We start from the raw sequence: 90,913 nt of genomic DNA on the forward strand, positions 1-90,913 counted from the left end.
GGGGCCGCTGCATTCACCATTTTCAGTGACTGATACACCGCCTTCGCGAGCAGGCTCGCTCCCACAGGTGAACTCAGCCCCTCAAGCGGCGGCCGGTTCCAGGCCCATGGCGATCATCGGTTTGCTGCGTGCGTAACGGGTCAGGCGTTCGACCATGGCATACGGCATTTGCGGATCGAAGGAAAACCCGCGGCGTTCGTAAAAGCCACGCAAGTCCGGATGGCAGAACAGCCAGACTGGTTGTTCGAGACCTTTCACCGCTTGCGCAATCAACGCCGCCGCGATCCCTTGCTCACGACAGGCCGGATCGACGAACAAACCGGTCAGCCAGTGGCCGCCTGAAACGGGTCGCAAACACAGCGCACCAATGATCTCATCGCGCCGGGCGACCCACAATTGAGCGTCGCGGACCGCTTTCATCGATGACTGGTGGGCGCGATAAAACTTGTTCATCAAGGGCCACAAAGGCTCGGCGAGCAAGGTGTACTGGGTGTCAGGCATAGTGGTGGACTGTCGGTGTGCAAAGCGGGCGATTATAAAAGAACGCGCGCGCGGGGATAGGTGTATACCTGATCTCACACCCCGTATGAGTGGAGTAAGTATCATGGCCAAAGGCATGGATTCAAAGAAAGCAGCGAAGAAAAAACCGGCGAAAACCGCTATTGAAAAGCGTGCGGACAAAAAGGCCAAAAAGGTGGATGTGTTCGGTCATTAAGCTCTAAGCCCCTCCTGTAGGAGCGAGCTTGCTCGCGAAGGACTCAACGATAACGCGTTCTTCCTGAATAAAATGCGTTGCTCTCAGTTTCTTCGCGAGCAAGCTCGCTCCTACGGGGCGTGGTTAAAGCGAGGCGAGGAACTTGTCCATAACCTGGCTGCTGCCGCTGCTGCTGTCTGCATTCCCGGTCGTCGCCAGCTTCAACTTGTCTTGCACGCGCTGGGCCATCTCTTTGCCGATGGCCTGCTGTTGTGCCGGCGGCATCGCTTTCACATCGGCTTCCGTCAACCCCATCTCTTTGAGAATGCTGTCGTGCAAGCGCTGCTCGGGCGATTTGCTCATGTAGTCCTTGAAGTCGGTCATGGCCGTGGTATCGCCGTACGTTGGCACATTAGAGGTCCCTGCGGCTTGCAGCGCCACGCGGGTTTTTGCGAATGCCTCATTGACGTTGTCGCTGATGGTGTTGGCCGCCGTGACTTGCTGGGTGGCGGACGTCAGGCCGGAGGCCTGGACGTTGGCGCTGTTCTGCACCGTTTGCACAACCGCGTTGTTTTGCGCGCTCTGGATCAAGCCGCTGTACAACGCACTGGCCGCAGCCGTGGTCGGGTCCATGTCTGTACGTTGCGGTGGCTGAACGATGGGTGTTTGTTTTGCATTGACCAACATGATGAATGGACCTGTAGGTAATTGCTGTCCGCACTGCAGGAGCAATTACCATGCCGTCACTGTCGCCCAGTGTTTTCAAAGAGCGCAAGCGGCGAATGACGATGCAGGCGGTCAACGCTTGCCGCTTGGCGGCAGTGGTCGACCGCACTGTCGTCAACGGTGCGCAATATTCTCCAGCGCCAGGTTGCGGGTGCGTGGACCGAACCAACCGATGGTCAACATCACGATCAGCATGCTGCTGACAATAAACGCCAACACCCCAGGCGTACCGAAGTGTTCGAGAAAAATCCCGATCAGCAAACTGCTGAACACCGTCGACAAACGACTGAAGGAATAACAGAACCCCACCGCCCGGGCACGGATGTTGGTGGGGAACAATTCACTTTGGTAGGAGTGATAGCTGAAGCTCAGCCAGGCATTGCAGAAGGTGATCATCACCCCGCAGAAGATCAGGCCGAATGCGCTGGTCTGCAACGCGAACAGTGTGCCGAAGGTCATGGCGCCCAATGCCGAGCCGACAATTTGCCATTTGTTCTCGAAGCGGTTGGCGAACTTCACGAACAGCAGCGGCCCAAGCGGGTAGGCGAGGGTGATGATGAACGCGTACATCAGGCTATGAGTCACGCTCACGCCCTGGCCTGAGAGCAGCGCCGGCAGCCAGTTGCCGAAACCAAAGAAACCGATGGCCTGGAACACGTGAAACACAATCAGCATAAAGGCCCGACGACGATAGGGCGGCTGCCAGATATCGGCGAAACGGCCCGTGCCCTGAATCTCCACCGCTGCCAGTTCCGGTTCATCCAGCGGCTTGCCCTGATCCTTTACGCAGCGGGCTTCAATGCCATCGAGAATCTTGCTGGCCTCGTCAAACCGTCCATGCTGGGCCAGCCAGCGCGGTGACTCCGGCAAGCGCTTGCGCAACCACCAGATGAACAACGCAAACACCGCGCTTGCCAACACCACCCAGCGCCAACCGGACACCCCGAACGGCGCTTGCGGCACCAGCCACCACGACATCAGCGCCACCGCCGGCACCGACAAAAACTGCACAAAAAATGCAAAGGCAAACGCCGAACTGCGCATGCGTTTGGGTACCAGTTCCGAGAGATAGGCGTCGATGGTCACCAGTTCGATACCCAACCCGATGCCCACCAGAAAACGCATGCAGATGATGCCCAGCGCTGAACTTTGAACGCCCATCGCCACAGTCGCGACCGTGTACCACACCAGCGCAAAGGTGAAGATCGCGCGCCGGCCGAAACGATCGGCCAGCGGACTCAAGACACTCGCGCCGAGGAACAACCCAAGAAACGTTGCCGAGGCGAAGGCAGCCTGGTCGGAGAAGCCGAACACCCCCTGACTACCGGTGGCGAAGATGCCGTCGCGGATCAGGCCCGGGCTGATGTAGGCGGTCTGGAACAGGTCATAGAGCTCGAAAAAACCACCGATCGACAGCAGCGCCACCAACCGCCAAATAGTTGAAACAGCAGGAAGTCGGTCAATGCGGGCGGAGATCTGCGCGGCACGAACGGGGTCGATGCCATCGGATTGAGCGGTGATGGGGGATTGGGCAGGCATGAGCGGATCCAATTTTTGTTGAAGAGGAAGCTTAGCCTGCTATCGGAAATCAATGCGTGCGAATCTCGGCGCGTTTGCATCGAGATTCGCCAGATTATTGCAATGAACGTTCAAACTTTGCTGGTTTATAGCGTGGGGCCGCTCAAGGCAGGCCGTTACAGCCGTGTTTCAGGAACCCCGGGCGTTGCGCCAACCGTTGGAAATATTCATCGATGGCTGGGTAGTCGGGTCGTTCCATGGGGGTCATCAGCCAGCGGTTGACGGAGAGCCCGAGGACAATGTCGGCCAGCGTGAAGTGTGGCCCGGTGACATAGGCTTTGGTGGCTGCGAGTTGATGCTCGAGGATGGCCATTTTCTGGTTCCAGCCGCGGATGCCGACCGCAATGCGATGCGCATCCTGGAATTCCGGGTCTTTGCGCACCAGCGCCGTGAATGCATAGCTCCAGGAAGGGTTGAGTTCGGTGGCTTGCCAATCCATCCACTGTTCCACCCGGGCACGCGCCGCCGGTTCGTGCGGCAACAATTCGGTGTTTTGGTGTTTGCCAGCCAGGTAGCGGCAGATGGTGTTCGATTCCCACAGCACACCGGCCTCGTCGATGATCACCGGCACCTGCGCGTTGGGGTTGAGCCTCAGAAACTCCGGAAGGTGAGTCGAGGTGAAACCGCTGCCCCAATCCTAACGCTCATAGGAAACTCCCAATTCCTCGCAAGTCCACAGGACTTTTCGGACGTTGATGGACGAAGCTTTACCCAGAATTTTCAGTGCATGTTCCATTTGGCTACTCCTTCAGCGATTCGACGCTTCAGGACTCTAACAGTGATTTCAAGCGGGGTGCCAATTTGAGCAGGAAGGCTTGCACCGGGTTGGTGTTCATCCATCAAGCGATCAGCGGGATGAGGAACACCATCAAGATTAGTTGAAAACCCATGACGTGGCGTTTGGAGCCGTACTGCTGTGTAGGAAGGGGCTGAAGGAAAGCGGTTTCAGCCGGTTTCCGGAGGCTACGGTTTCTTGCGCCATTGCCTACAACTACGCCAGAATCCGCCGGCTTGTGCGTCTGGTGTCCGGACTCTATCGTTCCGTGTCGCTGTCAATTCAGCGATCGGGTCTAGCAGCCTGGGCACTTTAGACGCATAACGTCCACCGTTCGTGATCAGTTCACGTTATGGCGGCTGTGCGTGGGAAGACCTTCGGGTCTACCGGGTTCTAGAGTCCTGGTCTGCTAGCCCGCGCACAGCTGCCACCTTATTTTGTAGCAGCTGGCGAAGCCTGCGTTCGGCTGCGCAGCAGTCGTAAAACCTGAGCACACGGTCTTCCTGAAACCCCGCGCCGGCTGATCTTACGACTGCTGCGCAGTCGAACGCAGGCTTCGCCAGCGGCTACAAAGAGCGTGTTTCGCGAGTCTCTGGCTGTGTCAGGTACTCTCGCGCACCATCAACTCAAACCCCATGTCCTGCACCGGTTTCGCCACCGTGTTGCCTGCCATCAAGGTCAGCATTTGCTCAGCCGCACGGCGGCCAATGGCCTCGCGTGGGGTGCTGATGCTGCTCAGGCGCGGGACCATGTGGGCGGAGGCCGGCAGGTCGTTGAAGCCAAGGATCGCCACTTGTTCCGGGATCTTGATCCCGCAGCGCATCGCCTCAAGCAGCGCGCCCTGCGCCAGGTCGTCGTTACCGAAGAAAATCGCATCGACCTCCGGATGACTGGCGATCAGTTGCAGAAACAATTCGCCGCCCAAACCGACGGAGGAAGCGCGCGGTGTCAGCACTTCCAGATCCGGGTCATACAAACCGGCCTTTTGCAGGGCTTTGCGAAAACCTTCACCGCGCAGCAACGTGCGTTGATCCAGTTGCGCGCCGATATAGGCCAGACGCTTGCGACCGCGCGACAGCAAATGTTCCGCCGCTGTTTCACCGGCCGCGAGCTGCGAGAAACCCACACAATTGAGGCCCGCCGCGCTGTCCAGTTCCATCATGTACACGCACGGAATGTTGCTCGCCTCAATCATTCGTCGCGAGCTTTCGGTGCGATCAAACCCGGTCAGAAGCAACCCTCGCGGCTGATAGGCCATGTAGTTGCGCAGCAGGTTTTCTTCTTCATCGCGCGAGTAATGGAAGTTGCCGATCAGCACTTCGAAGCCCTTGGGGCGTAACACCTGATGAATGGCTTCCAGCGTGTCGATGAACAACAGGTTGGACAGCGAAGGCACCAGCACCACCACCGAATGGCTCTGCGCCGAGGCTAGCGCGCGGGCGGCGGGGTTGACCACATAGTTGAGTTCGAGGGCGGCTTTCTGGACTTTTTCCACCAGTTCAGTGGCCACGGTGCTGACGCCGCGCAAGGCGCGGGAGGCGGTGATCGGGCTGACACCGGCCAGGCGTGCCACTTCGTTGAGGGTAGGGCGGCCAGTGGTGCGCGTATTTTTATCGTTTTTGGGAGAGATCATCGGACGGCTTGCCAAACAAAATTCGAGGCACTAAGGTAGCGCTGTCTCGATGCAGCTGCAAATGCGTGAGCGGGGTTTGCCTGAACCTCGCTTTTCGGCGTTGGGAACGAACATGCTGCAACCCACAAAAATGACAAGAAGGCGTCGGCAACTTCTACTTTTCGTCTAGTGTCATAACTGGCAAAGGTAGCGCTGTCTGCGCGCTGAGGTGTTACATGAATCATCCCATCACCGCCCTGGTCATCATGGGCGTAGCCGGTTGCGGCAAGACCTGCGTTAGCGAGGCCTTGTGCCAACTCAGCGGCGCAACGGCCATTGAAGGCGACACTTTCCACCCTGCCGCCAATATCGAAAAAATGAGCGCGGGTATTCCCCTGAACGACGACGACCGTGCCGGCTGGCTCCTCAGCCTGTGCGATGAACTGCGCCGCGTAGAGGCCAAGGGCCAACGTCCGGTGCTGACGTGTTCGGCCCTCAAACACAGTTACCGCGAAGTGCTGCGCAGCGCCTTGCCAGGCCTGGGCTTCGTGTTCCTTGAGCTGACCCCTGAAGTCGCCGCCGACCGTGTGTCCCATCGTCCTGGCCACTTCATGCCGTCGACGTTGATCGCCAGCCAGTTCGCGACCCTCGAATCCCCCGTGGGCGAGCCCCTGACCCTGGCCCTCGATGCGTCGAACCACAGCGTCGACGAATTGGCCCTTCAGGCGCACCACTGGTGGCTGGAACATGGCTTGAAGCGCGCCGTATGAGTTTTGCTCACAGAGATAGCGCTGTCCTTATGACGTGCGAATTACCCGCTTTAATAACAACAACAACCAGGAGACACCCCTAATGTTTGGCATGTCCCACGAGACGTTCCTGCTGCTCGATGCAGTGGTCACGGTGATCGGGCTTATCGTCCTGATCACCAAATTCAAGCTGCATCCTTTCATTGCTCTGATCATTGCCGCCGCTTTTCTCGGGCTGACATCCGGCATGCCGATCGGCACCATCATCAAAGCGTTCCAGGACGGTTTCGGTGGCGTACTTGGTTTCGTCGGGATCATCCTGGCGCTGGGGACGATGCTCGGCAAAATGATGGCCGAGTCGGGCGGGGCGGATCAAATTGCCCAGACCCTGATTCGTGCATTCGGCAAGGACAAGGTGCAGTGGGCCATGATGTTCGCCGCCTTCCTGGTCGGCATTCCGCTGTTCTTCGAAATCGGTTTCGTGTTGCTGATCCCGCTGGTGTTCATCGTCGCCCGTCGTACCGGCGTGTCGATCATCAAAATCGGCATCCCTCTGCTGGCCGGTCTGTCCGCCGTGCACGGTCTGGTGCCGCCGCACCCGGGTCCGCTGCTGGCCATCGGCGTGTTCGGTGCCGACATCGGTAAAACCATTCTCTATGGCCTGATCGTTGCGCTGCCAACCGCCATCATCGCCGGCCCGATCTACGGCACATTCATTGCCAAATACATCCCCGGCCATCCTAATCAGGAACTGGTGGATCAACTGGCTCGCGAGCCTGAGGCGGCAGAACTGCCGAGCTTCGGCATCACCCTGGTCACCGTGCTGTTGCCGGTGTTCCTGATGTTGCTCAAGACCTTTGCTGACGTGGCGCTGCCGGATGGCAATTTCTTGCGCACCTTCATGGACCTGGTCGGTCACCCGATCTCGGCGCTGTTGCTGGCCTTGCTGCTGTCGCTGTACACCTTCGGCCACCGTCAGGGCATCGACTCCAAACGCATTCTGAAATTGCTCGATGCGAGCCTTGCGCCGACCGCCGCGATCATTCTGATCATCGGTGCCGGTGGTGGCTTCAAGCAGATGCTGGTGACCAGCGGTGTGGGTGATGTGATCGGCCACATGGCGGTGAACGCACAGATCTCGCCGATCCTGCTGGCCTGGCTGGTGGCGGCGGTGATTCGCGTGGCCACCGGTTCGGCGACCGTGGCGACCATTACAGGCGCGGGCATTGTGGTGCCGGTGGTGGGGATGATTCCGGGTGTGAACCGTGAGCTGCTGGTACTGGCGACCGGTGCCGGTTCGTTGATCCTGTCTCACGTCAACGACGCGGGTTTCTGGCTGGTGAAGCAGTACTTCAACATGACCGTTGCGGAAACCTTCAAGACCTGGACGGCGATGGAAACCATCCTGTCCATCGTGGCGCTGTGCTTTATTCTGCTGTTGTCGATGTTCGTCTGACACAAACGCCAGACACAAAAAAACCGCAGCGATGCGGTTTTTTTGTGGGTGATGAATCGAAATCCCTGTCCCTGTCCCTGTCCCTGTAGGAGCTGTCGAGTGAAACGAGGCTGCGATCTTTTGATCTTGTTTTTTTAGATCAAAATCAAGATCAAAAGATCGCAGCCTCGTTTCACTCGACAGCTCCTACAGTGTTCGGTGTTCGGTGTTCGGTGTTCGGTGTTCGGTGTTATGTGTCAGGTGTCAGGCGTTGGTTTTGCTGATCAGCCCATCCGCCCGGAACATCGCGCGTATTCCGCGCACGGCCTGGCGAATCCGGTCCTGGTTTTCGATCAGCGCGAAGCGCACGTGATCATCGCCATATTCCCCGAAACCCACACCCGGCGAGACGCAGACCTTGGCCTCGGCCAGCAGTTTCTTGGCGAACTCAAGCGAGCCCAGGTGCGCATATGCCTCGGGAATCTTGGCCCAGACGTACATCGACGCTTTCGGGTTTTCGACCATCCAGCCCAGCTCATGCAGGCCTTTGACCAGCACGTTGCGCCGCTGGCGATACTGCTCGGCGATGTCTTTGACGCACTGCTGATCGCCTTCCAGCGCCGCAATGGCCGCGACCTGCAGCGGGGTGAACGTGCCGTAGTCGTGGTAGCTCTTGATCCGCGCCAGGGCATTGACCAGCTCCGCGTTGCCGACCATGAAACCGATGCGCCAGCCCGCCATGTTGTAGCTCTTGGACAGGGTGAAAAACTCCACCGCGATGTCCTTGGCGCCGGGCACTTGCATGATCGACGGGGCTTTCCAGCCGTCATAGACGATGTCGGCGTAGGCCAGATCGTGCACCACTAACACGTCGTACTGCTTGGCAAGGGCGATCACGCGCTCGAAGAAGTCCAGCTCCACGCACTGCGCGGTGGGGTTGGACGGGAAACCGAGGATCATCATTTTCGGTTTCGGGATCGAACCGCGAATGGCACTTTCCAGCTCGGCGAAGAAGTCCACGCCCGGAATCAGCGGCACTGAACGCACCTGGGCGCCGGCAATCACGGCACCGTAAATGTGAATCGGGTAGCTTGGGTTCGGCACCAGGACGGTGTCGCCCTGGTCGAGGGTGGCCAGCATCAAATGCGCCAGGCCTTCCTTGGAGCCGATGGTGACAATGGCTTCGCTTTCCGGGTCGATGTCGACCTCGTAGCGATCCTTGTACCAGTTGGATATCGCCCGACGCAGACGCGGAATACCCTTGGACGTCGAGTAACCGTGGGTGTCTTCGCGTTGCGCAACGGTGACCAGTTTTTCGACGATGTGCGGCGGTGTGGGGCCGTCGGGGTTGCCCATGCTGAAGTCGATGATGTCTTCGCCACGACGACGGGCGGCCATCTTCAGCTCGGCAGTGATGTTGAAAACGTAAGGGGGGAGTCGATCTATGCGCGCAAAGCGGCGCGGCGAACCTGGGTTGGCCATTGTTGCCTCGTATAACGTGAGCGCCCGGAACCGTCCGAGCGACGCTGGCCACTGCGGTGGCCTGTTGCGGAAGATAAGGGCTGGTATGGCACACTGTCCAGAGACGATGTAAACAAATTTGTCCGAAGGAAAAGGATTAATGGAATTCACCAGTGGCTTCTTGCTGAGCCTTTCGCTGTGCCTGGACATTGGCGTGGCCAATATCGCGATGATCACGCTGGCGATGCAGCGCGGCTATTTCCAGGGCTTTGCGCTGGGGTTGGGGACCTGTGTCGGTGACCTGATTTACGCAGTGCTGGCGTTGGCCGGCATGACCGTTTTGCTGCAGTACGAAACCGTACGATGGGTGCTATGGATCGGTGGTTCGGCGCTGCTGGTGTATTTCGCGGCGAAGATGATCTATTCGGCGATTCACCACGAAGCGGTGCTGGCGCAGGCCGGGGACGTGGGGCAGAACTCGCACCGCAAGGAGTTTTTTCGCGGGATCTTCCTGGCCATGTCTTCACCGAGTGCGATTCTCTGGTTCGCTGCGGTGGGCGGCACACTGATCGCGCGTTCGGGTGGGGCCGGGGCGCTCAGCTCGGCGTTGTTCTTGAGCGGGTTCTTCTGCGCCGGACTGCTTTGGTGTGTGGGGTTGTGCTTGGCGGCGAGCCACGGCGGCAAGTTGTTGGGCGATAAACTGTTGCGTTATTCGTACATGGCATCGGCGGCGATCTTCTGCTATTTCGCGGTCTACGTGATCCTATCGGGTTACAACGAGTTTGTCGGTGCGGGCGCCATCGAGCCGTTGCACGCACTGTAACTGGGCGAATCGGGTTTGGCTTCTATACTCCCAGCCAAACCCACCTTTTTGATCCAGGAGTCGAGTCATGGATGAGCCAACAGGCGTCGCACCGACTGGGCCACGCATCGAACGCGGGCACTTTCTGCTCATTGCAGGGTTTGGCGGACGATTTACCACGGCTACAAAGAAAAACATCCCAAAGCTCTGGGATAGGTTCATTCCCGAGATTGGCAAAATTCCCGGTCAAAAAGATGAAGTCACCTACGGCATCTGCTGCAATCCGGATGGCAAGGGCGGCTTCGAATACATCGCCGGCGTCGAAATCAGCAAGCTCGACGACCTGCCCGACAAGTACCGCTGGGTCGAGGTTCAGCCTCAGCAGTACGCGGTGTTCGAACACCAGGGCACGCTGGACACCTTGCCCCAAACCTTTCAATACATCTGGAAAACCTGGCTGCCACAGTCCAAATACAAAGCGGCGGACGCGCCGGAGTTCGAACGCTACAGCGAGGACTTCAACCCGAAGCTCAACACCGGTGTGCTGGAAATCTGGCTGCCGATCAAGGCGCAATAATTTATGATCGCCAGCCTCTTTATCGCTGAATCCGAGCTGCCATGAACCTCGTCATCCGCCACGTCACACCTGCTGATCTGGATCGTTGCTACGCCATCGAAACCGTCGCCTATGAAGGCGACGAAGCCGCCACCCGCGAGAAAATCGCCACGCGCATTGCCACCTGGCCCGAGGGCTTTATCGTCGCCGAAGTCGACGGCGTGGTAGCCGGTTTCATCAACTCGGGTGCGGCGTTTCAGGTGGAAATGTCGGACGAGGCATTCAAGGAATTGATTGGCCACGACCCGAAGGGCCCGCATGTGGTGATCATGTCGGTGGTGGTGCATCCGGATTATCAGGGGCAGGGTTTGGCGAAACGCTTGATGGGCGAATTCATCGAGCGGATGCGTACGTTGAACAAAACCAGCATCAACCTGATGTGCAAGGAGCGGCATATTGCGCTCTATGCCGGGATCGGGTTTGCCTACATCAAGCCTTCAGCGTCTGACCATGGCGGCATGGCGTGGCATGAGATGGTGTTGAAGTTGTAACCCTCTCGTCAGGACATTGCAGATTAAATGTGGGAGCGAGCTTGCTCGCGATGACGGCCTGACATTCAACAGAAATATCGACTTTCAGACCGCCATCGCGAGCAAGCTCGCTCCCACACTGGTTTTGTATTGATAGTCGGTCCGTGGGTCGGCAAACAGTGGAAATTATTGCTCTCTCAGAAAATCAGGCCCATCCGCCGTTCATAACCTATCCGGCCCTTGTAGGCCTCGCCGCTGTCTGCCCAGCCGAATTTTACGTAAAGCGCGATGGCGGCTGCATTGTCCGCATCCACCGACAACTCCAGCGCTTTTATTTCCGGAAAGGCCTGACGCGCCACCTCGGGCAGGGCGTGCAGGCAGGCCTTGCCATACCCTTTGCCCTGAGCCCGGTGATCGACTTGCAGCGCATGCAAGGTGGCGCTGTGTTCATCGGCCCAGGCCGGTAATACCGGTGGGCGTTTGAGCAGCAGGAAGGCGACGGGGACTTCTTCGGCGAGCAGGGCAAACCCTTTGACGCCAGGGCCCGGCTTGGACAGCAGGGTGTGCAACGCCCCGTGGATGTCGCCGGAGAATTTGATTTGTTCTGTGTGAACTTCGATGGCCTCGACCTGCTGGCGCTGGAGCGCGTTCAGGCTTTCGTAAGGCACGAGTCGGGCTGTCACTGGAGTGTCCTTTTTCCAACAAAGATAAGCCACAGATTCTAGCGAGTTTGTGTTCATGGTTTTTTTATTTCGAGTGTCGATTTGGTATTTCGCCAGACGACTAAGGGTGTCTTCACGATAAACCTTTCGGAGAATCGTCATGAATGCTCTCACCGCTCAAACCGAAATCCAGACCCTGATTGAAACCTATCGTCAAGCCGTCATCGCCAAGGATGTGGAAAAAGTCATGGCGCTGTACGCGACCGACGAACACTGGGCCCCGTTCGACATGATGAGCGGCACGGCCTTGTTCGACCTGAAACCCTGATTGTCCGGTTGATTCGTCGGGAATGTCGCGAAAGCACCTATCTGCAGCCATAGTTGATCAGTTCGATTAGGGAGAGCCCTATGAAATATTTATGCCTGGTCTACAGCAACGAGCGCGAATTGCACGCGTCGCCTGAAAGTCCCAAGGACGCCGAGTGCATGGCCTATGCCGAGTCGATCCAGGGCAGCGGCCGGATGGTCGCGGCCGAGGCACTGGAGTCGGTGCAAACCGCGACCACCGTGCGCATGCGCAACGGCAAAATGTCGATCACCGACGGGCCTTTCGCCGAAACCAAGGAGCAGTTGGCCGGCTTCTACCTGATCGATGCCAAAGACCTCAATGAGGCCATTCAGGTCGCCGGTAATATTCCGGCGGCCCGGGTGGGCTGTGTCGAGGTGCGTCCCGTTCGTCAGTTGAATCCCTGAATAGAAATCACAACCCAGGAGAGCCCCATGAGCCCACAGCCTTTTCAACACCCGCCTGCGGAATTCGGGTTGTCCATCAGCCGCCTGATCGACGCACCGCGCAACAAAGTCTTCCGCGCCTGGACCGAGCCGGCCTTGCTCGTGCAGTGGTGGGGGCCTCATGGGATGACCACCCCTGAGTGCGAAATGGATCTTTGGGTCGGTGGCCAGTTTCGGACCCTGATGCGCGCCCCGGACGGCGCCGAATACCCGACCATGGGCGTGTTCCTCGAGATCACCGCGCCTGAGCGGCTGGTGTTCACCGATGCCTTCATCCCGGGCTGGATTCCGTCGGGTAAACCCTTCATGAGCGCCGAAGTGACGCTCGAGGACCGGAACGGCAAAACCCTCTACACCGCGCGCGCCATGCACTGGTCCGAAGAGGATCGCAAGGCTCATGAGGCCATGGGCTTTCACGTCGGCTGGGGGCAGAGCCTCGATCGGCTGGTGACGCTGGTGACCGAAGGCATGCCGGACTGATGCCTGGCGAGTCGGTTCGGGCGCGGGTCGAGCAGGTTTACCGCGAAGACTCGCGGCGGGTGCTGGCGACCCTGATCCGTTTGCTGGGGGATTTCGACCTCGCGGAAGAGGCCTTGCACGAGGCGTTTTTCGTCGCGATCGAGCGCTGGCAGCGTGACGGCGTGCCGGACAACCCGCGCGCCTGGCTGGTGTCCACCGGGCGCTTCAAGGCCATTGATGTGTTGCGTCGGCGCGCACGCTTCGCCGCGTCCCGGCCAATGTTGGTCACTCAACTGGAGGCGCTGGAGCAGGCTGACTGGAGCGACGAAGACGTGGAAGATGACCGCCTGCGCCTGATCTTCACCTGTTGCCACCCGGCACTCGCGGCGGACGCTCAAGTGCCGTTGACGTTGCGGGAAGTCTGCGACTTGACCACAGAAGAAATCGCCCGGGCGTTTCTCTCGGCGCCGACCACCATCGCCCAGCGTATCGTGCGGGCCAAAGCCAAGATTCGTGACGCGAAAATCCCTTATCAAGTGCCAACCCTGGCTGAGTTGCCGGAACGCCTCGACAGCGTACTGCGGGTGATCTATCTGGTGTTCAACGAAGGTTACTCGGCATCCGTCGGTGCGCAATTGACCCGTGAAGACCTGACCCGCGAGGCGATTCGGCTCGGCCGATTGTTGATGGAGCTGTTGCCGGAATCGGAGGTGATGGGGCTGCTGGCACTGATGCTGCTGCACGAGTCGCGTCGCCCGGCGCGGACCTCGTCCAGTGGGGATCTGATTGTGCTGGATGAGCAGGACCGTTCGCTGTGGGACGTCGGGATGATGACCGAAGGCTGCGCGCTGGTGGAACGGGCGTTGACGACGGGGCGTTTCGGGCCTTATTGCCTGCAGGCGGCCATTGCGGCGGTGCATGCGCAGGCGCCTTCGGCGGGGGAGACGGACTGGCCGCAGATTGTCGGCCTGTATGACGTACTGTTGGCCGCCGTGCCTTCGCCGGTGATCGAGTTGAACCGTGCGGCGGCAATCTCCAAACGGGATGGACCGTTAGCGGCGTTGACGCTGGTGGAGGATATTCTGGCGCGCGGGGAGTTGCTGGATTACCACTTGGCGCATTCGGCGCGGGCGGAATTTTTTCGGCAGTTGGGGCGGGTCGAGGAGGCCAGGGCGGCGTATCAACGGGCGCTGGAATTGACCCGGCAGGTGCCGGAGCAGCGGTTTATCGAGGCGCGGATCAGGGCGTTGGAGTGAGGTGAATTCGCTGTCCCCTTCGCGAGCAGGCTCGCTCCCACAGTTGATCTTCATGGCGCCACAGATCCAATGTGGGAGCGAGCCTGCTCGCGAAGGGCGCACCGCTATTCCAGCATCTTGCTCAACAACCAGCTCCCTGCCGGCCCCGGCGGGTGCAGGCGTGACCACAGCGCATCGACAAACACCGATTTGGGCCAACCGCGCACCTCCAGTTCCACCAGCGTCCCGCTATCAAACCGCCCCACCAGCCAGCGCGGCAATGGCGCCCAGCCAAACCCGCCCTGGGCCATTTCCAGCAGCATCAGGTAACTCGGGGCCGACCAGACGCGCCCCTTCGCACGGCTTTCATACGGATTGACGATGGTCGCCAGACGCAGCTCCCGATGCTGTTGCAGCACCTCCTGATCGATACCGCTCAGCGCCGCCAACGGATGCTCACGGGACACAAACAAGGCAATTTCCGTGCGTTCCTCGACAGTCGAACTGACCAGGTCCGGCGGATAACTGTCCTGCATTTCTGCGAAAGCAACGTGCGCCCGACCGCGTTGCACCAACGCCACCAGGTCATCGCACTCAGCAATCAAACATTCGAGTTCCAAGTCCGGATAACGCTGTTCGAAGGCACTCAGTGCCGCTTCGAACCGGTCGGACTGATAGGTGTCGGAAATCGCTACCGTCAGCTTCGCCTCAACCCCTTGGGACAGTTGGCTGGCCGTCATTTCCAGACGGCTGGTGGCGGCCAGAATGTCTTCGGCCCGTTGCAACATCACATGCCCGGCCGGGGTGAGTGTAGGTTTTCGGCTGCTACGGTCGAACAGCGTCAGGTTCAGGTCAATCTCCAGGCTGGCGACCGCTGCGCTGATGGTCGACTGACTGCGGCCAAGCTTACGTGCCGCTGCAGAGAACGAGCCTTGGGTCGCCGCTTGCACAAAGGCTTGCAACACTTCCTGAGAAGCCATGAACTATCGCCTTGATCGATGGTTATTGGTTAGGAAGTATCGGGGTGAGGGACGATCATGGCAACCATCGTCACTCAAGGATTTCTGCTCATGAACGCCAACAAAACCATCACCGAACGTATTTTCCAGGCCATGGGTTTCGAACTGTTGGCCATCCTGATCTGTACGCCGTTGCTGGCCTGGATCATGGACAAGCCGATGCTGGAAATGGGTGTTGTCACCCTGCTGATCGCAGCCCTCGCCCTGGCCTGGAACGTGGTCTTCAACGGCCTGTTCGATCGTGTGCTTGAGCGTTTCAACATCGTGCACAACGCCTGGGTTCGAATCGTCCATGCGTTACTGTTTGAGGGCGGTCTGGTCGCGGTCGGTGTGCCGCTGATTGCCTGCTGGCTGAACATCAGCCTGTGGCAAGCGTTCCTGCTGGACATCGGCGTGTTGCTGTTTTTCCTGCCGTACACCTACGTTTACCACTGGGTGTATGACGTGGTGCGCGAGCGGCTTGTGCTGCGCGAGTCTTGCGAAGGGTAAAAGAAAAAAGATCTTGTGTGCGAGCCTGCTCGCGAAGAGGATTTCACATTCAACATTGATGTTGACTGATCGGGCGCCTTCGCGAGCAGGCTCGCTCCCACAGGGTTATGCGTTAGACGTGGAAATAACCTACGCAGGAGTCGAACGGCAAGCGCTTGAGCTCGATCTTGTTCAGGTCGAGCACTTCGCGCAGGGCTTTGGTTTCGCCCGGGAAGTTGCGGTAGGCGACTTCGTCCAATACCACGATCGCGCCTTTTGGCATGTACGGCAGGAACGTTTCCAGCGCGACTTTGGTCGATTCGTACAGGTCGGTGTCGAGGATCAGCATGGCCACGACCAGGTCCGGACGGGTCTTCACCCACTCAGGCACGGTTTTGACGATGTCGCCTTTGACCAGCTCGCAACGCGGGATGCGGTTGACCGGGCGCAGCAGGTCGTTGGCGTCGATCATGTCCTGGATCAACGACTGGTCGGTGTCGGAGAACATGGTCTCGTTGACGTCGGCCGGGTCTTCGTTTTTGTCGATGCTCTGGAAACCTTCGAACGTGTCGAAGCCAACGATCGAACGGTTGATCGCATACGGTTCAAGAATCATCGACAAGTGCATATAGAGCATCAGCGAGTTGCCCTTGTACACGCCGCACTCGATGATCGCGCCCGGTACTTCGGCGACTTTCTTGAACAGCTCCATGCGCGACAGGGCAGCGGTCACGCCGATGCGGTTGGCGAAGACAAAGGGTGCGTCGGCTACATACTCGGCATCGACCCGTTTCAGGACATTGGCACGGGTTTCGTTGTACTGGGCCTCTGCAGGCGTGATGCGACGCTTGGTCATGCTTCGATTCCTTGGAAATTAGAAAAGTCGTGGGCGTGGAAATAGTCTTTGAAGCCTGCGCCGACATCCGGGCATGCGCTGTCGACGTTGATGGCGCCGCGTTTGTGCTTGAGGTCGTCGAGGTGCATCAGGCGGAAGTCCACGCTGAAGCGGGTTTGATTGGTGTGGTTGGCCACCGTGCCGTGCAGGTGCGAACCGGAGAAGATCAGCATCTCACCGGTATTGCCGGCAATGCGCACTTCGGACGCGGTATTGATTTCTTCCAGCGGCACCGGATGCACGCGGACCTCCTCTTTGAGGTTGTCCTTGGCTTTATGCCGCTGGTTGCTGATCCAGTCGTTGAGGCTCCATTCGCTGGAGGTGTTCTTCACCGGCACGTCGAAGTAGCCGCCGTTGATCATCATGGTCTGGTCGGGGCTGATGGTGTGCACCGGCATCCAGGTGTTGATCTGGCAATCGACGCTGCCATACCAGGTGTCGCGATGAGGTTTGTAGGCGTAGCTGACACCGGCGTGCAGGTACTCGTAGTTCGGCACCACGCGAATGCGCGGTACGTCGAAAATGTATTCACGAGGGTCGGCACCGATCTCGTCGATGAACGACAGGATCAGATCCTTGGCGCGTTGGCTGTTGGTGAACTGGCCCTTCAGGCGAGTCACCAGCACCACGAATTCTTCCACCGGCATCAGCGTGTGCAGCGCCTGGTGACGGGTCTCGCCGTCGAAAGCGGCGGTGATGCTTTCCTGGGCGAACGCACACAGCTCTTTGGCGGCGCGTAGCTGAGTGTTCAGGAAAATGTCGCCGGCGTAGATGGCTTCTTTGAAGTCAGCTTTGTGCTGAAGCTGATTGATGTACAGATTCACGATTCCTCTCCTGAATGCATCGAGTCTCTTAAGAATCGGCAACACGTTAACAAACTGAAGTGCGGTCCGGCGGGTGATGGATCAATAAAAGCGTAATCCCCTGAATTTGCGACGAAATGCTTTCTCCAGGCCAAAAAAATCCCTGTAGGAGCGAGGCTTGCCCGCGAAGAACGATAACGCGGTCATTTGTATACCGCGTTATCGTTCTTCGCGGGCAAGCCTCGCTCCTACAGGGGTTACATGTTGAGGCTGGTTAAAATATTTGGGTGAACAACCAATACAAACTGCCTGACAACAAAATCGCTGCCGGCAAGGTCAGCACCCAGGCCATCAGTAGATTGCGGACGGTCTTCATCTGCAGCCCGCCACCGTTGGCGACCATGGTCCCGGCCACCCCCGAGGACAGCACATGGGTGGTCGACACCGGCAGACCGAACATGTCAGCGGCGCCGATGGTCAGCATGGCCACGGTTTCCGCCGACGCACCCTGTGCATAGGTCAGGTGGGTCTTGCCGATTTTTTCGCCGACCGTCACCACGATGCGCTTCCAGCCGACCATGGTGCCGAGCCCCAGGGCGATGGCCACCGCGATTTTTACCCACAGGGGAATGAACCGCGTGGCGTTGTCGATTTGCTGTTTGAACAGTTGCAGTTTGCCGGTGGTGTCAGCATCGAAGTTGCCGACTTTGTTCTTGTCCATCAGGCGAATGGTTTCGCTGGTCAGGTACATGTCGTTGCGCACGTTACCCATGGCCTCGGCCGGGACTTTCGACAGTGAGCCGTAGCCTTTCACTTCGTTACCGATGTTGCCGGTCAGCGCGGCGAGGGCGGGGATCAGTTGCGGCGTCACTACCTTGCTGCGCACGTAATCGGACAGCACCGGGCGCGGGTCGGCCGGCGCCGGCAGCGGTGCACTTTTGACCAGGGCTTGCTGAGTGACTTCGGCCACCGCCGCGAACTGCAGGGCTTGATCCGCCGGCATCGTGCGGTTCAGCGCATACGCCATCGGCAGGGTGCCCACCAGAATCAGCATGATCAGGCCCATGCCTTTCTGACCGTCGTTGGAACCGTGGGCGAAAGACACGCCCGTGCAGGTCAGGATCAACAGGCCGCGAATCCACCACGGTGGCGGGGTGTCGCCCTTTGGTGCCTTGTACAGTGAGCGATTCTTGACGAAAGCACGCAGGGCCAGCAGCAACAGTGCGGCAAAGCCAAAGCCGATCAGCGGCGACAGCAGCAGCGCATAACCGATCTTGATCGCTTGCGCCCAGTCCACGCCGCTGGTGCCGTCGCGGCCATGCATCAAGGCATTGGCCACGCCGACACCGATGATCGAACCAATCAGCGTGTGCGACGACGACGCTGGCAAGCCCAGCCACCATGTGCCGAGGTTCCACAGGATCGCCGCGATCAGCAGGGCGAAGATCATCGCGAAACCGGCGGAAGAACCGACTTGCAGAATCAGCTCCACCGGCAACAGGGCGATGATGCCGAACGCCACCGCGCCGCTGGACAGCAGCACGCCGAGGAAATTGAAGAAACCGGACCAGACCACCGCGAAATGCGGCGGCAGCGAATTGGTGTAAATCACCGTGGCCACCGCATTGGCGGTGTCATGGAAACCGTTGACGAACTCAAAGCCCAACGCAATCAGCAGCGCCACGCCCAACAGCAGAAACGGCGTCCACGTGGTCACCACGGTGCCGAGTTCGCTCATGTCGTGCATCAGGCTGTAGGCCGTGAACAACAACCCGCAACCCAGCACGGCAAAAAACACCACGATGGTGAGCAGGCCGGGTTTTTTGTCGAGTTGCGGTTTGGTGCCGCTGACGGGAGCCTGTGCAGCGGCGGTAAAGGTAGGAGTAGCCATAACGGACAATCCTGAGTAAGGAGGAGTATCGGTCATGATCGTTGCTGAATGTTACAGAGAAACTGCCTCAGATCAGGGTTTGGTTTTTTTGCCGGGGCATTGATCCAAATGACACGGACCTGTAGCAGCTGGCGAAGCCTGCGTTCGGCTGCGAAGCAGTCGTAATTGCGGAACTCTCGGTGTGCCTGAACGAATCACGACTGCTTCGCAGCCGAACGCAGGCTTCGCCAGCTGCTACAAGAAGCGCGCAGGCTCTCAATAATCCTGACGCTTGCGAAACGCCCAGCGCCCGGCAATCGCGGTAAACGTCACGACCAGCGCCACCAGAATCCAGAACCCTTCGGGGTCCCCTGAAAGCGGCACACCACCCACGTTCATGCCGAAGAAACCGGCGATGATGTTGATCGGCAATGCCAGCACCGTGACCACGGTCAAGGTGAACAGTGTGCGGTTGCTCTGTTCGTTGAGGTTGGCGGCAATTTCTTCCTGCAACAGCTTGATCCGCTCGCCCAGTGCGGTGAGGTCGTTGATGATCAGCGCAAACTCCTCGGTGGACTTGCGCAGTTCCTTCACGTCTTCTTTTTGCAGCCACTGTGGCGGGCGATTGAGCAGGCGCAGCAACGAGCCTGGCTCCAGCGCCAGCAGCCGTTGCAAACGTACCAACACCCGGCGATTGGCGCCCAGTTCCGCACGGTTGGTCGACAGTCGCGAGGACAGCAACTCGTCTTCGATCTGATCGACACTCTGGCTGGTCTTGCGCACGATCTGGGTCAGCACTTCGCCCTGGTCGCGCAGCAAATGCACGAGCAATTCCAGTGGTGAGCGAAAGCATTCACCGCCCTTTACCGACGAACGCAGTTTGTCCACCGAATGCAGTGGTTGCAGGCGTGCGCTGATGATCAAACGACTGCGGGCGCAGACCCACAACGTCGAGACATCGGACGAAACCATGCTGCTGAGGTTGAACACCACGTCGTTGACCACCGCCAGCAACGCCGAGTCCACGTGCTCGATGCGGGTCGAGCGCGAGCCTTCGTGCAAGGCTTCGAAAAACTCGTCCGGCAAATCCAGATTGCTTTTCATCCAGCGCTCGCACGCGGCATGCGCCAGGTTCAGGTGCAGCCAGAGAAATTCGTCGCTGTCGTCCAGTTGTTGCAGGCAGTGCAACGCCTTGGCCGAATCGATCTCCCGACCGCGTTCGCCTGGGCGAAAACTGAAACCGTAAAGCAGGCCGAACAGGTCTGAGTCGCGATGGCTTTGATCGATGCTGTGGTTCATTAGTGCTCGCAATGGGGGCGCAATCGCTTTATGTAGCAGCTGGCGAAGCCTGCGTTCGGCTGCGCCCCTGTGGGAGCGAGCCTGCTCGCGAAGAGGCAGTGTCAGTCGACATAAATGCAGCTGACATATCGCCTTCGCGAGCAGGCTCGCTCCCACAGGGGCGGGTCGCGTTACGGCGGGGTTCGCAGGTTCACGTGAGCCGCATCATCGCAAGGAGTTTTGACAGTTTTGTGACCGTTGAATGAAGGCTTGATAGTGGCCATGCCGGTGGTCGGAATGTATTCAAGAACCGCTCTGGCATGCCGATTACGCAGACGTTAACTTGCATGGCTTTGGCCTCGAACCAAGGTCGCAGACAGGGATGTCCGGACACTTTTCACGCCGCGTTGTGGCGTGCCTCATCCCTGTCATGAGTATCACTTGATGCTGCAAAAATCCCTGAGAGCACAAATCCTCGCCTTGTTGAGTGGCAGTCTGTTGGCCATGTTGCTGATCGCCCTGGCCTGCTTTCATTTCCTGTCCAGCGGCGTACAGAGCTACGCGAATCTGATCGATGGCCCACTGCACACCTCGCAACTGGTCGACGAAGCCAACCTGCAATTCAAAGTGCAGGTTCAGGAATGGAAAAACGTCCTGCTGCGCGGCAAGCAACCGGCCGATCTGGACAAATACTGGAAACAGTTCGAAGACCGTCAGCGCGACGTGCAGCGCATCCTCGGCGAACTGGCCACGCAGAAAGGCATCGAGCCGCTGCTCAAAACCCGCATAGAACGCCTGCGCGACGAACACCGACAGTTGGGCGCGGCTTACCTGAAGGGCCGCGATGCTTATGTGGCAGCCAGTGCCGACCCCTTCGCTGGCGACACCGCCGTCAAAGGCGTGGACCGTGCGACCAGCGATCAGATGAGCGAACTGGTCAGCGAGTTACGTAAGCAGGGCGCCGAGCAGTCGACGCTGATCAGCGCCAGCGCCGATCGTACTGTGTTGCTGGGAATCATCGTGATGCTCGGATCAGGTCTGTTGATCGGCCTGTTGAGCCTGTGGCTGGTCAACCGCAATCTGGTCGAGCCGATTCGTAAACTGATCGAGTACGTGGCGCAACTGAGCCAGGGCAAGTTTGCCGAGCGCGTGGCCAGCAGCCGTCAGGACGAGTTGGGCAAGCTGGCGATAGCGGCCAACACCTTGCGCGATTTTCTCGCCGAAACCTTCAGCCATTTGCAGCGCAGTGCCAAGGATCTGGACAGCGCCAGCGGCGAGCTGAATTCGATCGCCAGCCTCATGGCTGGTGGCACCAATGAACAGTTCAATCGCACCGATCAAGTGGCCACGGCGATGAACGAAATGTCCGCCACCGCTCAGGAAGTCGCACGTCACGCCGCCGACGCGGCCCGTGCGGCCGACGATGCCGACCAGTCCGCCCAGCAGGGCGAAAGAGTCATGCAGGGCACCATTCACACCATCACTCAAATGCGCGGCGAGATCGCCAATACCGCCACGGTTATCCGTCGTCTGGAAACTGACAGTGGGCGCATCGGCAAGGTGCTGGAAGTGATTCGCGGCATTGCCGAGCAGACCAATTTGCTGGCACTCAACGCGGCCATCGAAGCGGCGCGTGCCGGTGAAGCCGGGCGCGGTTTCGCGGTGGTGGCCGATGAAGTCCGCAGCCTGGCACAACGCACGGCGGCGTCGATCATCGAGATCAACCAGATCATCCAGACCGTACAAACCGGAGCGGTGGACGCGGCCCAGGCGATAGAAAGCGGTCAGTCGCGCAGTGAAGAAAGCGTCCAGCAAGTGACCGAGGCCGGCGCCATGCTTGAGCGAATTACCCTCGCGGTGGAAGCTATTCGCGACATGAACCGCCAGATCGCTACCGCCGCTGAAGAGCAGACGTCGGTAGCCGAAGACATCTCGCGCAACCTCACCGAAATCACCAGCATCGCCAGTACCAACCTGGACAACGTGCAACGCACCGAAGCGGCGAGCCACAACCTGCACGGGTTGTCGGGGCAATTGAATGAAGTGACGGCGCGCCTGAACGCGTAATGAACAATTTCAGCGATCGAGCCCGATACTGAATGCACAAAAGCCGCACGATCCGAACATCGTGCGGCTTTGTTATACGGGCATCAGGTGTCTTGTTTGCTTTTCAGGACTTCGCCGGTGGCGGCGTTCAAATCCACGTCCCATTCAACGCCTTTAGCGTCGCGCACTTCGACTTCGTACTCATAGCCGTTGAAGTGGTTGTCCAGGTCGCGGTCGGTAATCGTGGCCCCCGGGTGCAACTTCAGCACGATCTGGTCCAGCGCTTCCTGCGGCTTGATCTTGCCTTCTTTGACCAGTTGAGGAATCTGATCGATCGGTACATCACCAGCCTGGGCCATGCCAGCCGTGAGGGTCAGGGCCGCAGCGGTGAGCAGGGCCATCAGGGTTTTCATGAAGTTCTTCCTTGGGTGAGCTGTTTAAGTGGGGCCAGATTAGCGGTGGCGACTTAATTCAGCCTTAATTCCAGGGACCGCGCTGTTTGTAAAAGCTTCGCGGGCAAGCCTCGCTCCTACGGATTTATATCGATCACGAACATGGCGAACGACATCAACCCGTAGGAGCGAGGCTTGCCCGCGAAGAATTCAACTCGGTGCATCAGCTGACGCGGATCAATACCCGTTGTTCTGCAGCAACTGCGCAACACTGGCGGCAGCCGGACGCTTGTAGAATTTCAACAGTTCGCTGGCGCGGTTGGTGAAGATGCCATCGACCCCGGCGTCCATGGCTTTCTGGTAATCCACCGCATCGTCGAGGGTATAGACGTGCACCAGCAAGCCCTGGTCGTGGGTGTACTGGTTCATCCACGGCTTTACCAGGTCCGAGTAGCTCTGATCGCCACCCTGGGTCAGCGCAGCAGAAGGGCCGGTGCCGATTGCACCCTGGGCCTTGGCGTAGTCGACCCAGCGCTGGAACTCGGCGATGTCCTTTGGTTCCTGTCTGGCGTAGAAAGTGGCTTTGTCCTTGTCGCCTGACTCGGCAAAGGTCACTTTGGACTTAGGCTCGATGCTGCCTTCGCCGACCCACAACAGCAGGACTTTCGGCACGCGCGGCATTTCTTTTTCCAGCAGTTCGAGGCTGCTCTTCTCAAACGTTTGCAGCACCACCTTGCCTTTGCCCTGGCCGACAGCCAGTTCGCTTTTCGCCAGTTTCGAACCGGCCGGGCTCAGCCAGCCTCGATCCTGCAATTTATCCTTGAGGTCACGCTCGATGCCGGGGAATTGCTTCGGCTCCTTGGTCTCGATGTACAAGCCGGGCTTGTGCAACGGATTGCCTTGGGCGATGTCGATGATTTCATCCAGCGTCAGAATTTTCAGACCGGCGTAGGAAGGACGTGCGCGATCCGGGTAAGCGGTATTGAACCAGCTGCCGGCATCCAGGGTTTTGAGTTCGGCAAGGGTGAATTCGTTGGCGGGGCTGTCCTTGCGCTCGGGGAACCGGGTGGCCACATCGGTGGTGCGTTGCAGGTTGTTATCGTGCAGGGCAAACAGCACGCCGTCCTTGCTGCGTTGCAGGTCCATTTCCAGGTAGTCGGCGCCCAGATCGCGGGCCAGTTTGTAGGCCGCGGCGGTGGATTCGGGGGCATCGAACGACGCACCGCGGTGAGCGATGACCGCCGGGTGCGGGATGCCCATGGTGGTCGCCAGCGCGGTGGGGCTGGGCTCACTGGCAGCCTGTGCCTGGCCGAGGCCGAGCATCAGGCTCAACACCAGGGCGCTCTGGGTGAAGGTGGCGTGCATGGTCGAGATCCTTTCGTAATGTGTTTTCACAGAGGTCTCTTTTAACAACTGAATGCTGCCGGCGCTATCGCCAGACCGACATTAGCCTGTTTAAAGCCAATTTTTTCGGCGCTTTTGTGCGGTTCCTTGCAGTACTCTTGGCCGAGGCGTTTCTCCGGCAGAGGGAAACCCGTTCGCTAGCCCTGCGTGTAAACCATCGATCACCGGTTCTTGACGACCCATTGTGAGGTTTATATGCGCATCACTTCCGAGCTTATCTGCCAGGCCGCCGACCAACTCAAAGGCTTCGTCGGCCTCAATCGCAAGACCGGCCATTACCTTGTTCGTTTCAGTGAAGATGCCTTCGGCATGGACGTAGCGGACGACGGCATTATTCCTGTGAGCGAGTTTGTCTGGGCGCCGGGGGCGGAGCAGACCATGACGCTTAAACGTGAGTTGATTCAGTTGCTGCTGAATCAGAATGTTGATGACCGGATCAACATCACCGAGCCGCTGCGGGTGTATATGAGTCGGCGGGAAGTGCCGGAGATTTCGGCGGTGCGCAGCCTCGTTCAGGGCTGAGTTTTTGCGGTGGATGGATCGGCCTCTTCGCGAGCAAGCTCGCTCCCACAGGGGAAATGTGTCGTACACAAAACCTGTGGGAGCGAGCTTGCTCGCGATGAGGGCCTAAACGACCCCGCACCTATTACTGCTGAAACAGATAATCCCGCTCAACCTTGCACACCCGCGTATGGCAACTCGCATACCATGTCGAACGCCCGCGCTCACGAATCGCGCTGTGCTCGGGATGCTGCTTCCACGCCAGGATCGCCGCTTCACTGGTCCAATAGGACACCGTAATCCCGAGCCCATCCTCGCCACGAGCCGACTCCACACCCAGAAACCCCGGCTGCTCACGCGCCAGTTCCACCATGCGTTCAGCCGCCTCGGCGTAACCTTGATCACCTTCGGTGCGCAGTGAGGTAAAAATCACGGCGTAGTACGGCGTTGCCGGTGTTTGAGCAATCATGATTTGCGCCTCGCACACGCTTCGATCAACGCGCGAACCAGCGGCGGCAGAATGCCTTTCAGCGCCGCACGTTCAGGCTGAAACAGGGTCGCGACAAAGAACGGATGACCTTTGAGCTCCACGGCCCGCAAATCCCCCAAGGTATCGTGGCCCACGGCGCACAGCTGCCGGGTCAGTAACTCACGTTCAAACGCTGGATTAACCCCGTAGCGGCAGTGATAGCCTTCGACAATCTCGGCGCTTTCGTACGCGTTGGCGATCAACGAGCCTTCAACCAGCTGAATGCTGTCGGCGGCTTCTACCAGTGAGCAGCTCAGTGGCGAGACCACGGCTCGCGTCGCCTCGGGGTTGGTTTCGCCATGCTCGGCATCTTCCCAGCCCAACACGTTTCGAGCGAACTCAAGCACCGCGTGTTGGAAACCGCCACAGGTGCCGAGGAACGGTCGTTGTTGCTCCCGGGCGAAACGGATCGCCCGCAACGCGCCGTCCATGTCGCGATAAGGACTGGCGGGCACGCACCAGAAACCGTCGAAATCGTGCAGCGCGGTGCTGGCGTTGATGCGGTCAGTGGCCAGCCATTCAAATTGCACGTCCGTGTTGGCGTGTTTGGCGGCCATGTCGAGGGCGAGGGGGATCGCTTGGTGGGCGGTGACTTGCGGGTCGTAATCACCGATCAGGGCGATGCGCAGAGTGCTGGCTTCCATGAATGACCTCGATGCTTGTTGATTCCTGGTACCCACTATAGATTGGCGTTCACGCATTCAATATTGGCGTTATCCCAAGTGATCAATGCAGCGACGCACTATCGGCTGGACTACCCCGACCTGTCCCTGATCCTCGCACTGGTGCGCGGCGCCTCTCTGGCGCGGGCATCGACGCTGTTGAAGGTCGACGTCTCGACGGTGTTTCGCGCTGTGCGCCGACTCGAAGCTGCGCTGGGCCAGCAACTATTCGAAAAGAGCCGCGCCGGTTATTTACCGACCACCCTGGCGCAAACCTTGGCCGAACAGGCGGAACGGGCGGAACAAGCGTTGGACGCGGCGCGCATTGGCGTGGAGCAGGGCGGCGAAGTTATCAGCGGCACCGTGCGCCTGACCTGCACCGATTCAGTCCTGCAAGGCTTGCTCTTACCCGCGCTGGCGCAGTTCATGCCCGGCTATCCAGCGCTGACCCTCGAGTTGAGCACGTCCAACGATTTCGCCAACCTTAGTCGCCGGGATGCGGATATTGCCTTGCGCCTGACCCGCACCCCGCCCGAGCATTTGGTGGGCCGACGCCTGGCCGACGTTTCCTATCGAGTCTGTGCCAGCGTGGCCTATCTGGAGTCGGTCGAGTCTGAGGCGCTGGCCGCACTGACCTGGATCGCCCCGGATGACTTCCTTCCCGATCACCCTACCGTCGCGTGGCGTCGGCAAGCATTGCCGGGGGTAACACCGGCTTATCGCTGTAACAGCATGTTGTCGGTGACCGAATTGGTGCGGGCCGGGCTGGGTGTCGCGGCATTGCCGGACTTCCTGATCGGCGGCGAGTTGCAGCCATTGAGTGCGCCGTTAGACGGTTACGACACGGCGCTGTGGCTGCTGACCCGCCCGGACTGTCGCGCCTTGCGCTCGGTGGTCACGTTGTTCGATGAGCTCGGGCGAGCGCTGAAGTCGCCTTGAGGCGGATCAGGCCTTCGGCTGATCCTTGGCCACAAAGTGCTGATGCATTTCCGAGGTCAGGCTTTCGATACGTTCAGTGAGGGTCTTGGTCATTTCGGTGAGGCGGGTGTTTTGCTCGAGCAATTCCAGCAGTTGCGCAGTGTTCTGCGCCGCTTGAGCCTGACGCTCGCTGTTGGCCACAGCCAATGCTTCGCGGTGCAGCGCGTCGGCTTCGGACTGCGCTTTGTCCCGCGCCGCCTGACGGGTCTGGGCCAGCAGAATCAGCGGCGCGGCGTAAGCCGCTTGCAGGCTGAACGCCAGGTTGAGCAGGATGAACGGGTAGAGGTCGAAGTGGGCCACGCCAAATAGATTGAGGCAAATCCACACCACCACGATCAGCGTCTGTGCGCCGAGAAAGGTTGGCGTACCGAAGAACCGCGCAAAGGCTTCTGCGCGCAGGGCAAATTTGTCGTTGCCAAACGTCGGCGCCAGATGGGCGTGAGGGCGATGGAAGCGCAGGTGGTCGACAGGGGCGGTGGCTTTGGTGTTGGTCGTCGTGGTGGTCATGATGCTCTCTACAGGGCGCGGGGATTTGGGACTGGGGCTCACTATAACCCTAGCGCCGGTTTCATTCTGAAACACATTGCTGAGTCTTCTTTTAGAGCAAACCTGTAATCGGAAAAACGGTAAACATTGTCATTTATGGCAGCTGGTAGCAGGCCAGAAACATGTCCAGTGCCGACTCCACGACGGTGGTCTGCATCTCGGGCGACAGACCAGGGAGCCCCATGGAAATCTGTGGCCAGAACGCAAAGGATTTGAGCAGTCCCTGAACCTGTTGTGCGGCAAATTCCGGATCGACCGGTTTCAGTCGGCCATCGGCCTGAGCGGCGCGAATCCACACGGTTAAGCCTTCTTCGCGCTCACCCATTCGAGCGACCATATTCTGCGCGCGTTCGGGGGAATGAATGGTCGCAGCGATGGCCACCCGTGCCAGGTCGAGAAAATTGTTATCCCCCAGCATCTGCAGTTTCGCCAGTAACATCTGGCGCATCTGGCCACGCAGGGGCAGGTCCGGACGGTAGGGCGTTTCCTGTTCTGCCGTTACCCGCGCCCATAACTGATTAAGGATTTCGGCGAACAACTCTTCCTTGCTGGGGAAATGGTTGTACACCGTGCGCTTCGACACACCGGCGGTGGCGGCAATCTTGTCCATGCTGGAGATGTCGAACCCGTTGGCACGGAATTCGGCAATCGCTGCTTGAATGATGGCTTCGCGTTTTCGGTCGGTGAGGCGCTGTGGAGCTGTCATAAGTAAGCTTCGGCAGGAGGTTGGGGAAAGTTACACTCGGTAGTTTACTTGTGATCGGCTTTGATGCAACCTTGAAACTACACTGTGCAGTGTAATGTTTTGTTAATCCTGCCCAGTGAACATTCAAAGGTTCGGCTGATGCGTGCGTGCTTTGGCCATTTTCGTCCCACCGTGGAAAACCGCAATCTTTGCGCTTCTTCTGGAGTCATTCAGTCATGGCCAGTTCAATTTCCCCTGCGGGCAACACCTGCGAACCTGAAGCTTCCCGCCAGGTAGAAGGGTCGTTCAAAAACCATGTGCCGGTGCAGCGCGAAGGCGTTCGCAAAATGCTGCGCATCATGTGGAACATGATCTTCCACAAACCGCGCAACACCCGCCCGACGGCACCCGTCCCGGTGCAAACCCTGACCCACGACGCGTTGATCGCCGCGCCCAATCACAGCGTCTACCGCCTTGGCCATTCCACGGTTCTACTGAAGCTGCGGGACAAATTCTGGATCACCGACCCGGTCTTTGCCGAACGCGCTTCGCCAGTGCAATGGGCCGGCCCCAAACGTTTCCATCAGCCGCCCATCAGCCTCGAAGAATTACCGCCGATTGAAGCCGTCATCCTGTCCCACGATCACTACGACCACCTCGATTATCAGTCCGTGCTTACACTGGCGAACAAGGCCAAGTACTTCCTCACGCCGCTGGGCGTCGGCGACACCCTGATCAAGTGGGGCATCGATGCCAGCAAAATCCGCCAACTTGATTGGTGGCAAGGCACCGAGGTCGACGGTATCCAATTCATCGCCACACCGTCGCAACACTTTTCCGGTCGCGGTCTGTTCGATGGCAACAGCACGCTCTGGGCTTCCTGGGTGATGATCGACGGCGACACGCGGATCTTCTTCAGCGGCGACAGCGGTTACTTCGACGGCTTCAAACGCATCGGCGAACAGCACGGCCCGTTCGACCTGACACTGATGGAAACCGGTGCCTACAACGTCGAGTGGCCCCATGTTCACATGCAGCCGGAGCAAACCCTGCAAGCGCACATTGACCTGCAAGGCCGGTGGTTGCTGCCGATTCACAACGGCACGTTCGATTTGTCGATGCACGCCTGGTACGAACCGTTTGACCGGATACTGGCATTGGCCTGGGAGCGAAATGTTTCGATTACCACGCCGCAGATGGGCGAGGCGTTTAATTTGAAGCATCCTCATCGGCGTAGCGCCTGGTGGTATGAAGTCGAGCAGCGGGTGTACCAAGAGAGTGTCGGCTGAGCGGCTACAGATGGGGGCGAACTTTCATACATGGTCTAGCGACAAGTGATGACGGACATTTCCGGCGGCGTCTGTAGGCTGGGAAAACGAGTGAGTTCAATCACTCGCTATCGGTCATCACAAGGATCTTTACCATATGGATGTAACGCTAAAAGGCTCTGCACAAACGCCGGCACTTGAATCGGCGCTGGACTATTTAAGTGTCGATGAAATCAGCCAAAGAATGGAGCGCAATCAGCTGAGTGCAGTGCAGCTCGTGCAACACCTGCTACACCGGATTGAGACGCTGGATAAACAGGGGCCGGCGATCAACGCGATCATCGAACTCAACCCCGACGCCTTGGCCATTGCCGAGATGCTCGATCAAGAGCGACAACGAGGACACGTTCGAGGCCCCCTGCACGGCATTCCCGTATTGCTCAAAGACAATATCGATACCTCCGATCAAATGCAGACCAGCGCCGGCTCGTTGGCCATGGTCGGACAACCCGCCGCGCAGGATGCCTTTATCGTCCAGCAGTTAAGAGCGGCCGGGGCGGTGATACTGGGCAAAACCAACCTCAGTGAATGGGCGAATTTTCGCGACCCTCGCATTCCCGATGGTTGGAGCAGCCGAGGTGGGCAAACCAAAAACCCGCACGTGTTGAGCGAATCGCCATTCGGTTCAAGCTCCGGCTCTGGTGCGGCAGTTGCCGCAGGTTTTGCCCCGCTGGCAGTCGGAACGGAAACCGTCGGCTCGATAATCGCCCCGGCGTCCGTCAACGGCGTAGTGGGCCTCAAGCCTACCGTGGGCTTGCTGAGTCGCAGTGGCATCGTCCCGGTGAGTCATAAAGTCGATACCCCCGGGCCCATGACGCGTACCGTTCGCGACGCTGCGCTGCTGTTGAATGCGATGACGGGCAACGACGATGCCGAACCGATCAAACAACCTCATGCCATCAGTGGTGTGGACTACACGGCACTGCTACTTCCCAACTCGTTGGTCGGACGGCGCATTGGTTATCCGGTCAAGTTCGATACAAGCGACGAGGCAGCGCAGAGCGACCCTCAATTCTCGCGGGCGTTGGAAGTGATGCAGGCCGCAGGGGCCACATTGATCCCGGTGGAATTCAATGATCCTGAATCGCAAACGCCGGAGTCCGTAGACAGGGCGTTCTCGATGGGGATCAAGCGGCACCTTCCCGACTACCTTGCGACGCGCACCGGTCTTGCAATCCAGAGCCTGGAGGATCTCCTGCAATACAACGACAACGCTCCCGGCGACGAGGGTTATGGGCAAACCACCTTGAGCGCGGCCAGCAACATTTATTTTGACGAGCGTACCTACAACGAATTGTGGCAAACAATTCAACGTGAAAATGCAGCAGTCATCGACGATTTAGTGGCCACGCATCAACTGGATGGCCTGGTGCTGGATGTCGGTTCCCCAGGATTGAACGTCATACCACTGGCGGGCTATCCCGGCATCATGATGCCTTCCGGAATCGACGATCACGGCGTGCCCACCTCGGTGTTCTTCTTCGGCACTCGCTGGAGTGAGGCGACGCTTTTGGCATTGGCTTATGGTTATGAACAAGCTTCCCAGGCGCGGCAAACACCTGCGTTCAAGCCCTAGTCACTGATGGGGGGAGGCAGGTCGGAGCTGCCAAGCCTCACGCATCAGGCGAAAACCACCTCAATTCGGCCTTCCTTTCTTGATCGGGGGGCCTTTTGCGTGATCGCTGATCAATTGAGAAAAAACCGGATCTGTAGGAGCCAGGCTTGCCGGCGAAGGCGCCCTTTAGATTGCCTTCGCCGGCAAGCCTGGCTCCTACGAAAAGCGATGCACAATCCTTATCGGTCTTTGCCATATACCTAAATGGGAATAATCGTCAGTCGATGATTTCTCTCACTCAACCATCGCCAAATCCGCCCGCCCCACCGGATTTGGCGTAGACCCTTTCACACTCATCCCCCGCCCCGGCGCAAACCCAGGGAAGAACACCAACCCCTCCGATTCAAACCGATACGCCAACGTCAGCCGGGTAACATCCGGCACATCGCGCTCGGCCTCAAACCGCTCAATCGCGTCGACCGAAACGCCAGACTCCCGGGAAAGCTCATCGACACTCCAACCCAACATCGCCCGTGCCTGAGCACAATGGGCGGGGGTGAATTGGAAGAGGGCGATACGTTCCAGGGTGATTTTCATCGCATAAGAGGCCATGGTGTTCTCCGGGCTCGAGAGTGCTGATTCAAAATGTACTGTGTTTTTGTACAGTTGTTTTGCGCCCGGATCAAACTCAATTTTTGATTTGTTTTATTTCGCCCCTTCCAACCAGACGGACGGTGCCTGCCCCAGCACGCGACGAAACATCGTTGAGAAGGCCGCCGGGCTGTCGTAACCAAAATCCAGCGCAATCCGCGTTACCGGTTCACCCTCCACCAGCCGCGCAAGGGCCAGCACCACGCAAAGCGCGCTGGCGCCGATGGGGGTTAAGCATGTCGCAGGCGACCTCCATGGCTAATCCGCTAAGCCTGCCCGTGGCGCTGGCCGGCACGCTGACTTACATGGCGATGGCGGGATTTACCGAGTTTGATCTGGGCGCGTGGTTTATCGGCTACGTGGATCTGCTGGCGTTTGCCGTTTTGACGATGGGGTCGATGATGGGGATTCGATTGGCCACGCCTTGGATCGGGCGGATACCGGATGAATTACACGCTTGGGTCTATATTGGATTGTTGATAATCGTGATGCTGGGCATTTCGGTACAGTAAGTCGTTGCGCGACATTACTCAGAAACGGGTGCAGGAGGTTGTCATGTTGATCGCTGAAAGTGACTGGAAGAAATTTAAGGAACTGTACAAGCTAGCGCTCGATCGTTTTTGCATGGGGGTGCTGGCTGATGCCCAGACTATCGCCCAGCATGACGCGCTTTCGCCCCATGCCAGGTATTTAATGCTCTATCGCCTGATGCGTGATCGGGACAAAGACATCGCCCGAACTTTCGATCGTTACAGCCGCTCGGGTGCACCCATAGCTTTGAGATTGATGGTCAAGCATGACTTACTGACGGAGGCAGAGTTGTCGATACTCAGCGACGCGGCGCGGGAGGAGATTGCTGACGTTGTTCGCCAGCCCTATGAACTTGAATGGGTTGATGAGATCGGGCGAGAGGACTGAGGTCTACTAAGCCTCCAACCCCGGCGCCTCACGAATAATGAAGTGATCCAGATTCTCGATATTCGCACTGAACACCCCGAACGTCTGCTCGGGGTTTTTCTTGCTCGGCACCTGCTTCAACTCAGGCGTCACGCCATAAAAGAAGCAATACAACTCGGCTTCACTGTCGATGGCGTGCTTGATCTCTTCCAGAAACGCTTTGCGCTTGCGGTAGTTCTCGATCAGTTTCTTGCTCAGATAAACATTGACTGAATAAGGCTTCTTCTTCGCCTCGTCCGCTTGCTTGAACCAGACCTTCTGTTCGAAATCGATGCGAAAGCTCTGCGTGTAATCCTTGATCTCCTTGATCTTGCCCCAGTAAATCAGCCCCTTGTTGTCCGTCAGATATTCGATCCTCTTGAAAAACGACCCATAAGGCGCCGTATGCTCGCCAATCTTCAGCGGCATGCGCTTGAGCAACTCCTTGTCCTCGAAGTTCGATACAAAACACTCCACCGGGTGGGCGAAGACGCTGGTCTTGTCCGGCGCCGACTCACGGCTCGAGTGCTCTGTATCACTAGCTGCAGAAGATGGCTTTGGCGCGTCTTGCATAACATCCGCCGCCACTGCAGGGCTCGATGGCTTACGCACATACTGACGCCGAGTCAGCAACAACTCCGACGGGAAATGCTCCTCACGACTGTCATCTGATTCCGCACCATCCGCGTGCGCCTTGAGACTGGCATAAGGACAATCCGCCACATGCCGGGTGCTGGGCGTGTTCTTGAAATGCGGGGTACGAGCGTAATTCACATTCTTGGCGTTGAACGTCGTCAATACATTCAACCCATCGAACGCCAAACGGCAGGCATCGTTGGGGCACTGGAAGTGCTCCTTGGCGGAATCGAACGCCATGGTCTCGTCGAAATTCAAATCACGCACGTCATAGATCGACAACTTGTCGTCGAGGCTGAGGCAGTAGGCGAAGTCGAATTTCATGGTGGATAGGGTCCTTGTAGGAGCGAGCATTCGTAGCGCTTGTTTGCGCAAGCGTAGGCTTTTTGCTGGAGCGAGCTTGTCTGCGATTCCCAACATCAGCTCAGCAACCAAGCCTGGCACCAGCCTGTGGCGAGGGGCCGCCGTTGGGTTGCATGGCAACCCAAAAACCAGCAAACACTGCACGTCAGACCAAACGAGTTGTTCACTCGGCGACTGCTTTGTGATCGAACGGGAGCAAGCTCCCTCGCTACAGATTTAATAGCCAATCATTCGGCTTTCAATCGCTCCACTTTCTCATAAAGCGAAGCAGTGAATTCTTCCCGGTCACTCGAATGGTGACACCGACGATGGCAGTTCGGGCACAGCGCTACAGCATTGCTCGGACGATCCGACCCAAGCTGCGCCAAATGCTTAACGTGATGAACCTCAAGAAACGGTCTGCCGTCCTTTTCAAACGGAGCCGGTTTTCCGCAACCCTCGCAGAGACCCTTGGCTTCTTTCCGCACCCAGGCTCTAACTTCCGGATCGCGTACAAAAGAGTTGCCCGAACTCTGCACATGTTGCGGTTTCAAAATCCCTTTCGGCTCGCCCTTGAGCGGTTGCTTCTCAAGTTTGGCAGCACGTTGTTCTAACGTTGTCTCATCAGCGGTCGGGGCAAAATCTTCCAGCGTTAAAGTGCTTGGCGCGTTCAGCGCTTCACGAATGCTACGCGCAACATTCGCGCCGACATTCTTGGCGGGTTTGTATCCCTCAATACGATCTCGTTCGAGTTCGACCAGCACGGTAGAGATGTTCTGCATCCGAAACTCAACCGAACCTTTGGTGCGGCCTGCTAATGCGCCTTCGCGAAGGACGCGGTTCTCATGAGCCTTATTGACCTTCTGACCGTTCTGTTCGCGTGACAGCATGCTGAGATAGGCATCGACCGCTGCCCGAATCTCCGCGTCACTCCAATCGCTGTTGCTCTTTTCCGTATCCATACAATCGCCGAGGGTTGAAAACCCTCGGACGATACTGAGTGGCCATTACGACTGTCTACGAAAATTCCTACAGAAAAGACCGATGCATCGCTCAAGCGATCCTACAAAGACATCACCGCGCTAACCCACCGATTGCTTCGACGACTGAAACACCTCCACAAATTTCCGCCACCAAGGCTTCATTACCGGCACCCGCCGCCGTGTGCGATTCAGCAACAAATAAGGCATATCCCGCAGCCGAATCCAGCCTTCACCCTGCCAATGCAGCAGACTCAACGACATTTCCGGCCAATCCAACAAACTCAGCATCGGCCGATCCTCGTTATTCGACTGTCCGGCATCTCGCAAGGCGGGCACCACTTGATGAGTCAACCACTCACGCAACAACCGATTCTCCGGCGCGTAGTGATACACCAACAACGCATACACACCGGACTCGCTGAGCATCAGCCGCTTCTCCGGTCGGCCGTGGTAGCTAACCAACAATGTATGCCGCTGATCTTCGTCGAGTTTGCTCACCACCCGATCATTCAAATGAAAGCCCATCAAACGACCAAAATCGCGGGCGCAGAACCATGGCTGGTTTTCCAGGAGGAGGGCGTGGAGAGCGAGGTTGTGGCGGGAGAAGACCGTTACAGGGAAGGGATCAGACATAGCTGATCTCCAGAATTTCGAGAGCACGGTATCGATAAATTTTAGGCATTTCCATTACCTCTACGTTTAGATTTTGGAGGGCCTGACCCCAACGTAGAGTGGACTTAAGAAATCCCAACGAGCCAAGCCATTACACGTCTAAACGACAAGCCACCTAATGGTGATTGCGCATCTGTGCGATTGGCCAAGCTTTCTACGTTGGGCGTTTCTTAGGCACCTGCAATGGAGCTTAGTGGTGCTTTGAGCGGGCATCAATGCGGAAGCAGCTGTAAGTTTTGTAGGAGTTTTAGTGTCGTCGCGTAGGCGAATGAATGGATATTCATTCACCAATAAAAAAGCCCCGATCAGATCGGGGCTTTTGCTTTTTCGATTTGTCGACTCAGATAGCAATCATCAAATCGCGGCGAGCTCGGAAATCAATCCCAGCTCAACGCCCCACCAGTCTGATACTCAATAACCCGAGTCTCAAAGAAATTCTTCTCTTTCTTCAAGTCCATAATCTCGCTCATCCAAGGGAACGGGTTAGTCGTCCCCGGATACTCTTCCTTCAAACCAATCTGCGACAAACGACGGTTAGCGATGAACTTCAGATAGTCCTCCATCATCGCCGCGTTCATGCCCAACACGCCGCGAGGCATGGTATCCCGAGCGTATTCAATCTCCAGCTGAGTCCCCTGCAGAATCATCTGCGAAGCTTCTTCCTTCATCTCAGCATCCCACAAGTGCGGGTTTTCGATTTTGATCTGGTTGATCACGTCGATGCCGAAGTTCAGGTGCATGGATTCGTCGCGCAGGATGTACTGGAACTGCTCGGCGACGCCGGTCATTTTGTTGCGGCGGCCCATGGAGAGGATCTGGGTGAAGCCGCAGTAGAAGAAGATGCCTTCCAGGACGCAGTAGTAGGCGATCAGGTTGCGCAGCAGTTCTTTGTCGGTTTCGACGGTGCCGGTTTCGAACTTCGGATCGGAGATCGAGCGGGTGTATTTGAGGCCCCAGGTGGCTTTTTTCGCGACCGATGGGATCTCGTGGTACATGTTGAAGATCTCGCCTTCATCCATGGCCAACGATTCGATGCAGTACTGGTAGGCGTGGGTGTGGATCGCCTCTTCGAACGCCTGGCGCAGGATGTACTGGCGGCATTCCGGGTTGGTGATCAGGCGGTACACGGCCAGGACCAGGTTGTTGGCAACCAGGGAGTCGGCGGTGGAGAAGAAGCCGAGGTTGCGCATGACGATGCGGCGTTCGTCGTCGGTCAGGCCTTCCGGGTCTTTCCAGAGGGCGATGTCGGCGGTCATGTTGACTTCTTGCGGCATCCAGTGGTTTGCGCAACCGTCGAGGTATTTTTGCCAGGCCCAGTCGTACTTGAACGGCACGAGTTGGTTGAGGTCGGCGCGGCAGTTGATCATGCGCTTTTCGTCGACGGCGACACGGGCGGAGGCGCCTTCGAGTTCGGCGAGGCCTTCGGCGACGTCGAGGGTGTCCAGTGCCGCTTTGGCACGGGCGATAGCGGCGGAGTCGGACGCGGTGACAGCGCGAGCTTCCTGAGCGGCAACACCACCAGCGGTGTCGAGTCGGTCCATGTTGGCTTCAGTAGCGTGGCCGGCGTTGGCGCCTTTTACCACAGCTTCGCCGCTGTCTTCTTTGTCGAATTCGTCCCAGCTCAGCATGACGTGTCGTCTCCTGCGTGAGGGCCAGATGCCCGTGTGAAAATGGATAGTCGGTTTTTCACACGACCGCTCTGGCCGCGTTGGATCTAAAGGAAATCGTTTTTTGCAGCAGTACAACGCAGGCAATAAACAGAATTTTGTACGGGTGTTCCGAAGCCACTGATGGGCGCAGAGAACGTGAACAGCTTCTGCGTGGACTTCAGATTGGCTTGATCCCCTGTAAGGGAATATTGCAGGCCCGATTTACGCCGCATTATAGGGAAAAAAACCGGCGCGTGGTGCGACGAAGTGGCACTGAGAACGGTCGGCGGGAGAGGTTTTTCGGTTGGAGCGAGGGTTTACAGGGCTTTGGCTGGCTATCACGGGTGCAGATTTTTTTTCTTAAATTTTGGCTGACGATTTTTTTTGTTCAGAAAATAGTCAAAAAACGCGTTTTTCACTACATCTTGTGTTTTGAGTCGGTTTTCCATGGCTCCAGACACAACTACGCCCGACCGAAGTCGGGCTGTAAAGTCATGCTCGAAGATCAGCTAAGACGAGCCGCACCGACATGGTCTGCACCATCGGCAGCGACTTTAGCGGCGCCAGTGCGATCAAAACCGTCAGAAGCGAGTTTGGCAGCGCCAGTGTGATCGGAACCATCGGCAGCGAAGGACGCCGAACCGGTATGGTCATAACCGTCAGCAGCGACAGCCGCTTCGGTGGTAAATGCAGCTGAACCCGTGCGGTCGTAACCATCGGCGGCGAAGGTGTTGGCGGCCAGTACAGACAGGGTCAGGGCGAAAATTAGTTGGGTTTTCATTGTAGTGCTCCAGATACGTTGGCGTTCTTGCTTGGGCGTGGAATTCATATTACGACGACAAATTCGATTAAAAAGCGCAAATAAATGCTTAAATAAATCGTATAAATCGATATGTAAGGTTCGGCGCTTCAACTGCCTGAACAGCGGGCGGATGGGTCGAACCTTTGGGGGGGAAAGTGAAAGCGGGTGATCAGCCGTTGGAGCAGCCATTACCCATGACGCTGTAACGCAGGATGTGGCGTTGTCCTTTGGAGTCGTCGTATTCCATTTTCGCTGGAACAACTCCGCAAACATTCGGGACTTCGCTCATGGAAATAACCTTCGCGATGTCCAGGTGAGTGGAGTAAGTGTATTCCTCAACTACCGGTTGCTGCTGTGCGACATCAGTCGGGATCTCGTCTGCCATGGCGGTTACGCACAGGCTGCTGAGGACCAGAACTAATAAAGCTTTCATTTCAAATTTACCTTTTAGAGGTCGAATGGGGTTACGCAACCTTTTTGGGGTTGCGTGTGGAGCTGTACTAAAGAGTCTTTGATTAACTGCCTTCGTGGGGGCTGCAACTTGGTTAATCAGTGTTTGCCTTGTTGGCGAGGCTGATTTTAGGCGTGGCGTTTACATTCATATAGGTGTGCTTCTGATAAACACCTTTGACAGATTTCGTAACAATCCCCTGAGAGAATGAGCGGACAACGTACGCCCTGTAGCAGCTGGCGAAGCCTGCGTTCGGCGGCGCAGCCGTCGTAAACCCTGCTGAGCACGGTCTGCCTGAAATACCGCAATCGCTGATTTTACGACAGCTTCGCCGTCGAACGCAGGCTTCGCCAGCTGTTACAGGTCGCTTTATGGGCGGGCTCCGGCATTAGTTGGAAGAGCCTGGAAGTGGGGGGTGCGTAATGTTTGGGACGGGCGTTCCTGACATTTTGTAGGGGCTTGTTACTACCATCGTCGAATGGTTCTATAGGCCCGGCCCGGCTACAACAGGGTCATACAAAAACAACTATTCCACCGAGGTAAGAAAGATGAGTGCGGCTTCTCTGTATCCCGTTCGTCCCGAGGTTCTGGCCAACACGCTGACTGATGAGGCGACCTACAAGGCCATGTACCAGCAGTCCGTCGTCAACCCGGACGGTTTCTGGCGCGAACAAGCCAAGCGCCTCGACTGGATCAAGCCTTTCACCACGGTGAAGCAGACGTCTTTCGACGATCACCATGTCGACATCAAATGGTTCGCCGACGGCACCCTGAACGTTTCCTACAACTGCCTCGACCGTCATCTGGCCGAGCGCGGCGATCAAATCGCGATTATTTGGGAAGGGGATGACCCTGCCGAGAGTCGCAACATCACCTATCGCGAGCTGCATGAGCAAGTCTGCAAGTTCGCCAACGCCTTGCGCGGCCAGGATGTGCACCGCGGCGACGTGGTGACTATCTATATGCCGATGATCCCCGAAGCCGTGGTCGCCATGCTGGCGTGCACCCGGATCGGCGCGATTCATTCGGTGGTATTTGGTGGTTTCTCGCCGGAAGCCCTGGCAGGCCGGATCATCGACTGCAAATCCAAAGTGGTGATCACCGCTGACGAAGGCCTGCGTGCCGGCAAGAAGATCCCGCTCAAGAGCAACGTCGATGACGCGCTGACCAACCCGGAAACCAGCAGCATTCAGAAAGTCATCGTGTGCAAGCGCACCGGTGGCGACATCAAGTGGAACCAGCATCGCGACATCTGGTACGAAGACCTGATGAAAGTGGCAGGCAGTGTCTGCGCGCCAAAAGAGATGGGCGCCGAAGAAGCGCTGTTCATCCTTTACACCTCCGGTTCGACCGGTAAGCCGAAGGGTGTGCAACACACCACTGCCGGTTATCTGCTGTACGCGGCGATGACCCACGAACGTGTGTTCGACTATCGTCCGGGCGAAATCTACTGGTGCACCGCCGACGTCGGCTGGGTCACTGGCCACACCTATATTGTCTATGGCCCGCTGGCCAATGGCGCGACCACCTTGCTGTTCGAAGGCGTGCCGAACTACCCGGATATCACGCGGGTGGCGAAGATCGTCGACAAGCACAAGGTCAACATCCTCTACACCGCGCCGACCGCAATTCGCGCGATGATGGCGTCGGGCAAAGCCGCTGTTGAAGGCGCTGACGGCAGCAGCCTGCGTCTGCTGGGTTCGGTCGGTGAGCCGATCAACCCGGAAGCGTGGGACTGGTACTACAAGAACGTCGGCCAATCCCGTTGCCCGATCGTCGACACCTGGTGGCAGACCGAAACCGGCGCAACCCTGATGAGCCCATTGCCGGGCGCTCACGCGCTCAAGCCGGGTTCGGCGGCACGTCCCTTCTTCGGTGTGGTGCCGGCGTTGGTGGATAACCTGGGTAACATCATCGAGGGCGCTGCCGAGGGCAACCTGGTGATTCTCGATTCGTGGCCAGGCCAGGCACGCACGCTGTATGGCGACCATGACCGCTTCGTCGACACCTACTTCAAGACCTTCCGTGGCATGTATTTCACCGGCGACGGCGCCCGTCGCGACGAAGACGGTTACTACTGGATTACCGGTCGCGTGGACGACGTGCTCAACGTGTCCGGTCACCGCATGGGCACCGCCGAAATCGAAAGCGCGATGGTCGCTCACCCGAAAGTCGCCGAAGCGGCGGTGGTCGGTGTACCGCATGACATCAAGGGGCAGGGCATTTATGTCTATGTCACCCTGAATGGTGGTGAGGAGCCGACCGAGCAATTGCGCCTGGAACTGAAAAACTGGGTGCGTAAAGAGATCGGCCCGATTGCTTCGCCCGATGTCATTCAATGGGCGCCGGGCTTGCCGAAAACCCGCTCGGGCAAAATCATGCGCCGTATTCTGCGCAAGATTGCTACCGCCGAATACGACGGGTTGGGGGATATCTCCACCCTGGCTGATCCGGGTGTGGTGCAGCATTTGATTGATACGCACAAGACGATGAACGTTGCGTAAGTAGCGTTTGGCGTCATTGAAGCCCTGCCAGGTGTTGAGCCTGGTGGGGTTTTTTTATGGTGGTCGGGTTGGGATTATTGTTGGTCGTGCGGGCCTCTTCGCGAGCGGGCTCGCTCCCACAGGGGGGCTTGTGTTTCAGATCGGTCAATGTGGGAGCGAGCCTGCTCGCGAAGGCGCCCTGTCATACGCCGCATAAACAACTCCCAATAATTATCGGCTTCATCTGTCAGTCGATTCCCACTGTTACCCGTCACCATTCAAGTAACTGAATGTGTAACCGCGCGCTCGGATACGGGGCATAGGGAAACGAAAAGTCCTGCTTTCGTACTGCATTTGCCCCTCTAAAAAATAAGAACCCACGCTGCGCTTGCCGGATTAGAAGGCTTTGCCAATAATAGGCCCGCAATTTGCAATAGATATCGGTTCACTGTCTTTTGCTCCTGCATGAATTTGCAGGGCTGTCAACGCGCCCAAGCGGCTTTCTCGGTGCTTCTGTAATTAGTTGTCGCATTGAAGAAATATCGGCTTCGGGCCTGTCGTTAGAATGCCGATCACTCGCTCGTCGTTGCTCGCGTTGAGAAAAACGCGCGGTTCCTACGACGCGGCATCGCATTTCGGTACCACTCGTTCGCATATTGGGCAGTCGCTCACTCTGCCGTTTTAGCCCTTTACCGATGGAGTCCCCACATGAAGAAACTCGTGCTGCTCGGCGCCCTGGCACTGTCCGTGCTGTCCCTGCCAACGTTCGCCGATGAGAAACCGCTGAAAATCGGTATCGAAGCGGCTTACCCTCCGTTCGCTTCCAAAGCACCGGACGGCAGCATCGTCGGTTTCGACTACGACATCGGCAACGCCCTGTGTGAGCAGATGAAGGTCAAGTGCGTGTGGGTCGAGCAAGAGTTCGACGGTCTGATCCCGGCACTCAAAGTGCGCAAGATCGACGCGATCCTGTCGTCCATGTCGATCACTGAAGACCGCAAGAAGTCCGTGGACTTCACCAACAAGTACTACAACACCCCGGCTCGCCTGGTCATGAAGGCAGGCACTCCAGTCAGCGACAGCCTGGCTGAACTGAAGGGCAAGAACATCGGCGTGCAACGTGGTTCGATCCACGAGCGTTTCGCCCGCGAAGTCCTGGCCCCACTGGGTGCCGAGATCAAGCCTTACGGTTCGCAGAACGAAATCTACCTCGACGTGGCGGCGGGTCGCCTCGACGGCACCGTGGCAGACGCGACGCTGCTGGATGACGGTTTCCTGAAAACCGACGCCGGCAAAGGTTTCGCCTTCGTCGGCCCGGCCTTTACCGACGTCAAATACTTCGGCGACGGCGTAGGCATCGCGGTTCGCAAGGGTGACGCGCTGAAAGACCAGATCAACACCGCGATCGCTGCCATTCGCGAGAACGGCAAGTACAAGCAAATCCAGGACAAGTACTTCGCCTTCGATATCTACGGCAAGTAATACGCTGCGGCGACAAGTCCTAAATGGCGCAAGCAACAGGATCTCTGAGGTTTGCGCCATTTTTTCATCCAAACTTTCGAGGACCTGAATCATGTTGAAAGGCTACGGGGCTGTCATCCTCGATGGCGCATGGCTGACGCTCCAGCTCGCCTTGTCGTCCATGGTCTTGGCCATCGTTCTGGGGTTGATCGGCGTTGCGTTGCGTCTGTCGCCAGTCCGTTGGCTGGCCTGGCTGGGCGATCTGTATTCCACGGTTATCCGCGGGATTCCCGATCTGGTGCTGATCCTGCTGATTTTCTACGGTGGTCAGGATTTGCTTAACCGCGTCGCACCGATGCTCGGCTTTAACGACTACATCGATCTGAACCCGTTGGCCGCCGGTATCGGCACCCTGGGCTTCATCTTCGGCGCGTACCTGTCGGAAACCTTCCGTGGTGCGTTCATGGCGATCCCCAAAGGTCAGGCCGAAGCCGGCATGGCGTACGGCATGAGCAGTTTCCAGGTGTTCTTCCGGGTGTTGGTGCCACAGATGATTCGCCTGGCGATTCCTGGCTTCACCAACAATTGGCTGGTTCTGACCAAGGCCACCGCGCTGATTTCGGTGGTGGGTCTGCAAGACATGATGTTCAAGGCCAAGCAGGCGGCAGATGCCACCCGCGAGCCTTTCACCTTCTTCCTCGCAGTGGCGGCAATGTACCTGGTGATCACCAGTGTCTCGTTGCTGGCATTGCGTCACCTTGAGAAGCGCTACTCGGTAGGCGTAAGGGCGGCTGATCTATGATCTTCGACTACAACGTCATTTGGGAGGCCCTGCCGCTGTACTTCGGCGGCCTGGTGACCACCCTCAAATTGCTCGCGCTGTCGCTGTTTTTCGGACTGCTGTGCGCGTTGCCGCTAGGCCTGATGCGCGTGTCGAAAAACGCCGCAGTCAACATGACGGCCTGGTTGTACACCTATGTGATCCGCGGCACGCCGATGCTGGTGCAGCTGTTTTTGATCTACTACGGTCTGGCGCAGTTCGAAGCGGTACGTGAGAGTTTCTTGTGGCCATGGCTGTCCAGCGCCACGTTCTGTGCGTGTCTGGCCTTTGCGATCAACACCAGCGCCTACACCGCCGAAATCATCGCCGGCAGCCTGCGCGCCACGCCGAACGGCGAGATCGAAGCCGCGAAGGCGATGGGCATGTCGCGCTTCAAGATGTACAAGCGCATCCTGCTGCCGTCGGCCCTGCGCCGGGCGCTGCCGCAGTACAGCAATGAAGTGATCATGATGCTGCAGACCACCAGTCTGGCATCCATCGTGACCCTGATCGACATCACCGGTGCCGCGCGCACGGTCAACGCTCAGTTTTACTTGCCGTTCGAAGCCTACATCACCGCCGGCGTGTTCTACCTGTGCATGACCTTCATTCTGGTGAAACTGTTCAAACTGGCCGAGCGCCGCTGGCTGGGCTATCTGGCCCCGCGGAAGCACTGATATGGAACGCATCGATCATTCATTGCCGTGGAGCCACCTGGGCAGCGAACGCCAGATTTCGGTGTTCCGCTTTGGCAGTGGCGAGCGCAAGGCCTACATCCAGGCCAGCCTTCACGCCGATGAACTGCCGGGCATGCGCACGGCCTGGGAGCTGAAAAAGCGCCTGACCGAACTCGAAGCCCAAGGCTTGCTCAATGGTGTGATCGAACTGGTGCCTGTGGCTAATCCACTGGGCCTCGGTCAACTGCTGCAAGGTAGTCATCAAGGGCGTTTCGAGGCGGGTAGTGGCAAGAACTTCAACCGGGATTTCGTCGAGCTGAGCGCGCCAGTGGCCGCGGAGCTGGAAGGGCACCTGGGTGATGATCCGCACGCCAATATCCGTTTGATCCGTCAGGCCATGAGTGATGCGCTCGCCGCATTGCCACCGGCCGCGAGTCAGTTGCAAGGCATGCAGCGCATCTTGCTCAGCCATGCCTGCACCGCCGATGTTGTCCTGGATTTGCATTGCGACGCCGAAGCGGCGCTGCACATGTACGCCTTGCCGCAGCATTGGCCGCAATGGCGTTCGCTCGCCGCGCACCTGGATGTGAAAGTGGGGCTGTTGGCGGAAGATTCTGGTGGCAGCTCCTTCGATGAAGCCTGCTCGCTGCCGTGGCTACGTCTGTCGCGGCAGTTCCCGCAGGCGCAGATTCCGCTGGCTTGCCTGGCGACTACGATCGAATTAGGGGGGCAGGCCGACACCGGTCGCGCCGAAGCCTGCGCTTATGCGCAAGGCATTCTGGCGTTCCTCGCTGAGCAAGGGTTGATCAGCGGCGAATGGCCGAAACCCGCGCAAGCCCCTTGCGAAGGACTGCCGTTCGAAGGCACCGAATTGCTGTTCGCGCCGCATCCTGGCGTGATCAGTTTCTTGCGTAAACCCGGTGAATGGATTGAAGCCGGCGACGAAATTTTTGAAGTGATCGATCCGTTATCGGATCGGGTCAGCACGGTGTGTGCTGGTACGTCCGGGGTGCTGTTTGCCATTGAACGGCTGCGTTACGCCCAACCCGGTTTCTGGCTGGCCAAGGTGGCGGGGCGCGAAGCGCTGCGTCACGGGCGCTTGCTCAACGACTGACTGACTGTTTTTGTGAGAACCGACCGCATGTACAAGCTTGAAGTCCAAGACCTGCATAAACGCTATGGCAGTCACGAAGTGCTCAAGGGCGTGTCCCTGAAAGCGGCAGCCGGTGATGTGATCAGCATCATCGGCTCCAGTGGCTCCGGCAAAAGTACTTTCCTGCGCTGCATCAACCTGCTGGAACAGCCGCACGCGGGCAGGATTCTGCTCAACAACGAAGAGCTGAAACTGGTGGCGAACAAGGACGGCGCGATGAAGGCAGCCGACCCGAAACAGCTGCAACGCATGCGTTCGCGCCTGTCGATGGTGTTCCAGCATTTCAACCTGTGGTCGCACATGACCGCGCTGGAAAACATCATGGAAGCGCCGGTCCACGTGCTCGGCATGACCAAGGCCGAAGCCCGCGAGAAGGCCGAGCACTACCTGAACAAGGTCGGCGTGGCGCATCGTAAAGATGCTTACCCTGGCCACATGTCCGGCGGTGAGCAACAGCGTGTAGCGATTGCCCGTGCATTGGCCATGGAGCCTGAGGTCATGCTGTTCGACGAGCCGACCTCGGCGCTCGATCCGGAACTGGTGGGCGACGTGCTGAAAGTCATGCAGGCCCTGGCGCTGGAAGGCCGGACCATGGTGGTGGTCACGCACGAAATGGGCTTTGCCCGTGAAGTGTCCAACCAGCTGGTGTTCCTGCACAAAGGTGTCGTCGAAGAGAGTGGTAATCCGCGTGAGGTGCTGGTTAATCCACAGTCCGAACGCCTGCAACAATTCCTCTCGGGCAGCCTGAAGTAATCGCTCCCGTTACGCACCGGTATAGTGCATGCTTCGCAGCCTAGAGGTTGGCCTCTGATCCCCTTGTAGGAGCGAGGCTTGCCCGCGAAAGCGGTGGTTCAATCAACATCGTTGCTATCTGAACCACCGCTTTCGCGGGCAAGCCTCGCTCCTACAGGGGGGGATCTCTGTTGGTTTTGAGATTTGCGTTCATTTACGGGCTAGCATTGGTCCGTGCCTTCATCACTGTTTTCGTTTCGGATTGCCCGCCATGACTGCCCATCGAATTGGTTTCCTGATTTGGCCTAGCACTAAAGCCCTGACGCTTTCGCTGGCTGAGGAGGCCTTGCGTGTTGCCCAGCGTGTGCACCCGGACGTTGTCTACGAGTTGTCGTTTTTGCAGGCTGAGCCGGCGGTCGAAGGTGCCTGGCAATTGCCGGGTGAGCCGTGGGCCGGCAAGCTCGAAAACTTTCAGAAACTGTTTCTGCTCGCCGATGAGCCGCCGACCACACTCGCGCCGGCGCTCAACAGTGCGCTGAAACAACTGGTGCGCGCCGGTTGTGTGATTGGTGGTTTGTCGGCCGGTGTTTATCCGTTGGCTCAGCTCGGTTTGCTCGACGGATATCGAGCTGCCGTGCACTGGCGCTGGCAGGACGATTTCGCCGAACGTTTCCCGAAAGTCATCGCCACCAGTCATCTGTTCGACTGGGATCGCGATCGCCTGACGGCGTGTGGCGGCCTGTCGGTACTCGACTTGTTGTTGGCCGTGCTGGCCCGCGATCACGGTGCCGAACTGGCGGGTGCCGTGTCGGAAGAACTGGTGGTCGAACGCATCCGTGAAGGCGGCGAACGTCAGCGTATTCCGCTGCAAAACCGCCTGGGTTCCAGCCATCCGAAGCTCACCCAGGCGGTGTTGCTGATGGAAGCCAACATCGAAGAGCCGTTGACCACCGACGAAATCGCCCAGCATGTGTGCGTGTCCCGTCGGCAACTGGAGCGGATCTTCAAGCAATATCTCAACCGCGTGCCGAGCCAGTACTACCTGGAACTGCGCTTGAACAAGGCCCGGCAGATGTTGATGCAAACCAGCAAGTCGATCATCCAGATTGGCTTGTCGTGCGGTTTCTCCTCGGGGCCGCATTTCTCCAGCGCCTACCGCAACTTTTTCGGCGCCACGCCGCGTGAAGATCGCAACCAGCGTCGCAGCAGCAGCCCGTTTGAGTTGTCGTCGGTGCCGTCCGAACGCGGTTGAACGCGGTTTTACTCGTCGACTTCGGAACCGTCAGTGAAAGAAACTTCCATCTCACCCCGGTTGATTACCTCTTCCACGCCGAAGTCCACGCCCGTGCGTTGGAAGTAGCTGATCATTAGTAACAAGCTCTCCTCGGAAAACGGATTACCCTTCAAACTCATGTTCTCTGCGACGTCCAATGGCAGTTCCAGGATATCGCTGGGCACTTCGGTGATTGCGTTTTCGCTCAGGTCCACCCAGTCCAGCTCGTCCATCTCCAGCAGGCCATGCGGTATCTCGGTAATGCCAGTGTTATTCAGCAAGACCGTCGCCAGGTTGGTCATCTGACTCAGGTCCGGGGTTCGCTCCAGGTTATTGGCGCTCAGATCGAGGTAATCCAGGTGTTCCATTTCCGCCAATCCCGCGACCGATTCCTCTGACAAGCTGATCCGGCAATCAGGGAGCGACAACGACCTAAGCTGGCCCATTTTGAACACTGCATCGGGGATGTTGCCCAGGTTGCAGGCGCGCAGCTTGAGGCTTTTAAGGTTGGGAAAAGAGTCGAGGAAACGCCCTGCGCTGGTTACCCCTTCGGCGCTTCGTAACGCCAGTGATGTCACATGACTGAAGTCGGCGTTCAGGGCAGGCAACTCTCCGTTGATGGGAAAGGCGATGGTGAGTTCATGGGTCGGTTCCAGCATCTCATTGAAATCATCCAGTTCGCTTTCATGCCGCCAGCACTGCTCCACCATCCGTTTGAACGCGTCGCGATGGGTGTGCTCGACGAGCAGTTGCTGTGCATCGAAAGCTTCTCCCGTCAGTGGATGACGGGGCGGAAGGTTGGTGGTCCAGGCTGCCAGGTCGTTGCTCAGTTGTGCCAGTTCCGCTTCCAGGTGCGTGAGTTCAATCCGGCCGTCTTCCAGTGTGCCCCCCAGCTCGTAGACAAACTCGCTCGCCTGTTCAACTTCAAGGTTCGGGTACAGCGCCCTGACACGGTGGATATCCGCTTCGGGTGCATAGACGCCCAAGTCATAGGAGGTGTCGAAGTAGTGATGCTTGATCATTTGCCGCGCATCGTTTGAAAGCGGGTTGTGCGTCAGCTGTATGCCGCGCTTGCGGTACAGCTCGCTTTCGAAGAGCTCCGGCATCAATTCACTGATCTTGTTGCCCTGCATTCTGACGGTGTCGAGCCTGGGGTGGGCCACGACGCTGGCAGGAATGTCGGTCAGACCGGTCTGGCTCAGGTCCAGATGCACAAGGTCTGGCATCGACCCGATATCCGGCACGCGCGTAAACGGGTTTTTGTGAAGATCCAGCATGACCAGTCTGTTCAAGGAAGACAGCTTCGACCAGGCGTCTGCATCGAACCGGATACCGCAATCGCTTAACACCAGCGCATCGAGGTTCATCATTCGAGGTATGGCCTCGGGGAGGGTAGTCAGGGCGAAGCGTTTCAAATCCAGACGGCGCAGGCCGTTAAAGCGCTGCAGAAATTCAGGAAGACCCTGCATCGCATGACTGCCTTCAAGGGACAGCAATGACACGTGGGGGAATTCGGCCGTCAGCGTTGGCAGATCGCCAAGGATCGGCTCGGCAAATCTGAGTGTATGGCGTGGGGTGTCGTCCGGAACATCGAAGTCCCGTTCCGTTTGCCTGCGCCAGCTGCGCTGGATTTCTTGAGCGAGCAGTCGTCGATTGTTTCGTTCGGCCTGTAGTTGAACGTCGCTCAGCGCTGCTCCGGTTTCGGGGTGCAGGGTCGGTGTGTTGTTGATCCAGGCGCTCAGGTCCTGATGCAGTCGAGACAGCTCGCTGGACAAGCGCGAGAGCTCCATGCGGGGGCCGGCAGGATGCTGTTGTAGCTGAAGAACAAAGGACTGGAGTTCTTCCTCGGAAAGGCTGGGGAAAACCTCGCGTATCCGATCGTTGAGCGTCGGCGCTGTTTGGCTGCTGCGACGGTAACCTTCCGTGCCACCGGGCAGTCGCATGGTCGTTGGGTCATAGAAGGGTTTGCGATGGGGATGTTTTGCAAACAGCGTGCGCAACCCCGATTGATCCTTGGCGTGATCTGCGATGCGTTGTTTGAGTAACTCGCCGTCTTCGCTGGAAAGACTCAGCGCATTGCGCTCTGCATCCGGCAACGCCTGAAGGATGGCGCGATAAAAGTCGAGGGGTTGTTCAGCGTGTGGGTGGACCTGGTAGGTGCCGTCTTCAGCACGAACCAGTGTTCGAAGGCGTGGCGCCTCTGCCGGACCCATACTGTCGCTCAAGACCCCGTCATGGGAATAATCCCTCACCTCGATGCGCAGGCCTGCGGGCCAACCGGGCAATGATTCGAGGCTGTGCAACGCCAGTCGGTGGGTGTCCGTCGATTCCATGGCCTCCAGGTAAAGTCCCTCATAGGCTCTGGCGACCCGCACCGCCTCCATGGTTTTTAGCGCCACGTCCTTGATTCGCTGTGGCACTCGACCGTTGTTCAGGTGCATCAGCTCGGTGCCCGTTGTATTGCTGACCAGTTCTACGCCGATGTCTGTCGGTAGTCCGGGGACTTCGCTGAGCAATAGCTGCACCTGCCGATCATTGGTTTTTTCAAGTTCGCGGTAGCGAGCTTCGAACAGCGATTTGCGCTGGTTCAACGCTTGATAGTGCTCGGGGTCGTCGCTGCCGGTTTGCTCGCTTAACGTCTGAATGTCCCGGTCGATTTTGAAGCGTTTGATCGTATCGGTCAGCAGAGAGGGCGGGCGATGGTTTTCGACGTGCGCCTCGCGCAACACATTGTCGTGAAAGCCGCTGATGTTCAGGATTTGTTCGCGCTCGGCGGTGGTGAATGACTCGACGCTGTGACCGAGGCGGCGCAGCACCTTCTCCCGGTCCCAACGGAGTGGTTGCTCCAGCTCTGTCTGCCAGGCGCCGTGATGGTTGTGTCGCAGAGACGGCTGATAAGCATCGGCCCGGTTGGGGTGTTGAATCAGAAACTGGCCGGTTTTGCTATTCGCTTGCACGGCATACAGTTTGTCTTCAATAGGCAGCAGGATTTGGTTCTGATGCTGGTACAGGCCCAGGTGATCGGGTTGCGATCCATCGGGCAATTTGACTGGCTGTTCGTAAGGCGTGAGATCCGGCCTCCAGTAGCGCATTTTGCCCTCCGCTGTTTCGACCGGTTTCAGCGGGCTGATGAGCGCCGCCGCTTCACGTGAGATCAGGCGGCTGAATGCGCCCGCGGCAATGGAAGCCCCGACAGCGAAAGTCCCCACTTCAACGACCGTCTCGATGATTGCCATCAACTGCACGAACGCTTCGGTTTTCAGTCCTTCGGCCCAGTCGACAATGCCTTCGAAGGTGTCGTCGAGTATTTGATAAGCCATGTAGGCCAGCATCAATTCCCCCAGGAACGGAACAAATGGCAGGGCCACCAGCGTCGCCGCTTCAAGAATCGTTGATGCGATTTTGCTGAAGGCGTCCCACAGGGCCCATCGCGCGGTTCGGTCCGCACTGGCGGTGGAAACGGCAATGGTGCGCGCGTCATTAAGGATCTTGTTCAGTTGCTGTTGATAGAGGTGGGGCCACAGCGCTGTTTTGAAAGGGGTCACTGAAAACTGCAGGTTGGGTTTATCGATGGGAGTTTCTCGCCAGCTTGGCAACGGGTCGCCGTGTTGGCGTTGATGCCAGGTAACGGCGCTGAGACGACGATTGAGGTCGGCGAAAAAATATCCCCGTTGCTGATGATCGATGAACCGGCTGAAAAAAGCCTGATAAGCGGGCGAGCGCAGTTTGCGGGTCAACTCTGTCATGAAGGCCAGGGTGTCCGGGTACTGTTTGAGCGGATGTTCCGGATCATCGGGAATGTAGGCAATGATCCGCGTCGCCTGCCGTGCATGCTCAAGCCGGGGTGCAAAAATGACGATGCCGGTCAGCAACGAAGACATCATTGTCAGGTCGTGGCAGTGCAGCAGATGGCCGTCCAGTCGCACACCTGCACGGTCCTCCAGAATGCCCAGAATCGAAAGATAAGCATCGTCCGGCAGATCTGCTCGGGCGTGAGCCATTTGCAGCGCGGATCGGAGTGCGGCCTTGTGCGTCGTGATGACGCTCGACTGCAAAAACGCTTTCGCCACCGGATTGGTGAAGCCCAGATAGTCTTTGAGATAAGCCTCGTACTGGGCGCCAATGTCCAGCTCCCGGCACAAACGCGTAAAGTCCTGGACGGAGAGTTGGCGCTTGATCGCGGGCAGCGTATCGAACTGACCGGTGGGCGAGGGTTCGGTGATGAACGTCGACGCGGACTCATAGGCGTCAGGCTCTGTCTCCGAGGCCTGAAAGTTATGCAGCGCCGCATCGAGCAATGACACCGTCCACGTGCGAGCCGCCCCGGATTTGATCGCAAACCAGGGAATGGTCTGAGGGATGTACAGGCGCAAGAAGGTCGTTTTGACATCCAGTTCCAGGCCGAACCGTTGTTTTAGCGCTGAGTTCAATAGCGGCGCGGCAAAATCCCGAGCATTTTGCAGATTCGCCAGCATCGCGCCCAGACGATTGTGCTGGTTCCAATGTTCCTGGCTGACCGTTTTCAATGTCTGCTGTTGCTGACGAGTAGCGGTGCCATGCCAGTGAGGTGCTTCAAGGCTGACGTTCTTTAGCGCGCGATGGGTGTCGGCCGAAGCCTCTAATACCCACGTCGGCAAATTCCGGTAAACGTGATGAAAGTGAGTGTCCGGATGAGCGGCGAGCTCAGGTTCGTGTTGATTCATGCGCTAGTCCCTTAGCAGGTGGATAAGACGCCAGCAAAACAGACGACGAAGTGTTCCGTGCGGTACATATTTACCGCACCGCTGAACGACGCTGCCTATAACCTGCGCCGGCGGTTTAAACTGCGCCTTTGCGACGCTATATGTCGCATTGCCGTAAACCCGGCTGAAACCGGGGTTTGCGCTATAAGAAGTTGTCGCTTGGCGGCAAGGCCGGGCTGAAAACTGTCCTTACAATCCCCTCATCGCTCGCCAGTTTCAGGCGAGTGTTCCTTTTCAGGAGACTCCGATGTCCGTTGAGCACGCTGCGGTACAACGCGCCGATTTCGACCAGGTAATGGTTCCCAACTACGCGCCTGCCGCTTTCATCCCTGTGCGTGGCGCTGGTTCCCGCGTTTGGGACCAGTCTGGCCGCGAGCTGATCGACTTCGCCGGCGGGATTGCCGTTAACGTATTGGGCCATGCGCATCCGGCGCTGGTCGGTGCTTTGACCGAGCAAGCCAACAAGCTGTGGCACGTGTCCAACGTGTTCACCAATGAGCCGGCCCTGCGCCTGGCGCATAAGCTGATCGACGCTACCTTTGCCGAACGTGTGTTCTTCTGCAATTCCGGCGCCGAAGCCAACGAGGCCGCTTTCAAGCTGGCCCGTCGCGTCGCCTTCGATCGTTTCGGCAGTGAGAAGTACGAAATCATCGCGGCACTGAACAGCTTCCACGGTCGCACCCTGTTCACCGTTAACGTCGGTGGCCAGTCGAAGTACTCCGACGGTTTCGGTCCAAAAATTACCGGCATCACCCATGTGCCTTACAACGATCTGGCCGCGTTGAAAGCCGCCATTTCTGACAAGACCTGCGCGGTCGTTCTGGAGCCGATCCAGGGCGAGGGCGGCGTATTGCCGGCCGAGCTGGCTTACCTGCAAGGCGCCCGTGAACTGTGCACCGAGCACAACGCGCTGCTGGTGTTCGACGAAGTGCAAACCGGCATGGGCCGCAGCGGCAAGCTGTTCGCCTATCAGCATTACGGCGTCACGCCGGACATCCTGACCAGCGCCAAGAGCCTGGGCGGTGGTTTCCCGATCGCCGCGATGCTGACCACCGAAGCGCTGGCCAGACACCTGGTTGTCGGCACTCACGGCACCACCTACGGCGGCAACCCGTTGGCATGTGCTGTTGCCGAAGCCGTGATCGACGTGATCAACACCCCTGAAGTGCTGGCCGGCGTCAATGCCAAGCACGACAAGTTCAAGACTCGCCTGGAACAGATCGGCGAGAAGTACGGCCTATTCACTCAGGTTCGTGGCCTGGGTCTGCTGCTCGGTTGCGTGCTGAGCGATGCCTGGAAAGGCAAAGCCAAAGACATCTTCAACGCCGCCGAACGTGAAGGCCTGATGATTCTGCAAGCAGGGCCGGACGTGGTGCGTTTCGCGCCAAGCCTGGTGGTTGAAGACGCCGATATCGATGCCGGCCTGGACCGCTTCGAACGCGCCGTGGCGAAACTGACACAAGCCTGATAGGCCCTTCGACGCCCGACCTTTCGGGCGTCGATCCCAATTTTTATGCCGGGCCCGCTTTTCTGTAGGAGCGAGCTTGCTCGCGATGGTGTGTCAGTCGACATCAATGTTGCTGATCCACCATCGCGAGCAAGCTCGCTCCTACAAAAGGCCCGGTTTATTTTCCTCAAGAGTTTTTCGAGAAAGGAGTGACACCATGCTGGTGATGCGCCCCGCGCAAATGGCTGATCTGGGCGAGGTACAGCGTCTGGCTGCGGACAGCCCGATTGGTGTCACTTCCTTGCCGGATGACGTTGAACGCCTGAGCGACAAGATCGCCGCAAGCGAAGCTTCATTCGCCGCTGAAGTCAGCTTCAACGGTGAGGAGAGCTATTTCTTCGTCCTCGAAGACACTGCTACCGGAAAACTGGCCGGATGTTCGGCGATCGTTGCGTCGGCGGGTTATTCGGAGCCGTTCTACAGCTTCCGCAATGAAACCTTCGTACACGCCTCCCGCGAGCTGAAGATTCATAACAAGATCCACGTGCTTTCCCAGTGCCACGACCTGACCGGCAATAGCTTGCTGACCAGTTTCTACGTGCTGCCAGAGTTGGTGGGTTCGGCCTGGTCGGAGCTCAACTCCCGTGGCCGCCTGTTGTTCGTTGCCAGCCATCCCGAGCGCTTTGCCGATTCCGTCGTGACCGAGATCGTCGGTTACAGCGATGAAAATGGCGATTCGCCGTTCTGGGACGCCATCGGTCGCAACTTCTTCGACCTCAACTACGCCGAAGCCGAGCGCCTGTGTGGCCTGAAAAGCCGGACGTTCCTGGCCGAGCTGATGCCGCATTACCCGATCTACGTCCCACTGCTGCCGGACTCCGCTCAAGAAGCGATGGGCCAGGTGCACCCGCGTGCGCAGATCACCTTTGACATCCTGATGCGCGAAGGCTTCGAGACCGATCATTACATCGATATTTTCGACGGCGGCCCGACCTTGCATGCCCGCGTCTCGGGGATCCGTTCGATCGCCCAGAGCCGTGTGGTCCCGGTGAAAATTGGCGAGCCGGTCAAAGGCGTCGGTCGTCAGTACCTGGTGGCCAACGCCCAGTTGCAGGATTACCGCGCCGTGTTGCTCGAGCTCGATTATGCGCCGGGCAAACCCGTGACCCTGGATCTGGAAGCGGCCGATGCCTTGGGCGTCGGTGAAGGTGCCAGCGTGCGCCTGGTGGCGGTTTAACGCCTTACAGAAGTGTTTCGCGGGTGGCGCAAGCGGCCCGTTTGAGGAGATAGCATGATCGTTCGTCCCGTACGCAGCAGCGATTTACCCGCTCTGATCGAGCTGGCCCGCAGCACCGGCACCGGCCTGACCACCTTGCCGGCCAACGAAGAGCGGCTGGCCCATCGGGTCGGCTGGGCCGAGAAGACTTTTCGCGGCGAAGCCGGGCGGGGCGATGCGGACTACCTGTTCGTACTCGAAGACGACAAGGGTCGCGTGGTGGGCATTTCCGCCATCGCTGGCGCCGTCGGTCTGCGTGAGCCTTGGTACAACTTCCGGGTTGGCCTGACTGTCAGCGCTTCGCAAGAGCTGAACATCTACCGCGAAATTCCGACGCTGTTCCTGGCCAACGACCTGACCGGTAACTCCGAGCTGTGCTCGCTGTTCCTGCACGCTGATTACCGCACGGGCCTCAACGGCCGCATGCTGGCCAAGGCGCGGATGCTGTTCATCGCCGAGTTCCCGCAGCTGTTCGGCAACAAGATCATCGCTGAGATGCGCGGTGTGTCCGACGAAGCCGGGCGTTCGCCGTTCTGGGAAAGCCTGGGTCGTCACTTCTTCAAGATGGAATTCAGCCAGGCCGATTACCTGACTGGCGTCGGCAACAAGGCGTTCATCGCTGAACTGATGCCGAAATTCCCGCTGTACACCTGCTTCCTGTCGCCAGACGCACGTAACGTCATCGGCCAGGTGCACCCGGACACCGAACCGGCGCTGGCCATGCTCAAAAGCGAAGGTTTCAGCTATCAAGGCTACGTCGATATCTTCGACGCCGGCCCAGCGGTCGAGTGCGAAACCAGCAAGATCCGCGCGGTGCGTGACAGTCAGGCATTGGTGCTGGCTATCGGCACGCCGGGTGACGACGCCACACCTTTCCTGATTCACAACCGCAAGCGCGAAGACTGCCGGATCACTGCCGCTCCCGCACGCTTCGCCGCCGGTACGTTGGTGGTCGATCCGCTGACCGCCAAACGTCTTCAACTCAACGCTGGCGATCAAGTGCGCGCCGTTCCGTTGTCCGCTGCCCGGGAGTCGAAATAATGAATTCGTTATACATCGCAGGTGAATGGCTGGCCGGACAGGGCGAAGCGTTCCAATCGCTGAACCCGGTCACGCAACAAGTGCTGTGGACTGGCGAGGGTGCCACCGCCGCTCAAGTTGAGTCGGCCGTGCAAGCCGCGCGTCAGGCTTTTCCGGGCTGGGCTCGTCGCACGCTGGACGAGCGTATCGCCGTGCTGGAAGCGTTTGCTGCTGCACTGAAAAATCACGCTGACGAACTGGCTCGCTGCATCGGTGAAGAAACCGGTAAACCGTTGTGGGAATCGGCGACTGAAGTCACCAGCATGGTCAACAAGATTGCGATCTCGGTGCAAAGCTACCGCGAACGTACCGGTGAGAAGAGCGGCCCACTGGGCGACGCCACTGCCGTGTTGCGTCACAAACCACACGGTGTGGTGGCGGTGTTCGGACCTTACAACTTCCCTGGCCATTTGCCGAACGGCCACATCGTGCCGGCGCTGCTGGCGGGTAACAGCGTGCTGTTCAAACCAAGCGAGCTGACGCCGAAAGTCGCGGAGCTAACGGTCAAATGCTGGATCGAAGCCGGCCTGCCCGCAGGTGTATTGAACCTGCTGCAAGGCGCTCGTGAAACCGGTATCGCCCTGGCGGCGAACCCTGGCATCGACGGCTTGTTCTTCACCGGGTCGAGCCGCACTGGCAATCACTTGCACCAGCAGTTTGCCGGTCGTCCGGACAAGATCCTCGCGCTGGAAATGGGCGGCAACAACCCGCTGGTCGTCGATCAGGTGGCTGATCTCGATGCCGCGGTTTACACCATTATCCAGTCGGCGTTCATCTCTGCCGGTCAGCGTTGCACCTGTGCTCGCCGCTTGCTGGTGCCGCAAGGCGCCTGGGGCGACACGCTGCTGGCGCGTCTGGTGGCGGTCAGTTCGACCATCGAAGTGGGTGCGTTTGATCAACAGCCAGCACCGTTCATGGGCTCGGTGATTTCACTCGGTGCTGCGAAAGCGCTGATGGATGCGCAAGAGCACCTGCTGGCCAATGGCGCAGTGGCGCTGCTGGAAATGACCCAGCCTCAGGCTCAGGCGGCCTTGCTGACCCCGGGTATCCTGGATGTTACCGCCGTGGCGGATCGCCCGGACGAAGAGCTGTTCGGCCCGCTGCTGCAGGTGATCCGCTACGCTGATTTTGAAGCGGCGATCGCTGAAGCCAACGATACCGACTATGGCCTGGCGGCTGGTTTGCTGTCGGATTCCGAAGCGCGTTATCAGCAGTTCTGGCTGGAAAGCCGTGCCGGTATCGTCAACTGGAACAAGCAACTGACCGGTGCGGCGAGCAGCGCGCCATTCGGTGGTGTCGGCGCCTCGGGCAACCATCGCGCCAGCGCTTACTACGCCGCTGATTACTGCGCGTACCCGGTGGCCTCGCTGGAAACCCCGAGCCTGACCTTGCCGACCGCGCTGACCCCCGGCGTGCGGATGGCGTAACGCCCATTCGCGAGCAAGCTTCGCTCCTACAGGCCCCCTGTAGGAGCGAGGCTTGCCCGCGAAGGCCGCGCCTTGGTCTGAAAGAACAGTTACCAGATGCCTATAACAACAGATTCTCGTGGAGCCTCGCTGATGAAATCCTATGAAGTCAATTTTGACGGTCTAGTGGGGCCGACCCATAATTACGGCGGCCTGTCCTACGGCAACGTCGCGTCCCAGAGCAACAGCCAGCAATCTTCGAACCCGAAGGAAGCCGCGCTGCAAGGCCTGGCGAAAATGAAAGCACTGATGGAAATGGGCTTTCAGCAGGGCGTGCTTGCACCTCAGGAACGTCCGGACGTGGCTGCATTGCGTCGCCTGGGTTTCAGCGGCACCGACGCCCAAGTGATCGAGCAAGCAGCCAAAGACGCGATGCCGTTGCTGGTGGCCAGTTGCTCGGCATCGAGCATGTGGGTAGCCAACGCCGCCACGGTCAGCCCGAGTGCCGACACTGCCGACGGTCGCGTGCATTTCACCGCTGCCAACCTGAACTGCAAATACCATCGCAGCATCGAACACCCGACCACCAGCCGCGTACTGGGTGCAATGTTTGCGGATCAGAAACACTTCGCTCACCACGCCGCATTGCCGGCCGTGGCTCAATTCGGTGACGAAGGCGCGGCTAACCACACCCGTTTCTGCCGTGAATACGGTGAAGCCGGCGTCGAGTTCTTCGTGTTCGGTCGCAGCGCGTTCGATACCCGTTACCCGGCACCGCAGAAGTACCCGGCACGCCAGACGCTTGAAGCGTCCCAAGCCGTTGCCCGCTTGCACGGCTTGAGCGAGGACGGCGTGGTGTATGCCCAGCAGAACCCTTCGGTGATCGATCAGGGCGTGTTCCACAATGACGTGATCGCCGTCGGTAACGGCGAGGTGCTGTTCTATCACGAGGATGCGTTCCTCGACACCGAGCAGATGCTGGCCGAGCTTTCAGGAAAGCTCGCAAAAGTCGGTGGGAAATTTCAGTCGGTCTGTGTACCGCGTTCCGCAGTCACCGTGGAAGACGCCGTTCGTTCCTATTTGTTCAATAGCCAACTGCTGTCCCGTCCTGATGGCTCCATGCTGTTGATCGTGCCGGAAGAATGCCGCGGTAACGAGCGTGTCTGGCAGTACCTGCAAGGTTTGACCAGCTCTGGCGGGCTTATCCGCGAAGTGAAAGTCTTCGATCTCAAGCAAAGCATGCAGAACGGCGGTGGCCCGGCTTGCCTGCGGTTGCGCGTCGCACTGAATGAAACCGAACTGGCGGCCGTCAACCAAGGGGTTATCATGACGGCACCGTTGTACGGCACGCTGACCGAATGGGTCGACAAGCACTACCGCGACCGCATGACCGAAAATGATCTTGCGGACCCGCAATTGCTGCTTGAGTGCCGGACGGCACTGGATGAACTGACGCAAATCCTTAAACTGGGCTCGGTTTATCCATTCCAGATCAATTGAAAGTCGGTGCACTCCTGAAATGAGTGCGCCGCGCTATCTCCAAATGAGAGCGTAAAACATGAGCGATACCCTGCAGCTGATCCTTGAAGACACCGACGGCACGCAACTGGAAACTTCCTGCACCCGCGTCGCGGTCATGTGGCAAGGCAAAGAGCTGTGGATCCAGCAGGACGGCCGCGGCCAACTGCTGATCGGCGTGGACGTCGAGGAAGGTGACGCTGAATACGCTAACCTGCTGCTGCGCCCATTGGCGACTAATCTGGTAAGTCTGCAACTGGAAATGGAACCGGCTGAAGTCGGTGACGAAGACCACGTGCACGGCCCGGATTGCGCACACGACCACTAAGGAAGCCGCTCTATGCTCGCCCTCGGCAAACTGCTTGAACTGACCCTCGCCGGCCGCGAACCGGCGGAGAAAACTCAACTGACTGTCGAAGGCGTGCGGATGCGCTGGTTGAGCGAAGGTGCGCTGGAAGTCCGGCCACCTGAAGCGCGCGACAATGGCCTGGACCTGCTGCTTTCGGCGGGTATCCATGGCAACGAAACTGCGCCGATCGAGCTGCTCGATCGCCTGTTGCATGATATCGCTCGCGGTGATTTGAAGCCGCGCGCACGTATTCTTTTCCTGTTCGGCAACCCCGATGCCATCCGTCGTGGTGAGCGCTTCATCGAGCAGGACGTCAATCGGCTGTTCAATGGCCGTCACGAACAAAGCAGCGGTTGCGAAGCCCTGCGCGCGTGTGAACTGGAGCGGCTAGCGGCGAGTTTCTTCAGCCTGCCGGACCGCAATCGTCTGCACTACGACCTGCATACTGCGATTCGTGGCTCGAAAATCGAGCAGTTCGCGCTGTATCCCTGGAAAGAAGGCCGCCAGCATTCTCGTCTGGAACTGGCTCGCCTGCGCGCGGCTGGCATGGAAGCAGTGCTGTTGCAGAACAAACCGTCGATTGTTTTCAGCGCCTACACCTATGACAAGCTCGGTGCCGAGTCTTTCACCCTGGAGTTGGGTAAGGCGCGGCCGTTTGGGCAGAACGAAGGGGTGAATGTCTCGCGGCTCGAAACCCGCCTGCAGCAGATCATCGAAGGTAACGAGCCACCGCCGGTCGAAGACGGGCTGGATGGCTTGCAACTGTTTAGCGTGGCGCGGGAAATCATCAAGCACAGCGATAGCTTCCGCCTGAACCTGCCGGCGGACATCGAGAACTTTTCGGAGTTGGAAGTGGGTTATGTGCTGGCCGAAGACATCGCCCAGACCCGCTGGATCATCGAGGAAGAGGGCGCCCGGATCATCTTCCCGAACCCCAAGGTGAAAAACGGCCTGCGCGCCGGCATCCTGATCGTACCGACCACTGACGAAAACCTGGCCTGACACGCAGCATAAAACCCACTGTAGGAGCGAGCTTGCTCGCGATGGTCGTCAACGATAACGCTGCGAGCCTGATACGCCGCAGCGTTCCCAAGCTTATCGCGAGCAAGCTCGCTCCTACAGAGGTTCAGCGTTTAGACGGCTACTGCGCGTGGCTCGCTACGACGCAATGCGCGCATCTTGTGCAGCGTATCCGCACAGGTCTTTGCCGCTTCCTGGCCCTTGTGCACAAAGTGCTCGAAGAAAAACTTTTGATGTTCTTCGCCAGCATGGAAGTGGTGCGGGGTCAAAACCACCGAGAACACCGGCACTTCGGTTTCCAGTTGAACCTGCATCAGGCCGCTGATCACCGATTGGGCAACGAATTCGTGGCGATAGATGCCGCCGTCGACGACCAGACCTGCTGCGACAATGCCAGCATATCGACCGGACTTGGCCAGCAGCTTGGCGTGCAACGGGATTTCAAAGGCACCGCCGACTTCGAAGAAATCGATCTCTGATTCCTGGTAACCCTGAGCGATCATTTCGGCGACGAAGCCCTTACGGCTCTGATCGACGATTTCCTTGTGCCAGCAGGCCTGGATGAACGCAACGCGCTCGCCCTGATGGTTTTTGCTTTTGCTGTCGATTGCGGTGGGTTGCATGTTCTGATTCCTGTTTGTGTAAAAAACAGGGCTTATGAATCGAATGGGATTTAAGGGTACGCTCGCTCGCACGAATGCCCGCGGACGGCCCTTTGGTGCCAATCCCGTTCTCTCTTCATCCGGACTATGACCGTCGGCCCCGGAATCACACCGGGTCTGCTGACCTTGCCGTCATCCACAGCCATTGCCGTGCCTGTCGCCAAGCGCTCGCGGGCTATGCGCGTTGCGCGCAATTACCGCCGGTGGGGAGTTGCACCCCGCCCTGAGAACGTTTTGCCGCCAGATTGTTTGGCTGCGCAGCGTTTTTAACACATATTTCTCACCTGTGCATCGCTGCTATCTGATGATTGCTATCGACTTTTTCGTCGGTTCGAGAAGCCTTTTCTTACTTAAGGGTTGATTATTCGTCGGTATGACCGCAGTAATTCCTACTTGAAAGGGATTTTCCCCTGCTTACCGAGGCCAGATTCATGAGCGTTATCGATCTTCGCAGCGATACAGTCACCCAACCGTCCGCCGGGATGCTCGACGCGATGGCCAAAGCGGCCACGGGTGACGACGTTTACGGCGAAGATCCGACGGTCAATCGTCTGGAAGCCGAACTGGCAAAACGCCTGGGTTTTGCTGCTGCGTTGTTTGTCCCGACGGGCACCATGAGCAATCTGCTGGGTCTGATGGCCCACTGCGAGCGCGGTGACGAGTACATCGTTGGCCAGCAGGCGCACACTTATAAGTACGAAGGGGGCGGTGCGGCGGTGCTCGGTTCGATCCAGCCGCAACCACTGGAAGTGCAGGCTGACGGTTCGCTGGATTTGGCCCAGGTAGCTGCCGCCATCAAGCCGGACGATTTCCATTTCGCGCGCACCCGCTTGCTGGCGCTGGAAAACACCATGCAGGGCAAGGTTCTGCCGTTGGATTATCTGGTCAAGGCCCGCAGTTTTACCCGCGAGCATGGTTTGCAGCTGCACCTGGACGGCGCTCGGCTGTACAACGCAGCGGTCAAGTTGGGTGTCGACGCCCGGGAAATTACTCAGCATTTCGATTCCGTTTCGGTTTGCCTGTCCAAAGGCTTGGGCGCGCCGATCGGTTCGGTGTTGTGTGGTTCGGACGAATTGATCGGTAAGGCGCGGCGTCTGCGCAAGATGGTCGGTGGCGGCATGCGCCAGGCCGGGATTCTGGCGGCAGCAGGTTTGTATGCGTTGGATAACAACGTCCAGCGGCTGGCCGACGATCACGCCAATGCCCAACTTCTGGCCGAAGGCCTGCGAGCGGCGGGTTATGAGGTCGAGCCGGTGCAGACCAACATGGTATACGTGGCGATGGGCGACAAGGCTGAAGCCATCAAGGCCTTTGCCGCCGAGCGGGGCATCAAGCTCAGCGCTGCCGGTCGCCTGCGAATGGTCACGCATATGGACGTCAGTCGTGCGCAAATCGAGCAGGTCGTCGCTACATTTGTCGACTTTTCTCGCAACTGACCGTGTTAGCGGTCCAATTGACTGTTTGTAACGTACAAACACACTGTACCTAGTCACTAACGCCGATATAATGCGGCCCTTTGCCGTCGCTTCGTCTGTTGACGTTTCGCACAGGCCTTTGGCCGCAGCCTCCGTGGAAGAACCTAATGAAAAGCGCAGAAATCCGTGAAGCCTTCCTTCGCTTCTTCGAAGAGCAAGGCCACACCCGTGTAGCCTCCAGCTCTTTGATTCCGGGCAACGACCCAACCCTGCTGTTCACTAACGCGGGGATGAACCAGTTCAAGGACTGTTTCCTGGGCCAGGAAAAGCGCGCGTACACCCGCGCTGTCAGCAGCCAGAAATGCGTGCGCGCCGGCGGCAAGCACAACGACCTGGAAAACGTCGGTTATACCGCTCGTCACCACACCTTCTTCGAAATGCTGGGTAACTTCAGCTTCGGTGATTACTTCAAGCGTGACGCGATCACCTACGCCTGGAACTTTCTGACTTCCGATCAGTGGCTGAACCTGCCGAAGGAAAAGCTCTGGGTCACCGTCTACGCCAGCGATGACGAGGCGTACGACATCTGGACCAAGGAAATCGGCGTTCCGGCCGAGCGCATGGTTCGCATCGGCGACAACAAGGGTGCGCCGTACGCATCCGACAACTTCTGGACCATGGGCGATACCGGCCCGTGCGGTCCTTGCACCGAGATTTTCTACGATCACGGCGCCGACATCTGGGGCGGCCCACCGGGTTCGCCGGAAGAAGACGGCGACCGTTACATCGAAATCTGGAACAACGTGTTCATGCAGTTCAACCGCACTGCAGACGGCGTGTTGCATCCGCTGCCTGCTCCGTCGGTCGACACCGGCATGGGCCTGGAGCGGATCAGTGCCGTGCTGCAGCACGTTCACTCGAACTATGAAATCGACCTGTTCCAAAGCCTGCTGAGCGCATCGGCCAAGGCCATCGGTTGCACCAACGACAATCAGGCGTCCCTGAAAGTCGTGGCTGACCACATTCGCTCTTGCGGCTTCCTGATTGCCGATGGCGTATTGCCGTCCAACGAAGGTCGTGGCTATGTGCTGCGCCGGATCATTCGCCGTGCTTGCCGTCACGGCAACAAACTGGGGGCCAAGGGCAGCTTCTTCTATCAGATCGTCGGGGCCCTGGTCGCCGAGATGGGTGAAGCCTTCCCTGAGCTGAAATCCCAGCAGGCACACATCGAACGCGTCTTGAAAGCTGAAGAAGAGCAGTTTGCCAAGACCCTGGAGCAAGGCCTGAAGATCCTCGAGCAGGATCTGGCCGAACTCAAAGGTGACGTGGTGCCGGGCGACGTAGTGTTCAAACTCTACGACACCTACGGTTTCCCGATGGACCTGACCGGCGACATCGCTCGTGAGCGTAGCCTGACCATCGACGAAGCAGGCTTCGAGCGCGAAATGGAAGCCCAGCGCGTCCGTGCCCGTTCCGCCAGCTCCTTCGGCATGGACTACAACAGCCTGGTCAAGGTTGATGTGGCCACCGAGTTTACCGGCTACAAAGCGACCAGCGGTTCAGCGAAAATCGTTGCCCTCTATAAAGAAGGGCAATCAGTCGACGTATTGAGTGAAGGCGAAGAGGGCGTGATCGTTCTCAACCAGACGCCGTTCTACGCTGAATCCGGCGGTCAGATTGGTGACTGTGGGTATCTGCAGGCCGGCAACAGCCGTTTCGACGTGCGCGATACCACCAAAACCGGCGGTGCGTTCCTGCATCACGGTGTGTTGGCATCGGGTAGTCTGATCATTGGGGCTCCGGTTGAGGCTCATGTCGAAGCTGACGTGCGTCACGCGACTTCGCTGAACCACTCGGCGACTCACCTGCTGCACGCCGCGTTGCGTCAGGTGCTGGGCGATCACGTTCAGCAGAAAGGCTCGTTGGTCGACAGTCAGCGCCTGCGCTTCGACTTCAGTCACTTCGAGGCCATCAAGCCAGAGCAATTGAAGGCGCTGGAAGACATCGTCAACGCCGAGATTCGCAAGAACTCCGTCGTTGAAACCGAAGAAACCGACATCGAAACCGCCAAGCAAAAAGGCGCCATGGCGCTGTTTGGCGAGAAGTACGGCGACAATGTGCGCGTGCTGAGCATGGGCGGTGATTTTTCCGTCGAGCTGTGCGGTGGTATACACGCCAACCGTACCGGCGACATTGGCCTGCTGAAGATCATCAGCGAAGGCGGTGTGGCCTCCGGCGTGCGTCGTATCGAAGCGGTCACGGGGGCTGCGGCATTGGCCTACTTGAACGCTGCTGAAGAACAACTCAAGGAAGCGGCCAACCTGGTCAAGGGCAGCCGCGACAACCTGATCGACAAGCTGTCGGCTGTGCTGGAGCGCAACCGTCTGCTGGAGAAACAACTCGAGCAGTTGCAGGCCAAGGCAGCCAGTGCGGCGGGCGACGATCTGTCGGCTTGCGCTCTGGACGTCAAAGGCGTGAAGGTGCTGGCCGTGCGTCTGGATGGTCAGGACGGCAAGGCGTTGCTGGCATTGGTCGATCAGCTGAAAAACAAACTCGGCCGCGCAGTGATCCTGCTCGGCAGTGTCCATGAGGAAAAGGTCGTACTGGTTGCAGGTGTAACCAAAGACCTGACTGGCCAACTCAAAGCCGGTGATTTGATGAAGCAAGCCGCAGCGGCAGTGGGCGGGAAGGGCGGCGGTCGTCCGGACATGGCGCAAGGCGGTGGTACTGACGCTGGCGCACTGGATGCCGCATTGGCCCTGACGGTTCCATTTGTAGAGCAGGGTTTATAAGGCAGTGTGTCCGGCCCGCAGTCTAGTGGCGGGCCGGAACGCTGTTTGAGTGATTATTTGGGCGCCCTTCATGGGCAGAGGCGGCTTTGAAATGGCTTTGATCGTACAGAAATTTGGAGGCACCTCGGTCGGCACTGTCGAGAGAATCGAGCAGGTCGCCGACAAGGTTAAGAAATTCCGCGATGCCGGCGATGACTTGGTGGTCGTGCTGTCTGCAATGAGCGGCGAAACCAACCGTCTGATCGATCTGGCCAAGCAAATCAGTGGCGACGGCCAACCGGTTCCGCGTGAGCTGGACGTGATCGTCTCCACCGGTGAGCAGGTGACGATTGCACTGTTGGCCATGGCGCTGATCAAGCGCGGCGTGCCAGCGGTGTCCTACACCGGCAACCAGGTGCGAATCCTGACGGACAGCGCGCACAATAAAGCGCGTATCTTGCAGATTGATGACCAGAAGATTCGCGGTGATCTGAAGGCCGGTCGTGTGGTGGTTGTTGCCGGTTTCCAGGGTGTCGACGAGCACGGCAACATCACCACTCTCGGTCGTGGCGGTTCCGACACCACTGGCGTGGCGCTGGCAGCAGCCTTGAAGGCTGACGAATGCCAGATCTACACCGATGTCGATGGCGTCTACACCACCGACCCGCGTGTGGTGTCCGTGGCCCAGCGCCTGGACAAGATTACCTTTGAAGAGATGCTGGAAATGGCCAGCCTCGGTTCCAAGGTATTGCAGATCCGTGCGGTCGAGTTCGCCGGCAAATACAACGTTCCGCTGCGCGTACTGCACAGCTTCAAGGAGGGTCCGGGCACCCTCATTACTATTGATGAAGAGGAAACCATGGAACAGCCGATCATTTCCGGCATCGCTTTCAATCGCGATGAGGCCAAGCTGACCATCCGTGGCGTGCCAGACACCCCGGGCGTTGCGTTCAAGATTCTCGGTCCGATCAGTGCCGCGAACATCGAAGTCGACATGATCGTGCAGAACGTTGCGCACGATAACACCACCGACTTCACCTTTACCGTGCACCGCAATGACTTCCAGGCCGCGCAAACCGTGCTGGAGAACACCGCTCGCGAGATCGGTGCCCGTGAAGTCGTCGGCGACATCAAGATCGCCAAGGTCTCGATCGTCGGCGTCGGCATGCGCTCTCACGCAGGTGTGGCCAGCCGTATGTTCGAGTCGCTGGCCAAGGAAAGCATTAACATCCAGATGATCTCGACTTCGGAAATCAAAGTCTCCGTAGTGATCGAAGAAAAGTACCTGGAACTCGCTGTGCGCGCTCTGCACACGGCTTTCGAACTGGACGCGCCAGCCCGCCAGGGCGAGTGATGCGTTTGCCAAAGGGCGCGGTCTGACCGCGCCCTTTGTTTTTTTGAATGGCGCGACCCAGGAACTGTTCTTTTGCTCGCGCTGGTCAATACTCAGGCATGTAGGGCTGCGATCGCTCCGGTTGTAGGTCGAGTGCCTTTTTTTTGCAGACTGTTGTCCCTGAAATGAAATGCGTGAGGAGAAAGGTATGCTGATTCTGACTCGTCGGTGCGCAGAAAGCCTGATTATTGGTGATGGCGAAATCACCGTGACCGTGCTCGGCGTCAAAGGAAATCAAGTGCGTATCGGTGTCAACGCCCCGAAAGAGGTTGCGGTCCACCGTGAGGAAATCTACCTGCGTATAAAGAAAGAGAAGGACGAAGAACCAAGCCATTAATTTTTATCGTTTTTTATGTTTGCAAACGGGGAAAAGGTTGGTTAAGATACGCCCCGTGTTGCGGAGAGCTGGCCGAGTGGCCGAAGGCGCTCCCCTGCTAAGGGAGTACACCTCAAAAGGGTGTCGGGGGTTCGAATCCCCCGTTCTCCGCCATTATTTGCGTAGTACGTTGTAATCTAGCTTCTTCGGTAAGTGTTTGAAATTACTAGAAAAAGTGCTTTACATAGAGATTAAACGGCCTATAATGCGCGGCAACAAATGCACTCGTAGCTCAGCTGGATAGAGTACTCGGCTACGAACCGAGCGGTCACAGGTTCGAATCCTGTCGAGTGCACCATTTAAGGGTTGTTTGCAGTAATGCGAATAACTTGGCTCTAACCAGTTGTGATCTGGTATAAAAACACAAATGCACTCGTAGCTCAGCTGGATAGAGTACTCGGCTACGAACCGAGCGGTCACAGGTTCGAATCCTGTCGAGTGCACCAAACAACAAAAAGCCCGCGTTTAACGCGGGCTTTTTGCCGTCTGGGATTTGGCTTTTCCTTTCGTGCATCCTCTCTCATCGAATTCGACGTGTGCGCTACGACCTCGCTTGGTGTCGTAGCGATAGCTTGTGGTCGAATTCCGAATGCTGATCTTGTCGGGTTTGCCAAGGGCGCTCTCGACATCCTGTTGGCTCATGCCGGCCACAACCCGTTGATTGATGATGGCCTCGCGACGTTCCCGGGCGCTGATCAGGTTTCCACATTTGTCCTCGCCCTGGCCGACGACAGTCGGATCTCGCCTTCTGATTTTCATACCTGATGTTTCACGGAAGTCGGCTTCCGGCATGAGCGCGGTCGTGTTGCCTGGCGTGAAGGTGTGCACTTCCTGAAGCGAAAGGCTTTCTCCAGTGGTGCAGCTCAGCGTGGTGAAGGTAATGCGTCCGTTGGCCGCTTCGCACCGGTGAATGGTCGTGGCCAGCGCGCAGGGAGGCGGGTAGAGCAGGGCGATCAGCAAAAAGCATCGTGCATTCGATGGCATCAAACGTCCTCCATGACGGTCTGATTCAAGGTTAGCTGCTACATTTTTCAATGGCGGTGTGTTTTCTTTTCAGAATGAGTCGTCGCATTTCGATGGATCAGGGCGGTGCACAGGTTTGTCTCGCAAGCGCTTGTTTCAGCCGCAATTTTTTAACATTTAAAACCGTCGGGCGGTGTATCATTGCGCCCGTCAGCCCCGCCGGGGCTTGTGGAATACCTCCATGGACTTACCCAGTAGTTACTCAGTATCTCGTTTTTCCAATCATGAATTGACTGATTGATCCTTCCGGCGTGCCCCGCTGCTGGGAGTGGAGTTCGCCTATGTCTGAAGTTGAAGTAAAGAAAACGCAAGAAAGCCTGCAGGACCGCCTCGCTCAAGTTATTGAGCTGTTGCATCGTCAGCGGGTCATCGAAGACCTGACTCACCGCCAGGAAGGTCCGCATCACGACCGGGTCGAGAACCTGGTTCACCGGCAAAACCTCGTCGAGCTGCAACGCAAGCTCGATGACCTGCACTCCGCCGACGTCGCCTACATCCTTGAAGCCCTGCCGCTGGACGATCGTCTGACGCTCTGGCAATTGGTCAAGGCTGATCGCGACGGCGACATTCTCCTCGAAGTATCCGACTCGGTTCGTGAAACCCTGATCGCCGACATGGACGATCACGAGCTCCTGGCTGCGGCCAAGGACATGGATGCCGACGAACTCGCTGACCTGGCCTCCGAGCTGCCGCGAGACGTCGTTCACGAGCTGATGGAAACCCTTGATGGTCAGCAGCGCGAGCGCGTTCGCTCTGCCTTGTCTTATGACGAGGAGCAGGTCGGTGCGCTGATGGACTTCGAGATGGTGACCATTCGCGAGGATGTCAGTCTCGAAGTGGTATTGCGCTACCTGCGTCGCCTGAAGGAATTGCCGAGCCACACCGACAAACTGTTCGTGGTCGATTACGACGGCGTGCTCAAGGGCGTCTTGCCAATCAAGCGTTTGTTGGTCAACGACCCGGAAAAACAGGTTTCCGAAGTCATGGCCAGTGACCCGGTGAGTTTTCATCCGGACGAGGATGCCTACGATGCAGCACAGGCGTTCGAGCGTTATGACTTGATCTCGGCCCCTGTGGTCGACAAGAGCGGCAAGTTGATCGGTCGTCTGACCATCGATGAAATGGTCGACCTGATCCGTGAAGAGAGCGAAAACGAAGTTCTCAACATGGCGGGTCTGCGTGAAGAAGAAGATATTTTTGCGTCGGTCTGGAAGTCTCTGCGTAACCGCTGGGCGTGGCTGGCCGTGAACTTGATCACTGCGTTCATCGCATCTAGAGTGATCGGTCTGTTTGAAGGCTCAATTGAGAAACTCGTGGCGCTGGCAGCATTGATGCCGATCGTGGCGGGTATTGGTGGCAACTCGGGTAACCAGACGATCACCATGATCGTTCGGGCCATGGCGCTGGATCAGGTCAACACCGGTAATACTTCGCGCTTGATGCGCAAGGAGTTGGCTGTAGGCTTGATCAATGGCCTGGTCTGGGGTGGTGTCATTGGCATCGTTGCCTATCTGCTGTATGGCAGTTGGTCCCTGGGCGTGGTGATGACCGCCGCTATGACGCTCAACCTGTTGCTTGCCGCATTGATGGGCGTTTTGATCCCTATGACATTGGCGCGGCTTGGGCACGATCCTGCAATGGGCGCGAGTGTGATGATCACCGCCATGACCGACAGTGGTGGATTCTTCATCTTCCTTGGGCTGGCGACCATCTTCCTGCTCTGACCGCTCTGCCTTAAACCCGCCAATCGGCGGGTTTTTAAATGCCCGGATTTCAGGCAAAAAAAAGCCAGCAATCATGCTGGCTTGGGGGGAGCGGATGAATCAGGAAGCGTCTGCGGCCATTTCGGCGTCATGGGCAATCAGCGAAACAAGAGCATTCTGCTGACGGTGGGAGAGTTGGCGGAAGCGTTGCAGCAGTTCGCGTTCGTGCAACGAAAGCTCTGGGCTGTCCAGGCGCATGCTCAATTCTTCACCGAGCGCGCCTTCCTGAATAAGGCTCTGTTCAAGGCGCGCGATGATTTCGGAGTTCATGCTGCGATGATGATTGCGAGCCACCTCGGCAATGCGTTCACGCATTCCGTCTGGCAGACGTACGACGAACTTGTCAGCCGTACGGCTGGAATAAATTGCCTGTTTCAATGGGCGCATATATTTAACCGGTTAGTTCAGGGGAGCGGTTCTCGGGATTGGCCGCAGGATGTCAGATAGGACAAGCGCTCTGGCCAAATGTTCAACCTGAATTGATAGAGGCTCGCATCATGCCTCAAAATAGCCAGTTCGTTGGCGTCAATTCTGTGACAAATATTGAACTGGATAAAGGCGTTATGCCAGCACCAATTATCAGAAATGCGGACTGGTTTGAAAAGCGTACCCAGGTCCACATCGCTGACCGCGTCCTCTTGCCCTACAGGGGATGTCTGAAGACGCCTGAAGGAGCATGCTATGCGGATTCGATCATTGTTCCTTACCTGTACAGGATAGTGGCAAATGGCCGATTTACTAGCGTAAACGTGCAGTAGGAGGCGAATTCAGGATGGATGGCAGGCTGATTTTTTTGATGGGGCCTTCCGGATCCGGCAAGGACAGCCTCATTGATGCTGCTAGAGAGCCATTGCGGGCACTCAATTGTGAAGTGGTGCGCCGAGTCATCACGCGATCGGCCGAATCATTAGGTGAAGATGCCATCGGAGTTTCCCGAGAGGAGTTTGAGCTGCGCAGGCTTAAGGGGGACTTCGCGCTGTCCTGGAGCGCCAATGGCCTTGATTATGGCATTCCGATCGAAATGGATTTATGGCTCAAGGAGGGGAGGCATGTTTTGGTCAACGGCTCCCGCGGCCATTTTGCGCAAGCGCTGCGCTGCTACCCCATGCTAATGCCGGTACTTCTAACAGTGGAAGATGACGTCCTGCGGGAGCGCCTGCTACGACGTGGTCGTGAGAATCAAGCGGAGATTGAATCGAGACTTCTACGCAACGATTCGTTCGCTTCAGATAGTCCCATCGGCGATACCAAGGTTTATCGGCTCGATAACTCGGGCGACCTCGCTAATACGGTGACTAATCTGTTGCACTTGGTGAGGGTTAACGCAGTATTGGATCGAACTTGATTTTGCGCCCGACGATTAACACGAGCTGATGGCTTTTTGGGGGGATGCAATTGGCACGATGAGCAGAAGGATGCCGCGCTGCGCTTCTGCCTACACTTAATAAGCGCAACGGACGACATGACAAACGCAGGGCAGGCCGTTAACATGCACGCCGTCTGTTTGTACCGCGTTCCTCGCGGGCAGCTTGTGTCTCAGTAGCTCAATTGGATAGAGCATCCCCCTCCTAAGGGGAAGGTTGGCAGTTCGAACCTGCCCTGGGACACCATATAATTCAAGCCTTCCAAGCCATTTTCCTGACTGTTGGTTTTTCATGATAACAGGGCGGCGGCAGGCGGTAGAAAAAGCCCCATTCAGGATGACCTGATGGGGCTTTTTCGTACTCACGGCTTATGGAAGTTGCTGATAGAAGGTTCCTTCGCGTCAATCGCAGCCTTGAGCGCCACGGCACTCATCACTCAGAAGCGAGCGCGACGTCACCCCTCACCAGTTGGGTGTCATCGACCGTCTGGCGGCGAACTTTGAACCATGCGGCGTACAACGCCGGGACGAAGAAAATCGTCAGCAGCGTCGCCACGGTCAGGCCGCCCATGATCGCAATTGCCATCGGTCCCCAGAACACACTGCGTGTTAGCGGTATCATTGCGAGAACGGTGGCCAGCGCCGTCAGCATCACCGGACGCGCGCGGTGAATGGCGGCGTCCAGCACAGCATTCCACGGGGCGCGCCCTTCGGCGATCTCGGTTTGTATCTGGTCGATCAGGATTACCGAGTTGCGCATGATCATGCCCCCCAGTGCGATGATGCCCAGGATAGCGACGAAGCCCAGCGGCGACTGAAACACCAGCAGCGCCGGCACCACGCCGATCAGGCCTAGCGGAGCGGTCAGCACCACCATCCACATGCGAGAAAAGTTCTGCAGTTGCAGCATCAGTAGCAGCAGGATGGTGACCAGCATCAGCGGGGCCACTGCAAGCAGCGCCTTGTTGGCCTTGTCACTTTCCTCCACCGCGCCGCCCACATCGATGCGGTAGCCCGCCGGCAGCTTGGCTTCGATGTCCTTAAGCAACGGCTGGATCTCCTGCGTCACCGATACACCTTGCTCGCCATCCTTTACGTCGGCACGCACCGTGATTGCCATGTCGCGATTGCGGCGCCACAGCACCGGCTCTTCCAGTTCAGAGCGCACCTGTGCGACTTGTGACAGCGGCACCACGGTGCCCTGGCGCGTGTAGAGGTTGATGTCTTTCAGTGTGCCGAGGTTCAAGCGTTCCTCTGGTATGGCACGGGCCACGATGTCGATCAGGTCTTCGTGCTCACGCAACTGCGACAAGGTAGCGCCGTTCATCACGGTCTGGGTCGCCAGCGACACGTCGGCCGGCGTGAGGCCCAGCGCGCTCGCCTTGTCCTGATCAAGCTCGACCTTCAGCGTGCGCACCGGGTCGTTCCAGTCAAGCTGGAGGTCACGCACCTTCGGGTTGGACGCAACCACGTTCTGCACCTCGCGGGCGATCCGGCGCACCATCTGGGTATCGGGGCCGACGACACGGAACTGCACCGGGTAACCGACGGGCGGTCCCAACTCGAGCCGGGTTACGCGCACCCACGCCTGCGGGAATTGCTGGTCGGCCGAGGCCACCAGCCGCGCACGTACCCGCTCGCGTGCATCCAGGTCCTTGGTCATCACAACGAGCTGGGCAAATCCCGGATTCGGCAGTTCGGGGTTGAGCGAGAGATAGAAGCGCGGTGCGCCGGCACCGGTGTAGGCGGTGAAGTACTTGACCTCCTCATCCTTCGACAGTAACGCCTCCATCCGCTTCACCTGCTCGGTGGTCGCCGCGATGGACGAACCCTCTTTCAAGCGCAGGTCTATGACCAACTCAGGGCGCGAACTGTTGGGGAAGAATTGCTGCGGCACAAACTTCATGCCGGCCAGCGCAAGTGCCAAGGCGCCAAACGTTGCTCCGATGACTAACCAGCGGCGTTCGATGGCCGTGTCGATCAGGTCCCGCAGACTGCGGTAGAACTTGGTGTCATACGGGTCATTGGCATGCTGGTGCTTGCCGAAGTCCTTGGGCAGCATCTTGACCGCCAGGTAGGGTGTGAAGATACCCGAGCAGATCCATGAGAACAGCACCGCTGCACCGACGATCCAGAAAATGCCACCCGCGTACTCGCCGGTGGTGGACTTCGAGAGGCCGATGGGCAAGAAGCCCACGACGGTGATAAGTGCGCCGGTCAGGCGCGGCATTGCGGTGGACTGATAGGAGAAGGCGGCCGCCTTCACGCGGTCCATGCCGGCCTCCATCTTCACCACCATCATTTCGATAGCGATGATCGCGTCATCGACCAGCAGGCCGAGCGCAATGATCAGTGAGCCGAGCGAGATACGCTCGAGGTTCCAGCCCATCGCCAGCATCACCAATGCCACGCCACCCAACACCAGCGGCACCGAGGTCGCGACCACAATACCTGTGCGCCAGCCCAGACTGGCCAGGCTCACCGCGATCACGATGATCAGCGCCTCCATCAGTGAGCGCTCGAAGTCCCAGATCGCGTCCTTCACAGTAGAGGGCTGGTCAGCCACGCGCTCCAGTTCCACGCCATGCGGCAGCTCAGACTGGATCTTGTCGACCGCCGTCTCCATCGCCTTGCCGAGGTCTACGATATTGCCATCGTTGGTCATCGTGATGCCGAGCATCAGCACTGGCTGGCCGTTGTGGCGGACCGTGTAGGTTGGCGGGTCCTCAAAGCCACGCGAGACGGTTGCGATGTCACCGAGCTTGATCTGCCGGCCGCCAGCGGCGATGGGCACGTTGCGGATAGCCTCTTCGCTGGCGAATTGGCCGCTCACGCGCACCATGACGCGGTCGCCGTTGGTGTCGATCTGGCCTGCGGGCAACATGGCGTTCTGGCTCTTGAGGCTTTCGGCAATGGCCAGCGGTGTAATGCCCAGCGCTGCCAGGCGTTCATGCGAGAACTCGACGTAGATATGCTTGGCCTGCTTGCCGATGACGTCGATTTTCTTGACCATCGGTACCTTTAGCATGCTGCGCTTGATCTCCTCGGCCGCGTCCGACAGCTCGGCGTGACCGATGCCGTCGCCCTTGACCGCGTACATCAGGCCATACACGTCGCCGTATTCGTCGTTTACGATCGGGCCGATCACACCGTCAGGCAGCTCGCGGCTCAGGTCGTTGAGTTTCTTGCGCGCCTGATACCAGGCCTCACGCTGATCAGCCTTGGAGGTGCCGCCGCGCACGGTGAGGGTCATACCCGCGTAGCCTTGCCGCGCGTAGGTGACCACCTTCTCGAAGTTGTCGATCTGCTCGAATTTCTTCTCCATGCGATTCAGGACCTGGTCCTGCATCTGCTGGGCGGTGGCGCCCGGCCAGATGACCATGGTGGTCATGGAGGGCACGGAAAAGTTCGGATCCTCGAGCTGACCCAGCCTGGTGAAGCTGAAGACGCCGGCCACCGCGACGAGGATGAGCATGAACAGGACGATGGCGCGATGGCGCAGCGCCCAGTCGGTGAGGTTGAAGTTGTTCATCGGGTGGCCTGCTGTGTGGTGTTCGCGTCAACGATCGCCGCGCCGGGAAGCGCGACCTTCAGTCCGGACGCGATCTTCTGCACCCCGGCGGTAACGACCAATGCGCCGGCCTGCGGCCCGGAGACGAGCACCTCGTCGTTGCGGTAACCCCACACCGCCACCGACACCAGTTCGACAGTGCCTACCGGATCCTTACCCTCGGGCGTGACCACCCAAAGCGCCGGCTGGCCGCCGTTTTGCGTCAGTGCCGTGGCGGGTACCGCCGCCACCGAGACACTCGTCATCATGCGCTCGGCCTTTACCGTGGCTGTGGCGCCCAACGGCAGCGCCTGCAGCGGCTTGAGCCGCGCGCGATAGGTGCGCGTCTGCGTCGCAGCCTGCGGCGACAGTTCACGCAGCGTGACATCGAAGGTCTCGTTCGGCGCACTGGCCAGCGATGCCTTGAAGCGCGCCTCCTTGAACACGGACAGCTGATCCTCGGGCACATCGACGACGATCTCGGACTCATCCGGATTCGCAACCGAGACAACTGGTTGGCCCTCCGCTACGACCTGTCCCGCCTCAAAGCGCACCGCCGTGACGACACCGCTACGAGAGGCACGCAGCACGGTGTATTTGAGTCGGTTGCGCGCGAGCTCAAGCTTTCGCGCCTCAGCCTCGGCGGTTGCATGAGCGGTCTGGGCATTGGTATGTGCACGCTCATCGTCGGCCGCACTGACCGAGCCGTCAGCCTTCAGCGCGGTCAGGCGCTGGCGGTCTGAATCGGCCTGGTGCGTCTGCTCGATGGCAACCGCCCACTGCTGTTTCGATGCTTCCTCTGCGAGGCGGTAGTCGCTGTCATCCAGCACAGCCAGTATGTCGCCTTCGCGCACAAATTGGCCTACGTCGACCTTGCGCAGGGCTATCTTGCCGCCTACGCGGAAGGCCTGGTCGACCTCATGCCGCGACTGTACGGTGCCCATGTAGCGACTGACTTCGCGGACATTGTCGTAGTTAATTGCGACGGTGCGTACCGGTCGTGGTGTCTGCACAGGGGGCTGGTTCGGGCTACACGCGCAAAGCATGACGGCTACGGCCAAGGCGCCGGCCGCAGTAAGGGAATTCTTCAAGGCGGTTCCTCTTTGAAAAACGAGTTCTTAGGACTGTGGTGGCCGGCCGGCTTCGGCGGCGACGGTAGGGATGGCAGGGTGTTCGAATACCTGCCAGCCCCCGCCCAGTGCTTTGTAGAGCTGCACACTATCGAGCAGCAGGCGGGTGTTGCTTTCATTGGAGTTCAGGCGTGCCGCCAGGCGCGCTCGTTGCGAATCCAGCAGCGGCAACAGGTCGATCTGCCCGCGGTTGTAGAGCGACTGGGCATGGTTCTGCGCTGATTCGGCGGACGCGGCGGCCAATTGCAGCGAGCCTGCGCGGCGACGTTCTTGCGCCAGCGTCACGAGGGCGTTCTCCACATCATCGAGCGCCCGTGCGATGCCGTCTTCGGCGCGCAGCAGCGCCTCTTGTTGAGCACTTTCGGCCGCTTCGTTGATCGCTTGTGTGCGCCCGGCGTTGAAGATCGGCATCGCCAGCAGGCCCGCCACGTTGGTGAAGCGAGCAACGCCGAGATCGGCGCCGTTCAGGTTCAGATCCTGGCGACCGAAGGACGCGCCAAGGAACAGCCGCGGGAACCATTCGGCCGCAGCCTCCTGGCGGCGCGCATTGGCCGCGTCGACCTGCGCCATCAGCGCCAGCACGTCAGGTCGGCGTTGCAGCAACGCGGCGGGCTGGCCCGGCTTGGCCTCGGGTACCGCCATATCTCCATTCGAGGGCTGGATGTTCGCGGTATTGAAGGACTGGTCGGCGATCAGCACCGCGATACGGTGGCGCGACACAGCCGCCAGTGTTTCCAGCGGCGGAATCTGCGCCCGCGCCGACAAGGCGTCGGTCTGCGCCCGCTCGACGTCGAAGGCGGATGCCAGCCCCACCAACTGGCGCGCGGTGACCAGACGCAGCGTCTCGTCCTGCATTGCGGAGATCGCGCGCAGCGTCGCGACCTGACGCTGCGCACCGACCAGTGTGAAGTAGTTGCTGACGACGTCGCTCATCACCAGCAGGCGCACACCGCGCATGCTGTCCTGCGCAGCCAGCGCATCGGCGTCGGCCGCCGCTGCTCCGGCGCGCAGGCGGCCGCTCAGATCGAGCTCCCATGAGACGTCCAGGCCCAGGCTGGCAGTCTTCGTATCTGGATAACCCTGTTTTGTGGCCGAGCTGTAGCCGCTGCTGCGATCGCTGCCGGAGGCGGATGCGCCGACGCTCGGGAGCAGCCAGGAATGGCTGATCGTTTCGCCGGCACGCGCGGCATGCAGGCGCTCGGCGGCAATTTTGACATCGCGGTTTTCGCGCGCTGCTCGGCGCACCAGATCCGTCAGCACGGGGTCGTGGTAGACCTCCCACCACGCGGCCTCGGGTTCCATCTCGGACGCAGTGCTCGCGGCGAAGTTGCTCGGCAGCTCGACCGACGGCTTGACGACCGGCGTGGAGCAACCGCCCAGGGCGAAGGCGATCGAAGTGGCAAGGGCGGCTGCAACTACGGTGAGCCCGGCCGGGCGCCCGGCCCGTTGCAAGGTCGTCCGGCCGGTGTGGAAGGGCAGTGGAAAGGAAACTGGAAGTCGCGGCATCGCATTGGACTCGTGTGGATTCGAGATGGCATCAGCGTAGGGCCCGGTGCGTGCGAAGTCGTCAACGAAGCGTCGCCGTTCGGTCGCCATATCGAGCGCTCATTTATGTTGGAGACGTCACTCGTCGTCGGCATCTGTCGTGTGTTCGCCAGCCGCCGACAAGAGGTCCGAGGCAATCGACTCCAGCAGCTCTTCGGCGGACGAGAACTCGCTCTGACGTCCGGTGACCAGGTTTTCGAGGCGGCCCACGAGGGCCCCCGGCGCGGCATCGCCACGTAGCTTCACTACGTACGAGCGGCGGCTTGGGTACTTGGATTCAGGGTTCAGGCTCATCGCAGACCAGGGGATCAAGAAAGTTCGACGACAGCGTAGGCCGCCCCCTGGGAGGAGTCGTAAGCGAAAGGTCAGACTTCGGTCGGGACAACGTCACCGCAGCCCTGTGGGAGCCGGCTCGCTCCCACAAGTTTGCGCCCTTAGCTCTTCAAGTCGGCTGTGCAGCCTGAAGCAGCGAGCGCGCACGTTTCACCAGTTCGGTTCCATCAGTTTCGGGTAACTGGTCAACCAGCGTCGCCAATGCCTGGTGGTCCTCGGCTGCGGCGTTGTGCTCGCATAGCTCGACCAGCGCGAGCAGCTCCAGCCACGGTGCTTCCTGGGCGCGAGCCTCCTCAACCGCGCGCCGCACCGCAACGCTGCTGGCGTCGGGCCGCCCCTGCGCTCGCGCGATCGCTGCCTCCAACAGCAATAGCTGCGGCAGGTACACGCGTTCGCCCAGTTCATCCCCTACCTGCAGTGCTTCCTCCAGCTCGACTTGTGCTGCGTTGCAATCACCTGCCAGCAGCAGCGCCTCGGCGGCATAGCCGAGCACCTCGCTGGCACCGGAGCGCATGCCAAGCCCAGTGTGTTCTTCGTAAGCCTCGCGGATGCAACGGTAGCCGTCGCGTGGCGCGCCGTTGCGCGCGTCGGCCCAGCCGCGCCACCAGCGGCAAGCCGTACGCCCCAGTGCGAGCGAATACTCATCGACCAGTTTCTGCATGTCGTCAGCCAGCGCTGCCACACGCACAGGGTTCCCCATTCGAACCTCAATCAACACCTCCTGCCAGGTGGCGACCAGCCAGGTCATCGGTTGACGAAGCGCCTGCGCGCGGATGCGCGCCTGCTGCATGTGGGCTCGGCCTTGCTCTACCAGGCCAGAGCGCACGAGTTCTATGGCCAGCATACCGTGCAGCATGACCTGAGGATCGGCCGCAAAGATCTCGTTCGCCCCGATGTCCAGCGGCTCGGCGATCGCGAGGGCGCGCTCTAGCCAACCGCGGGTCGTCTGTGTGCGACCCTGGAGGTGATGCACCTCGCCCTGCACGATGCACGCCGCGAGCATGAGCGCTGGATCGTTCGTCTCGCGCGAGAGGGTTTCGGCACGCTCCGCCACCTCCAGCGCCAGCGCATAGTCGCCGCGCAGACCGAGCAGATAGCCGAATCCATGCAGCAGTCGGCCGCGCATTGGATGCTCGGGTATATCCGCAAGCAGCGTGTATGCGCGTTCGAACGCATTCCTGGCTTCGCTGCCCACACCTATCGTGTGGAAAGCCGACACCCCTTGCAGCGTGGCCAAGGTAATTTCGAGCGCATCGCGCTCCCTCCCTTCAGGTGCTTGCGTCAGCAGGACCAACGCGCGCTCAGTGAGGCCGATGCACAAGATCGGGCTGAAGTTCAGCAGCGCCGCTTCAGCCGCCTCGGCGTAGTAGCGCAGCGCGATCATCGGCTGCCGAGCCCGGTCGAAGTGCATTGCCAGCTCCGAAGCAGCAACCGGCACGCCGACCGTGCGCTCGCGTTCGAGGGCAGCGCCAACCTTGCGATGGAGGTGGGTGCGCAATGAGCGCGGCGTGCGGTCGTACAGCACTTGGCGAAAGAGCGCATGCCGGAACGAGTAGGGTAGCTCCACCGTCTCTTCAACTTCGGTGGCCCGCGACCGCGTGAGCCACAGCTGCTCGCGCACCAGCTCCTCGCAGGTGTCGGCCACAGAAGCGAGGTCTCGCTCGAGGGCCAGCGAAACCGTCTCAACCCGGAATTCGACTCCGCACACCGCGGCGGCCGAGAGCAGTGCACGCTGCTCCTGACCAAGCTTGGCAATGTAGTGATCAATGATGGCCGCGAGGTTCTCGGGGACCGCCACACCGGCAAGCCGAGCCTCGATGGTGGCGTCGTCGTCCGTTGTGTCCATCACTTCACTGATGACTGACGATACGAACAACGGCACACCGTCAGTACGCTCGTGCAGGGCACGCACGAAGGTTTCATCGCGCGCCAGCGAGGCCGAACGTAGCGCAACATAGTCAGCGACCTCGGTTTCCGAGAACGGATCGAGCACCACTTCCTCGCACAGACGTTGCAGGCGCAGTTCGTGGCGCAACGAGCTGAGCGGATGATCGAGCGCTACCACCTCAGCGAGGCGGAAGCTCGACAGCCACATAAGCCGCGTGCGGCCACGTCGCCGCGCGATATAGTTGATGAGCTGGACAGTCGCCCGATCGCTCCAGTGCAGGTCTTCGGTCACCAGCAACAGCGGGCGCTGGTCTGTGTAGCGGTCCAACAGTTCGCCCATTTCCCTCAGCATGCGGTCTGGACCGATGCCGGAAAGCTCGCGACGCAATGTGTCTCGCTCTTCGGTAGTGCTCAGCCACGGCAGTTGCAGCAGCCAGGTCGGCGCCACGGCGCGCAGCAGCGCTGGCAGGGTAGGGTCGCTGCGACACAGATCGGCCAATGCCTCCAGCACCGGTAGATAAGGCTCGCCTGTGCCGTAGTGTTCCACGCAATGGCCGCGTGCGCAGGCGATGTCGCCAAGGCTGGCGACGAAATGCTCGATCAATGTGGTCTTGCCAATTCCCGGTTCTCCGGCGAGCCAGACCACTGCACGTTGGCCGCCGTAAGCGTGTTCCCACGCCCGTTGCAGCCTTGAGACCTCGTCGGCGCGACCGATGAATGGCGGCGACAGATGCGCGCCGGCCACCGGCACCGTCGCGGATGCAGGCAGCATCGAAGGTCCAGGGGACGGTGCGGCGATGAAGCGATAGCCGCGCCGGGACACCGTCTCGATAAAGCGGGGCTGCTTGGGGTCGTCGCCCAGCACCTTGCGTAGATCGCTGATGGCCGTCTTCAGCACAGAGTCGCTGACGAACCGATGCCCCCACACTGCATCAAGCAAGGCATCCTTGCTCACTAGCGACCCCGGCTGGCGTGCAAGTACGCACAGCAGTGTGAAGGGTGTTGGCGCCAACGCCACGGCTTCTCCGTTGCGTAACAAGCAGGCGTTGGCCTCGTCAAGATCGAACTCGACGAAGCGGAGCTGGACTGGGTTCGGATGGGGCTGCGGACGCGCCACGTTTGATTCCTAAAGACTAAAACATTCTTGTGCGCTGTGAGGCATGGCACTGGTTCGCCACTCTCTAGTACCGGGCCATCACTTCAATAACAACGCTGATCGGCTCAGAAGCCAAGCCTCGCTGGTCGGAAACTGACGCAGACCACTACCCGCTGACATCCCTCGACACAGCCCACTCGGCCTCATCCCAGTAAGGTAATGATCTCAAAAATTAATGACAACAGCATCAATATTGAAAAAGATCTCAATATTGAATACATTCACATTGCCTTGCGATGAGACCTGCGCGTCTCACGATTTCAATCACAATAAGGGCTCGAGATGAACAACAACAATAATGTTTCCGAATTGCCTCCTGCCGCCGTCGATGTACTGGTCATCGGTAACGGTCCGGTAGGCGCGACAATCGCGGCGCTGCTCGGCCGCTATGGGGTAAAGACTCTGGTACTGGATAAAAACCAAGAGGTGATGCTGATGCCCCGTGCCATTGCCCTGGACAACGAGGCGCTTCGTATCCTGCAACTCGCGGGATTGTCGGAAGACGCGTTCGAGAAGATCGTTATCCCTGAAGTGAGGATGCACTCCCCGGTACTCGGACAATTTGCTCGAGCCAATACTGAAGGATGCGTCGACGGCCATCCGAAACTTGTGACGTTCTATCAACCCGACCTCGAACACGCGATGCGCAGCCAGGTCTCCCGGCTGAAGTCAGTGACCAGTCTTGGCGGTTTCGAGCTTGAGAGTCTGGTCGAGGAGTCGGATTGCGTCGTCGCCTCCGTACGGGATCAGAATGGGCAATCGCATTCTGTTCGCGCCCAGTACGTGGTCGGTGCGGATGGCGCAAGCTCCAGGGTCAGAACACTGATTGGCCAGGAGTTTGAAGGACAGACCTATGCGGAAGATTGGCTGATTGTCGATGTCATGAACCGGCATAAGTCAGCGATTGATCACATTGAGTTTCTCTGTAATCCGCGGCGCCCAACGCCGCACATGCCCGCACCCGGCGGAAGGGAGCGTTGGGAGTTCATGCTGCAACCAGGTGAATCCCGGGAAGAGCTGGAATCCCCGGAAAGCATAGCCCGGCTAATTGCGCCATGGATCAACCCGCAGGAGTTGCAAATCGAGCGCAAGGCGGTGTATCGGTTCCACGCGCGCTGCTGCAACAAATTCAGCAAGGGACGCATCTTCCTCGCCGGGGATGCCGCCCACATTACCCCGCCCTTTGTCGGGCAAGGTCTCGTAGCGGGACTTCGAGATGGCGCCAACCTGGCCTGGAAACTGGCGTGGGTACTTCGCGGCTATGTCGCGCCTTCAGTACTCGATACCTATGACTTAGAGCGCCGCCCCCATGCCCAGGCGATGATCAATCTAGCGAAACTCATGGGCCGCCTGGTGATGCCCAAAAACAAGATCGCAGCTTTCTTCATCCATGGCCTGATGCGCATGCTGGCGTTGACTCCCGCTACCAGAAGGTACTTTGAGCAGTTGGACATCAAGCCGAAGAACACCTTCAAAAACGGCCTGTTCGTGCGGCATCGTAGTGGCGACAAGCTGGTGCGTGGCAGTCTGTTTCCCCAAGCATGGGTCCGTAACATGCAAAAGCAGATCAAGCTGAGCGACGATGCGCTTGGGCACAACTTGACCCTGGTTGGATTCGGTGTCGACCCGCTGTCAGTGCTGTCACCTGCTCAGATCGTTTCCTGGGAAAAAATGGGAGGCCACTTCCTACAGATCAGAGCATGCGGCCTGCGCTCAGGCAGCAGTTGCGACTTCATCGAAGACCTGAACCATGACATCCTGCCGCTGGCTGCCAAAGGCACACTTGTCGCGGTTCGCCCCGACCGGATCATCATGCACCACGCTCCTGGCGCAGAAGCAGACCGCCTCGTTCGAGACTGCATGAGCCTGTTGGCGAGCGCCGATGCCATTTCCGATGGTGTTTCCGTTACCATCAACGAGCACCCTCGACTTCGAGCCTGAAAATGCATTCCACCACTCCTTCTTCAGAAGCTACTGCGTCAGAATCTCTTACGAGAGGCCACAAAAAGCGTGAGCGCACACGTCGTGGCCTGGTGGACGCGGCATTGCGTCTTGTCGCACGTAAGGAAGTGGGGGAAATCGCGCTGCTCGAAGTGGCCGCCGAGGCGGCGGTCTCCAACGGCACCATTTACAACTACTTTCGTACTCGCGACGAAGTACTCGAGGCCGTTGGCATCGCCATGGCCGCCGAGTTCTCCGATGCCATTTCAGCTTTGAGCGCGGACGTTAACTGCGGCGCACAACGGCTTTCGATCGGCGTGCGCATGTTTGTATGCCGGGCAGCAGACGACCACCAATGGGCAAACGCGCTGCTGCGCATCATCCATCTCGATCAGGCTATGCGCTCGCGATTGGCTGCCCATGTACTGGGCGACCTGCATGAAGGTTTGCGCGAGGGGACTTTCGCTTACGAGGACGAAGGGATCGCCCTGGACATGGTCGTATCGTGCACAACCGGCGCAATGCGCTCAGTTGTCGAGGGGCGTGCAGTGGCGGAGCACGATGTGCGGGTCGCCGAAATGATTCTCAAGGCTCTGGGCGTAACACCTGCCAGAGCCAAGAGAATCGCCGGCAAGCCACTACCCGCCTTATTCTGAGGTCACCCCGAACTGCTAGGCTTGGCCAATCCATCGCCGATAGCTTTTCGTCTGACGACGAGACTTGAGTTGATTGCCGATCAATGCCAAGAGTGGCGACGTCCTGGGTTTGGTCCGTTTCCCTTGGCTCAGCAAGCCGAGCTGCTTCTTGACCACCGAGGCCACTGCAAGCGATGCCAGAGCCTTGTTCTTCCAGCGGACGACGATGGGCTCGATTTCAGTGTCCTGACCTGCCATCCACTGGCTTGGCAGGGCCGGCTCGATTGCCAACGCAGTGGCAAGTCCCACCATCGATACCGAGCCACTCACCACTCGCTCTGCAACCTCCTTTCTACGCACCCCGCCGGTGACCATCAGTGGCATGCGCGCTATTTTTCCTATTCTCTCCGCGAACTCGAGAAAATAGGCTTCTCGAGCCAAGCGGCTGCCATCACGGGTCTGCCCCTGCATCGCCGGGCTTTCGTAGCTACCACCTGACAATTCGACCAGGTCGACCGCCTTGGCGTTGAGCATTTCCACCACGCGAACCGCCTCCTCGGTATTGAAACCGCCTCGCTGAAAGTCCGCAGAATTGAGCTTCACGGCGACGCAAAAGCTTGGCGCGACTCGCTGACGTATGGCGTCGATGGTTTGCAGGAGAATTTGCGCACGATTTCCCAGGCTGCCACCCCAGCGGTCGCTACGCCGGTTGGTCAAGGGCGAAAGGAATTGGCTGAACAGGTAGCCATGCGCTGCATGAATTTGCACGCCGGTGAATCCGGCACGCTCGGCCAAAACTGCTGCACGGGTATAGCGCTCGATCAGCTCTTCGATCTCCTGCTCATTCAAGGCCCTTGGCGGTACAAAAGCCTTTGATAGTCCGGGAATATCCACGGCAACCGCGGACGGGCCCCGTGCCGATTGCCCCATCGAAGCCAATAGCTGCCGTCCGGGATGATTGATTTGCATCCAGGCCTGGGCTCCACGGCTGCGGCAAGCATCGGCCCATAGACTGAATTTGCCCAGGTTGAGATCGTCCTCAAGCACTACGCCAGCGGGTCCGGTCAAGGCGTGGCGGTCAACCATGACGTTGCCGGTGATGATCAGGCCGGCACCACCCTGAGCCCAACACCGATAGAGCTTAACCAGCGCTTCCCCTGGAGCATGTTCCTCATTTGCAAGGTTCTCCTCCATGGCAGCCTTGGCTATTCGATTTGGAATCACCGTGCCGTTAGGTAATCGAAGCGGTTTAAAGAGCTTTGAGCCGGTCATGTTCTGTCCTTCAGCTAATGAAAATTCGGCCAGCCATCGCTTAGGGGCATACCGTTCGAACACCGTTTGCACAGTGCTTGCTCAGGTTGTTGAGGTACTGGTTTGCATCAATGGGCCGGCTTGAGGACCTGCCGAGAAGGCGAGCCACAAATACGATGCGTAGCTGAACACGCGTGTTCATTTGTGTCAATGTGGAGGGCCCTTCGTCGATTTTGTCATATCAATCTAACCATCCAGTATCTTGGGTCGTATAACGGTTTTAATTGAGATTAAGGTACCCGATTGAAAAAACTTTGTTGACGTATGATGAACACGCGTGTTCAATCAGGTCATAAGGTAATCCTGGAGAGAGAACCGTGGAATCCCTAAATCCAACACAGCGCCGCATTCATCAAGCCGCCTTTCGACTGTTTGCTGAAAAAGGCACCTCACACGTGAACATTCTTGACCTCGCGCAAGAGGCAGGCGTGGCGCGTGGAACGGTCTATAGCAACATCGACAGCATGGAAAGCCTGTTCGAGGCGGTCGCCAGCCATCTCGCGAGAGAGATGCATGAGCGCGTCAACAAGAGCTTCAACTCCCTCTCCGATCCGGCTCAGCGCCTTGCCAATGGCATTCGATTCTTCATTCGTCGAGCGCACGAGGACTCCCAGTGGGGCGCATTCATCCATAAATTCGCCATGAGCAATTCCTCGTTGCGCGAAATGTTTAGCAGTCAAGCGACTACGGATCTTCTGAGCGGGCTTTCCACTGGGCGCTACACGTTTGCGCAGGAGCAATTGCTCTCAGTACTGACGCTGATATCGAGCAGCGTCCTGGGCTCGATTTTTCTGGTACTGGAAGGTCACAGAACATGGCGCGAATCGGGCTCTGACACCGCCGAACTGCTACTGCGAGCATTGGGTGTGGCGCAAGAGGAGGCTCGTGCGCTGGCGACTAAAGAGTTGCCGGCACTTCCATCTCTCGACTGAGCGCCTAACTGACTCAATTGGACAACACCCCTGGTTTTTCCAGGGGTTGGGGGCAGTTTTGCCCTAAAAACCCGGAAAACAAGAACAATGAACAACAAAAACGAATTGCACCGGCTGGCGACACAACAACCCGCCCGGCATCCGCAGCCGACGGTGAAGGCCCAGAGTCTCACTCACCTGATCTTTCAAAGGCCGGATTTGAATGAGGCGGCGCGTTTTCTGAGCGACTTCGGCCTGACGGTAAGTCGGCAGAACGCCGATACGCTCTATCTACGAGCCACCGACGCCACTTCATATTGTTACCGTGTCCATCGTGCAGAACATGCACGTTTTATCGGGTTTGGACTTGCAGTGCAGTCTCTGAAGGATCTGGAAAAACTCGCTCGAATCCCAGGTGCTTCATCAGTAGAGAAGCCGGAACATCCTGGCGAAGGGTATTACGTCAGGCTGACCGATCCTTCCGGCTTTATGGTGGAGGCCGTTTGCGACCAGACTCCAGGCAAGACGCTGGCGCATAGAGCGCCTCTGCACTGGAATCTGGCGCACGAGCAATCGCGAATCAACGCCACGCAGCGCCCGCCGATTGCTCCCCCTGAAGTACTCAGGCTTGGCCACATCGTGATCGAAGTGGCCGACTATCAGGCGACCTGTGCCTGGTATACGCAGCATTTCGGGTTTATTCCCAGCGATGTGCAGGTGCTTCCCGACGGTACACCTATCGTCGCGTTCATGCGCCTGGATCTCGGAGACATTCCCGCGGCTCACCATACGCTCGCGATTGCACAAGGGTTCATGGCGACCTATAGCCATAGCGCCTTTGAGGTCGTCGATGCAGACGCGGTGGGAATGGGACAGCGCGTCCTGCGCGAGCGCGGTTGGGAGCACTCGTGGGGAATCGGCCGACACATTCTGGGCAGTCAAATCTTCGATTACTGGCAAGACCCATGGGGCGATAAGCACGAGCATTACTGCGACGGGGATATTTTCACGGCCACTCGGCCTACGGGCATTCATCCGGTAAGCCCCGAGGCAATGGCCCAGTGGGGGCAGCGCATGCCCAAGAGTTTTACAAAACCCAAGATCAATTTAACCAGTCTGCGTGCGCTGATTCGCAACCTGCGACGCAGCCCGGACTTGACCATTCGCAAGTTGATAACACTCATGCGGATGTTCGGATAGGACTGCCGCCAAGTCGGGCAATCCAACCCTGTATGGCCCGCGGGACGTGCTTAAAGCCGGCGCCTTGATCGCCGGCGGCTCGTTGGTCTACAGCGTTGCCAGCCCCCCTCAGAACAACACCACAGTTCTCGCGCCACCGAGCGCGGGACAAACGCCGCTCCAGGAGTACCTTCAATGTCTGCTGTACACGTAGTCCGCTTTGAGTTTGAGAACGGTATCCACTGGGGCGTGCTACGCCAGGGCCGTATCACGATTGTCCCCGGTGTTTTTGAAACCACCGGTGACTTCATTCGCCAGAACAGTATCGACGACCTCGCTCAAATGAAAGGTACGGAGCTTGCGGAGGGCGAAGTGAAACTGCTGTCACCGGTGACCCGTAATCAGCAGTTCGTCTGCCAGGGCGCCAATTACCGACAGCACATGATCGAGTCAGGCATGGACCCGGACGCGAAGAAATTCAACATGATCTTCACCAAGGCGACAAGTTGCCTGGTAGCGGCTGACAGCGACCTGATCAAGCCGCGCACCGTGCGCTTCCTCGACTACGAAATTGAACTGGGGCTGGTGATGAAACGCGCGATCACCGGCGCTGTTGCTGTCACCGACGCCAATCTGCATGAGTTCATTGCAGGCGTCGTTATTGTCAATGACTACTCGGCTCGTGACATTCAGATTCCCCAGATGCAGTTCTACAAAGGCAAGAGCTTCCGCACTTTTGGCCCGGTCGGTCCCTACCTCTGTCTTCTGGATGCCAAGGACATGCATTACCTCAAAGCACTGCAGCTGCGCCTGACAGTCAATGACCAGGTGCGACAGAGCGACAGCACGGCCAACCTGGTTTACGGCCCGGCTGAAACCCTTACCGAGCTCTCCTCTGTGCAAGATCTCGCCGCTGGAGACCTGATTGCTACCGGTACTCCTGCGGGCTGTGCGCTAACGATCCCTTCGCCTGCGAAACAGCGCATTGCGGCCCTGATGCCAGAAGCCACCAAGTGGAAACTTTTCCTCAAGGCACAGGAGAGCCGGCCGCAGTATCTCAAGCCCGGTGACGTGGTCGAGGCGCGGATTCGCAGCGCCGATGGTGTGATCGACCTCGGTGTGCAACGCAACCGAGTCGTAGGGGAAGCCTGATGGTTGTGCCGACCCTGAACGACATCGAAAGTCTCGAACGAGTCCCCTTGTCGGAGCGTGGCCTGGCTTCCAGCACTTATGAAGCGCTGCGACGTACCGCCGGGCGCACTCCCGATGCGCCCGCATTGAGTTTCTTCGCCGACGCCACAGACTTCAAGAGCACCCACGACTGGAGCTATTCCGAGCTCTTTGCGGATATCACTCGCGCGGCAAATGCCTTCCATGACCTGGGCATAAAACCGGGTGAGGTGATTGCCTTCATCCTGCCCAACCTGCCGCAAACCCATTTCACTCTATGGGGCGGGGAGGCGGCGGGCATCGCCATGGCGATCAATCCTATGCTTGAGGCCAAGCAGATGGCGGGCTTGCTGAATGCCGCGAAGGCATCCGTGGTGGTGACGCTTGCACCGACTGCGGGCAGCGACCTGTGGCCGAAACTGGCTTCGCAGCTGGATCAGTTACCCACAGTCAAGTCTGTCGTTTGGGTCAGCATGGAGCCTTATGTCGCCGAACCGGTGCGTGAGCTCCTGAAAGCCGCGGCCCTGAAGGAGCGAGACTTACACAGCGGTATCGCGATCCACGATTGGCAATCGTTGATGAATGCTCAGCCGCACACACACCTGAAGAGCGGTCGGCAAATCCATCAGGATGAGTGCTCCTCCTACATCTGTACTGGCGGCACCACCGGGCTCCCCAAAATTGCCGCGCGTACTCATGGCTCGGAAGTATTCAATGCATGGGCTGTGGCGGCTCACTTGCAGCCACGCAGTGGTGGCCAGGTTATCTTTTGTGGGTTGCCGCTATTTCATGTCAATGGACAACTGGTGACTGGACTGATGCCTTGGACTCAAGGCGACCATGTGATCCTCGGGACGCCTCATGGGTATCGTGGCGAGGGGGTGATCCCACGATTCTGGGAGATGGTCGAACACTTCGGTATCAACCTCTTTTCCGGCGTGCCAACTGTCTATGCAGCACTTCTGCAAAATGAATGGCAGGGCCGCGACCTGTCCAGTCTGCGCTTTGCAATGTGTGGCGCTGCACCCATGCCGGCTGAGCTTTTCCGAGAGTTCGAGCGCCGGACCGGGGTAAAGATTCTTGAAGGCTACGGTCTTACTGAGGGCGCCTGTGTCTCCTCAATCAATCCGCCCCATGGCGAACGTCGCATTGGCTCCATTGGGATACGGATCGCCTATCAGCCTATGCGTGCGGTCTTGCTCAATGATTCTGGAGAGTACCTGCGCGACGCCAACGCAGATGAGATCGGCCTCATCACAATCAGTGGTCCGAACCTCTTCGAGGGCTATCTGGAGGAGCGTCATAACCAGGGCCTCTGGATCGATATCGACGGTCAGCGCTGGTTGAATACGGGCGATTTAGGTCGCCAGGATGCGCAGGGTTACTTCTGGCTGACCGGCCGCAAGAAGGAGTTGATTATCCGTGGCGGCCATAACATTGATCCCAAGCAAATCGAGGAGGCTCTGCAGGCGCATCCCGCCGTTGCCTTGGCCGCTGCAATCGGCAGCCCCGATGCCTACTCGGGCGAGGTGCCCGTCGCCTATGTTCAACTGCGCCCCGGGCAAGCCTGCAACGTCGAAGAACTTATGGCATTCGCTCATCTCAACATCAGCGAGCGGGCAGCAGTTCCCAAGCGCATTGAAATCCTCGAAGCATTGCCACTGACTGCCGTGGGCAAGATATTCAAGCCCACTTTGCAACAGCGGGAGATTAATAGAGTCGTCCAGCAGGAAGTGGAACGTATGTGTCTACAGGAAGTTGACGTAGAGGTGGTACAGGATGGACGGCGCGGGCTAGTCGCATGCATCCGGGCGGGAGGCAATCAGGAGGCCCTGGCCCTTCTTCTAGGGCGCTATAGCTTTCAAGTGGAATGGCTTACATGAGTGCGAGTTCACCTTTGTAAGTTAAACAAACATGCCCTGGTGCTAATCAGCCAGGGCCCTTTTCACAACTTCGATCAACTCCAACCGGCACTGACATGTGCACGGGAAGGCCAAGCCTTGCCTGCGTGTAACCAACAAAAAAAATAAGGGGTGGACAATGAAAGTGAATAACCGTGAGATCCCGTGTTTCTCTATTCAGCAAGCGATTGCTTTCTGGATCAAGTTAACCGGTGCCGTAGCCATACTCGGCGCTTCAACAACCGCGGGTGCCAATGGCATTGCCCTGAACGAACAAAGTGCAAGCAGTGCGGGAACTGCTTATGCGGGAAGGTCGTCTTCCGCGCTGGACGCCAGCACCATTTATGGAAATCCTGCAGGCTTGACCAAGTTGCAGCGCAGTGAGATTTCCGGCGGGGTAGCGGTCGTCTCGGTGAGCGACAACATCAGTGATGCGCAGGGCAGTGCCGCAGGAACGAATAAGGGGGACTCTGTACCTTTGGGAGTCGTGCCCTTCGCTTATATGTCGACGCCACTCGATGATCGCTTTTCGATTGGTCTGGGCCTCTATGTTCCCAGTGGTCTGATCAATGACTATGAGAGCTCTTTTCAAGGCCGCTACCATGGTTCCTATAGTACGACCAAGGAAGTAACCCTGCAGCCCACCATTGCCTATCGGATCAATGATTACGTATCCATTGGTGGCGGGCCGACTATAAACCGTTTCGATGCCAAGCTTCAGAATTACCTGGCCACCGGTGCCCTGAACAACGGTCAGGACACACTGGTCACCATCAAAGGCGATGACACGGCGATTGGCTACAACGTTGGCCTCCTGGTTGACTTCACTGAGGCAACCAGTTGGGGGATTAACTATCACTCGAAAGTGGACTATCACCTCAAAGGGCATACTGAGGTTTCCGGCTCCCCGGATGTTCTCCCACTGGACGGAAATTATCCCGCCAAGATAGATCTTACGATGCCTGAATCGGTGGATACGTCCATCACCCATCATTTCAATAGTCGCTGGACCGGATACCTGGGGACTACCTGGAAACGTTGGAGTCGGCTCCAGAAATTCGAGGCAATCAACAGCGATGTTTCCCCCGTTGGTCAGATGGCCGGCCTGGAACGTGTGGGCGAACCATTGAACTGGCACGACACATGGTCCACCGCGGTTGGCGCCTCCTATCAATTGACCCCGCAATGGCTGATGCGCGCAGGCTACGCTTATGATCCGTCGCCAGTTGGAAATGCCGATCGCAGTGTGCGCATTCCTATTGGTAACCGCCAGGCCGTGACTTTGGGCGGTGCTTATTTGCCGAATCCCGATCTGACGATAGACTTTGCTTACGGTTATCTCTGGGATTCCAAAGCCTCTGTACAACAGTCGAACAACTCCGGTCTTCAACCTGAATACAGTGCGAAATACGAAAATACTGCGAATGGATTTTCAGTGCAGGCTACATATCGGTACTAATCGACTGGGAGTGCCCACAGGTGCTCTGATCTAAGCCAATTGCGCTCCGGCACTCAGCAGCGGTAAAAGGGAAGAGGGCGCGCGAGCTACGCGATGGGCACCCACGTCATTTCGGCGTCAGGCTCTGAGGCGTTGGATCGAACGACGGCAGGCGTATACCTCCCGAGTAGCAACAGGAAAGGGCGCTGTTATAGACAAGGTGGTTTTTACAGAAGCGCTTGGAGATATTCCGGGCGTGGCGCCTGCGGTGGGCCATGTGTCAGCACCCGTGTCCATTCGTGATAGATAGCCGCTTGGGTCGCACCTATATATAAGCAGTGATTTTGGCATCCTGATAGAAAAGCATAATCAGGGCTTGACGGCAGATTCCAGACGTCTATAATTCGCCCCACTTCCGGCGCAGTCGAAACGGAAAACTCCTTGGTGAACAATGAGTTACGCGGTTTTCGACAGCG

General features: G+C 58.5%; 76 protein-coding genes, 4 tRNA genes, 4 pseudogenes and 1 riboswitch. Of the genes and pseudogenes, 48 read left to right on the forward strand and 36 right to left on the reverse strand.

Annotation, left to right across the window (positions count from 1 at the left end):
- Positions 1 to 81 precede the first annotated feature (81 nt).
- The 5 genes and pseudogenes from ACM6IR_RS10480 to ACM6IR_RS10500 form a co-directional block, all read right to left on the reverse strand.
- On the reverse strand, positions 82 to 501 hold the full coding sequence (locus ACM6IR_RS10480; RefSeq protein ID WP_414907646.1) for a GNAT family N-acetyltransferase: 420 nt from the start codon (positions 499 to 501) through the stop codon (positions 82 to 84).
- A gap of 337 nt (positions 502 to 838) precedes the next feature.
- The gene (locus tag ACM6IR_RS10485; protein WP_414907647.1) at positions 839 to 1,381 is read right to left on the reverse strand and encodes a hypothetical protein; all 543 of its coding nucleotides are present in this window, start codon (positions 1,379 to 1,381) and stop codon (positions 839 to 841) included.
- A gap of 153 nt (positions 1,382 to 1,534) precedes the next feature.
- Positions 1,535 to 2,959, reverse strand: a complete 1,425-nt coding sequence (locus tag ACM6IR_RS10490) for an MFS transporter (protein ID WP_414907648.1) — start codon at positions 2,957 to 2,959, stop codon at positions 1,535 to 1,537.
- Positions 2,960 to 3,101: 142 nt separating this feature from the next.
- Positions 3,102 to 3,734 (reverse strand): annotated as a pseudogene (locus ACM6IR_RS10495) (glutathione S-transferase family protein).
- Between the two features lie 640 nt (positions 3,735 to 4,374).
- Entirely contained in the window at positions 4,375 to 5,406 is a 1,032-nt protein-coding gene (locus tag ACM6IR_RS10500; RefSeq protein ID WP_414907649.1) for a LacI family DNA-binding transcriptional regulator, read from the reverse strand.
- 215 nt (positions 5,407 to 5,621) lie between these two features.
- Here ACM6IR_RS10500 and ACM6IR_RS10505 point away from each other — a divergent pair, with 215 nt between their 5' ends.
- Together ACM6IR_RS10505 and ACM6IR_RS10510 are read left to right on the forward strand one after the other, a co-directional pair.
- Positions 5,622 to 6,155 carry a gluconokinase gene (locus ACM6IR_RS10505; protein ID WP_414907650.1) on the forward strand — a complete coding sequence of 178 codons (534 nt, stop codon included), beginning with the start codon at positions 5,622 to 5,624 and terminating at the stop codon, positions 6,153 to 6,155.
- 82 nt (positions 6,156 to 6,237) lie between these two features.
- Entirely contained in the window at positions 6,238 to 7,590 is a 1,353-nt protein-coding gene (locus ACM6IR_RS10510; RefSeq protein ID WP_414907651.1) for a GntP family permease, read from the forward strand.
- Between the two features lie 243 nt (positions 7,591 to 7,833).
- On the opposite strand, the gene alaC is transcribed toward ACM6IR_RS10510, so the two are convergent.
- Positions 7,834 to 9,051: an alanine transaminase gene (gene alaC, locus ACM6IR_RS10515; RefSeq protein WP_414907652.1), complete on the reverse strand. Its 1,218-nt coding sequence runs from the start codon at positions 9,049 to 9,051 to the stop codon at positions 7,834 to 7,836.
- 139 nt (positions 9,052 to 9,190) lie between these two features.
- Here alaC and ACM6IR_RS10520 point away from each other — a divergent pair, with 139 nt between their 5' ends.
- The 3 genes from ACM6IR_RS10520 to ACM6IR_RS10530 all read left to right on the forward strand — a co-directional run bounded on the left by ACM6IR_RS10520 (position 9,191) and on the right by ACM6IR_RS10530 (position 10,939).
- Complete coding sequence (locus ACM6IR_RS10520; RefSeq protein WP_414907653.1) at positions 9,191 to 9,853, forward strand: LysE family translocator; 663 nt, start codon at positions 9,191 to 9,193, stop codon at positions 9,851 to 9,853.
- 67 nt (positions 9,854 to 9,920) lie between these two features.
- Positions 9,921 to 10,409 (forward strand): GyrI-like domain-containing protein, encoded by a 489-nt coding sequence (locus ACM6IR_RS10525; protein WP_414907654.1) that lies wholly within the window; start codon positions 9,921 to 9,923, stop codon positions 10,407 to 10,409.
- Positions 10,410 to 10,450: 41 nt separating this feature from the next.
- Positions 10,451 to 10,939, forward strand: a complete 489-nt coding sequence (locus ACM6IR_RS10530) for a GNAT family N-acetyltransferase (RefSeq protein ID WP_414907655.1) — start codon at positions 10,451 to 10,453, stop codon at positions 10,937 to 10,939.
- Positions 10,940 to 11,115: 176 nt separating this feature from the next.
- Here the strand turns inward: ACM6IR_RS10530 and ACM6IR_RS10535 are convergent, their stop codons facing one another.
- Positions 11,116 to 11,601, reverse strand: a complete 486-nt coding sequence (locus ACM6IR_RS10535) for a GNAT family N-acetyltransferase (RefSeq protein ID WP_414907656.1) — start codon at positions 11,599 to 11,601, stop codon at positions 11,116 to 11,118.
- Between the two features lie 139 nt (positions 11,602 to 11,740).
- Here ACM6IR_RS10535 and ACM6IR_RS10540 point away from each other — a divergent pair.
- The 4 genes and pseudogenes from ACM6IR_RS10540 to ACM6IR_RS10555 all read left to right on the forward strand — a co-directional run.
- Positions 11,741 to 11,848 (forward strand): annotated as a pseudogene (locus tag ACM6IR_RS10540) (DUF4440 domain-containing protein); the annotation flags it as partial.
- Between the two features lie 140 nt (positions 11,849 to 11,988).
- Positions 11,989 to 12,333, forward strand: a complete 345-nt coding sequence (locus ACM6IR_RS10545; protein ID WP_414907657.1) for a YciI family protein — start codon at positions 11,989 to 11,991, stop codon at positions 12,331 to 12,333.
- A 27-nt stretch (positions 12,334 to 12,360) separates the two neighbouring features.
- Positions 12,361 to 12,852, forward strand: a complete 492-nt coding sequence (locus tag ACM6IR_RS10550; RefSeq protein WP_414907658.1) for an SRPBCC family protein — start codon at positions 12,361 to 12,363, stop codon at positions 12,850 to 12,852.
- Positions 12,852 to 14,087 (forward strand): RNA polymerase sigma factor, encoded by a 1,236-nt coding sequence (locus tag ACM6IR_RS10555; protein WP_414907659.1) that lies wholly within the window; start codon positions 12,852 to 12,854, stop codon positions 14,085 to 14,087. Before ACM6IR_RS10550 ends, ACM6IR_RS10555 begins: the two co-directional genes overlap by 1 nt.
- 104 nt (positions 14,088 to 14,191) lie before the next feature.
- Here ACM6IR_RS10555 and ACM6IR_RS10560 read toward each other — a convergent pair whose 3' ends face one another.
- Entirely contained in the window at positions 14,192 to 15,046 is an 855-nt protein-coding gene (locus ACM6IR_RS10560) for a LysR family transcriptional regulator (RefSeq protein ID WP_414907660.1), read from the reverse strand.
- A gap of 90 nt (positions 15,047 to 15,136) precedes the next feature.
- Between ACM6IR_RS10560 and ACM6IR_RS10565 the strand changes: the two genes are divergently transcribed.
- Positions 15,137 to 15,574 carry a multidrug/biocide efflux PACE transporter gene (locus ACM6IR_RS10565; RefSeq protein WP_414907661.1) on the forward strand — a complete coding sequence of 146 codons (438 nt, stop codon included), beginning with the start codon at positions 15,137 to 15,139 and terminating at the stop codon, positions 15,572 to 15,574.
- 112 nt (positions 15,575 to 15,686) lie between these two features.
- Here the strand turns inward: ACM6IR_RS10565 and ACM6IR_RS10570 are convergent, their stop codons facing one another.
- The 4 genes from ACM6IR_RS10570 to ACM6IR_RS10585 all read right to left on the reverse strand — a co-directional run bounded on the left by ACM6IR_RS10570 (position 15,687) and on the right by ACM6IR_RS10585 (position 20,420).
- A complete protein-coding gene (locus ACM6IR_RS10570) occupies positions 15,687 to 16,409 on the reverse strand; it encodes a TylF/MycF/NovP-related O-methyltransferase (protein WP_046049529.1) in 723 nt (240 codons plus the stop codon).
- Complete coding sequence (locus tag ACM6IR_RS10575; protein WP_414907662.1) at positions 16,406 to 17,272, reverse strand: hypothetical protein; 867 nt, start codon at positions 17,270 to 17,272, stop codon at positions 16,406 to 16,408. The genes ACM6IR_RS10570 and ACM6IR_RS10575 overlap by 4 nt, the downstream gene beginning before the upstream one ends.
- A gap of 253 nt (positions 17,273 to 17,525) precedes the next feature.
- Positions 17,526 to 19,142: an inorganic phosphate transporter gene (locus ACM6IR_RS10580; protein ID WP_414907663.1), complete on the reverse strand. Its 1,617-nt coding sequence runs from the start codon at positions 19,140 to 19,142 to the stop codon at positions 17,526 to 17,528.
- Between the two features lie 255 nt (positions 19,143 to 19,397).
- Positions 19,398 to 20,420 (reverse strand): transporter, encoded by a 1,023-nt coding sequence (locus ACM6IR_RS10585; RefSeq protein WP_414907664.1) that lies wholly within the window; start codon positions 20,418 to 20,420, stop codon positions 19,398 to 19,400.
- Positions 20,421 to 20,840: 420 nt separating this feature from the next.
- Between ACM6IR_RS10585 and ACM6IR_RS10590 the strand changes: the two genes are divergently transcribed.
- On the forward strand, positions 20,841 to 22,466 hold the full coding sequence (locus ACM6IR_RS10590) for a methyl-accepting chemotaxis protein (RefSeq protein WP_414907665.1): 1,626 nt from the start codon (positions 20,841 to 20,843) through the stop codon (positions 22,464 to 22,466).
- An 83-nt stretch (positions 22,467 to 22,549) separates the two neighbouring features.
- Here ACM6IR_RS10590 and ACM6IR_RS10595 read toward each other — a convergent pair whose 3' ends face one another.
- Complete coding sequence (locus tag ACM6IR_RS10595) at positions 22,550 to 22,858, reverse strand: PepSY domain-containing protein (RefSeq protein WP_414907666.1); 309 nt, start codon at positions 22,856 to 22,858, stop codon at positions 22,550 to 22,552.
- A gap of 216 nt (positions 22,859 to 23,074) precedes the next feature.
- Positions 23,075 to 24,202, reverse strand: a complete 1,128-nt coding sequence (locus ACM6IR_RS10600) for a glycerophosphodiester phosphodiesterase (protein WP_414907667.1) — start codon at positions 24,200 to 24,202, stop codon at positions 23,075 to 23,077.
- Between the two features lie 234 nt (positions 24,203 to 24,436).
- Between ACM6IR_RS10600 and ACM6IR_RS10605 the strand changes: the two genes are divergently transcribed.
- Positions 24,437 to 24,763 (forward strand): DUF2025 family protein, encoded by a 327-nt coding sequence (locus ACM6IR_RS10605; protein WP_414907668.1) that lies wholly within the window; start codon positions 24,437 to 24,439, stop codon positions 24,761 to 24,763.
- A 124-nt stretch (positions 24,764 to 24,887) separates the two neighbouring features.
- Here the strand turns inward: ACM6IR_RS10605 and ACM6IR_RS10610 are convergent, their stop codons facing one another.
- Both ACM6IR_RS10610 and ACM6IR_RS10615 read right to left on the reverse strand, forming a co-directional pair.
- A complete protein-coding gene (locus ACM6IR_RS10610) occupies positions 24,888 to 25,211 on the reverse strand; it encodes an antibiotic biosynthesis monooxygenase family protein (protein ID WP_414907669.1) in 324 nt (107 codons plus the stop codon).
- A complete protein-coding gene (locus ACM6IR_RS10615; RefSeq protein ID WP_414907670.1) occupies positions 25,208 to 25,915 on the reverse strand; it encodes a CTP synthase in 708 nt (235 codons plus the stop codon). Before ACM6IR_RS10615 ends, ACM6IR_RS10610 begins: the two co-directional genes overlap by 4 nt.
- Positions 25,916 to 25,930: 15 nt before the next feature.
- Here ACM6IR_RS10615 and ACM6IR_RS10620 point away from each other — a divergent pair, with 15 nt between their 5' ends.
- Complete coding sequence (locus ACM6IR_RS10620) at positions 25,931 to 26,872, forward strand: LysR family transcriptional regulator (RefSeq protein ID WP_414907671.1); 942 nt, start codon at positions 25,931 to 25,933, stop codon at positions 26,870 to 26,872.
- A 6-nt stretch (positions 26,873 to 26,878) separates the two neighbouring features.
- Here ACM6IR_RS10620 and ACM6IR_RS10625 read toward each other — a convergent pair whose 3' ends face one another.
- The gene (locus ACM6IR_RS10625; RefSeq protein WP_414907672.1) at positions 26,879 to 27,418 is read right to left on the reverse strand and encodes a DUF1003 domain-containing protein; all 540 of its coding nucleotides are present in this window, start codon (positions 27,416 to 27,418) and stop codon (positions 26,879 to 26,881) included.
- 133 nt (positions 27,419 to 27,551) lie between these two features.
- Positions 27,552 to 28,163 carry a TetR/AcrR family transcriptional regulator gene (locus tag ACM6IR_RS10630; protein ID WP_414907673.1) on the reverse strand — a complete coding sequence of 204 codons (612 nt, stop codon included), beginning with the start codon at positions 28,161 to 28,163 and terminating at the stop codon, positions 27,552 to 27,554.
- 215 nt (positions 28,164 to 28,378) lie between these two features.
- Between ACM6IR_RS10630 and ACM6IR_RS10635 the strand changes: the two genes are divergently transcribed.
- On the forward strand, positions 28,379 to 29,431 hold the full coding sequence (locus tag ACM6IR_RS10635; RefSeq protein WP_414907674.1) for an MBL fold metallo-hydrolase: 1,053 nt from the start codon (positions 28,379 to 28,381) through the stop codon (positions 29,429 to 29,431).
- Between the two features lie 136 nt (positions 29,432 to 29,567).
- Positions 29,568 to 31,046 (forward strand): amidase family protein, encoded by a 1,479-nt coding sequence (locus tag ACM6IR_RS10640; protein WP_414907675.1) that lies wholly within the window; start codon positions 29,568 to 29,570, stop codon positions 31,044 to 31,046.
- A 273-nt stretch (positions 31,047 to 31,319) separates the two neighbouring features.
- Here ACM6IR_RS10640 and ACM6IR_RS10645 read toward each other — a convergent pair whose 3' ends face one another.
- Both ACM6IR_RS10645 and ACM6IR_RS10650 read right to left on the reverse strand, forming a co-directional pair.
- Entirely contained in the window at positions 31,320 to 31,637 is a 318-nt protein-coding gene (locus ACM6IR_RS10645) for a helix-turn-helix domain-containing protein (RefSeq protein ID WP_414907676.1), read from the reverse strand.
- Positions 31,638 to 31,730: 93 nt separating this feature from the next.
- Positions 31,731 to 31,883 (reverse strand): annotated as a pseudogene (locus ACM6IR_RS10650) (helix-turn-helix domain-containing protein); the annotation flags it as partial.
- Between the two features lie 11 nt (positions 31,884 to 31,894).
- On the opposite strand from ACM6IR_RS10650, the pseudogene ACM6IR_RS10655 reads away from it, so the two are divergent.
- Both ACM6IR_RS10655 and ACM6IR_RS10660 read left to right on the forward strand, forming a co-directional pair.
- Positions 31,895 to 32,188 (forward strand): annotated as a pseudogene (locus ACM6IR_RS10655) (sulfite exporter TauE/SafE family protein); the annotation flags it as partial.
- 43 nt (positions 32,189 to 32,231) lie between these two features.
- Positions 32,232 to 32,594, forward strand: coding sequence for a hypothetical protein (locus ACM6IR_RS10660; protein ID WP_414907677.1), 363 nt, complete (start codon positions 32,232 to 32,234; stop codon positions 32,592 to 32,594).
- 6 nt (positions 32,595 to 32,600) lie between these two features.
- On the opposite strand, the gene ACM6IR_RS10665 is transcribed toward ACM6IR_RS10660, so the two are convergent.
- The 6 genes from ACM6IR_RS10665 to ACM6IR_RS10690 form a co-directional block, all read right to left on the reverse strand.
- Entirely contained in the window at positions 32,601 to 33,572 is a 972-nt protein-coding gene (locus ACM6IR_RS10665) for a hypothetical protein (RefSeq protein ID WP_414907678.1), read from the reverse strand.
- Positions 33,573 to 33,838: 266 nt separating this feature from the next.
- Positions 33,839 to 34,552, reverse strand: a complete 714-nt coding sequence (locus ACM6IR_RS10670; protein ID WP_414907679.1) for an HNH endonuclease — start codon at positions 34,550 to 34,552, stop codon at positions 33,839 to 33,841.
- 120 nt (positions 34,553 to 34,672) lie between these two features.
- Positions 34,673 to 35,206 (reverse strand): Bro-N domain-containing protein, encoded by a 534-nt coding sequence (locus ACM6IR_RS10675; protein WP_414907680.1) that lies wholly within the window; start codon positions 35,204 to 35,206, stop codon positions 34,673 to 34,675.
- 416 nt (positions 35,207 to 35,622) lie between these two features.
- Positions 35,623 to 36,873 carry a ribonucleotide-diphosphate reductase subunit beta gene (locus ACM6IR_RS10680; protein ID WP_201120113.1) on the reverse strand — a complete coding sequence of 417 codons (1,251 nt, stop codon included), beginning with the start codon at positions 36,871 to 36,873 and terminating at the stop codon, positions 35,623 to 35,625.
- A gap of 526 nt (positions 36,874 to 37,399) precedes the next feature.
- A complete protein-coding gene (locus ACM6IR_RS10685) occupies positions 37,400 to 37,675 on the reverse strand; it encodes a hypothetical protein (protein WP_414907681.1) in 276 nt (91 codons plus the stop codon).
- A 190-nt stretch (positions 37,676 to 37,865) separates the two neighbouring features.
- A complete protein-coding gene (locus ACM6IR_RS10690) occupies positions 37,866 to 38,129 on the reverse strand; it encodes a DUF2790 domain-containing protein (protein ID WP_414907682.1) in 264 nt (87 codons plus the stop codon).
- A gap of 566 nt (positions 38,130 to 38,695) precedes the next feature.
- Here ACM6IR_RS10690 and acs point away from each other — a divergent pair.
- The 7 genes from acs to argR all read left to right on the forward strand — a co-directional run bounded on the left by acs (position 38,696) and on the right by argR (position 46,725).
- On the forward strand, positions 38,696 to 40,651 hold the full coding sequence (acs, locus tag ACM6IR_RS10695) for an acetate--CoA ligase (protein WP_414907683.1): 1,956 nt from the start codon (positions 38,696 to 38,698) through the stop codon (positions 40,649 to 40,651).
- A gap of 687 nt (positions 40,652 to 41,338) precedes the next feature.
- Positions 41,339 to 42,112 (forward strand): ABC transporter substrate-binding protein, encoded by a 774-nt coding sequence (locus ACM6IR_RS10700; RefSeq protein WP_201120109.1) that lies wholly within the window; start codon positions 41,339 to 41,341, stop codon positions 42,110 to 42,112.
- Between the two features lie 91 nt (positions 42,113 to 42,203).
- Positions 42,204 to 42,893: an ABC transporter permease gene (locus tag ACM6IR_RS10705; RefSeq protein WP_414907684.1), complete on the forward strand. Its 690-nt coding sequence runs from the start codon at positions 42,204 to 42,206 to the stop codon at positions 42,891 to 42,893.
- The gene (locus ACM6IR_RS10710) at positions 42,890 to 43,588 is read left to right on the forward strand and encodes an ABC transporter permease (RefSeq protein ID WP_414907685.1); all 699 of its coding nucleotides are present in this window, start codon (positions 42,890 to 42,892) and stop codon (positions 43,586 to 43,588) included. The genes ACM6IR_RS10705 and ACM6IR_RS10710 overlap by 4 nt, the downstream gene beginning before the upstream one ends.
- Position 43,589: 1 nt before the next feature.
- Positions 43,590 to 44,702, forward strand: a complete 1,113-nt coding sequence (locus ACM6IR_RS10715; RefSeq protein ID WP_414907686.1) for a M14 family metallopeptidase — start codon at positions 43,590 to 43,592, stop codon at positions 44,700 to 44,702.
- Between the two features lie 27 nt (positions 44,703 to 44,729).
- Positions 44,730 to 45,494, forward strand: coding sequence for an ABC transporter ATP-binding protein (locus ACM6IR_RS10720; RefSeq protein ID WP_414907687.1), 765 nt, complete (start codon positions 44,730 to 44,732; stop codon positions 45,492 to 45,494).
- Positions 45,495 to 45,744: 250 nt separating this feature from the next.
- Positions 45,745 to 46,725 (forward strand): transcriptional regulator ArgR, encoded by a 981-nt coding sequence (argR, locus tag ACM6IR_RS10725; protein WP_414907688.1) that lies wholly within the window; start codon positions 45,745 to 45,747, stop codon positions 46,723 to 46,725.
- Positions 46,726 to 46,733: 8 nt separating this feature from the next.
- On the opposite strand, the gene ACM6IR_RS10730 is transcribed toward argR, so the two are convergent.
- The gene (locus ACM6IR_RS10730) at positions 46,734 to 51,449 is read right to left on the reverse strand and encodes a dermonecrotic toxin domain-containing protein (protein ID WP_414907689.1); all 4,716 of its coding nucleotides are present in this window, start codon (positions 51,447 to 51,449) and stop codon (positions 46,734 to 46,736) included.
- 286 nt (positions 51,450 to 51,735) lie between these two features.
- Between ACM6IR_RS10730 and ACM6IR_RS10735 the strand changes: the two genes are divergently transcribed.
- The 7 genes from ACM6IR_RS10735 (at position 51,736) to astE (ending at position 59,566) form a co-directional block, all read left to right on the forward strand.
- Positions 51,736 to 52,956, forward strand: coding sequence for an aspartate aminotransferase family protein (locus tag ACM6IR_RS10735; protein ID WP_414907690.1), 1,221 nt, complete (start codon positions 51,736 to 51,738; stop codon positions 52,954 to 52,956).
- 196 nt (positions 52,957 to 53,152) lie between these two features.
- Positions 53,153 to 54,172 (forward strand): arginine/ornithine succinyltransferase subunit alpha, encoded by a 1,020-nt coding sequence (gene aruF / locus ACM6IR_RS10740; protein ID WP_414907691.1) that lies wholly within the window; start codon positions 53,153 to 53,155, stop codon positions 54,170 to 54,172.
- A gap of 54 nt (positions 54,173 to 54,226) precedes the next feature.
- Positions 54,227 to 55,252 carry an arginine N-succinyltransferase gene (gene astA, locus ACM6IR_RS10745; RefSeq protein WP_414907692.1) on the forward strand — a complete coding sequence of 342 codons (1,026 nt, stop codon included), beginning with the start codon at positions 54,227 to 54,229 and terminating at the stop codon, positions 55,250 to 55,252.
- Positions 55,249 to 56,718 (forward strand): succinylglutamate-semialdehyde dehydrogenase, encoded by a 1,470-nt coding sequence (astD, locus tag ACM6IR_RS10750; RefSeq protein ID WP_414907711.1) that lies wholly within the window; start codon positions 55,249 to 55,251, stop codon positions 56,716 to 56,718. The genes astA and astD overlap by 4 nt, the downstream gene beginning before the upstream one ends.
- A gap of 132 nt (positions 56,719 to 56,850) precedes the next feature.
- Entirely contained in the window at positions 56,851 to 58,197 is a 1,347-nt protein-coding gene (astB, locus tag ACM6IR_RS10755) for an N-succinylarginine dihydrolase (protein WP_414907693.1), read from the forward strand.
- A 58-nt stretch (positions 58,198 to 58,255) separates the two neighbouring features.
- Complete coding sequence (locus ACM6IR_RS10760; RefSeq protein WP_033056735.1) at positions 58,256 to 58,543, forward strand: hypothetical protein; 288 nt, start codon at positions 58,256 to 58,258, stop codon at positions 58,541 to 58,543.
- Between the two features lie 12 nt (positions 58,544 to 58,555).
- A complete protein-coding gene (gene astE / locus ACM6IR_RS10765) occupies positions 58,556 to 59,566 on the forward strand; it encodes a succinylglutamate desuccinylase (RefSeq protein WP_414907694.1) in 1,011 nt (336 codons plus the stop codon).
- Positions 59,567 to 59,697: 131 nt separating this feature from the next.
- Here astE and ACM6IR_RS10770 read toward each other — a convergent pair whose 3' ends face one another.
- Positions 59,698 to 60,207: a 6,7-dimethyl-8-ribityllumazine synthase gene (locus ACM6IR_RS10770; RefSeq protein ID WP_007943897.1), complete on the reverse strand. Its 510-nt coding sequence runs from the start codon at positions 60,205 to 60,207 to the stop codon at positions 59,698 to 59,700.
- A gap of 102 nt (positions 60,208 to 60,309) precedes the next feature.
- Positions 60,310 to 60,481, reverse strand: a riboswitch (FMN riboswitch).
- Between the two features lie 196 nt (positions 60,482 to 60,677).
- On the opposite strand from ACM6IR_RS10770, the gene ltaE reads away from it, so the two are divergent.
- The 7 genes from ltaE (at position 60,678) to ACM6IR_RS10805 (ending at position 66,647) form a co-directional block, all read left to right on the forward strand.
- Entirely contained in the window at positions 60,678 to 61,682 is a 1,005-nt protein-coding gene (ltaE, locus tag ACM6IR_RS10775) for a low-specificity L-threonine aldolase (protein ID WP_414907695.1), read from the forward strand.
- 146 nt (positions 61,683 to 61,828) lie between these two features.
- A complete protein-coding gene (gene alaS, locus ACM6IR_RS10780) occupies positions 61,829 to 64,453 on the forward strand; it encodes an alanine--tRNA ligase (RefSeq protein ID WP_414907696.1) in 2,625 nt (874 codons plus the stop codon).
- A gap of 91 nt (positions 64,454 to 64,544) precedes the next feature.
- A complete protein-coding gene (locus ACM6IR_RS10785) occupies positions 64,545 to 65,786 on the forward strand; it encodes an aspartate kinase (protein WP_031319071.1) in 1,242 nt (413 codons plus the stop codon).
- A 187-nt stretch (positions 65,787 to 65,973) separates the two neighbouring features.
- Entirely contained in the window at positions 65,974 to 66,162 is a 189-nt protein-coding gene (csrA, locus tag ACM6IR_RS10790; protein WP_002554426.1) for a carbon storage regulator CsrA, read from the forward strand.
- A 62-nt stretch (positions 66,163 to 66,224) separates the two neighbouring features.
- A tRNA-Ser gene (locus ACM6IR_RS10795) sits at positions 66,225 to 66,315 on the forward strand.
- 107 nt (positions 66,316 to 66,422) lie between these two features.
- Positions 66,423 to 66,499: transfer RNA gene (locus ACM6IR_RS10800), tRNA-Arg, on the forward strand.
- A 71-nt stretch (positions 66,500 to 66,570) separates the two neighbouring features.
- Positions 66,571 to 66,647 (forward strand) — tRNA-Arg (locus ACM6IR_RS10805).
- Between the two features lie 19 nt (positions 66,648 to 66,666).
- Here ACM6IR_RS10805 and ACM6IR_RS10810 read toward each other — a convergent pair.
- A complete protein-coding gene (locus ACM6IR_RS10810) occupies positions 66,667 to 67,185 on the reverse strand; it encodes a cell envelope protein SmpA (protein ID WP_414907697.1) in 519 nt (172 codons plus the stop codon).
- 320 nt (positions 67,186 to 67,505) lie between these two features.
- Here ACM6IR_RS10810 and mgtE point away from each other — a divergent pair, with 320 nt between their 5' ends.
- Positions 67,506 to 68,948 (forward strand): magnesium transporter, encoded by a 1,443-nt coding sequence (gene mgtE / locus ACM6IR_RS10815; protein WP_414907698.1) that lies wholly within the window; start codon positions 67,506 to 67,508, stop codon positions 68,946 to 68,948.
- Positions 68,949 to 69,047: 99 nt separating this feature from the next.
- Here the strand turns inward: mgtE and ACM6IR_RS10820 are convergent, their stop codons facing one another.
- The gene (locus ACM6IR_RS10820) at positions 69,048 to 69,374 is read right to left on the reverse strand and encodes an Arc family DNA-binding protein (protein WP_003178899.1); all 327 of its coding nucleotides are present in this window, start codon (positions 69,372 to 69,374) and stop codon (positions 69,048 to 69,050) included.
- 385 nt (positions 69,375 to 69,759) lie between these two features.
- Here ACM6IR_RS10820 and phnN point away from each other — a divergent pair, with 385 nt between their 5' ends.
- Together phnN and ACM6IR_RS10830 are read left to right on the forward strand one after the other, a co-directional pair.
- The gene (gene phnN / locus ACM6IR_RS10825; RefSeq protein ID WP_414907699.1) at positions 69,760 to 70,332 is read left to right on the forward strand and encodes a phosphonate metabolism protein/1,5-bisphosphokinase (PRPP-forming) PhnN; all 573 of its coding nucleotides are present in this window, start codon (positions 69,760 to 69,762) and stop codon (positions 70,330 to 70,332) included.
- 188 nt (positions 70,333 to 70,520) lie between these two features.
- Positions 70,521 to 70,597, forward strand: a tRNA-Arg gene (locus tag ACM6IR_RS10830).
- A gap of 186 nt (positions 70,598 to 70,783) precedes the next feature.
- Here the strand turns inward: ACM6IR_RS10830 and ACM6IR_RS10835 are convergent.
- The 5 genes from ACM6IR_RS10835 to ACM6IR_RS10855 form a co-directional block, all read right to left on the reverse strand.
- Positions 70,784 to 73,882: an efflux RND transporter permease subunit gene (locus ACM6IR_RS10835; protein ID WP_414907700.1), complete on the reverse strand. Its 3,099-nt coding sequence runs from the start codon at positions 73,880 to 73,882 to the stop codon at positions 70,784 to 70,786.
- Positions 73,879 to 74,991: an efflux RND transporter periplasmic adaptor subunit gene (locus ACM6IR_RS10840; protein ID WP_414907701.1), complete on the reverse strand. Its 1,113-nt coding sequence runs from the start codon at positions 74,989 to 74,991 to the stop codon at positions 73,879 to 73,881. The genes ACM6IR_RS10835 and ACM6IR_RS10840 overlap by 4 nt, the downstream gene beginning before the upstream one ends.
- A 27-nt stretch (positions 74,992 to 75,018) precedes the next feature.
- Complete coding sequence (locus tag ACM6IR_RS10845) at positions 75,019 to 76,536, reverse strand: efflux transporter outer membrane subunit (protein ID WP_414907712.1); 1,518 nt, start codon at positions 76,534 to 76,536, stop codon at positions 75,019 to 75,021.
- 117 nt (positions 76,537 to 76,653) lie between these two features.
- Positions 76,654 to 76,869: a hypothetical protein gene (locus ACM6IR_RS10850; protein ID WP_414907713.1), complete on the reverse strand. Its 216-nt coding sequence runs from the start codon at positions 76,867 to 76,869 to the stop codon at positions 76,654 to 76,656.
- 148 nt (positions 76,870 to 77,017) lie between these two features.
- Positions 77,018 to 79,912, reverse strand: coding sequence for an AAA family ATPase (locus ACM6IR_RS10855; protein WP_414907702.1), 2,895 nt, complete (start codon positions 79,910 to 79,912; stop codon positions 77,018 to 77,020).
- A 321-nt stretch (positions 79,913 to 80,233) separates the two neighbouring features.
- On the opposite strand from ACM6IR_RS10855, the gene ACM6IR_RS10860 reads away from it, so the two are divergent.
- Positions 80,234 to 81,892 (forward strand): bifunctional 3-(3-hydroxy-phenyl)propionate/3-hydroxycinnamic acid hydroxylase, encoded by a 1,659-nt coding sequence (locus tag ACM6IR_RS10860; RefSeq protein WP_414907703.1) that lies wholly within the window; start codon positions 80,234 to 80,236, stop codon positions 81,890 to 81,892.
- 2 nt (positions 81,893 to 81,894) lie between these two features.
- Entirely contained in the window at positions 81,895 to 82,548 is a 654-nt protein-coding gene (locus tag ACM6IR_RS10865) for a TetR/AcrR family transcriptional regulator (RefSeq protein ID WP_414907704.1), read from the forward strand.
- Between the two features lie 15 nt (positions 82,549 to 82,563).
- Here ACM6IR_RS10865 and ACM6IR_RS10870 read toward each other — a convergent pair whose 3' ends face one another.
- Positions 82,564 to 83,799, reverse strand: coding sequence for an NADH:flavin oxidoreductase/NADH oxidase family protein (locus tag ACM6IR_RS10870; RefSeq protein ID WP_414907705.1), 1,236 nt, complete (start codon positions 83,797 to 83,799; stop codon positions 82,564 to 82,566).
- Between the two features lie 356 nt (positions 83,800 to 84,155).
- Here ACM6IR_RS10870 and ACM6IR_RS10875 point away from each other — a divergent pair, with 356 nt between their 5' ends.
- From ACM6IR_RS10875 to ACM6IR_RS10895, 5 genes are all read left to right on the forward strand, one after another.
- Positions 84,156 to 84,770: a TetR/AcrR family transcriptional regulator gene (locus tag ACM6IR_RS10875; protein WP_414907706.1), complete on the forward strand. Its 615-nt coding sequence runs from the start codon at positions 84,156 to 84,158 to the stop codon at positions 84,768 to 84,770.
- 87 nt (positions 84,771 to 84,857) lie between these two features.
- On the forward strand, positions 84,858 to 85,949 hold the full coding sequence (locus ACM6IR_RS10880; protein WP_414907707.1) for a VOC family protein: 1,092 nt from the start codon (positions 84,858 to 84,860) through the stop codon (positions 85,947 to 85,949).
- Between the two features lie 174 nt (positions 85,950 to 86,123).
- The gene (locus tag ACM6IR_RS10885; RefSeq protein WP_414907708.1) at positions 86,124 to 87,080 is read left to right on the forward strand and encodes a fumarylacetoacetate hydrolase family protein; all 957 of its coding nucleotides are present in this window, start codon (positions 86,124 to 86,126) and stop codon (positions 87,078 to 87,080) included.
- Positions 87,080 to 88,981, forward strand: coding sequence for an acyl-CoA synthetase (locus ACM6IR_RS10890; protein ID WP_414907709.1), 1,902 nt, complete (start codon positions 87,080 to 87,082; stop codon positions 88,979 to 88,981). Before ACM6IR_RS10885 ends, ACM6IR_RS10890 begins: the two co-directional genes overlap by 1 nt.
- A gap of 157 nt (positions 88,982 to 89,138) precedes the next feature.
- Complete coding sequence (locus ACM6IR_RS10895; RefSeq protein WP_414907710.1) at positions 89,139 to 90,458, forward strand: outer membrane protein transport protein; 1,320 nt, start codon at positions 89,139 to 89,141, stop codon at positions 90,456 to 90,458.
- Positions 90,459 to 90,913 lie beyond the last annotated feature (455 nt).

The sequence above is a fragment of the Pseudomonas sp. IT-P253 genome, from assembly GCF_949768125.1.
GTDB lineage: Bacteria > Pseudomonadota > Gammaproteobacteria > Pseudomonadales > Pseudomonadaceae > Aquipseudomonas.

What these genes read in the sequence shown, in the direction of transcription:
- ACM6IR_RS10480 (WP_414907646.1), bottom strand. Translation starts at nt 501, where the DNA reads ATGCCTGACACCCAGTACACCTTGCTCGCCGAGCCTTTGTGGCCCTTG.
- ACM6IR_RS10485 (WP_414907647.1), bottom strand. Translation starts at nt 1,381, where the DNA reads ATGTTGGTCAATGCAAAACAAACACCCATCGTTCAGCCACCGCAACGT.
- ACM6IR_RS10490 (WP_414907648.1), bottom strand. Translation starts at nt 2,959, where the DNA reads ATGCCTGCCCAATCCCCCATCACCGCTCAATCCGATGGCATCGACCCC.
- ACM6IR_RS10500 (WP_414907649.1), bottom strand. Translation starts at nt 5,406, where the DNA reads ATGATCTCTCCCAAAAACGATAAAAATACGCGCACCACTGGCCGCCCT.
- ACM6IR_RS10505 (WP_414907650.1), top strand. Translation starts at nt 5,622, where the DNA reads ATGAATCATCCCATCACCGCCCTGGTCATCATGGGCGTAGCCGGTTGC.
- ACM6IR_RS10510 (WP_414907651.1), top strand. Translation starts at nt 6,238, where the DNA reads ATGTTTGGCATGTCCCACGAGACGTTCCTGCTGCTCGATGCAGTGGTC.
- alaC (WP_414907652.1), bottom strand. Translation starts at nt 9,051, where the DNA reads ATGGCCAACCCAGGTTCGCCGCGCCGCTTTGCGCGCATAGATCGACTC.
- ACM6IR_RS10520 (WP_414907653.1), top strand. Translation starts at nt 9,191, where the DNA reads ATGGAATTCACCAGTGGCTTCTTGCTGAGCCTTTCGCTGTGCCTGGAC.
- ACM6IR_RS10525 (WP_414907654.1), top strand. Translation starts at nt 9,921, where the DNA reads ATGGATGAGCCAACAGGCGTCGCACCGACTGGGCCACGCATCGAACGC.
- ACM6IR_RS10530 (WP_414907655.1), top strand. Translation starts at nt 10,451, where the DNA reads ATGAACCTCGTCATCCGCCACGTCACACCTGCTGATCTGGATCGTTGC.
- ACM6IR_RS10545 (WP_414907657.1), top strand. Translation starts at nt 11,989, where the DNA reads ATGAAATATTTATGCCTGGTCTACAGCAACGAGCGCGAATTGCACGCG.
- ACM6IR_RS10550 (WP_414907658.1), top strand. Translation starts at nt 12,361, where the DNA reads ATGAGCCCACAGCCTTTTCAACACCCGCCTGCGGAATTCGGGTTGTCC.
- ACM6IR_RS10555 (WP_414907659.1), top strand. Translation starts at nt 12,852, where the DNA reads ATGCCTGGCGAGTCGGTTCGGGCGCGGGTCGAGCAGGTTTACCGCGAA.
- ACM6IR_RS10560 (WP_414907660.1), bottom strand. Translation starts at nt 15,046, where the DNA reads ATGGCTTCTCAGGAAGTGTTGCAAGCCTTTGTGCAAGCGGCGACCCAA.
- ACM6IR_RS10565 (WP_414907661.1), top strand. Translation starts at nt 15,137, where the DNA reads ATGAACGCCAACAAAACCATCACCGAACGTATTTTCCAGGCCATGGGT.
- ACM6IR_RS10570 (WP_046049529.1), bottom strand. Translation starts at nt 16,409, where the DNA reads ATGACCAAGCGTCGCATCACGCCTGCAGAGGCCCAGTACAACGAAACC.
- ACM6IR_RS10580 (WP_414907663.1), bottom strand. Translation starts at nt 19,142, where the DNA reads ATGGCTACTCCTACCTTTACCGCCGCTGCACAGGCTCCCGTCAGCGGC.
- ACM6IR_RS10585 (WP_414907664.1), bottom strand. Translation starts at nt 20,420, where the DNA reads ATGAACCACAGCATCGATCAAAGCCATCGCGACTCAGACCTGTTCGGC.
- ACM6IR_RS10595 (WP_414907666.1), bottom strand. Translation starts at nt 22,858, where the DNA reads ATGAAAACCCTGATGGCCCTGCTCACCGCTGCGGCCCTGACCCTCACG.
- ACM6IR_RS10600 (WP_414907667.1), bottom strand. Translation starts at nt 24,202, where the DNA reads ATGCACGCCACCTTCACCCAGAGCGCCCTGGTGTTGAGCCTGATGCTC.
- ACM6IR_RS10605 (WP_414907668.1), top strand. Translation starts at nt 24,437, where the DNA reads ATGCGCATCACTTCCGAGCTTATCTGCCAGGCCGCCGACCAACTCAAA.
- ACM6IR_RS10610 (WP_414907669.1), bottom strand. Translation starts at nt 25,211, where the DNA reads ATGATTGCTCAAACACCGGCAACGCCGTACTACGCCGTGATTTTTACC.
- ACM6IR_RS10615 (WP_414907670.1), bottom strand. Translation starts at nt 25,915, where the DNA reads ATGGAAGCCAGCACTCTGCGCATCGCCCTGATCGGTGATTACGACCCG.
- ACM6IR_RS10625 (WP_414907672.1), bottom strand. Translation starts at nt 27,418, where the DNA reads ATGACCACCACGACGACCAACACCAAAGCCACCGCCCCTGTCGACCAC.
- ACM6IR_RS10630 (WP_414907673.1), bottom strand. Translation starts at nt 28,163, where the DNA reads ATGACAGCTCCACAGCGCCTCACCGACCGAAAACGCGAAGCCATCATT.
- ACM6IR_RS10635 (WP_414907674.1), top strand. Translation starts at nt 28,379, where the DNA reads ATGGCCAGTTCAATTTCCCCTGCGGGCAACACCTGCGAACCTGAAGCT.
- ACM6IR_RS10640 (WP_414907675.1), top strand. Translation starts at nt 29,568, where the DNA reads ATGGATGTAACGCTAAAAGGCTCTGCACAAACGCCGGCACTTGAATCG.
- ACM6IR_RS10645 (WP_414907676.1), bottom strand. Translation starts at nt 31,637, where the DNA reads ATGGCCTCTTATGCGATGAAAATCACCCTGGAACGTATCGCCCTCTTC.
- ACM6IR_RS10660 (WP_414907677.1), top strand. Translation starts at nt 32,232, where the DNA reads ATGTTGATCGCTGAAAGTGACTGGAAGAAATTTAAGGAACTGTACAAG.
- ACM6IR_RS10665 (WP_414907678.1), bottom strand. Translation starts at nt 33,572, where the DNA reads ATGAAATTCGACTTCGCCTACTGCCTCAGCCTCGACGACAAGTTGTCG.
- ACM6IR_RS10670 (WP_414907679.1), bottom strand. Translation starts at nt 34,552, where the DNA reads ATGGATACGGAAAAGAGCAACAGCGATTGGAGTGACGCGGAGATTCGG.
- ACM6IR_RS10675 (WP_414907680.1), bottom strand. Translation starts at nt 35,206, where the DNA reads ATGTCTGATCCCTTCCCTGTAACGGTCTTCTCCCGCCACAACCTCGCT.
- ACM6IR_RS10680 (WP_201120113.1), bottom strand. Translation starts at nt 36,873, where the DNA reads ATGCTGAGCTGGGACGAATTCGACAAAGAAGACAGCGGCGAAGCTGTG.
- ACM6IR_RS10685 (WP_414907681.1), bottom strand. Translation starts at nt 37,675, where the DNA reads ATGAAAACCCAACTAATTTTCGCCCTGACCCTGTCTGTACTGGCCGCC.
- ACM6IR_RS10690 (WP_414907682.1), bottom strand. Translation starts at nt 38,129, where the DNA reads ATGAAAGCTTTATTAGTTCTGGTCCTCAGCAGCCTGTGCGTAACCGCC.
- acs (WP_414907683.1), top strand. Translation starts at nt 38,696, where the DNA reads ATGAGTGCGGCTTCTCTGTATCCCGTTCGTCCCGAGGTTCTGGCCAAC.
- ACM6IR_RS10700 (WP_201120109.1), top strand. Translation starts at nt 41,339, where the DNA reads ATGAAGAAACTCGTGCTGCTCGGCGCCCTGGCACTGTCCGTGCTGTCC.
- ACM6IR_RS10705 (WP_414907684.1), top strand. Translation starts at nt 42,204, where the DNA reads ATGTTGAAAGGCTACGGGGCTGTCATCCTCGATGGCGCATGGCTGACG.
- ACM6IR_RS10710 (WP_414907685.1), top strand. Translation starts at nt 42,890, where the DNA reads ATGATCTTCGACTACAACGTCATTTGGGAGGCCCTGCCGCTGTACTTC.
- ACM6IR_RS10715 (WP_414907686.1), top strand. Translation starts at nt 43,590, where the DNA reads ATGGAACGCATCGATCATTCATTGCCGTGGAGCCACCTGGGCAGCGAA.
- ACM6IR_RS10720 (WP_414907687.1), top strand. Translation starts at nt 44,730, where the DNA reads ATGTACAAGCTTGAAGTCCAAGACCTGCATAAACGCTATGGCAGTCAC.
- argR (WP_414907688.1), top strand. Translation starts at nt 45,745, where the DNA reads ATGACTGCCCATCGAATTGGTTTCCTGATTTGGCCTAGCACTAAAGCC.
- ACM6IR_RS10730 (WP_414907689.1), bottom strand. Translation starts at nt 51,449, where the DNA reads ATGAATCAACACGAACCTGAGCTCGCCGCTCATCCGGACACTCACTTT.
- ACM6IR_RS10735 (WP_414907690.1), top strand. Translation starts at nt 51,736, where the DNA reads ATGTCCGTTGAGCACGCTGCGGTACAACGCGCCGATTTCGACCAGGTA.
- aruF (WP_414907691.1), top strand. Translation starts at nt 53,153, where the DNA reads ATGCTGGTGATGCGCCCCGCGCAAATGGCTGATCTGGGCGAGGTACAG.
- astA (WP_414907692.1), top strand. Translation starts at nt 54,227, where the DNA reads ATGATCGTTCGTCCCGTACGCAGCAGCGATTTACCCGCTCTGATCGAG.
- astB (WP_414907693.1), top strand. Translation starts at nt 56,851, where the DNA reads ATGAAATCCTATGAAGTCAATTTTGACGGTCTAGTGGGGCCGACCCAT.
- ACM6IR_RS10760 (WP_033056735.1), top strand. Translation starts at nt 58,256, where the DNA reads ATGAGCGATACCCTGCAGCTGATCCTTGAAGACACCGACGGCACGCAA.
- astE (WP_414907694.1), top strand. Translation starts at nt 58,556, where the DNA reads ATGCTCGCCCTCGGCAAACTGCTTGAACTGACCCTCGCCGGCCGCGAA.
- ACM6IR_RS10770 (WP_007943897.1), bottom strand. Translation starts at nt 60,207, where the DNA reads ATGCAACCCACCGCAATCGACAGCAAAAGCAAAAACCATCAGGGCGAG.
- ltaE (WP_414907695.1), top strand. Translation starts at nt 60,678, where the DNA reads ATGAGCGTTATCGATCTTCGCAGCGATACAGTCACCCAACCGTCCGCC.
- alaS (WP_414907696.1), top strand. Translation starts at nt 61,829, where the DNA reads ATGAAAAGCGCAGAAATCCGTGAAGCCTTCCTTCGCTTCTTCGAAGAG.
- ACM6IR_RS10785 (WP_031319071.1), top strand. Translation starts at nt 64,545, where the DNA reads ATGGCTTTGATCGTACAGAAATTTGGAGGCACCTCGGTCGGCACTGTC.
- csrA (WP_002554426.1), top strand. Translation starts at nt 65,974, where the DNA reads ATGCTGATTCTGACTCGTCGGTGCGCAGAAAGCCTGATTATTGGTGAT.
- ACM6IR_RS10810 (WP_414907697.1), bottom strand. Translation starts at nt 67,185, where the DNA reads ATGCCATCGAATGCACGATGCTTTTTGCTGATCGCCCTGCTCTACCCG.
- mgtE (WP_414907698.1), top strand. Translation starts at nt 67,506, where the DNA reads ATGTCTGAAGTTGAAGTAAAGAAAACGCAAGAAAGCCTGCAGGACCGC.
- ACM6IR_RS10820 (WP_003178899.1), bottom strand. Translation starts at nt 69,374, where the DNA reads ATGCGCCCATTGAAACAGGCAATTTATTCCAGCCGTACGGCTGACAAG.
- phnN (WP_414907699.1), top strand. Translation starts at nt 69,760, where the DNA reads ATGGATGGCAGGCTGATTTTTTTGATGGGGCCTTCCGGATCCGGCAAG.
- ACM6IR_RS10835 (WP_414907700.1), bottom strand. Translation starts at nt 73,882, where the DNA reads ATGAACAACTTCAACCTCACCGACTGGGCGCTGCGCCATCGCGCCATC.
- ACM6IR_RS10845 (WP_414907712.1), bottom strand. Translation starts at nt 76,536, where the DNA reads ATGCCGCGACTTCCAGTTTCCTTTCCACTGCCCTTCCACACCGGCCGG.
- ACM6IR_RS10850 (WP_414907713.1), bottom strand. Translation starts at nt 76,869, where the DNA reads ATGAGCCTGAACCCTGAATCCAAGTACCCAAGCCGCCGCTCGTACGTA.
- ACM6IR_RS10860 (WP_414907703.1), top strand. Translation starts at nt 80,234, where the DNA reads ATGAACAACAACAATAATGTTTCCGAATTGCCTCCTGCCGCCGTCGAT.
- ACM6IR_RS10865 (WP_414907704.1), top strand. Translation starts at nt 81,895, where the DNA reads ATGCATTCCACCACTCCTTCTTCAGAAGCTACTGCGTCAGAATCTCTT.
- ACM6IR_RS10870 (WP_414907705.1), bottom strand. Translation starts at nt 83,799, where the DNA reads ATGACCGGCTCAAAGCTCTTTAAACCGCTTCGATTACCTAACGGCACG.
- ACM6IR_RS10880 (WP_414907707.1), top strand. Translation starts at nt 84,858, where the DNA reads ATGAACAACAAAAACGAATTGCACCGGCTGGCGACACAACAACCCGCC.
- ACM6IR_RS10885 (WP_414907708.1), top strand. Translation starts at nt 86,124, where the DNA reads ATGTCTGCTGTACACGTAGTCCGCTTTGAGTTTGAGAACGGTATCCAC.
- ACM6IR_RS10890 (WP_414907709.1), top strand. Translation starts at nt 87,080, where the DNA reads ATGGTTGTGCCGACCCTGAACGACATCGAAAGTCTCGAACGAGTCCCC.
- ACM6IR_RS10895 (WP_414907710.1), top strand. Translation starts at nt 89,139, where the DNA reads ATGAAAGTGAATAACCGTGAGATCCCGTGTTTCTCTATTCAGCAAGCG.